This window comes from Haloferax sp. Atlit-12N, assembly GCF_003383095.1.
Classification (GTDB): domain Archaea; phylum Halobacteriota; class Halobacteria; order Halobacteriales; family Haloferacaceae; genus Haloferax.
The window spans coordinates 109056-216330 of record NZ_PSYW01000002.1 but is presented as its reverse complement, the minus strand read 5'-3'; the positions used below and the strand labels follow the sequence as shown (position 1 = coordinate 216330).

The window sequence follows — 107275 nt, the reverse complement described above, 5'->3', positions numbered from 1 at the left end:
GTCGTGACGACGAGACACGACAGCGACGGGACCGTCTGACAGCCGGCCATGGTCTGGATGATGCCGTAGACGCGCATCGCGTCGATGGTGCGGAACAGCATCGCCACGAGCACCGTCGGCAGGATGAGCGGGAAGGTGATGAGCTTGAACTGCTGCCAGCGCGACGCGCCGGCGACCTTCGCCACGTCGTACAAAGACCGGTCGATGCTCTGCATCCCCGCGAGGATGAGAAGCGCCATGAACGCCGAGGTCTTCCACACGTCGGCCACGATGATGAGGAACAGCGCGTCTGCGGTGTTCCGAAGCGGCGTCGTGCCGATGAGCCCGAGTTGGTTCAACAGCGCCGGGTTCTCGCTCGTCCCGACGAGAAAGCCGATGTTCGGCTGGAACATCAGGAACCAGATCATCCCCTGGATGACGATGGGCACGGCCCACGGGATGATGATGGCGACGCGGACCCACCGCCGACCGCGGAAGTCCTGGTCGAGGATGAGCGCCTGACCGAAGCCGATGAGCGTTTCGAACAGCACGCTGAAGACGGTGAAGATGAGCGTCACCGCGAGCGCGCTGGAGTAGATGTTCGTGACGAAGGGGAACTCCGAGGAGAACGTCGGGAGGAACTGCGACGGGAGCGCGTAGTTGCGCGCGCCGGTGAACAGGTCCACGTAGTTCTGCAGTCCGACGAACTCGCCGAGTCGCGCGGTTCCCGTCAGCCGGTCGGCGAACAGCGACATGCTGAACGTCGAGACCAGCGGGTAGACGGCGATTACCCCCAAGAGGACGAGCGCGGGGGTCAGGAGCAGGTACGCGAACTGCGTCTCGGAAAGCGACTCCATCCAGTTGACGGCCGAGGCGTACGGGCCGCTCCGCTGGGTGTCGGAAAATGTCTCCCCTGATTGTTGTTCGGTAGCCATGTCAAATGATAACGTGTATGTTTGTTACGTCTCGGTAAAGACGTTGCTCTACGCGTTCTGCTCGATCTGTTCGAGCTGTGATGCGAGGTCGGACATCGCCTGTTCGGGGGATTTCTCCTGAGCGAACGCGGCGTTGACCTCCTGTGAGATGCGACCGGACTGCTGCGGCCAGACGACGGTGACCGGGCGCGGAATCGCGTTCTCGCCGGCGACCTTCAGAGCGTCGAGGTAGCGCCCGATGATGGGCACCTCGGCGGCCTGGTCGGATTCGAGCAGCGACGGGCGCGGCGGAATCCAGCCGATGATGCGGAACATGTCGAGCTGGAACTGTTCGCTCTGCATCGTCCGAAGCACCTGCACCGCGGCCTGCTTCTGTTCGTCCGAGGAGTTCGGGTTCATCGTCATGTGCCAGCCACCGAGGGCGGCGACGGGGCCACCCGTGCCCTCGTACTTGGCCTCGTCTTCGGTGACGCCGTACGGAATCGGCATGACGCCGAGGTCCTCGCCGAAGCCGGTCTGGTCGTTCTCCTCCGACGGCTCCGCGCCGTTGATGACGATGGAGTACGGCCAGTTGCGGTGCATGACCGCGTTGCCCGTCGTGAACGGCTGTCGGGACGGGTCCTCGGTCCACTGGAGGACCGCCTCGGGCGAGATGCCACCCGTGATGCCGTCGAGGGCGTACTCGTCGTCCTCGCCGTGGATGAGCGTCCGGACCATCCGAATCGCGTTGATGACCGGCTCCTCTTCGACCGTGATGGGGCGGTCGCCGATGGGGCCGAACAGGTTCTCGCGGCCGCCGAAGTACGCGCCGCCGTACGAGGTCATGAACTCGTTGAAGTCACAGCACGACAGGCCCTCGTAGACGTTCGCCTGGAACGTGAACCCGTTCTCGATGTCGGGGTTGGCGTCGAGCGCCTCCTTCGTGACGCGCGAGAAGTCCTCCCACGACATGGACTCGGTCGCCCACGTCGAGAAGTCCTCGTCGGTGTAGCCCGCGTTTCGGAGCAGGTCCTTTCGGTACTGCACCGTCGGGAAGTCGGGGAACAGCGGCTGGCCGTAGAGGTCGCCGTTCGACCCCTTCGCCGTCGAGACGCTGGCCTCGAAGTACTCCTCTTCGATGGTGGACGTGAGCTCCTCGGGGAGCGACTGCGAGAGGTTCTGCAGTTGGTTCCGCGCGATGAACGGAATCGTCCACCCGCTGTCCATCATGAGCAGCGTCGGCTCCGAGCGGCCGCCAGAGAGCCACTGCTGATACTGCGCCTGCCGGTTGTCAGTCACCTGCGACCCGGCGAGGATGTCGATGTCGATGTTCTCCGGGAGGCCGGCGTCCCGGAGCGCCTGCACGACTTCCTCTTCCGCCTCCGCGACGCGGGTGTCGGCGGCCCACTGAAGCGTGATCTCCTCGGTCGATTCTTCGGTGTTAATCGGCGTGTCGGTGTCGGTGTCCGTCCCGCCGTTACCGCCGTTGTCGTCACCGCCGCCTGTACTAATGCACCCGGCCAGTCCGACGGCGACGCCCGATGCGCCGGCCGCCTTCACAAAACTGCGTCGAGAGACGCCAGTACGCTTGCCCTTGCGTGAGTCAGCATCAACCATTACAGTCTGTATTCTACAATTAGTGATTATTTATAGTTTTGGTGCTGGCCACTACCGGTGTTGTAGTAAATTACTTGTCAATAGTCCCGGCAGTCCGAAATTCAATCAGTCGAGAATCTGGAACTATTGTCCGCAAAGGTTAGCGCCGTTGACGCTTAGTCTTTACCCGGCGCGGGCCACCTCGGCGTCTTTGGGGCTTCGATTCGCTCCATGTCCTCTTCGCTCAGGTCCACGTCGAGCGCGCCGATGTTCTCTTCGAGGTGGTCGAGTCGGCGCGGGCCGATGATGGGCGCGTCCACGACGGGCTTGTGGAGGAGCCACGCGAGCGACACCTGCGCGGGCGTGGCGTCTTTCTCCTCGGCGAGCGAGCGAATCGCGTCGAGGACGGCCCAGTTCTCGTCGGTGAAGCGGTTCGACGTGTACTCGTCCGAGTTCGCGCGCGTGTCCGCGGGCACCTCGGCGTCGCGCTCGTACTTCCCCGTGAGGAACCCGCCCGCAAGCGGCGACCACGGAATGACGCCGACGCCCTCGCCCTCACAGACCGGGAGCAGGTTCGCCTCCTCGTGGCGGTCGACCGCGTTGTACTCCGGTTGCATGGCGGCGAAGCGTTCGAGGTTCTCCACGTCGGCGGTGTACAGCGCCTTCGTGAACTGGTACGAGGACATCGTGCTCGCGCCGACGTAGCGGACGAGTCCCTCCTCGACGAGGTAGTCGAGCGCCGAGAGCGTCTCCTCGATGGGGACGCCGTCGTCCCAGCGGTGAATCTGGTAGAGGTCGATGTAGTCGGTGCCGAGGCGGTCGAGGCTCGCGTGCGCCTGGTCGATGATGTGCTTCCGCGAGAGCCCGGATTTGTTCGGCCCGTCGCCCATCGGGAAGTAGACCTTCGTCGCGATGGCGAGTTCCTCGCGGTCGCGCTCGGCGATGGCCTCGCCGACGATTTCCTCCGACTCCCCGCGGGAGTAGGCGTTCGCCGTGTCGAGGAAGTTGATGCCGGCGTCGAGCGCGCTGTCGAGGAGGTCGAGGCTCGCCTGCCTGTCGTTCATCATCCACTCCGCGCTGGAGCCGAAGTTCATACAGCCCAGACAGAGCCGCGAGACTTCGAGACCGGTATCGCCCAGATAGGTGTATTCCATGTCGGTCACACCGGTTCATACACGAACGACAATGATAAGCATGCGCACACTACGGTAGTGAGAGAAACGACCACGGACGCGCGGAGACGTAATCGCTTTACCCACGCCTCTGGAACCCGAGGTGTATGGACGGGCGCACTCGCGAGTACCTCGAAGGTCGCTTCGGCGATTACTACCGGAGCACCGACGTTCCGCTCCCGCCCGCCCCGGGCGAACGTGAGTGGGGCGTCATCCCGTGGTCGGCCGGCGGCACGCGGATGCACCGCCACCAGTCGCTTCTCGACCTCGGCGACCTCTCGGACTACCTCGCCCGGAGCGCGCCCCGGCACGTCTACTTCTCGTCGGCCCGGTTTGCCGACCCCGGCGCGGCCTCGATGGACGACAAGGACTGGCGCGAGGCCGACCTCGTCTTCGACATCGATGCGGACCACCTCCCCGGTATCGACCCCGAGACGACGGGGTACGCCGACATGCTCGACGCCGGGAAGGAGGCCCTGTTGGACCTCCTCGACCTCCTCGAAGACGACTTCGACTTCGAGGAGATGCAGGCGGTGTTCTCCGGCGGCCGCGGCTACCACGTCCACGTGCGCGACGAGTCGGTCCGCGGCCTCGACAGCGAGGCCCGCCGCGAGATAGTGGACTACATCCGCGCCATCGACCTCGACTTCGACGCACTCATCGAGACGCGACAGCACGGGACGACGACCCAGCGCGTCCTCCGGGCCGAAGGCGGGTGGGGCCGGCGGACTCACCGGCGACTCCTCGAGTTCGTGGACGCGCTGTTGGAGATGGAAGAAGACGCCGCACTCTCGCAGCTGAAGGAACTCGACGGCATCGGCGACGGGCGCGCGAAGACGATTCTCGGCGCGTTCCGCAACAACCCCGACGCCGTCCGCGAGGGTAACGTCGAGGCCGGCGGCCCGGGCGTCCGGACGCTGGTGGAGGCGCTCGCCCACGAGACCGTCGAGGACGAGACCTCGCCGATAGACGAACCGGTGACGACCGACACGAAACGGCTGATTCGCCTCCCCAAGAGCCTCCACGGCGGGTCTGGACTCGTCGTCGAACCGCTCGACCGCGACGAAATCGACGACTTCGACCCCCTCTCCGATGCGGTCCCGGACCGCTTCCGCGGCCGCGACATCGCCGTGAAAGTGACCGACTCCGGCGAGGTCGAGTTCGACGGCGATAGCTTTACACTCGACTCCGGCGTGCAGTCAGTAGACGAGAGCCTCGGCGTGTTTCTCATGACTCGCGGTCGAGCCGAGAAGGTGACAGAATGAACGTAGACGACCTCAGGAGCGTGCTTCGGACGGAGCGACAGAAAGACAGCCTACAGCACCTCCGCGAGTCGTTCTACGAGGACGTCGCGGAGTTCATCGCCGAGCAGAAGGCGAAACGCGAACAGAAGGCCGAACAGCTCGGCACCCACTACTCGCCGGAGATTCGGCGGCTCACGGACGAAATCGAGACCGCGGAGGAGGTCGTCACCTCCATCTACGAGCGCCGCGTCGGCAAGGTCGTCAAGGCCGCGAGCTTCGCGGCCGCGGGGATGTCCTCCGAGACGGACGGGCTGACCCACGAGGAAAAGCGGCTGTTCGACGACCTCGTCGACCGCATCGAGGAGAACCGCGGCACGGTGCTCTCCGCGCTCGAAGACGTGTCGGCCGCCGACTCCCCGAAGGACGGCGTTTCGGCGACCGACGTGACGACCGCGGAACCGGACGCCGGCGTTCCCGGTGTCGAATCGACGCCCGCGACGTCGCCCCCGGACGCAGTTGACGATTCCGGGCCGGCGATTCCGCCGGACGAACCCGACTCGGAAGCCGCGCCGACCGGCACCGAAACCGACGCCAGCGGCTCCGGGACCGCCACCGGCGACGCGGCCGCGGGCGACGTGCTCGCGGACGCGATGGGCGGCGGAACCGGCGACGACACCTCGAACGCGGAGTCGGGGGCCCAGACGGGGACAGACCGACCGGCCACCGAGGCGGCCGCGGTGTCGACCGATTCCGGCCCCTCGGACTCCGGCCCCGCGGTTCCGCCGGACGAGCCAGACCCGGAGACTGCGGCTCCGTCAGCGGGCGATACCGACACGGTTGAGCCGTCCGCCGACGACCCGCTTTCCGGCCTCGCCGACGAGCGCGAGACGGTCCGCATCACCGCCGACGTGGGGACCATCCTCGGCGTCGACGAGCGCGAGTACGACCTCGCCACCGAGGACGTGGTGACGCTCCCGGCAGCCAACGCCGACCCGCTGGTCGAACGCGGCGCGGCCGAGAAACTCGACTGAGAAAGACCCTTCTGCCCGCCGCCAGAACTGGTGGCTATGCTCGAAATTGGCGACGACGCCCCCGACTTCGAACTCCCCGACCAGCGCGGCGACCTCGTCTCGCTGTCCGACTTCCGCGGCGAACACGTCGTGGTCTACTTCTACCCGCGCGCCGACACGCCGGGGTGTACCACCGAGGCCTGCGGCTTCCGCGACTCGTGGGACGAGTTCGAAGACCGCGACGCGACGGTTCTCGGCATCAGCGACGACCCCGTCTCGGACCTCGACTCGTTCGCCGAGAAGTACGACCTTCCGTTCACACTCCTGTCGGACGAAGACGGAAGCGTCTCGTCGGCGTACGACTCCTACGGCGAGAAGAACATGTTCGGCAAGACGTTCGACGGCGTCTTCCGCAACTCGTATCTCGTCGGCCCCGACGGGACCATCGAACGGGTCTACGAGGGCGTCTCCCCCGACGGCCACGCCGACGAAATCCTCGCCGACCTCGACGGCTAAGCAGGCGGACGGTCAGACGTCCTGTTCCCCTCGCGCCGAGCCAACAACTACTGACCGAGTACATTCTTTACAAACGAAGGGAGACACACCGCATTTCCGGTGAAATAAACGTAGAACTCGTTGATTATTGCGCATCCCGAGAACCGCGTACCACTACGTAGCAGATGGGAGTGATATGAACGTGACGGTCGCGCCTCTGAGTCGGGCGGATGGTGGGCGAACAGTCGCCGTCGCTCGGTGGCTGGGACGCGTTCGGAAAAATACGTCTGAAGAGGCGTTACGAGGCGCTTACTGGAAGGTTCGACCGACTTCCGTCTCGCGGTCGCGTTCGACCTCGCTCTTCTGGAAGCGCTCTTCGATTTCCTCGTAGCGGCGGCGCACGTCGTCGGTGACGCTCGCGCCGATTTCGTCGAGGGCGTTCTCGAAGTGTTCCATCGTCACGCGGACGTTCCCGACGCTCTCGCCGATGTCTTCCTTTTCGACGCTCCGAATGAACTCGCGGGAGGCATTCATCGACGCCTCGCGGGCGAGCGCTTCGAGGTCGGCACCGACGTAGCCGTCGGTCTTCGACGCGATTTTATCGAGGTTCACGTCGTCCGCGAGCGGCTTTTCGCGGGTGTGCACGTCGAGGATGGCGCGGCGGGCGTCCTCGTCGGGGACGGGCACGTGGACGTGGCGGTCGAGGCGGCCGGGGCGCAGGAGCGCCGAGTCGATGAGGTCCGGCCGGTTGGTCGTCGCGATGACGACCACGTCTTCGAGCGCTTCGAGGCCGTCGAGCTCGGTGAGCAGTTGGGAGACGACGCGCTCGGTGACGCCCGAACTCGACGAGTCGCGGCCGCGCTCGGTCGCGATAGAGTCGATTTCGTCGAAGAACACCACCGTTGGGGCGTTCTCGCGGGCCTTCTTGAACACCTCGCGGACGCCCTTTTCGGACTCGCCGACGAACTTGTTCAGGAGTTCGGGGCCCTTGATGGAGATGAAGTTCGACTCCGCCTCGTTGGCGACGGCCTTCGCCAGCAGGGTCTTCCCCGTGCCCGGCGGGCCGTACATCAAGACGCCTTTGGCGGCGTCCATGTCCATCTGCTGGAACACCTCGGGGTATTCGAGGGGCCATTGGATGGTCTCGCGGAGGCGCTCTTTCGTGGGTTCGAGTCCGCCCACGTCCTCCCACGTCACGTCGGGAACCTCGACGAACACCTCGCGGAGCGCCGAGGGCTCGATGCTCTTGAGCGCCTGTCTGAAGTCGTCTTCCGTGACTTTGAGGCCTTCGAGCACCTCGGCGTCTATCTCCTCGGCGTCGAGGTCGAGCTGCGGGCGGATGCGCCGCAGGGCGTGCATCGCCGACTCCTTCGCCAGCGATTCGAGGTCGGCCCCGACGAAGCCGTGAGTGCTGTCGGCGTAGGCGTCGAGGTCCACGTCGTCGGTCAGCGGCATGTTCCGCGTGTGGACCTGCATGATCTCCTTGCGTCCGTCGCGGTCCGGCACGCCGATTTCGATTTCGCGGTCGAAGCGGCCGCCGCGGCGGAGCGCGTTGTCGATAGCGTCCACGCGGTTGGTCGCGCCGATGACGACGACCTCGCCGCGCTCGTCGAGCCCGTCCATGAGCGACAGCAGTTGGGCGACGACGCGGCGTTCCACGTCACCACCGGCCTCGCTGCGCTTGGGCGCGATGGAGTCTATCTCGTCGATGAAGACGATGGCGGGCGAGTTCTCCGTGGCCTCCTCGAAGATTTCGCGGAGCTGTTCTTCGGACTCCCCGTAGTACTTCGACATGATCTCCGGACCGGAGATGGTGTGGAACGAGGCGTCGATTTCGTTGGCGACAGCCTTCGCGATGAGCGTCTTCCCCGTGCCCGGCGGGCCGTGGAGGAGGACGCCTTTCGGCGGCTCGATGCCGAGGCGCTTGAACAGCTCGGGGTGACGCATCGGGAGTTCGATCATCTCCCGGACCTGTTCGAGCTCCTTGTCGAGACCGCCGATGTCCTCGTAGGTAACGGAGGGGCCGCCGTCGTCGCCCGGTGCGGAGTCCTTGATCTGCTCGGCGGGCTTCTGGCTCACCTGGAACTCGGTGTTGTCGGTGACGACGACGGTGCCATCAGGGTCCGTCGAGGCGATTTTGATGGGGACCGACTGGTTCGACGCGCTCATGAAGCCGAAGCCGAGCGGAAGCTGGACGCTCTGGCCCTGCGCGACCGGCTGACCGGAGAGCTTGTCGCGGATGTACGTCCCGATGTTACCGCCGATACGGAGATTCTGCGGGAGCGCGATAGTGACGCGTTTTGCGGGCTTCACGTCGGCTTTCTCCACGTCCACGCGCTCGTCGATGCCGACGCCGGCCTGCTGGCGGAGGCGACCGTCGATGCGGATGATACCCGTTCCCTGGTCTTCGGGGTACCCGGGCCAGACGCGGGCGATGGCGGTCCCGTCGTTCGGACCGTCGATGCGGATGAAATCTCCGCCTTCGAGGTCGAGTTCCGCGGCCGCGGCTCGGTCGATGGCGGCGAGTCCGCGACCGGCGTCCTTCTGTTTGAGGGGTTTGACGATGAGTTTCATTTACTTGGTGAGGGTGATGGTGAGCACGCCGTTTCGAACCGCCACGTCGGCGTCGCCGCCGGCGGGGAGTTCGAACTCCGTCTCGGTCACGCGGTCGCCGAGGTCGGCCACGACGATGGCCGTCGACCCGACGATGTCCACGTCGACCTCGTCTTCCGAGAGGCCCACGTCGGCCGCGATGACCCAGCAGTCTTCGTATTCGTACCGGCGAATGAACCGCTCGTTCCCGCCGGCGAACTGTTGCATGCTCATGATAAGTCTAACCCAAGGTTAGCGTTTTGAATATATAAATCTTTCTTCGACGAATCGGGTGACGACACCGATATACCGCATTTCGGTTGAATTGCGGTTCACAGTCGTCACGCCTCACCGTGCTATTCGCGTCGGAGTAACGTCAAACTAGTGGCCACGGCAGTCGATCGCACGGGCTACGCGGCGAATCACGGGCGAAAACTCGGTGCCGGCGTGGGGGTTTATTGGCTCGCGGCGACCAGTTTCGAGTCATGGAGACGGCTTCGGTGGACCACCACGGACGGGAGACAGCCTATCGATACCGCGACGCGGGCGGAGAGGGACCGACGATCCTCTGTGTCCACGGGAGCGGCGGCGCGCACGGCGTCTGGCGCGGTCAGTTCCGCCTCGCGAATGACTACCCGGTCGCCGCGCTGGACCTGAGCGGCCACGGCGACAGCGACGACGTGAACGCCGACATCGGCTACGAGACGCTCTCGGCCTACGTCGACGACGTGGTCGCCGTGGCCGAGGAGACCGACGCGAGCGTCCTCGTCGGCAACTCCCTCGGCGGCGCGGTCGTCCTGACGCTCGCGCTCGAACGCGACCTCGACCTCGACGCGCTGGTCCTCACGGGCACGGGCGCGAAACTCGCCGTGCTCTCGGACCTGTTGAACTGGCTCGACGACGACTTCGACCGCGCCGTCTCCTTTCTCCACGGCGAGGACAAACTGTTCCACACTGACGACGAGCAACTCGTCAAGGGCTCCAAGGCGGCGATGTACGACGCCGGACAGGCCGTCACCCGCCGCGACTTCCGGTCGTGTCACACCTTCGACGTGCGCGACGAAACCGAGGAGATTTCGATTCCGACGCTCGCGCTCGTCGGCGAGTACGACCGCCTCACGCCGCTTTCGTACCACGAGTACCTCGCGGAGACGATGCCCGACTGCGAACTCGGAACCGTCGAGGACGCCGCGCACCTCGCGATGCTCGAACGGCCGGCGGCGTTCAACGACGCCGTGAAAACGTTCCTCGACCGCCGCGTCGCATAAGTCGTCGCAACCGGGTGCGAGCGGGGATACGGACGCGAACTTCCTCAGTACAGTTCGTCGAGGTCGTCTTCGACGTGACTGTGTTCGTCGGCCGGGAACTCGCCGGCCTCGACGGCGTCCCGGTACGCGCCGACCGCCTTCTCCATCTCGGATTTTACGTCACCGAACTGGGCCGCGAAGGGCGGCGTGCGGTCACTCATTCCGACCACGTCGTCGACGACGAGCACCTGCCCGTCGCAGTCGGGGCCCGCCCCGATGCCGATAGTCGGGATGTCGATGGCCTCTGTGACCTGTTTTGCGAGATTCGCCGGGACGTGTTCGAGGACGAGCGAGAACGCGCCCGCGTCGGCGTGGGCCTTCGCGAGGTCGAGAATCTCCTGTGCGTCGTCGCGGTCGGTGCCCTGCCTGCCGTAGCCGACCTCCTTCACGCGCTGGGGGGTCAGACCGAGATGGGCCATCACGGGGATGCCGAGGCGGACGAGGTGTTCGGTCAGATCGACAGTGTGGGGGCCGCACTCCAGTTTGACCGCGTCGGCGTCGGCCTCCTTGAGCATCCGCCCGCAGTGTTCGACGCTCGACGCCTCGTCCACGCCGAACGAGAGGAACGGCATGTCGGCGACGACGAGGGCGTCGTCGGCCGCGCGCGCCACCGCGGCGGTCCGGCTTGCTACGTCCTCGACGGTCACCGGGAGCGTCGAGTCGTAGCCGAGCGCCGTGTTGCCCATGCTGTCGCCGACGAGGATGACGTCGATGCCCGCCTCGTCGACGACGCTCGCGGTCGGCGCGTCGTACGCCGTGAGCATCGTGATGGGCTCGCTACCAGCCTTCGCCCGAATGGACCGTACCGTGACCATGCGTGCCGTTCGCGCGTCCGGGTTATCAGCCTTATTAGCCAGCCCCCGGGGCACCGCCGGAGGGGCGGTCGCCGCGCCCGAGTTCCCCGACCTGCCCCCGAAGTAACACTTTACTCCGGGGAACGCACCTGTGCGAACGACGCATGCCCGCTTTGTCGCCCTCCGGACGCCGCTCGGCCCGCGGCATCTCGCCGGTCGTCGGCGTCTCGCTCCTCGTCGTCATCGTCGTCCTCCTCGCCGCGATGGTCGGCGTGATGGTGATGGGATTCGAAGACGTGCTCTCCGAGCCCCAACCGCAGGTGTCGTTCGACGTGGACTACCACCCGTCCGGCCCGGATAACGGCGCGAACGGCGCGTACATCAACATCACCCACGAGTTCGGGAGCATCGAAGACGGCAGTCTGGTGTTCGTCGTCGACGACGCCAACAACCGAATCGCGTGGGAGGACGTGTGGACCGGCGGCGAGACGGTCGGCCCCGCGGGCGAGTACGCCCACATCGACGGTGCCGGCTCCGACAGCGCGCTGAAGCCCATCTGCGAGGCGGGCCAGCGCTACCGGGTCGTCATCGAACACGAAGGCGGGTCGTCGAGCGTCCTCGTCGACTACGAGATTCCGACCGAGCCGACCTCGAAGAGCGCCGCCTGCTGAGCGACGGCCCGCACCGGGCCGTCGGAGGCGCGTCGCGAGCGCGAACCGGCACGCATTAGCCGCCGCCGTGATACTGCTACCCGTGCAACCAGTCGAGCGCTCGAATCCGGACGGCGTCGATTACGGGTGGGTCATGCAGATGACCTTCGTCACGACGATTCTCGTCGGGTCGCCCATCGTCGCGGTCCTCTCCGTCAACGCCGGCCTCCAGACGTGGGGCGCGCGCGCCGAGTTCGCGATTCGCGTCGGCGCGGTCATCTGGTTCGTGACCGCCGTCGCCCTGTTCGTCTACGCCAAGCGGACCAACGCGGGCGACGGCGGAACGCCCCCCGAAGCGGAGTTGGACACCGACATCGACGCGGAGAACTGAGCCAAGCCGAGACGAGCCCCACCCCGCCCGAGGTCTGCGTCCGCGACCGCGGTGGCGCTCGCTCCCGGAAACTCTTTCACACGATACGGCGACGTTCTCGTATGATAGACGAGACCATCGAGGAGATTCGCGAGATGCAGACGCACAGCTCCTCGGTCGTCGCCGTCAAGGCCACGCAGGCGCTCGCGGAACTGACCGAGCGCGACTACGCGACCGTCGAGGAGTTCGAACGCGACCTCGAGCGAAACGTCGGCGCGCTCAAGCGGGCGAACCCGTCGCACGCGTCGTTGTACAACGCCCTGCAGGACGTGCTTCACAGCGTCCAAGGCGAGGTCGACGACCTCGACGAGGCGCGGGAGCTCACTCTCGCCACCATCGACCGCGTGGTCGAGACCGTCGAGACGGGCAAGCGCCGCGCGGCCCAGGAAGCGGCCGCGACCATCGAGGACGGCCAGACGTTCCTCACCCACGACTACTCCTCGACGGTCATGGAGGCCGTCGAAATCGCCGTCGCCGACGGCGCGGAACTCACCGCCTACGTGACGGAGGCCCGCCCGCGCTTCCTCGGCCGGAAGTTCGCGCGCGAACTCGCCGCCATCGACGAGGTCGAACCGCATCTGATGGTCGACGGCGCGTCCGGGATGTTCCTCCCGAAGTGCGACCGCGTCATCATCGGCATGGACTGCATCGTCGAGGAGACGCTCTACAACCGCATCGGGACGTTCCCGCTCGTCGCCGCCGCCAACGAGGTCGGCGTGCCGGTCACGGTCGTCGGCTCGAGCGCGAAGGTCGTCGACGGCGGCTTCCGCTTCGAAAACGAGATTCGTTCGCCCAGCGAGGTCATGCTCGAACCCGTCGAGGGCATCGAACTGGAGAACCCCGCCTACGACGCCACGCCGGTCGACCTCATCGACGAGGTCATCACCGACGAGGGCGTCATCGAGTTCTGAGCGGGCGGCGACCCGCCCGCGAGTCGTTCGGTTTTCGTCGCTTCGACGCCGTCAGCCGAGGCTGACCCACTCGCCGGTCTCGTCGGAGCGCTCGATGGCGTCGAGCACCTCTTGGACCTCGTAGGCGTCCTCGAACGAGGGCGAGAAGTCGCCGCCCTCGGCGACCGCCGACAGGAACTCGTAGTTCTCGTGGACGAACGTGTGTTCCCAGCCGATGACGTGGCCCGGCGGCCACCAGTGGTCGAGGTAGGGGTCGTCCTCGTCGGTGACGAGCACCGTCTCGTAGCCGCGGGCGTCGCCGGTCTTTACCTCCAGTTCGTTGAGACGTTCGAGCGAGAACTGCAGGCTCCCCTCGGAGCCGTGAATCTCGATGGTGTGGTCGTTCTTGTGGCCGTCGGCGAAGCGCGAGGCCTCGAAGTTCCCGACCGCGCCGTTTCCGAACTCGGCCTGCGCGGTGTAGGCGTCGTCGACGGTCACGGGCTTGTACTCGTCCCCGCCGGGGACGGGCCGCTCGTCGACGAACGTCTGGAGGTGGCCGGAGATGCGTTCGATGTCGCCGGCGGCGTCGCGGACGAGGAAGCGCGCGAGGTCGACCGTGTGCGCGCCGAGGTCGCCGAGCGCGCCGGAGCCGGCGAGTTCCGCATCGTTCCGCCACGACCACGGCGCGTCGGGGTCGACGAGCCAGTCCTGCAGGTAGCGCCCGCGGACATGTCGAATCTCGCCGAGTTCCCCGTCCTCGATGAGTCCCTTCGCGTACCGGATGGCGGGGACGAAGCGGTAGTTGAACGCACAGCCGGCGACGCCGTCGGCCGCGCGGGCGGCGTCGCGCATCGTTTCGGCCTCGTCGAGCGTGGGCGCGAGCGGCTTCTCGCAGAAGACGCTGGCACCGGCTTCGAGCGCGGCGATAGAGGGCTCGGCGTGGAGGTGGTTCGGGCCGAGGTTGTAGAACACGTCCACGTCGTCGACCACGTCGCGCCAGTCGGTCGCGGTCGATTCGAAGCCGAAGCGGTCGGCGGCGTCGGCGAGCGCCTCCTCGTTGCGGCCGACGATGACGGAGCGCTCCACGTCGGGCGCGTCGGGGAAGAACATCGGCAGGCGAGCGAGCGCGTTGGAGTGCGCCTTGCCCATGAAGCGGTAGCCGAGGACGCCGATTTTGAGTGGTTCAGTCATTGTGCGACCTCCGTGACCGATGCAGTACCGCGAGCGAGGCCGGAGGCCGAGTCTCGCGGCATTTTTTGGTCCAGATTTTTGCGGTGAGCGGGTCGCGGAGCGGCCCCGAACCGGAAAAAGGTGGGCCTGAATCGGTAGCCAAGGACGCCGACGGAAAGTTTGTCAGTCATGAATTACTCCGCCCAGTAGGCTTCGCCGGGTTGCGTCTCGAAGACGGCGCGCGAGAGCACGTCGACGGCCTTTTCGAGGCCCTCCTTGGACGACGTGAGCGCGTCCTCGTGTTCGATGGAGAGCGCGCCCTCGTAGCCGACCATCCGGAGCGTCGAGACCACGTCCTTCCAGTGGCCCTCGTCGTGACCGTAGCCGATAGAGCGGAACAGCCACGAGCGGTCGGCGGTGTCCGCGTAGGAGGTCGTGTCGAGGACGCCTTTGATGCGCGACTCGGACTCGTACACCTTCGTGTCCTTCGCGTGGAAGTGGTGGATGGCGTCCTCCTCGCCGAGGAATCGAATCGCGTCGGTGATGGAGATGTCCTGCCAGTAGAGGTGCGAGGGGTCGAAGTTCGCGCCGATGCGCTCGTTCGTCGCCTCGCGGAGCTTCAGCATGCCCGTCGGTTCGTAGACGAGCATGTTCGGGTGCATCTCGATGGCGATGTCGACGCCGTGGTCGTCGGCGAACGCGGCGAGGTCGGACCAGTATTCGACGGCGACCTCCCACTGGTAGTCGTGGGCGTCGGCGTGCTCGGTCGGCCACGGCGCAGTAATCCAGTTCGGTACTTCGTCGTTCGGACCGCCGGCGGGGAGCCCAGAGAAACAGGTGACGGTGTTCACGTCGAGGGCGTCTGCGAGTTCGATGGCCTCGCGGAGTTCGGTGTCGGCCTCGGCGGCCGTCTCCTCGACGGGGTGCAGCGGGTTGTTGTGCGTCGCGAGCGCGCTGATTTGCAGGTCTCGGCTCTCGACCGAATCGAGGAGGTCGGCCTGCGCGTCGTCGTCCGCGAGGACGGCGCTTCGGTCGACGTGGTCCTCGCCGGGCCAGCCGCCGACGGCGAGTTCGACGCCGTCGACGCCGATACCGGACAGATAGTCGAGCGCGTCGTCGAGGGGTTCGTCTCCGAGCGGGACGGTGAGCACTCCGATGTACATATCAACCACATATACTAGGAAGTGAATAAAAATTAAGGATACACGCAACCGGGCCGACGACGGTGCGGCGGCTCCTCGAATCGGTGTGGAATGCGACGGAGTCTGCCGATTACCGGCGGAGGAACTCCGAGAGCTTCTCTCTGAGTCCGGCTTCCTCGCCGAGTCTGAGGTAGAAGGCGGCCCCGCCGTCCTCGTAGTAGTTGTCGATGCGGCGGCGGACCTCGAAGCCCATCCGCTCGTAGAAGTCGAGCGCGTTCGTGTTCGTCGTCCGGGCGTGACAGGTCACGACCGGATGCTCCCTCGCGACCTCGGCGACGAGGCGCTTGCCGTAGCCCTCGCCGCGGGCGTCGGGCGAGACCGCGAGAAAGAGGATGTAGCCGTCGCGCCGCGTGGACGCGAACGCGACGAGCGCGTCGTTTTCGTAGAGGAGATACGTGTTCGACCGGCGGTAGGCGTCCATGAAGAAGCCCCGGCGCTGTTTCAGGAGCCCCTCCTCGACCCGAATCCGCTCTTTCAGGTCCCACGCCTCCTCGGCGTACTCGCGCTGGCCGGGGGCGTCGACCCGCATCTCCACGTTGACGCTCACGTCCCGTCGTAGCCGGAGCGAGAATATAACTCCACCGTCCGTTTGCAGATCCGACCGAAGTCGCCGTCGGTAAACCGGATAACTCACCGACACGAACGACACGCGAACGCGGGGAGTCGAGACGCGCACCCGTCGCCGACCGAAAGGACGAGGGTCGGCGGCGTCTCTCCCTCCAGTATGGGATTTACGCTCCGCGACCACACCGCCGACGTGGCCGTCGAGGCCGACGGCGAGAGCCTCGGTGCCGTCTTCGCCGCCGTCGCCGACGGGCTCACCGCCGCGATGTGCGACGACCCCGCCGAGACGGGCGACCGCTTTTCGTTCGCCGTCCGCGCGGAGGGCCGTGAGGCGCTGTTATTCGACTACCTCGACCAACTCATCTACGAGCGCGACGTGCGCGGCGTCCTCCCCGCGGCCCACGAGGCGACCGTCCGGCGGGAGGACGACGAGTGGGTCGTCGAGGCGTCCGCGCGCGGCGTCCCCTTCGCCGACGTGGACGCCCGCGACGTGAAGGCAGTCACCTACTCCGAGATGCGACTGGCGGAAACCGACGCCGGCTGGGAGGCGTACGTCGTCTTCGACGTGTGAGCCGTCGTTACCGACGGTCGCGCGGCGCGCCGCGGACGCTCGCGGCGTGACGGAATCCTATTGAGTCGCCGCGTTGATTGTCCCGGTATGGAAACGCGCGAGTTCGGCGACATCGAACTGCGACGAGTTCGCGAGCACGTCTGGGAGATTCCGCAGGAGGGCGAGATGAACGCCCCCGCGCGGGTGCTGGCCTCCGAGGCGCTGCTCGACCACATCGGCGACGACAAGACGCTCGAACAGCTGCGGAACGCGACGCACCTGCCGGGTATCACCAAACACGCCATCTGCATGCCCGACGGCCACCAGGGCTACGGCTTCCCCGTCGGCGGCGTCGGCGCGACCGACGCTACGGACGGCTGTATCTCGCCCGGCGCGGTCGGCTACGACATCAACTGCGGCGTCCGCATGATGACGACGAACCTCACCTACGAGGACCTCAAGGGCCACGAGGAGGAACTCGTCGACGCCCTGTTCGAGGCCGTCCCCTCGGGCCTCGGCGGCGGCGGCGTCGTCAAGGGCGACGCCGAGACCATCGAGGACATCCTCGCCCGCGGGATGCAGTGGGCGGTCGACGCCGGCTACGCCACGGAAGACGACCTCGCCCACTGCGAGGACGAGGGCTTCCGCGACGACGCCCGCCCGGAGTTCGTCTCCCAGAAGGCGAAAGACCGCGGCCGCAACCAAATCGGCAGCCTCGGCTCCGGAAACCACTTCCTCGAAGTCCAGCGCGTCACCGACATCTACCGCGAGGACGTGGCCGAGTCGTTCGGCCTCGAAGCCGACCAAATCGTCGTCCTCATCCACTGCGGCTCCCGCGGACTCGGCCACCAGACCTGCACCGACTACCTCCGGCGCATCGAGAAGGAACACAAGGACCTGCTCGACGACTTGCCGGACAAGGAACTCGCGGCCGCGCCCGCCGGCTCCGAACTCGCCGAGGAGTACTACGGCGCGATGTGCGCCGCCATCAACTTCGCGTGGGTGAATCGACAGCTCATCATGCACCGCACGCGCGAGGTGTTCGCCGACGTGTTCGACCGCGACTGGCGCGACATGGAGATGCGTCTGTTGTACGACGTGGCGCACAACATCGCCAAGAAGGAGGTCCACACAGTAGACGGCGAGGAGCGCGAACTCTACGTCCACCGGAAGGGCGCGACGCGGGCGTTCCCCGCGGGCCGACCCGAACTGCCGCCCGCCTACGCCGACGTGGGCCAGCCGGTCATCATCCCCGGCAGCATGGGCGCGGGTAGCTACGTCCTCCGCGGCGGCGAGCAGTCGCTCGACCTCACCTTCGGCTCGACGGCCCACGGTGCGGGCCGACTCATGAGCCGAACCAAGGCGAAACAGGAGTACTGGGGCGAGACGGTACAGGACGAACTCCGCGAACAGGAGAAGATATACGTGAAGGCCCAGTCGGGCGCGACGGTCGCCGAGGAAGCGCCGGGCGTCTACAAGGACGTTGACGAGGTCGTCCGCGTCTCCGACGAGTTGGGCATCGGTGACAAGGTCGCGCGGACGTTCCCCGTCTGCAACATCAAGGGCTGAGTCCCCGACCGCGTTTCGCGGTTCAGGCGACGGTCGTCCCGACCGCGCGGCGCTTGTAGAAGTAGTACGCGAGCGCCGCGAGACCGACGAACACCGCGGTCACGCCGTCGCCGACCGCGCCGCCGGAGAGGAGCGCCGAGACGACGCTCCCGAGGCCGAGCGCGAGGACGAGCAGGCCGCCGCCGAGAATCCACGCCCGCGAGTCGCGGCTGACCTCGTCGTACTGGCCGCGCTCGATGAGCGCCATCTCCTTTCTGTGTTCGAGATAGACCACCGCGCCGGCGAACGCGAGCACGACGACGAGGATGAAGACGAACGGCACGAAGAACAGCGCGTCGCCGAGGCCGAACGTGGACTGAATGGGAACCATGGTGGACAGTCGGCGCGTGAGCTATTGAATACGGATTGAGCCGTGCTCGCACGACGTAAGCGGTGTCGCCGTCGAACGACCGGCTGACTGAGCGTCCGGGCGACCAAGTGTGCGTGCGAGTCGCGGACGCGGGCTCAGAACCTACCGGGGCCGCCCGGCCCCGTGTCCGGTCCGCCGGGGCCGGCCGGTCCCGAGGGACCTCGCCCACCGATGACGACGTAGTCGCTTTCGGGGACCGCTTCGACCTCGCGGCCGTCCTCGTATCTGACGAACGAGAGGTAGAACTCGCGACCGCACGGCGACGACAGTCCGGGCTGTTCCACGTCGTCGGCGTCGACCACGTCGCCGGTCCACGACAGGCCGGGCGCGTCGCTCTCGCCGCAGGAAAACCGGACGCCCTCGGCGTCTTCGAAGTCGTCGGTCGGGTCGGCGTACGCCCAACCTTCGAGCGGGTACGGCGTCACCGACTTGTCGGCCAGATAGCCGTCGCGTTCGAGTTCGACGACCGCGCCGCAGTGCGGACAGTAGTACGAGACGGGGAATCCCATGGGTGAGCGTAGGACTCGGCGGGCTTAACGCCCGCGCCGGTGCGGAGGTTTATCACGCATTCCGCGGCCAGCGCCCCCCGTGCGTTGAGCATCGCCGCCGGGCGAGACGCGGGAGCGCGGCACGCTGTCCGGCGGAGCGGACGTGCCGCCTGTTCGCCACTATCCTGTCCCTGCCTCCCCTAGTCCGTCCCTGTTCGTTCGAACCGCGCTCAGACCCCGGAGGGACCGCCATCGACGTATCTGAAGGCGACGCCGGCGCGGTCGGCGGTTACCTCGTCGCGGGCGGAATCGCCGACGAACACGGCCGAGTCGGGGTCGACCGCCATGCGTTCGAGCGTCGTGAGCAACGGCTCTGGGTCGGGCTTCTGCGTCGCCACGGTGTCGCGGCCGACGACGGCGTCGACGTGCCCCGTGAGGTCGTGCACGTCGAGCGCGACCCGGCAGGCGTCCTCGGCGTTGAGCGAGCAGACGCCGGAGGGGACGCCGTCGTCGGCGAGGTGGTCCGCGAGCGGGAGGCGGTCTGAGACCCACGCGCCTTCTCGCTCGTGTGCCGCGAGCTCCCGCTCCAACTCGTCGCGGACGCCGGCCTCGTCGGCCGCGTCGAGCATCTTCCAGAGGTCCAGCGAGTCGGCGTCGACGCCGGCGTTCCGCAGGACGGCCGCGGCGTCGCGGGCGGCGTCGTCCCAGTCGACGCGGAGCCGGACGATTGTCCCATCGAGGTCGTAGACGACGGCGTCGAACGCCGAGAGGTCGGGGAGCGTCATTGCCCGCAGTAGGGTACCCTGGGGAAAAGACGCTTCGGGAGAAGGCCTATACGGAAAACCGGCGTCGCCTCCGGTATGGAATTCCCGCTCCGCGAACGCCTCGCTCCGGTCCTCCCGTCGCTCGTCGTCGCGGCCGGCGTCTTCCTCCCGTGGATACAGGTCGACCCGGCACACGAGGGACCGGTCATCTCCATCTACTACGGCGGCATGGGAAGCGGGCTGGAACTCGTCCACGGTATCGTCCTCCTCCCGACGGTCGTTCTGCTCTCCGTGGCCGCGCTCGCCGGACGGCGCTCTCGCCGCGCGGAACTCGTCGTCGGCGTCGTCGGGACCGTCGCAATCCTGCGGTTCATCCAGTTGTGGGACGAGACGTTCGTCTCGGCGGCCGGCGCGTGGGTGACGCTCGTCGGATGTCTCCTCCTCGCGGGTGTCGCCGGGGTCGACGTGGTCCGCGAGCGAGGGCTGCCGACGCTCGCCCGGAGTCCGTGAGCGACTCGACTGGCTGAAAAAGAGGCCGATTCGTCCGTTCAGTCGAGAAGCGACCGCGCGATAATCTCCTTTTGAATCTCGCTGGTCCCCTCGTAGATGGTCGTAATCTTCGAGTCGCGGTAGTAGCGCTCCACGTCGAAATCGGTGGTGTAGCCGTAGCCGCCGTGGACCTGTACGGCCTCGTTCGTCACGTCGACCGCGGCCTCGCTGGCGAAGTACTTCGCGATGGACGCCGCGGTCCGCGGGTCGTCGCCGGCGTCGGCGATGCGGGCGGCCTCGCGGACGAGCATCCGCGAGGCGTGAACCTGCGTGCCCATGTCGGCGATTTTGTGGCGAATCGCCTGAATCTTCGAGATGGGCTTGTCGAACTGCTCGCGCTCGTTCGCGTAGTCGATGGCGTCGTCGAGCGCGGCCTGCGCGAGTCCCACGGCCTGCGAGGCGATGCCGATGCGGCCGCCGGTCAGGATTCGGAAGGCGGCTGAGAGGCCCTTACCCTCCTCAGTGAGCCGGTTTTCGGCCGGGATACGCACGTCGTCGAAGAGGAGCGCCGTCGTGTCGGACGCGCGGAGGCCGAGTTTCTCCTCTTTCTTGCCGACCTCGTAGCCGGCCTCCTTCGGGACGAGGAACTGCGTGACCGACGACGGGTCGTCGGGGTCGGTCTTGGCGAAGAGGATGCAGACGCCGCCGCGCTGGCCGTTCGTTATCCACTGCTTTTTCCCGTTGATGACGTACTCGTCGCCCTCTCGCCGGGCGACCGTCGACATCTCCGCGGGGTTCGACCCGGCGTCCGGCTCGGAGAGGCCGAACATCCCGACCGGTCGACCGCGGGCCATCTCGGGCAACCACGTCTCCTTCTGCTCCTCGGTAGCGAACTCGGCGATGCACTCGGTGGCGAGACAGTGCACGGAGAGCGCGGTGGCGACGGCGAGTTGGCCGTAGGCGACCTCCTCGTTGACGACGGCGTAGGTGGCGCGGTCGGCACCGAACCCGCCGTACTCCTCGGGGACGGTCAGCCCGGTCAGGTCGAGTTCGGCGAGGCCGTCCCACACGTCCTCCGGGAACGTCTCCGTCTCGTCGGCCTCACGCGCAGTCGGGCGAATCTCCTCGACGGCGAACTCGTGGACCACGTCGCGGATGGCCCGTTGCTCGTCGGTCAGACCCGTGGCAGACCCTACGGTTTCCATGGTGATGAGTACGGACCATCATTGAAAAAGATGATTGAACTGCCGGTCGTCCGTCGGGCGTCAGCACGCCACAGTCTCGCCCGTTCTGCGGGGCGTCACTCAGTCGCGTAGGTACGCCAGTACCTCGTCGGCCGGCGCGCCGAGACCGCCGCCCTGTGCGAAGGTCGGTCCCCCGCCGCCGCCGCCACCGAACTCGTCTGTCACCTCGGCAACGACGTCGCCGGCGGCCGCGTCGCCGGCGCTGGCGACGACGACGAAGGGCGCGTCGGATTCGCCGACGGCGACGAGCACGTCCGCACCGTCGCGGGACTCCTTGGCCGCGTCGCCGACCTCGTTCGCGTCGAAGCCGGAGACTGCACCGACTTTCCACGTCAGCCCGTCGCGTTCGACCGTCTCGAAGTCCGCGAGACGGGAGCGCAGTACCTCGGACTTCAGGTCGGCGAGTTCGGACTCCAGTTCTTCGCGCGCGGCCGCGACGGTGGCGGCGGTCTCTCCGAGTCCGTCGAGGTTCGTGCCGAGCGCTCGGGCGGCCTCGTAGGTGGACCCACGGACCGCGGCGCGGCGGTCGATAGCCGAGGCACCGACCGCGAACTCGACGCGGGTGAGTCCCTCGCCGGGGTTCGACCGGCTGAGCACCTCGACCGGCCCGATTTCGACGGTGTTCGAGACGTGCGTCCCGCCGCAGGCCGCCCAGTCCCAGCCGTCGATTGAGACGACTCGCACCGACTCGGAGTCGGCGAAGACGCCCTCCTCGGTCTTGACGTTGAACGCGATTTCCTCGCGCTCGCGGGCGTCCGCGACGGGTATCTCCTCCCACGTCACCTCGCGACTGTCCCACACCGCTCGATTGACGAGACGCTCCAGTTCGACGAGCGCGTCGTCGTCGACCTCGGTCGAGGTCTCGAAATCGACGCGGACCTTCTCCGCGGAGATGTCGAAGCCACCGTAGCCGAGGTCGTCGAAGATGCGGCGACCCGCGCCGTAGAGAACGTGACTCGCGGTGTGCGCCCGCATGCAGTACGTTCGGAAGTTGTCGTCGACGACGCCGGTCACCTCGTCGCCAGCGACGAAGTCGGGGTCGGCCGCGAGGTCGTGGACGACCGTGCCGTCGGCGTCCGTGCGGACGTGTTCGACGTCGACGCCGCCGAGAACGCCCCGGTCCGCGGGCTGACCGCCGCCTTCGGGGTAGAAGTACGTCTCGTCGAGGACGACCGACCGACCGTCGACGCGCGTCACCGTCGCGTCGAACGCCCGGACCGTCGGGGACTCGGATGCGAGTGAGTCGGACATATGCGCGTCGAGACGCCCGACCGAGAAAAATCGTGCTACTCGTCGACGAGGGTCACGTCGAGGCGCTCTTCGAGGGCGCGGATGGCCGAGCCGCCGACGTTCGCCCGGGTGGCGCGGCCCTGCTCGATGGCGAGCAGTTGCTTCTCGTCGAGGTCGAGTTCGTCGGCGAGGTCGGCGAGTTGGAGGCCGGCGTCCTGCCGGGCGGACTCGACGACGCCGCCGTAGCCGGAGACGAGGTAGGGAAGCCGGTCTTTCTCGTAGTTCGTTCCCTTCTCCTCCCAGTGTTTGGAGTCCCCTTTCGCGCTGTCGTACATCTTGGCCGTCCGCTGGGCGGCGCGTTTCTTGCGGTTCCGCTCGGAACCGTCGCGCGAGGCGTCGGTCGACTCGCTCTTTCGGTCCGCGTGGCGGTTCTCGCCGTGCGGCGCGCAGTCCGGGCAGACGAGCAGGTCCGCGCCGGCCACGTTCGCACGCCGGAGCTTCGCGGTGCTGCGACCGCAGAGTTCGCAACTGTCGCCGTCGCCGCCACCACCGCCCCGGTTGGTCGAGTACTTGGCCATGCCCCGTGTTACTCGTTCGACCCTTTTAAACTCGCGGCACGGCGCTGACACCGGTGCTCGAATCCGGAGTCGGCACGGCCGCTGACCGGTAAATAACGAGGCGCTCAGAGCGGTGAATCGCGAGCGAGACGCATCTCACCGGCGAGCGGGTCAGAGAAATCCAGAGAGGAGTTCCTCTCTGGGGTGTAGTTTCGTGGAAGGATTGTGCGTGGGTGATGTCCGTGTAGGGACGTCACCTGCATCTTGCGATGCGTGGGACCGGATTTGAACCGGCGGACCTCTACAGGACAGCGCCCTCAACGCTGCGCCGTTGGCCTGGCTTGGCTACCCACGCTCGCTGTGTCTTACTGCACTCTCGTTTACCCCGTGGTAATTTAAATGACTTTCCTTTCGACTCGGCAATGTCGGGCGTTTGCAGGCGCCGTACCGCGGGCGGGCGACCGAACGATTTTGGCCTCGCAGCACCGGGATACGCCTATGGAGTTCCGAGCACGCGACCACGTCCGCGGACTGACTGCGATTCTCTCGGTGCTGTCGCTCGCGCTCGTCTTCGGCGCGGTGCTCGGCGCGATTCCTCGCGCCGCGATTCCGACTGTTCCCGAAGCCGTGCTGAACGCGATTCCGCACGTGAACGCGGTCATCAGCACCGTCGCCATCGTCACCATTCTCGCTGGCGTCCGGTTTGTCCGCCGCGGTGAAATCGAGCGCCACCGGCGCATGATGCTCACGTCGTTCCTCCTCTTTGCGACGTTCCTCGTCCTCTATCTCTACAAGGTCGTCGTCCAGGGGACCGCCGAGTTCCCCGGCCCCGACGCAGTCTACCAGTTCGTCTACCTCCCGACGCTGGCGATTCACATCCTCCTCGCAGTCGTCTGTGTCCCCGTCGTCTACTACGCGCTGCTGTTGGCACTGACACGACCGATAACCGAGGTCTTCGGGACCGAACACGCTCGATTCGGCCGGGTCGCCGCGTCGCTGTGGCTCGTGTCGTTCGTCCTCGGAAACGTCGTCTACGTCCTCCTCTACGTCGTCTACTGAGACGGGAGTCGGCGAACGCCGCCGCTCAGGCGTTCAAAGGGAGTACCCGTCCGACGCCCGCGGCGGGGCGCGGCCCGAGGGCCGTTGGTTCGGACGGGCGGTAGTACGTGGTGCGACCGGCAGGTCACAGAGACGGGGCGTGCGGGTCCTCCCGCGGCGTTCCACCACCCCGTCGATTCGCACTCCGTACTCCGCTCGCAACCCGGTCCTCGGCGAGTCGGAGTACGGTTCGAACCACGGGCGCGAGAGAAAAGAAAGGCCGCGTTGACTATGCTATCGAGGCTCTCGGTGACTGTCAGACGGAGCGATAGGTTGGGGGGACGAGACAGATGAGACTCAGTCGCTCAGCGGCGCTTCGGCACCGACGACGGGGCGACTCACGTCGCGGTCGGTCTCCTCGCCGTCGATGTCGTAGGGATACTCGCCGGTGACACAACCGAGACAGAGGTCGGCGCGGGACTTTTCGAGCACCTCGGCCACAGAGTCGATAGAGAGGTAGCCGAGACTGTCGGCGTCGATGGTGTCGCGGACCTCCTCGACGGATTTGTCCGAGGCGATGAGTTCCTCACGGGTGGCCATGTTGATACCCATGTAGCAGGGCGCGACGATGGGCGGCGCGCCGATGCGCATGTGGACCTCGGTCGCGCCGGCGTCGTACAGCAGTTGGACGAGCTGGTTCGAGGTCGTCCCGCGGACGATGCTGTCGTCGATGAGCGTCACGGACTTGCCCTCGACGGTGCTCTTGATGGGGTTGAGCTTGAGGCGGACGGCGCGCTCGCGCTCGTCTTGGGTCGGCATGATGAACGTCCGGCCGACGTAGCGGTTCTTCATCAGTCCCTCGGCGAACTCGACGGTCGCGTCGTCCTCTTGGGCGGCCTCGGCATAGCCGGAGGCGAACGCGCGGCCCGAGTCGGGGACGGGCATGACAACGTCGGTGTCGACGCCGTTTTCGTCCCAGAGTTTCCGGCCGAGTCCGCGGCGGACCTCGTAGACGAGCGTGTCGTTCATCACGGAGTCCGGGCGGGCGAAGTAGATGTGTTCGAAAAAGCAGTGGGCGGTGTTGTCGCGTTCGACCAGTTGATACGAGTCGAAGCCGCTTCCGTCGGGGTCGAGGACGACGAGTTCGCCCGGTTTCACGTCGCGGACGAGTTCGCCGTCGAGCGTGTCGATGGCGGCCGACTCGGAGGCGAGCACGTAGCCGTCGTCGAGTTTCCCGATACAGAGCGGTCGATTTCCTTCGGGGTCGCGCACGCCGAGGACCGTCTCGTCGTGCATGATGGTGAGCGCGTACGAGCCGTGGATGCGCTCCATCGTCCGCTTGACGGCGCGGACGAGGTCCTCTTCGAGGAGGTTGCGCGCGAGGTCGTGGGCGATGACCTCGGTGTCACCCGTGGAGGTGAACGCGTGACCGAAGTTCTCCAGTTCGTCGCGGAGTTCGTCGGCGTTGACGAGGTTGCCGTTGTGCGCGAGGCCGAGCGACCCCGATTTGAAGGAGACGGCGAACGGCTGGGCGCACGACTTCGACACGTCGCCCGCGGTGGGGTAGCGGACGTGGCCGATGCCGGCCTGACCCTTCAGACCGTCGAGGTCGTCGGCGTCGAACGCGTCGCCGACGAGACCCATCTGGACGTGACTGTGCTGTTGGAACCCGTCGTGGGTGACGATGCCTGCGGACTCTTGGCCCCGGTGCTGGAGGGCGTACAGCGAGTAGTACAGGGGCCGTGCGGCGTCTCGACCGCCGAGTGCGACGCCGACGACACCGCACTTCTCGGTCGGTCCGCCGATGTGGTGGTGGGAGTCGTCCCGCCCAGTTACCATGGAAGATGGTAGAGAGTCGAGGGGGTAAAAAACCCGTCCTTATGCAGTAACGGCGGGGTCCGAAACCAGGAAATATGCACATCAGTGCATAATTAGGTTCGAGGTCGGCGACTGCGAGATGGCGCGCGACCAGACGAGAACAGAACCGACTCACCCGTGGCTGGCCTCGTCGCCCGCGAGGACAGCGACAGGACAGCGACGGCTCAGCGGGTGGTAGTGGTCAGCGAGACCGGTGACAAAATCTGGACGCGAGTCGAGGGTGCGGAGGCGACGCCGTACTCGGTGCTAGCGAGTGTCACGGGTGCGGAGACAAACCGGGAGTCAGGAACGCGGATTCGTTCTCGCCGCAGACGGCGAGAGAGAAGACAGAGACGGTCTGAGACCGTCGAGAGTCGTTAGTTGTCGCCGGACTTCGACTGCCAGGCGTAGCTCCGACGCTTCTTCGACTTACCGAAGCCGCAAGACGAGCAGACCTTCTTCTTCACGTGGTAGGACTTCTCGCCGCAGCGACGGCACTTGACGTGCGTCGTCTTGTTCTTCTTTCCTTGGCTGGGGGTTCCTGCACCCGTCATGCTTTGATGGTGACGACGTTATCGCCGCGTATAATGGTTGTGTCTTGGACTTGCTCGAGTTCGATATCCCCGGGCACGGTGTCTTCGTCCAGCGCTTCTTCGAGTACGACGTTCATGTGCTGGTCGTAACCAGCGAGGACGCCGAAGTACGCGTTTCCGTCCTTGAGGAGAACCGTCACCGGCTCGTCGAGTGACGCTTCGAGGACGTCGAGGGGTCGGCCGCTCATGCATCAAATCCGTCTCGTAGTTATCTTAAATGTGCCGGACCGACAGTGCGAGATGGCCGTCGAATCCGATCGTCCGGGTCGAAATCGTCGTCGAGCGAGGGAATCTTCGTCTCACGTGAGACGTTCTCTCACGAGCCCCGGGCGTGCGGGCGCGGTGAACCCACGTAGTTTTTAGTACCCCCGTGAGTAGAACTCAGTACCAGAAACCCGCGGGTAAGTGCGGGCGCGCCCAGTTCGACCGGTTCGGGCCGTCTCGTACGCGGGGTCATTCGACCGACGAGCTGCAAGACGCCGGGGCCGGTGGCCCCCAGACACCCGTCTTTCCGTGAGCACCTTCGCCACATCGTGGCTTTCGATGCTCGGAATATCGAGACACACAAACCATGGAAATCGAAATCGCAACCATAGGCGGATACGAAGAAGTCGGCCGTCAGATGACGGCCGTCCGTGCCGGAGACGACGTCGTCGTCTTCGACATGGGTCTCAACCTGTCGCAGGTCCTCATCCACGACAACGTCGAGACCGAAAAGATGCACAGCCTCGACCTCATCGACATGGGCGCTATCCCGGACGACCGGGTCATGAGCGACCTCGAAGGAGACGTGCAGGCCATCGTCCCCACGCACGGCCACCTCGACCACATCGGTGCCATCTCCAAGCTCGCCCACCGCTACGACGCCCCCGTCGTCGCGACGCCCTTCACCATCGAACTGGTGAAACAGCAGATTGAGGGCGAGAACAAGTTCAACGTCAACAACGACCTCGTCAAGATGGAAGCCGGCGAGACGATGTCCATCGGCGACTCCGGCAACGTGGAACTCGAGTTCGTCCACGTCACTCACTCCATCATCGACGCCATCAACCCGGTCGTCCACACGCCCGAGGGCGCTGTCGTCTACGGTCTTGACAAGCGCATGGACCACTCGCCGGTCCTCGAAGACCCCATCGACATGAAGCGCTTCCGCGAAATCGGTCGCGAGGGCAACGGCGTGCTCGCGTACATCGAAGACTGTACGAACGCCGGCCGGAAGGGCCGCACGCCCTCCGAGTCCGTCGCGCGCCGCCACCTCAAAGACGTGATGACCTCCGTCGAGGACTACGACGGCGGCATCGTGGCGACGACGTTCTCGTCGCATATCTCCCGGGTCTCCTCGCTCGTCGAGTTCGCCAAGGACATCGGCCGCCAGCCGGTCCTCCTCGGCCGCTCGATGGAGAAGTACTCCGGCACCGCCGAGCGCCTCGGCTTCGTCGACCTCCCCGACGACCTCGGGATGTACGGCCACCGCAAGTCCGTCGACCGCACCTTCAAGCGAATCATGAAGGAGGGCAAGGAGAACTACCTGCCCATCGTCACGGGCCACCAGGGCGAACCGCGCGCGATGCTCACCCGCATGGGTCGCGGCGAGACGCCGTACGAGATTGACGACGGCGACAAGGTCATCTTCTCGGCGCGGGTCATCCCGGAGCCGACGAACGAGGGCCAGCGCTACCAGTCCGAGCGCCTCCTGCGCATGCAGGGCGCGCGCATCTACGACGAGATTCACGTCTCGGGCCACCTCCGCGAGGAGGGGCACTACGAGATGCTGCAGGCGCTCCAGCCCCAGCACGTCATCCCCGCTCACCAGAACCTGAAAGGCTTCGCTCCGTACGTGGACCTCGCGGAGAGTCAGGGCTACGCCCTCGGTCGCGACGTCCACGTCACGCGGAACGGCAACATGATTCAGCTGGTGGAGTGATGACTCCCGACGCGACGGAAAAGCGGGTGCTCGAGGCGATTCGCGAGCGACGCGAACTCGTCAACGACGCGCTCGACGAGGACGTACCGATGGCCGAGCCCGAGCGGCTCTACGAGGCCTCACGGTACCTCCTGAAAGCCGGCGGCAAGCGCCTTCGGCCGACCGTCTCACTCCTGACCGCGGAGTCCCTCGCGGACGTCGAACCGATGTCGGAGGACTACCGGGCGTTCCCGACGCTCGCGGGCGACGCCATCGACGTGATGGTCGCGGCCGTGAGCATCGAGGTCATCCAGTCGTTCACGCTCATCCACGACGACATCATGGACGACGACGACCTCCGTCGCGGCGTCCCGGCGGTCCACAAGGAGTACGACAACTCGACCGCCATCCTCGCCGGCGACACGCTGTACGCCAAGGCGTTCGAACTCCTGACGAAGACCGGCGCTGACCCTGCCGACGGCCTCGAAGCCGTCCGTCGACTCGCGACCACCTGCACGCAGATCTGCGAGGGGCAGGCGCTCGACATCGAATTCGAGCGCCGCACCGAGGTGCTCCCCGACGAGTACCTCCAGATGGTCGAACTGAAGACGGCGGTCCTCTACGGGACCGCAGCCGCCGTTCCGGCGGTCGTCATGGGCGCAGACGACGACGTCGTCGAGGCGCTCTACCAGTACGGCATCGAGTCCGGCAGCGCGTTCCAGATTCAAGACGACGTGCTCGACCTGACCGTGCCGTCGGAGCAGCTCGGCAAACAGCGCGGTTCCGACCTCGTGGAGAACAAAGAGACCATCATCTCCCTCCACGCGCGTCAACAGGGCATCGACGTGGACGACCTCGTCGACGCCGAGACGGCCGAGGAGCTCACCGAGGAGGCAGTCGAAGCCGCCGTCGCAGAACTGAACGAGGCGGGCAGCATCGACTACGCCCGCGAGATGGCCGAAGACCTCACCGAACAGGCCAAGTCGCGACTCGACGTCCTCCCGGACAACGAGGCTCGCGACCTGCTCTGCGACATCGCGGACTACCTCATCACCCGCGGCTACTGAGCGCGCGGCGTCGCCGCGAACCGCGGCCGCGAGGTTCACTTCTTCGGTCGTTCCGTCCCCGAGTCTCGCCGTAACTCATATTTACTCTGAAGTGCTAACATTTCACGTACCCCTGCCCGCGCGAGGACCCTTCCCCGCAATCCGGGCCTGTTTTTAGGCGCGCCGCGGAAGCCAACGGTAATGGACGACGAGCTTCGAGAGCGCATCGAGCGAGAGGCCGAGAAGCACGCGCTTCTCAACGCGGTCAAACACGACAGCGACGCCGACGTGGGCGCGATTATGGGCCCGCTGATGGGCGAGAATCCCGACTTCCGCCAGCACGGCGGCGAGATACCGGGGCTCATCGGCCCCGTCGTCGCCGAGGTCAACCAGCTGTCGGCGGGCGAAAAGCGCGACCGACTCGAAGACCTCGCACCCGAGGAACTCGCCGAGATGGAAGCCGAGGAGGAAGCGGACGAGTCGCTGCTCCCCGACCTCCCGAACGCCGAGGACTACGACGAGGTCCGCATGCGCGCCGCCCCGAACCCCAACGGCCCGTGGCACCTCGGCCACGCCCGCATGCCCGCGGTCATCGGGACGTACAAGGAGATGTACGACGGCTCCTTTATCGTCCGATTCGACGACACCGACCCGGAGACGAAGCGACCGGACCTGACGGCGTACGACGCCATCCTCGACGACATCGACTACCTCGGGTTCGAGCCCGACGACGTGATTCGCGCCTCCGACCGAGTGGAGACGTACTACGACCACGCCCGCGAACTCATCGAGATGGGCGGCGCGTACACCTGTTCGTGTTCGGGCGAGGCGTTCTCGAACCTGAAGAACGACGGGAAGCCGTGTCCGCACCGCGACAAGGACCCCGAGACGACCCGCGAGGAGTTCGAGGACATGGTCGCAGGCGAGTACAGTTCGGGCGAGATGGTCCTCCGCGTCAAGACCGACATCGAACACAAGAACCCCGCGCTGCGCGACTGGGTCGCCTTCCGCATGATAGACACGCCGCACCCCCGCGAGGAGGCGGCTGACTACCGCGCGTGGCCGATGCTCGACTTCCAGTCCGGCGTCGACGACCACCTCACGGGCGTCACCCACATCATCCGCGGCATCGACCTGCAGGACTCCGCGAAGCGCCAGCAGTTCGTCTACGACTACTTCGGCTGGGACTACCCCGAAGTCGTCCACTGGGGTCACGTGCAGGTCGACGCCTACGACGTGAAGATGTCCACGTCGAGCATCAAGGAACTCATCGACGCGGGCGAGGTCGAGGGCTGGGACGACCCGCGCGTGCCGACAATCAAGAGCCTCCGCCGCCGCGGCATCCGCGGGCAGGCCATCGTGGACGCGATGGTCGGCCTCGGAACCTCCACCTCGAACGTCGACCTCTCGATGTCGACGGTCTACGCGAACAACCGCGACCTCGTCGACGACGACACGGACCGCTACTTCCTCGTTCGGGACGTCGCCGAGGGAACCTCGGCGAACAGCCAGACTGTGTCTGGCCCGTGTGAGGAGTTCGCCGTCGAGGGCGGCCCCGACAGCGCCCACCCGCCGCTCCACCCGAGCTTCGAGGAGCGCGGCACCCGCGACATCCCGGTCGGCGACAGCGTGCTCCTCGAGTCGGGCGACGTGCCCGCCGAGGGCGAGCGCGTCTGGCTGAAGGGCTTCGGCGCGGTCCGGCGCGAGGGCGACTCGCTCGTCGCCACCGGCGACGACCTCGACGTGGTCCGCGAGGGCGACGTGGCCGTGATTCACTGGGCACCGACCGACGGCGTCTCGGTCCGCATGCGTACCATGGACGGCGACGTGACGGGCGTCGCTGAACCCGACTTCGGCGACGTACCCGAGGACGAACTCGTCCAGTTCGAGCGCGTCGGCTTCGTCCGCGTGGACGACCGCGGCGACGACGAGACGGTCGTCTACTTCGCGCACAAGTAAGTCGAGCGACCGAAACCCGCTCTCGACACAAATACTCGTTTTACCCACCGCCGCGTAGGGGGTGGTATGACCCTCCTCGACCTCACCCGTCGCGTCGAAAGCGGGATGCCGACGTACCCCGGCGACCCGCCTGTCGCCGTCGAGTCGCACGCCGACTTCGAGACCGACGGCTACCGCGTCTCGCGGCTCGAACTCGGCACGCACGCCGGAACGCACGTCGATGCGCCCGCACACACCGAACCGGATGGCGCGACCCTCGACAACTTCCCAGTCGATGACCTCCGGTTCACCGCTCGGGTCGCCGACTGCCGAGACGTGGGGCCCCGCGGTCGAATCGGGCCGGACGCGATTCCGGAACATCTCGAACCCCGCGTGGATTTCCTCGTGTTCCGAACCGGCTGGGAGGACGAGTGGGGGACGGAGCGCATGCCCGACCACCCGGCGCTCGCGCCCGAGACGGCACGGGCCTGTGCAGAACGGGGGCTCTCGGTCGGCATCGACGCGCTCAGTCCGGACCCGACCGGCGGCGACGGCGTCCCGGCGCACCACGCGATTCTCGGGGCGGGACTGCTCGTCGTCGAGAACCTCTGCGGGTTGGACGCGCTCCCGACCGACCGGACGTTCGACCTGTACGTCATGCCGCTTCGGGTGGACGCCGATGGCGCGCCCGCTCGGGTCGTCGCCGACGCGGAGACGGGGCTGATTCGGCGTCGAGACGAGCAGTAGTTCGGCCGCGGCGCGGCCGACCGCGGGTCCGGGTGGAACGGCGGGCCTTAGACCACCACGGTGAGGACGAACCCGACGAGCATCGAGAACGTCAGCAGCGCCTGCACCGCCGCGGTGGCGAGGACGCCGACGGTGGCGACGAGCGCGCGCCGACCGCTCTCTTCCGCGTCCTGGTGTTCGAGGTATTCGAGGGCGAAGACCGTGCCAGCGACGCCGACGAAGATGCCGAGCGGGCCGATGAGGAACATGAGCAGGAAGCCGGCGACCCCGGCGACAATCGACGTTCGGGTCGATGCGCCGCCGAACCGCGCGGCGACCATCCCGCCGGCGTAGTCGGTGACGAGCGCGACGAGACCGACGAGAGTGAGCCCGACGAACGCGATGGGCCCGGGGTCCGCAAAGCCGGTCGATACCCAGTAGATGACCACGCCGAGCACGGAGAGGAGCGCGCCGGGGAGCAGCGGAAGGACGCTCCCGACGACGCCGAGGACCAAGAGGGCGAGCGCGACCCAGAGGAACACGTCCATATCGGGGTGGTTCGGGCCGGGGGCTATTCACCCCACCGAGTGGGCGCTGTGTGGCCTCGTCCCCGCCGCGGCGCGGGTCGAGGAACCGATTCGCGCGTCGCGTCGCCTGATTTCCGCCCGTTCGGGGGATAGTTTATTGCCTCTACCGGAATATGTCACTAAGAGTCATGGCTATCGACCCGCAGTTCGAGACAAACAGGGAGAAGGTCGGAGAGGAAAACGGCGTGGCCGTCTGGGGACCGGTCGACCCGCCGGAGAAACACGGCATCCACGGCACGCACGTCGCGGTGGACTTCGACATCTGTCTCGCCGACGGGGCGTGTCTGGAGGACTGCCCCGTAGACGTGTTCACGTGGGTCGACACCCCGGGGCACCCGGAGTCCGACATCAAGGCCGAACCGACCCACGAAGACCAGTGTATCGACTGCATGCTCTGTGTCGACGTCTGCCCGGTCGACGCCATCGACGTCGACCCCGGGCGAGCGGGACGCATCTGAGGGAAGAAACCCCGATTTTTTGCGGGCGAGGACGCCGACAGCGACCCCGTGAGCGGCGCGGACATTCCGGCCACCTAGCACAAAAGATTATTATGAATATGAGCTAGCATTAACGGGAGAGTGTTCTCAATGCACATGGTGGTACTTACCAAAGGCGTGCCCGACTTCCGGGAGGGCCAGGTATCGTTTGACGAGGACGGGCACCTCGAACGGGGGAAGACGCCCACAGTAATGAATCCGAACGACCGCTTTGCGCTGGAGGCGGCGCTCCAGACGCGGGTTCGACACGGCGGGCGAGTGAGCGTGATGAGCATGGGGCCGCCGGGGTACAAGGAGGTGTTACAGGAGGCGATGGAGACGGTGTACGCCGACGACCTCCACCTCGTCTCGGACCGCGAGATGGCGGCCGCCGACACGTGGGCGACGGCCATCACGCTCAGCGCGGGCATCGAGACGCTCGGCGAACCGGACGTGGTGTTCGCCGGGTTCAAGACCGCAGACGGGGAGACGGGCCACACCGGCCCGCAGACGAACTGGTGTCTCGACATGCCGCTCGTCACGCACGTCATCTCCCTCGACATCGACGAGGAGGCGGGGACGCTGCGCGCCAAGCGACTGGTCGAAGGCGACATCGAGGAGATAGAGACCGTCGAGACGGAGCTTCCGGCGTTCGTCGTCGCGGACCCCGAGTTCGAGCCGTCGTATCGGACGGCGGGCGAGCGGCTGACGCTAAAGGACCTGCGCGAGGAGACCCGAGCGCGCGCCGAGAACTACGAGGAGCACCTGACGGTGCGGGACCACGCCGACATCAACGTCGACCCGGACTACATCGGCCTCGACGGCTCGCCGACCATCGTCTCGTCGGTCGACCCGATTCCGAAGGCCCCGGCGGAGCGGGAGGCGACGATGGTCGACCCGGACGACACGGGAGCCATGCAGGACGTGCTGACCGCGATGCAGTCGGCGGTGGGCGACGACGCCGGCGACGCCGCGGCCGCGGGGGGTGACTGAGCGTGACCGACTTCGACCCCGGCGACTACGAGATTTCGGAGCTCGGTCCGGCCATCAAGGACATCGACGACCTCGGCGAGTTAGAGGAGATTCTACAGGCCGAACACCGCGGGCAGAACCGCGCGCCGGCCGTCGCGCTCATCGAGAGCCGCATCGAGAAGTTCTCCGAGAACGACGACGAGCCGGCCGATGCCGACGGGATGGACCTCGCGTCGATGAGCACTGCAGAGGTCGGGAACGCCCTCCAGAGCGTCGAGGAGGTCTCGGACCTCGAATCGCTCCTCGAACGCGAGGAGACCGGCGAGGACCGCGACCCGGTGAAGCGGCTCATCAGAAACCGCATCGACTCCGTGAAGGGAAGCGACGAGGAAGACACGGAAGTCGAGGTGGACGAACGGCCGCCCGAGGAGCGTCACCCGGACCTCGACCACCCGACCCGCGACAAGCGACACGTCCGGTCGCTCCACGGGGGTACCTACCGCGACATGTGGGTCTACTGCGAGACGCAGGCGGGCGAACTCGTGGACGTGTCCAAAGAGATGCTGGGCAAGGCCCGTGAACTGATGGACACCTACAACGACGACTACACGACCGACGAGCGGGTCGTCGCAGTCCTCATCGGCTCCGACGTGTCGAAGCACGTCGAGGACGTCATCGCCTACGGCGCGGACGTGGTCGTCGTCCGCGAGGACGCCCGGCTCGAACGCTTCCAGCACAAGCCGTACACCGAGATATTCTGCGACATGGCCCGCGCGGGGGCGACCCACGAGAACTTCGAGGTCACGGACGGCCGCGACGAGCCGTGGCGCGACTACGACAAGCCGCGGTACGTGCTGTTCCCGGCGACGAACAACGGCCGGGACCTCTCGGCGCTCGTGCAGGCCGAACTCGACTCCGGCCTCGCCAGCGACTGCTCTGGGCTCTACATCACGGAAGAGGTCATCTCGAACCCGGTCAAGACCGGCGTCGCGGGCGAGAAAAAGGAGTTCCAGCGCGTCCTGCACATGAAGCGCCCGGACTTCTCCGGCTTCGAATACTCGACCATCCTCTGTATCGACAACCCGACGCGGGAGTTCCACCCGCAGGGCGCGTCGGTCATCCCGGGGAGCTTCGACCTGCCCGAACCCGACGCCGACCGTGAGGGACTCGTCGTCGAACACGACGCCCCGCTCGACGACGACTGGTTCCGCGTCACCGTCACGGACTTCGACCAGTTGGACGAGGGTATCGACCTGACCGGCCACGACGTCATCGTCGCGGTCGGCCGCGGCATCGGCGACGACCCGACGAAGGGTATCGAACTCGCCTTGGACCTCGCCGGCCAGTTCGAGGACGCCGAGGTGGGCGTCACCCGCGGCATCGTCACGGGGTCGTTCAACTTCGACGGCCACGTCGAGCAGTACACCCACGAGGACAGACAGATAGGCGAGACGGGGCAGGTCGTCGCGCCGAAACTCTACATCGCGGCGGGCATCTCCGGCGCGGTCCAGCACAAGGTCGGCATGGACGAGTCGGACACCATCGTCGCGGTCAACACCGACCCCGACGCCCGTATCCGCGACTTCTCGGACTACTTCATCGAGGGCGACCTGTTCGAGGTGCTGCCGAGGCTGACGACGGCGCTCAAGGAGGGCCGGTTCGAGGCGGCGGTCGCCAGCGACGGGGGAACCGAACCGACCGGAACGCCCGACGATGGCGCGGCCGCGGACGACCGGGGTGAGTCGCAATGAGCGACTACGAACACTACGAGGCGCTGGTCGTCGGGGCGGGTCCCGGTGGGGCGGCGGCGGCCGCGACGTTCGCCAACTACGGCATCGAGACGCTCGTCCTCGAACGCGGCGTCGAGGCCGGGTCGAAGAACGTCTCGGGCGGGCTCATCTACGCCGAGGAGTCCGCGCCGTACACCATCGACGACCTCTTTCCGGGGTTCCGCGAGGCGGCCGCCGAGCGGCCCATCACGAAGTACCGCATCCACAACATCGCCGGCGACAAGGTCGAGTCGTTCGACCTCACGGACCTCCACGAACACGACACCGAGTGGTCCGACTCCGTTCTCCGGCGGAAGATGGACTCGTGGCTCGAAGACCGCGTCCACGAGCGGACCCGCGAGACCGGCGGCGGCCTCCTGACGGGCGTCCACGTCAACGGCCTGCTCCGCGAGGAGGGCCGCATCGTCGGCGTCACGCTGGACGAACTCGACCCGATAACCGCCGATATCATCGTCGCGGCCGACGGGGTGAACTCCGAACTCGCTCGCGACGCGGGCCTGATGGACTGGGACGAGCCCGACGAGTGGTTCCAGGGCGTCAAGGCCGTCGTCGACATGCCGGAAGACGCCATCGCCGACCGGTTCGACGTGGCGGAAGACGAGGGGGCGGCGCACCTGTTCTCGGGCGACCTGTTCGAGGGCGTCCGCGGCGGCGGCTTCCTCTACACGAACCGCGACACGCTGTCGCTCGGGACGGTGTTCCATCTCGACAGCCTCGTCGCGGAGCAGGCGGAGCCCCACGAGCTACTGGACGGGCTCTTGACCCATCCGCTGCTCGCGCAGTGGCTCGGCGACGACTACACCGAACTGGAGTACAGCGCGAAACTCGTGCCCGACTCCAAGAAGGTCGCCCTGCGCGAACCGCACTTCGGCCGCCTGCTCCTCGTCGGCGACGCGGCCGGCCAGATGCAGGCACAGGGGCCCATCATCAAGGGCATGAACCACGCCGTCACCGCCGGCGCGCTCGCCGCGGAGTCGTACGCGCAGGCCAAGTCGCGCAACGAACCGGAGAAGGCTGGGACCCGCTACGCCCGCAAACTCCGGAGCGAGGGCGTGATGAAGAAGCTCCGCCCCCGCGGCTACGAACTGCTCCGCGGCGTCGCCGAGGATGACGGCGTGACCGACGTGGTCGATATCGTACTCACCTCGGCGGTCGGGCGCGCCGGCGTCCGCGCGCTTTCCGGACGGCTCGAACGCCTCTACAACGTCCCGACGCTGTCGGCGCTGATGCCGGACACGCGGACGCCCTACGTCACGCTCCCGACGGTCATCGCCGAGGAGTTGGGAACGCGAGTGCGCGACGAGAGTTCGGTGACGCCGCCGGACCTCGAAGCCCGCATCGGCGGGCTGACCTACGACACCGACATCGGCAGCCCGCACATCACGCTCCGCGACGAGTCCTACGAGGCGAGCGGGGCCGCGGTGGCGGCCTGCCCCGTCTCCGCGGTCGACTTCGGCGGCGGCTGTTACCGCGAGGAGGTCGTCCGGACCAACGGCTCGGAGGAGCGCGTCGTCAGCCTCGACACCCAGCCCTGCGTCGAGTGCGGCACCTGCGCCGTCGTCGCCGACACCGAATGGACCCACCCGCGCGGCGACAAGGGCGTCGAGTTCAAGTGGGGGTGACCGAGGTGAGCCAATGAGTCGCGACGTGACCCAATCGGAGTCCCGCCCCGTCGCCGACGGTCGCGGTGCCGAGGAGCGCCACCCCGAAGACGTTCGATTCGGGGAGCGTGCCAGAGCCCTCGCCGCCGAGGCCCGAGAGGCCCGGGAGTCGTTCGACCCGCCGCCGCCGTCGGCCGCGGACCAGCGCGCGCTCGAATGCGCCCGCGACGGCGTCGGCCCGGCGGTGTCGCTCTACGTCAGCGCGCGGACGGGCGACCGGCAGGTCTCGTTTACCGGCGAGGAGTTCGAACTGCTCCACCGGGCGATGAACGACTGGCTCACCATGTACGCCCAGTGTTACGGCGTCGACCTCGACGCGGACTTCACGGTCCGCGAGGCCGCCGAAGTCCTGCTGCGGACCCACGACGTGCTCGACACCGCCCAACTGCTGACCTGCGTCCCCGAGAGGCGCTGAGGGCGGCGCACGAGCCCCGATTCACCCGTCGGCTCCACCGACTGTCGTCGGGTCCGGCACGAACAACAATTATAAATCATGAGTGTGATTGTGTACCATGGAAGTAACTGACAGTCTCAACTTCGGACACAAAGACCGCAAGGACATCTACGAGTACATCGAGCGCCACGGGACCGTCCGCGAGGACGAGGTACGGCGAGCGCTCAACTTCGAGCCGGCGGCGCTGGGGGCGCACCTGACCGTCCTGCGGCGGGACGGCTACATCCGAAAGGTCGGCAACCACGTGGAGGTGGCCTACGCGCCCGGCGAGGAGGAGACGGTGGAACTCGGCGACCTCGACGTGACGATTCGGATGGCCCAGAACGTCGACTTGGAGAGCCTCGTCGACGCCATCCACGAGGTCGCGGACGAGGGCCGGTACATCGAGGCCGAGACGGTCGCCGACCTACTCGACCACGAGGAGGTCGTCCTCCGACACAACGAGGTCAGTTCCCGGATGGTGTTCGTCGCCACCGTCGGCGACGAACTCGCCGGCTGGGTCCACCTCGACCTGCCCGAGGCGGAGAAACTGAGCCACACCGCCGTCCTGACAGTCGGCACGCGACCGGAATTCCGCGGCCACGGCATCGGGAGCAAACTCCTCGACCGCGGCGTCGACTGGGCTCGGGAGCGCGGCTTCGAGAAACTCTACAACAGCGTTCCGGCGACCAACGAGGAGGCAATCGCGTTCCTCGAAGGCCACGGCTGGGAGACCGAAGCCGTCCGCGACGCTCACTACAAGATAGACGGTGACTACGTCGACGAAGTGATGATGGCCGTCACGCTCCGGTGAGCGCCGCCTCGACCAGCCGCCGACCCTGATTTTCTGCGCGTCGTCGCTCCCCGACAGCGACGCATCGACCTGTGACTGCTCAGCCCGCGGCCGGCCGCACTACGACCAGCCGCACTGCGACCGGCTGACTTACGCCCAGTCGTCTTCGGCCCCATCGAGGGGTTCGGCGACGACGCCGTCCTGCTGGACGAGCGCCCTCGCGTGGGCCGTACAGACGTCCCTGTCGGCGTCCCACGGAACGTAGAGCCTGACCGCCGCGACGTTCTCGCAGTCGGGTTCGCTACACTCGGCCATACGGAGAGCGTCGGCTCCGACGACTATCGGTGTGTCGGCGGGCAAGCGACTGAGATGCGGCCGCTCCTTGGGCGGGTGTCACCGGAATCGCTCGCGTTCCTCGTGGGCCGCGTCGGTGCCGTACTCGTCCACGAGCGGTTCGTAGGCGTCGCCGAGCGCGCGCATGGCCCCCGCGGTCGAGTGGAAGTCGAGTTCGTCGGCGACGACGCTCCACGGCCGCGTCTGGAGGACCTTGCGGACCAGCAGTCGCTCCTCTCGGGGCGTGAGCGAGGCCCGCTCGGGGTTCGTGAGGTGCGCGAGGCCGAGTCGCCGGAACGCGCCGGGCGCGGTCGTGTAGAGCCCCGGCCCGTAGGACGCGCCCACGATGACGCGCCACTCGTATTCGGAGAGGTCGGGTTCGGCGGCGGTGTCGACGGCGGCGAGGGCGGCCCGCGCCACGTCGGCGTCGAGGTCCGAGAGGGCGTCGCCGAGCACGTCGCTAACGCGGCCGCGGAACCACGCCGCGTGGCGGTCGCGGAGGTCGCGGCCGGCGGGCGACAGGGGGTGCATCATGAGCGCCGAGTACTCGCCGCTGGTGTCGTTTCTGGTGGTCGAAAGGTGGACCGTGCCGTAGCCGTTGTCACGCCAGAACGAGAGGAGTTCGGGTGTCGCGCCGAAGCCGACGCCGAGGTAGTCCGCGTCGTCCGCGAACTCGTCGCGTATCTCCGAGAGGAGCCGTGAGCCGAGACCAGACGACCGGACCGCGTGGTGGGTGGCGATGCGCATCACGCGGTAGCCCACGGGGACGCCCGCGTCCTCGTCGCGGAGTTGGCTCGTGAACACGTCGGGGAGCATGTTCCCGCGGATGCGGCCGCCGTCGTACATGTGCTGGCGGGTGTCGGCGTCGAGGCCACCCTCGCGCGCGAGGAGCGCGACCGAGACGACGCGTCCCTCGTGGGTGAGCGCCCGAAGCGTCAGGTTCGGGGCGTCGAGGAGGCGAGCGAGGTCGTCCGGTTCGGTCCGGTAGTGCGCGAGGACGAGCAGGCCGAACGCCTCGCGGAGCAGGTGCTCGTCCGCCAGGAGGTCATCGGGCGAAAGCGCCCGGTAGGACGTTGACTCCGGCGTCGCGTCCGTGACGAGCTGGTCGACCGGCGGCCGAGCGTCGAGGAGGAGCGCGCGGAACGTCCACGACTCGACGGGGTCGCCGGCGGCGTAGCGAATCGGGTCGTCGAGGCGCGCGTCGGTCACCTCGCGGTCCGCGTCGTCGAGGCGGTCGCGGAAGCGGACGGCGAAGCCGCGACCCGCGCCCTCGTAGCCGCGGACGGTCGTACAGAAAGCGACCGCGGGCGCGGCGAGGAACGATTCGAGGAGCCTGACGGGAAGGGCGGCCGCCTCGTCCACGACGAGCGCGTCGGCGTCGGCCGCTGCATCGCCGGCTTCTGTCGGCGGGACGTACCGGACCCGACCGCCGCGTTCGGACAAGATATCGAAGTCGTCCGCGCCGCCCTCACGGAGCGCGCCAAGTTCGGAGAGGAGTCGCTCGGCGCGGGCGAACACCTCGGCGGCGTTTCGCTTCCCGGGCGCGGTCACGACCACGTCCTTGCCCTCGGCCGCGAGACTTCCGGCGGCGAGGCCCGCGGCGCTCGACTTCCCGCGGCCGCGGTCGGCCTCCACGACGACGGCGGTTCCCGGTTCGGACAGCGCTTCGAGGGCAGCGAGCGCGTCGGACTGGTCGGCGGTGAGACAGTCCTCGTAGGCGCGACGCGGGAACCGGCGGTCTTTCTCTCTCGGCACCCGCGGCGGGGCGGCGTCGAAGCTGATTCCCTGTCGGTACGCGCCGTCGCGTTCGACGGTTCCCGAATCGAGATCCACGAGGGCGACGCCGGGGTGGTCCCGGAGCGTCGAGACGAGTCGGCCGCGGAAGCGACCGGTTACGTCGCCGATGGAAAACGGCGGGACGGCCAGTCGCTCGTCGAAGGAGTCGCGGCGGACCGCCCACTCGTCGAGAGAGGGGGTGAGCAAAACGAGCAGGCCGCCGCCGTCGACCGCGCCGGCGACGCGGCCGAGCGCGTTCGCCGAGAACTCCTCGTGGGCGTCGAGGACGACGAGCGTCCGGGTCGTCCCGAGGAGCGACGAGGCGCGCTTCGGTTCGACGCGGTGGAAGCGAAAGCCCTCCCGGGCGGTGACGAACGTCACCTCGTCGTCGGGCACGTCGGCTCCGCGGACCGCGTCGAAGGCGGCGTCGATGCCGGCGTCCCGGTCGCCGGCGAGGACGAGGAGGCGTCGCTGGTTCGTCGCCATCGCCTCCTCGCGGCGGGCGGCGGCGAGCGCCTCGACGTCGGGGTCGTCGCCGAGTCTGGTCATGGGATGGATACGCCGGCGCGGCTATTCACTTCCTTCGGTCGGGTGCGAGCGACCAGCAATTCGGTCGGCACAGCGGTGGTTTTGGTGGGGCGTCACACTCCGCCGAATGTGAGTTATGTGAGCAATCGACACGGTGGTTCGGGGCGTTGTGATCGGCGAGAAATCGGGCGATTCGCGGGTCGTGCGGACGCGTCGCACGCCGGTACGATTTTGAAAGCGCTTTTATGGGGGCCGGAGCAAAGAGTGGTTACAGCCTGTCCGGGGTTGATGAACCTCCTCGCCGTAGGGAAATCGTTGACCGGTCGCGACCGACCGACCGGTGTGATACCGGCGAGGGAGTCGAGCCCGCGAGCAGGATATAGGTGAACAACAATGGCTGTTTACGTAGACTTCGACGTACCGGCCGACCTCGCTGACAGCGCCGTCGAGGCGCTCGAGGTCGCCCGAGATACTGGTATCGTGAAGAAAGGAACCAACGAAACGACCAAGTCCATCGAGCGGGGCAACGCCCAGCTCGTCCTCATCGCGGAAGACGTCTCCCCCGAGGAGATCGTCATGCACCTGCCCGAACTCGCCGACGAGAAGGGCATTCCGTTCATCTTCGTCGAGACGCAGGACGACATCGGTCACGCCGCCGGCCTCGAAGTCGGTAGTGCCGCGGCCGCCATCGTCGACGCCGGCGACGCGTCCGACGATGTCGAGGACATCGCGACTAAGGTCGAGGACCTTCGATAACCGACCATGAGCGCGGACGAACAAGCCAGCGACTCGACGCCTGCCGAAGTCATCGAAGTCGTTGGAAAGACTGGGATGCACGGCGAGGCCATGCAGGTCAAGTGCCGCATCCGCGAAGGCTCCAACCAGGGCCGTATCATCACGCGAAACGTGCTGGGTCCCGTCCGCGAGGGCGACATCCTCCAGCTCCGCGAGACTCAGCGTGACGCCGACTCCATCGGAGGGCAGTAACAATGGTCGAGAAGCGCACGTGCGACTACAGCGGTGAAGAGATCGAGCCCGGCACGGGCACGATGTACGTCAAGACCGACGGCACCATCCTCCACTTCAAGGACTCGAAGGCCGAGAAGAACTACTTCCTCGGCCGCGAGGCCCGCGACCTCGAGTGGACGGAGGCCGGCCGCCGCGCGAGCGGCAAGTCGGAGGACAACTGATGTCCGACGCAGAGCGCACCTTCGTGATGGTCAAGCCCGACGGCGTCCAGCGCGGCCTCATCGGAGACATCGTCTCCCGCTTCGAGGACCGCGGTCTCAAGATGGTCGGCGGCAAGTTCATGCAGATCGACGAGGAGCTCGCCCACGACCACTACGGTGAGCACGAGGGCAAGCCCTTCTTCGAGGGTCTCGTCGACTTCATCACGTCCGGTCCCGTCTTCGCGATGGTCTGGGAAGGACAGGACGCGACGCGACAGGTCCGCGGCATGATGGGCGAGACGGACCCCGCAGAGTCCGCTCCCGGCACCATCCGCGGCGACTACGGTCTCGACCTCGGCCGGAACGTCATCCACGGCTCCGACCACGAGGACGAGGGCGCGAACGAGCGCGAAATCGCGCTCTTCTTCGACGAGGACGAACTCGTCGACTACGAGCGCATCGACGAGACCTGGCTCTACGAATAAGTCTCGTCTCGCGGTTCTCACGCTTTCTTCCGAGAGGAGCGGCGGCCACGTCCTCCCCTCTCGTCCGCGCTCCAGCCGCCGAGAGGGCGTTCTCGTCGGTTCGGTGTGCGGGATTCTACCATCGGTCATCCGCGGTCGGCGGCGACCGTCTCCGCGCCCTGACCGTCCACTACGCGGCGAACAACGGTTTTCTCGTCGCCCGGCGAAACGTGTCACATGGTCGAAGTGGAACTCGTACTCCTCGCGCTCGCGGCGCTGTTCGTCGTCGGCGCGGTGGCGATGCTCGGCGCGACCGCGGTAGCGGCGTGGACGGCCACGCGGCTGGTGGTGACGCTCTCGACGCTCGTGCGGCCGGTCGTCCTCGGGCCGACCGACATCCGCGACGTGGAACTCCGCGTGGCCGGCCTGCGCGCGCTCGACCACGTCGATTCGGGCGTCGTCACGAATGTCGTCCCCGAGCGGCGGCGTGGCGCGAGCGGACTCACCCGGTTCTCTCGCCGAGACGGCGTGCGGCTCGACCTCGCGCTCGCGACGCCCGACGACCGGACCGCGACCGTCTGGGTACCCGTTCCCGAGGCGCTGACCGGTGGGTCGCGGTTCGAGCGCATCGCCGCCGCGTGCGACGTGCCCCCAGAAGAGATTTCGGACGCCGTCGGCGCGGAGCTTCCGCTAGTGCGCGGTTCCGACGGCGGATGGCGCGTCGGAAACAGGGGCCACCGTGGACCCGACGACGATACCGCACTCGCGTCTTCGTTCGAGACCGAGCGCGTTTAATTCGCGCAACCGGTACTGGCGGGTCGTCAGGCGCGCCGTCGCCGACCACCGCCGAGGCGCGACCGAATACGGTGGGCCGCCACCTTGGCGATGACCCGCGGACCCGGTGGGAGCAAGCCGAGTTGGCGCGCGATTCCCATCAGATTCACGAGGTTCCACTGCTCGACGATGCGGCCGTCTTCGAGGCGGAAGACGAAGAACGCCGGTTGCTCGAACGACTTCCCGGTCGGGACGAGGTTCCCCCACGGCTCCTGCGGCGTCCCCCGCGCCGTGAGTCGCATCATCACCCGGTCGCCCTCGCCGACCGCGTCTTCGACCGCGAGGTGCCAGTCGGGGACTGCCCCGCGGAAGCCGAGTATCTGGTCGACCAGCGCGTCTCTCCCCACTTGTTCGACGCCGACGCCCAACTGGTGAGTGACGACATCCTCGCGAACTAACTCCTCGGCCGCCGCCGCGTCCCCCTCGTTGACGAACTCCCCGACGTATCGGCGGCACAGTTCGACGTTCGTCCGTTCCGGTGCGACTGATTCGGTGCCCATACCGAACGATACGTTGTGTGGTATGTTAACATTTATTTCACGTGGAGGGAGCCGTGACACTCACGGCGACGAGAACGCGGGACAGTTCCGCGGCGCTACGTGTTCGATGCGGCGTAAAAAGAACGAACGGGGAACGACGGGTCGGGTCGCTCAGTCGGCCTGCGGGACGGGCGCGTCGAGGTCGATTTCGCCGGCGTCGAGTTCGGCTTCGACCTCGCGGGCGGCCTGAACCATGTTCTCCATCTTCTGGTAGGCGACCTCGCGAGGGAGGAGCTTCACGCCGCAGTCGGGCGAGACGGTGAGCTTCTCCGGCGGGACGACCTTCAGGCCCTGCTTGATGTTCTCCTTAATCTCCTCGACGGTCTCGACTTCGGTGGTGTGCACGTCGAGGACGCCGAGCGCGAGGTCCGGCTCGAACTCGGGGTCAGTGAACACGTCGATCTGCTCGTAGCCGCCGTTGCAGAGTTCCACGTCGAACTCGTCGATGGGGTAGTCGTTGAGTTCAGGGTAGATGCGGGAGTAGTCACCGTAACAGACGTGGAGGCCGATGCGGACCTCGTCGGAGATGCCCGCGACGATGCGTTCGAGACACTCGCCGACGATGGCGTGGTCGTCCGGCGTCGTCGCCAGCGCGGGCTCGTCGATCTGGATGTAGGTCGCGCCCGCCTCGACGAGCTTCTCGATTTCCTCGTTGACGAGGTCGGCCAGCGCGTACGCGAGGTCCGCCTCGGAGTCGTAGTGCTCGTTGAAGGACCAGCTCGCGAGCGTGTAGGGGCCCGTGATGGGCACCTTGACGGGCTTGGAGGCCACGTCGCTCGTGAACTCGAACTCGTCGACCAGCCACGGCTCGTCGTACTCGACCTCGCCGACGACAGAGGGCTTGTCGAAGTAGTTGTGACCCCACACCTTCACCGGGCCGTTGAACTCGTAGCCGGGGATGCGGTGGGCGAAGTACTCGACCATCTCCTCGCGGCGCATCTCGCCGTCGACGACGGTGTCGAGGCCGGAGCGCTCGTGTTCGTGCGTGATGACTCGACAGGCGTCGTCGTGAGCCTCGTGGAGGTGCTCCTGCGTGAACTTGGAGTCGGGGTCCTCCGCGAGGTCGTTGGCGCGGTTGAGCCACTTGGGCTTCGGGTAGGAGCCGACGACGGTGGTGAGCAGGAAGTGCTCGTTGTCGTGGTTCTCGGGGCGGAACTGCTCGCGGTTCTCGGCGTCGCGGCTCATGCTTCCACCTCCAGTTCGTCCTCGGTAGCGGCCGCGAGGGCGGCGAGCTTCTCCGTCGCGCGGTTCTCAGGCAGGTAGAACAGTTCGGTGTTGGAGGTCACGTAGGCGGTGTCGAACGTCTGGCTCTGGATGTTGTCGAGGGTCCACTCGACGCGCTCGCGGACCGTCGCGGGGTCTTCGACCAGCGTGTTCTGGCCGTCGACGAGGCCCAGAGCGATGTCGTCTTTCGTGCCGTACTCGTTGACGTTGTAGAGCGTCTGGTCGCGGTCGCCGGCGACGAAGTCGAAGCCGATGGCGTCCACGTCGGCGTCCATGAGGTGCGCGTAGACCTTCTCGTCGAGCGCGCCCCAGTAGGTGTGGACGACCACGTCGGCGTCGGTCGCGTCGGAGACGGCGGAGATTGCCTCGGGGACGCGCTCGTCGACGTCCTCGCCCGGCGGCGAGAACACGAGCGAGGGCTCGAGGAGGAACAGCGTCTCGTGGTCGGGGAAGGCGTCGACCTCGCCCGCGAGGAACTCGCTCACGGCGTCGAGGAAGTCGGCCTCGTCACCGTAGTGCTCGTCGGTGGCGAGGTCCGAAAGCGAGTACGGGCCGGGGAGGACCGCCTGCAGCGACTCGCCGCCGAGGAGGTCGGCGGTGGCGTCGAGTTCGTCCGCGACGTCGCCGGAGAAGGTGAGTTCGCCGCGGACCTGCGGGTCGCGGTAGAAGTTGTTGTTGTCGTAGTAGCGGACGATGCCGCCGGTCTCGACGTTCTCGTGGACCGTCAGCGGGTGCGCGAGCATGTCGTCCCAGCGGAGTTGCCCCTCGACGACGCGGTCGAGGCCGGCGTCAGTCTGCTCGGAGACGACTTCCTCGCGAGCGCGGTCGTACGCGCTCACGATGTCTGCGCCCTCGGTACCGGAGATGAGGTCGTGTTTCTGGTGGCCCTTGAGGTCGGAAAGCTCCTGTTTCGCCCAATCCGGGAGGGGATACAGTCCCGGTGTCGTCGAGACGAGTTCAGTCATCACTCCTGGCTAAGAAATGACGGTGTATAATATTTCCTGTATCAACATATGCGCATTGGTTATTCCAACGCGAGCACCGTGAGCGTCTCGTAGGGGTACGACTCCTGAACGACGACCTCGTGGCCGAAGCCGTTGGCCTCGGCGCGGGCGAGCACCTCGTCGTAGCCGGTGAAGCTACTCACGAGGAGGAAGACGGTGCCGCCCGGTTTGAGGACGCGCCCGACCGTGTCGAGGAAAGGGTCGATGATTTCGCGGCCGTCCTCGCCGCCGGTGAGCGCGACTTCCATCCAGTCGTCGCGCGCGGCTTCGAGGTCTTCGGGGAGGTACGGCGGGTTGAACGCCACCGCGTCGAAGGCGTCGTCGCGGAACGGTTCGACGAGGCTCCCGCGGACGACCTCGAAGCCGCGGTGGCCGTCGGCTCGGAGCGCGGCGGCGCGCTCGGCCGCCTGCCGGCAGGCGTGGGGGTTGAGGTCGCTCGCGACCACGTCGGCGTCGGTCTTCGTCGCGAGCCGCTCTGCGACCCAGCCCGAGCCGGTGCCGACTTCGAGGACGCGCCCCGAGACGCGCCCGACCGCGGCCTGCGCGAGCAGTCCGGAGTCCTCCGCGGGCTGGTAGACTGAGGTGTTCATTCCGCGGCGCTCGGCGAGGTCGGTCATTCTTCGGCCCCCTTGGAGCCGGTCGAGGCCTCGTCGTCGCCGCCTTCACCGTCCTCGACGCCGCCGTCGGCTTCGGGGCTCGTCTCGGGTTGCTGGTCGGTGAGCGGAACCGGTCGCGAGGGGTTCCGTTCGGACAGTTCGCGCTGCGGGAACGGGATGGTGATGTCCTCCTCGGCGAACGCCTCACTGACGGCCGAGATGGTCGCGGTCCGCGCGCGCCACCACCGTCGGGCGCTCGGACGGTCTATCCACGGGCGTACCCCGAGGACGACCGCCGAGTCGCCGAACTGCTTGGCGACGACCTGCGGCTTCGGCACCGACAGCACCTCGTCGAGGTCTTCGACGGCGGCCTGCGCCACGTCGGCGGCGCGGTCGAGGTCGGTCTCGTAGTCGACGCCGACCTCGACGTCGAGGCGGAGTCGACCCTTTCGACTGCGGTTGACGAGGCTCTCCGAACTCACCACGTCGTTCGGAATCATCACGAACTCGCCGTCGAACGTCTGGATACGCGTGTTCACGACCGTGATTTCGGTGACGATGCCCTCGTGGTCGCCGACCTCGACCCAGTCGCCGATTTCGAACGGTCGGGAGAACATGATGACGAAGCCAGCGATGAGCGCGCCGAGGGTCTGTCTCGCGGCCATACCGACCACGATACCGAGGAAACCAGCGCCGACGAGGAAGCCGCCGAGGTCGGCCCGCCAGATGCCGAGGATGACCGCGAGCGTGGTGAGGTAGGTCGTCACCTGCGCGATGCGGTAGATGATTTCGCGCTGGTGGTCCGAAATCTCCGGGCGCGTGCTCGCAATCTCGCCGATGAACCGGCCGAGGACGCTCGTGAGGACGTACGCGCCGACGACGAACGCCGCCGACAGCGCGATGCGGACGAACGTCTGTCTGTTGAGGTCGTACTGCGCGGAAATCGTGCCGATGTCGCCCGACAGCGACCAGACCGCGAAGACGAACGCCCCGCCGCCGGCGACGACGACGAGTCGGAGGACCGTCACCGAGAGGTGCCACAGCGGCATCGAAACGAACTCTACCTCCTTGTCGTGGAGTCGCGCGCCGAGTCGCCAGACCGCGACGACGACGACGGTCAGGAGGACGCTCGCGGCGACGCGGAGTTCGAACGTCGGGAACAGCGACGCGATATCGAGAACGGTACCGCTCTGGAGGGGGGTTGCCGTCGAGGCGAGGCGGAGGAGCACCGCGGCGAGTGCGGGGACAGTCATGGGTTATAAGCCGACCGACGCGGCGAGTTGCGCGAGTTCGGCGAACTCAGCGGGAGCCATGTTGCCGGCGCGCTTTCGGAGCACGTCCTCGTCCGCGGCCTCGACGACTGCTTCGGGGTCCGACAGCCCGGAGATGTGCGCCGTGTTGCGGATGCCGTTTCTGATGGTCTTTCGTCGCTGGGTGAAAAGCGCCTTCACGAAGTCGAGGAAGAACGCCTCGTCGTCGACCTCGTAGTCCGGCTTCCGCGGCGTGATGCGGACGATGACGCTCTGGACCGCGGGCTTGGGGTCGAACGCCTCGCGGGGGACGTGCTCGCAGAGTTCGACCTCGCCGTAGTGCTGGGTGCTCACCGAGAGACGACCGTACTCCGAGGTGCCCGCCTCGGCGGCCATCCGCTCGCCGAACTCCTTTTGGAACATCAACACGAGCGGCTTCCCGCGGGGGAGCAGGCGGAACGAAATCTCCGAGGAGATGCCGTACGGGAGGTTCGAGACGCAGGCGGTGAACTCGGGCAGGTCGACGTCGAGCGCGTCGCCCTCGACGACGGTGAGCCGCCCCGATTCGACCTCCTCGGCGAACTCGCGGCGCAGGTGTGCTGCGAACGTTCGGTCCTGTTCGACGACGGTCACGCGGTCGGCGACGCCGAGCAGTCGGTCCGTGAGGACGCCCGGCCCGCCGCCGATTTCGAGGACGTGCGAGCGGTCCGCCTCCTCGGGGAGATACGTCGGGATTCGGTCGACGACGCGGTCGTCGACGAGGAAGTGCTGGTCGTGGTCCGGGTTCCCGCGAGCGCCCGCCCGCCGGATGAGGGCGTCCGGGTCGCGCGCGGCGGCCTCGCGGACCTGTTCGCTGCCGTCGCTCGTCATTGGGAGAGGTATCGTGCGGGAGCGGGTAAAAGTCCCGTTCCGCTACCGTCCGTCGTGTCCGACGAACGTCTTGTACTTCACGTCGTTGTCGCGGAGTTCGTCGAGGATGCGCTCGACGATGACCTCCTTCGGGCGGTGGAGCCCCGAGACGCGCTCTTCGAGGTCCTCGAACGACTCGAACGGCCCCTGTCGCTTGCGCGATTCGAGAATCTTGTCGCGGAGCTTCTTCCCGATGCCGGGAAGCAAGTTGAGTTGGTGGAGCCGCAACGTGATGGGCTGTGCGTCGTTGTAGAAGTCGACGAACCGCCGTTCGTCGGCCTCGACGATGTCCTCGACGACGTAGTCGACTTCGGCCGTCGCCGTGTTCGAGAGGTCGCCGTACGAGAGTTCTTCGACGGACTGAATCAGTTCGCGGTCGGCGGCCGGCGAGACGACGAGCCGGTCGCCGATGCTCACGTCGGCGTCTTCGACGAGGGTCAACTCGAGGAGACGGAAGTCGGACTCTCCGAGCGCGTACGCGATGGGTGCCGCGTCGAAGCGCCGTCGGTCGTCTCCTTGACGCCCGTGGCGGAGTACGTCGAGTACGACGACGTACTCGGTCGTGGCGTCGGCGTCACCGCTCTCCGTACGTGTCATGTCAGTAGTTACGGCGAGCCGATATTTAAATAGTTGGCCGCGCTGTCACGCGGTCAGACGTACTTCGCGACGACGTTGAGGATTTCGTCGAGTTCGTCGCCCGAGAGCGCGTAGCGCTGCTGGGCGAACACCGCGCGGAGTTCGTCGCGCGACTGCGGGAGGAGGTCCGCGATTTTGATGGCGGTCGGACCGTCGACCTTCTCGAGCTCGGCGAGCTCCTCGACGAGTTCGCGAGATTCCTCGGGGTCGAGGTGGGCGAACCGGTTGACGTGTTCTATCGCACGGGCCAGTTCGTAGCGCATCTCGCGCTCTTCGTCGGCGGCGCGTTCCGCCTCAACCTCGGCGAGCAGCTCCTTGACCTCGGAGGTCGTCAGATACTCCTCGTCGAGCTTTTCTTTGAAGATGGTCATCGCTTACTGCTGGGCGCGCAGGTGAGCAGGACGGACGATAACCGTCTTCTCTTTGCCGCCGTCGTTGATCTGGACCTTGAACGCGCGGCCCTGCTTCCCGGTGACTTCACCGGTGAGACCGTTGAAGCGCGGGTGGAAGCGACCCTCGCGGACGCTCGGGTCGATGTTGAGGTGGACCTTCTGGCCCTCCTCGAATTCCGCGATAGCGCGCTGCGGCGGCGAAGTGCCGCGCTCGCGCGGCTTGTTCGAGAGCTTTCCTCGCGTCCCCTTCATCGGACCGTTGGAGCTCGGCATAGTCGTGAGAACGAATACTTGCGTCGCCATTATAAATTGCACGTTACGAACCGCGCGTGTGTGTCTCCCGCGTGGTCGCGCGGGAGGGACGGACTTAACCCGAGTCGGCGCGGCGCTTCTCGTATGTCCGAAGACGAGCGACGCATCGAGACGCGCGCCATCCACGCGGGACAGGAGCCCGACGAGGAGACGGGGGCGCTCATGACGCCCATCTACGCGAACTCGACGTACGCCCAAGACGGGCCGGGCGACCACCGCGGCTACGAGTACTCCCGCACCGGGAACCCGACGCGAACCGACCTCGAATCGAACCTCGCGGCGCTCGAAAACGGCTCGTACGGCCGCGCATTCTCATCGGGGATGGGCTCGATAAACACCGTGCTCAACCTCCTCGAAGCGGGTGACCACGTCGTCGCCGGCAACGACGTGTACGGCGGCACCCACCGCATCTTCACGCAGGTGTACGAGAAGTACGACCTCGAATTCGACTTCGTCGACACCACCGACCACGACGCCGTCCGCGACGCCGTCCGCGAGGAGACCGAACTCGTGTGGGTCGAGACGCCGACGAACCCGCTCATGCGCGTCAACGACATCGGCGCGCTCGCCGACATCGCCCACGAGGTCGACGCGATGTGCGCCGTCGACAACACCTTCGCCACGCCGTACCTCCAGCGCCCCCTCGACCACGGCGCGGACATCGTCTCGCACTCGCTGACGAAGTACCTCGGCGGCCACTCCGACGTCGTCGGCGGCGCGCTCGTCACCGACGACGCGGACCTCGACGAGGAGATCGCGTTCTACCAGAACTCCGTCGGCGCGACGCCTTCGCCGTTCGACTGCTTCCTCGTCCTCCGCGGGACGAAGACGCTCCCGGTCCGGATGGACCGCCACTGTGACAACGCCCGCGAACTCGCCACGTGGCTCGACGGCCACGAGGCGGTCTCCGAGGTGTTCTACCCCGGCCTCGACTCCCACCCGCAACACGACCTCGCGGCCGAGCAGATGGACGACTTCGGCGGGATGCTCTCGTTCGAACTCGACGGCTCGCTCGAACAGGCCTCGACCGTCGTCGAGGAGACCGAGGTGTTCACGCTCGCCGAGAGCCTCGGCGGCGTCGAGAGTCTCATCGAACAGCCTGCGGCGATGACCCACGCGGCCATCCCCCGCGAAGAGCGACTCGAAGCGGGTCTCACCGACGGCCTCATCCGCGTCTCCGTCGGCGTCGAACACATCGACGACATGAAGGCCGACCTGCAGCGGGCGTTCGACGCGGCGTTCTGAGGCGTCGAAGTCCGCATCGACTCGTCCTCGCGCGCTTTCGCGCGCCCTCACGAACCGGTCGTTGCCGCGAGTTGAGAACGCGAGTAAGGGTTATTGAATAGCACGATGAATAATGAGGTATGTCCCAGGAGTCAGTCACCCTGAGCGCGGAGTCCGTACAGCGACAGAGCTACACCGAACCCACAGACCGCGTGATGGTCGATTCCGACGACCACGAGGGGTCGAGCCACAGCGCCGAGCAGTTCGGTATCGGGCTGGCCATCGGCTTCCTCCTCGGCGGCGTCGCGGGCGTCATCGGCGACTCCCTGGCCATCGGCGTGATGCTCGGGCTCACGTTCGGCGTCGTCCTCGGCGTCTACTTCATGGAGCACCGCTGACGGCGGGCGAGCGCGGTCGCTCCGGGGACGAACCTGCGAAAAAGGTCGGTCGTCAGTTCAGATACGGCCGACGTTCTCGACGGAGACGCTTTCGACGCCTTCGACTTCGATGAACGCTTCCTCGACGGCCTCGGTGCCACCGGCGTCGTCGGGGACGATGACGGTCGGCAGGAGGGCGACGAGACCGAACGCGACGTCGTCGCGTTCGAAGCCCTTGATTTTCGCACCCTCGGGCAGGGAGTCTTCGAGCGCGTCCTCGAGGTTGTCGAGGTCGAGCTCGGGGCTGTTCGGCATGACCTTGATTTTAGCAGCTACTTTTCCCATGATTATGGACCCATGAACCCGCAGTCGGGGCACTCGTAGAGGTTGCTCTGCTTGCGGCACTTGGAACAACGCGAAATCTCCTGGCCACAGTCGGGGCACTTGAACGTCGCCGCGCTCATGCCGGCGATGTTGATGCCACAGGACACACACTGGTGCGCGTGTCGCTGTTCGGACTCGCTCATACGCTCACAAACCGGCGCGCGACTTTTAACCGTTGTCTTTCCGGGTTCTGCTGGGGGAAATCCATGCCCCGCGTGGACACGGCTCACCCGAGCGCCAGCGGCCCCATGAGAACGCACATCAGATGGACGCGCCGACAACCGAATCGGACGGGGAGGTGGCCAACGACCCCGGCGACGACGAGGACGGCGACGCCACCGCCCCCCGCGAACGCCCACGAGAGAACGACGAGGAGGGCGCAAACGGCGGTGACGAGTCGGCGCTGGTCGAGCCTCCCGACGACCGCGAGCGCCCGGTCGCCGACGACCGGCACCAACACCGCCCCGCAGAGCCCCGAGAGGACCGTCACCGGCACGGCGAGGCCAAGTCCCGTCGGGAGTTCCGCCTCGGTGAGCGCGACGAGCGCCCCCGTTCTGGGCGTCCCCAACCCGGCGAGCGCGAACAGCGCGAACACCGTCGTAGCCGTCGTGGCCGCGCTGGTCGCGGTGACGTAGGCCCGGGTCGACTCGTCGGGGTCGCGGCCGGGGAGGACGGCCAGCGCGAGCGTCCCGGCGACGCCGGCGGAGACGCCCGGGAGATAGCCGACGAACGCGCCGCCGCCGGTCCCCGCGGCGACGCTCCGCACGACCGCCCCCGGCGACGTTGCGAGCGTGGCGTCGCCCTGCGGCGGCACGCCGGACCCCCGCCGCGCTGCCAAGAGGACCGGGACGCCGAACAGCCCGGCCAAGAGCGGAGCCAACACGCCGCCGACGGGGAGCGGCCCCCCGAACGCTCGGTCGAGGACGGCGAGGCCGAGTCCCGTCGAGGCGGCGATGGTCACGCAGGCCGCCAGTTTTGCTCGCCGGCTCGGTTCGGTCCAGACGAGCGCGGCGGCGACGCCGACGAGAACCAGCCACAGGTGGTCGCGAACGACGGGGTAGCCCTCGACCAATACCTCCGTGAGGGGCACCGCGACCGGCACCGCCAGACAGAGCGCCGCGCCGCTTCCGAGCGCTGATAGCCTGAGCGCTTCGCGTCCCCGCCCGCCGAGAACGAGTTTGTGCGCCGGCAACGCCCCCGGCGCGAGCGCGGCGTCGGGTACGCCGAGCGTCAGCGCCGGCACCACGTCGAGGAACGTGTGTACGGTCGACGCCGAGAGGACGGCGGCCGCGACGGCGACCGGCGGGCCGGGGAACTCCGAGGCGACCCCGGCGAGAAGCAGGGCGAACGCGTTGGCGTGGAGGCCGGGGACGAGCCCCGAGCACGTCCCGAGGCAGACGCCGACGACCACACCGAGGAGGGCGGCGACCGTCGGGTCGGCCGCGGCGGGCGACGCGAGCGTCGCCACTCGGTCGAGGAGCGTGATAGCCGCCCCGCCGATGAGGAACATCGCGCCGAAGTGGCCGCGGCTTCCGGTATGAAGCTACGCGCTCGGCACCGACATCGCCGCCGACACCGACTGCGCTATGGCCTGTACTGAGTCGTCGGACGCGCGACCAACGCCGCCGCTGGCGGGTTGCGTCGAAAGAAATCGGAGTTTCGAAGCGAGCGTCGCCGCGGATGCGGCGGGGTCTCGCGGAAGTTTAACCGAAGAGCGCGCCGAGGCCCTCGCCGTCGGCTTCTTCGTCGTCGTCGCCGTCGTCGCCGCCTTCGTCAGCGGCCTCTTCTTCGGCGTCTTCCTCGTCGTCGTCGTCAGCGGCCTCGACCTCGCCACCGGCGGAACCGCCCGCGGCGGGCGCGGGGGCAGCGGCGGCCGTCTCGATGGCCTCTTCGATGTCGACGTCCTCGAGCGCGGCGACGAGCGCCTTGACACGGGACTCCTCGACATCGACACCGGCGGCCTCGAGGACCGCGGTGATGTTCTCTTCGTTGACCTCTTCGTCCGACTCGTTCAGGATGAGCGCAGCGTAGACGTATTCCATTGTTGTGTACCTTGTGTGTTGTTAGAACAGGGAGCCGAGGGCGTCGCCAGCGTCTTCGTCGTCGCCGTCGTCTTCGGCGGCGTCTTCGTCGGCGTCGGCGTCTGCCTCGTCGGCGTCCGCTGCTTCTTCGTCAGTCGATTCTTCTTCCTCGGCGGCACCCGTGTCAGCCGCGGACACGCCGCGGAGTTCCTCGGGAAGCGCCTCTTCGTCGTCGATGTTCGCCGCGAGCGCCCGAAGCTGGGCGTCCGCCTTCGAGATGAGCTCGGGCATGAAGTCCGGGCTCTCGATGTTGGCGAACAGACCGACGGCCTTGGCCTCGCTCGTCGCCTTGGCGATGAGCGTCGGCGCGGTCTGGGCGGTCGGGTAGACCGCGTTGACCGACAGGTTCGTCGCGGCGGAGACGGCCGACTGGATGTCGGCGCGGTACTCGTCCACGTCGATGGCGAGTTCGTCGGGCTCGAACAGGACGCCTTCGGAGAAGACGCCGCGGAGGTCGAGACCGACCTCCTTGGGCTCGATGCCGAGTTCCGCCAGGACGTTCGCGAGTTCCTCGGAGACTTCCTCGCCCGCGGAAAGGACGTTGGAGTCTTCCGTCACCTTGATCGAGCCGTCCATGATGCGGGCGGACGCCCCGACCTGCTGGAGTTCGCCGACGAACGGACCCGGGTCGACACCGGTGTCACCCTCGGGGATGACGATGTCGTTCGGGGCGACTTCACCGGCGTTGATGGGCGCGGGCGTCTTCGACGCCTCGAGCTCCTTGAACAGGGCGAACGGGTTGTCGTTCGTGCCGATGAGGGCGACCTGCCCGGCGATGTACTCCTTGAGTTCCTCGAAGCCGTCGTTGACTTCGTCGAGCGCGCGGTTCGCGAGCGTGTTACGGCTCATGCGCACCGCGGCCGAACCGTGAAGCTCGCGGCGCATGGCCTGGAGCTGGCGGCTCGGGATGCCCGCGACGCCGACGACGCCGACGGATTCGTAGGATTCGATGAAGTCGACGAGTTCGTCGACCTCTTCACGCTTCCACTGTGGGATGACCTCGGTCTGCCGAACCTCGGATTCGCTCATGCGGGCACCTCCACGGACGGCCCCATCGTCGTCTTCACGTAGACGGAATCGATGTTGAGCGGGCCCTTTTCGAGCGTCGCTTCGAGACGACGGACGATAACGTCGATGTTCTCCGCGATCTCGTCGGGCGTCATGTCGTCTGCGCCGACGCGCGTGTGGAACGTACGACGGTCACGCGAGCGGAGCTGCACCGTGTTCTTCATCCGGTTCACCGTCTCGACGACGTCGTCGTCGGGCTGAAGCGGGGTCGGCATCTTACCACGGGGACCGAGCACGGTACCGAGGTAGCGACCGATGTCCTGCATCAGTCCAGCCTCGGCAACGAAGAAGTCGGTCTCGTCGGCAAGGTCTTTCGCCGCATCGGTGTCGTCGCCGAAGTCTTCGAGCTCATCGGGCCCGAGAACTTCGTCGGCGACATCCTCTGCGCGGAGCGCGGTTTCACCGGTCGCGAACACCACAATCTGGGTGTCCTGGCCGGTGCCAGACGGGAGCACGATGCTCTCGTCGACACGCTTCGACGGGTCGTTAAGATCTAAGTCTCGCAAGTTCACGGCGAGGTCAACCGTTTCGCGGAAGTTCCGCCCGGGTGCCTCGTCGAGTGCGCGAGAGACTGCGTCAACTATTGTGTCTGCCATTATTCACCTCCGTAGTACGCAGGATTGCTCCTACGGGTCAGTGAAACAGGCTACTGCCTGCCTCGTCCGGCAGGACGAGTAGGCTCAACTTAAGTCCGTCGAACTACGGGAGCCGAAACCCCCGAATTCGGGGGTTTCGCGTGCCACAGCCACACATGCGGGCTGGCGAGCACGCGAGCGATGCGAGGTCGTCGACGGTCGGGCCGCTCCGGGTCGAATCGGGTCGGTGGAGAGAAGAAAGCGGGCCGAGTCGACTCGGCCCGACGGAAAGGGCGGTTCGAACCGCCGAAACGGTTCCGAGACGATTACTCGTCGTCGAAGTGGTCGTCGAAGTCGCCGCCGTCGATGCGCTGTTTGAACGTGCGGGCGTCTTCGCCCTCGATGGTGACGCCGAGGGACGCGCACGTCCCGGCGACTTCCTTCGAGGCGTTCTTGAGGTCGTACGAGAGCAGGTCAGAGGACTTCTGCTCTGCGACCTTCTTCAGCTGTTCGATGGACATGTCGGCGACGAAGTTCTCCTGGGGTTCGCCGCTGCCGGTGTCGAATCCGACTTCGTCCTTGATGAGCGCCGCCGTCGGCGGGACGCCGACTTCGATGCTGAACGAGCCGTCGTCGTCGTACTCGACGGTGACGGGGACTTCCATGCCGTCGAAGGCAGCCGTCTGGTCGTTGATGTCGTTGACGACGTCCTGCACGTCGACGGGGGTCGGGCCGAGTTCCGGGCCGAGCGGCGGACCGGGGTTCGCCTTCCCGCCGGGAACGAGTACTTCGATAGTTCCAGCCATACGTGGAAACACCGTGTGGCGACTTTTAACGGTTTTCTTTCGCCCGGAGTCGTGTGCGACAACTACGCACAGCGCGCCGGGCCGCCGTCCGCCCGCTTACAGTTCGACGCCGAACGACTCCACGTCGCCCGCGAGCGCGGCCATCGACCCGAGAAGTTCGGCCACGTCGTCGAGGTCGCTCGTGGAGACGACCTCCACGGGCGTGTGCATGTAGCGGTTCGGGATGCCGATGTTGAGCGACGGGATGCCGGAGCGACTCGTGTAGAAGGCGTCGGCGTCGGTGCCCGTGCGGATGCCGGCGGCCTGCAGTTGGACGCCGATGTCAGCGTCTTTGGCCGCGTCGCGGGCGAGTGAGACGACGTTCGGGTGGTTCGCGCTCCCACGGGAGACGACCGGTCCCTCGCCGAGTTCGACCGGGCCCTTGCGCTTGCCGGGCACGTCGGGATTGTCCGTGGCGTGGGTCACGTCGACGGCGACCATCGCGTCGGGGTCGAGGTCGTAGCCGACCATCTTCGCGCCCTGCACGCCGACTTCCTCCTGGACGGTACTGACGGCGTACACCGTCGCGTCCACGCCGGCCTCGACGGCGGCTCGGAGGCCCTCCGCGGCCGACCACGTGCCGACGCGGTTGTCCATCCCGTTGGCCGCGACGCGGTCGCCCGCGAGGTCGCGGACCCGCGCTTCGACCGTCACGGGGTCGCCGACTTCGACGTGGTCCTTCGCGTCGCCCTTGCTCGTCGCGCCGATGTCGACGAACTGCTCTTCGAGGTCGTCGTACTCCTCGCTCCCCACGTCGCGGAGGTGGATGGCGGTCTGGCCGATGACGCCCGCCACGTCGCCGTCGTCGCCGTGGACCGTCACGTGCTGGCCCTTCGAGACGGTGCGGTCCGCGCCGCCGATGGGGCCGATGCGGACGAAGCCGTCGTCGTCGATGTCGCGGACGATGTAGCCGATTTGGTCGGCGTGGCCGGTGAAGGCGATTTCGGGGCCCTCGCCGGTGCCCTCGTGGACCGCGACGGCGTTGCCGTAGTCGTCGACCGTCACGTCGTCGGCGAACTGCGAGACGTAGTCCACCCACACGCGCTGGCCGGCGACCTCGTAGCCGGACGGGCTGGGTGTGGTGAGCAGGTCTTCGAGGAAGGCGCGTCGGTCGTCGTCCATACGGGACGTTCGCGGGCGGCGGGACAAGAACACAGCGAATCCAGCGCACTCAACCGAGGGTCGCCGCAGAGCGAGGTCGTCGCGCCCCGCGATGGTCCGTATCGCCCAATCGCCACAAGGCATATCCATCTTGTGAGCGTACTGATGGGTATGGCCGACTTCACCCTCTTCGAGGTCCACCTGCACGACGGCTTCGAGTTCAGCCCGACCAACAGCGCGCCGCTCCTCTCCAAGGGCGGCAGCGAGATGGAACTCGAAGCTGACGACGAATCGTACGACGACTACGACGACTACGATGTCGAATTCGACGACGACGAGGCCGACGAGGCCGAGTCGGGCGGCCGCCCCGGAGTGGGGCTACTCGTCGGGCTGGTCCTCCTCGTCGGCATCGCGGCGGCGGTCCGCTACATCCGCGGCGGCGGCGACGACCTCGACGAACTGGCCGACCTCGACGACGAGGAGCGCGACGAAGTCGAAATCGACGCCTGAGCCGGCGTCCCCGAGCACCGTTTTTCTGCGACCGTTCCCGCCGACGACCACCGCCGGATTCGGCCGCGGTCGGATACCCTTAAGCGAATCCCGTAGCAACTCCGGGGTATGACCGTTTCGAGCGCTCCCGGCAAGGTGTACCTGTTCGGGGAGCACGCAGTCGTCTACGGCGAGCCGGCGGTCCCCTGCGCGGTCGAGCGCCGGGCGACCGTCACCGTCTCCGCCCGCGACGACGACCACGTCCGCGTCCGCGCCGAGGATCTGAGTCTCAACGGCTTCACCGTCGAGTACCGCGGCTCGACCGGCGACCGGCCCGACGTGGACGTACCGGCACCGCTCGTGGAGGCCGCGATGGGCTACATCGACGCCGCGGTCGACCAGGCCCGCGACGCCGCCGACGCGCCCGACGCCGGCTTCGACATCACCGTCGAGAGCGACATCCCGCTCGGGGCCGGCCTCGGCTCCTCCGCGGCCGTCGTCGTCGCCGGCATCGACGCCGCGACCCGCGAACTCGGCGTCGAACTCACGCCTCGCGAAATCGCAGAACGCGCCTACCAAGCCGAACACGAGGTCCAAGACGGGCAGGCGTCCCGCGCCGACACCTTCTGCTCCGCGATGGGCGGGGCCGTCCGCGTCGAGGGCGACGACTGTCGGACCATCGACGCGCCGCCCCTCCCGTTCGTCATCGGCTTCGACGGCGGCGCGGGCGACACCGGCGCGCTCGTCTCCGGCGTCCGCGCGCTCCGCGAGGAGTACGACTTCGCCGCCGACACCGTCTCGACCGTCGGTGACATCGTCCGCCGGGGTGAGGAACTCCTCGCCGAGGCGGACCCCGATGCCGACGAACCGCCGGAGGAACTCCTCTCCGAACTCGGCCGGTTCATGAACTTCAACCACGGCCTCTTGGAGGCCCTCGGCGTCTCCTCGCGCTCGCTCGACTCGATGGTGTGGGCCGCCCGCGAGGCCGGCGCGTACGGCGCGAAACTGACCGGCGCTGGCGGCGGCGGCTGTATCGTCTCCTTGGACCCGACGCCCGAGACCCAGACTGCGCTCCGGTTCACCCCCGGTTGCGAGGACGCTTTCCGCGCCGAACTCGCCACCGAGGGCGTCAGAGTCGAGGTCCCACCCGGGGCCGAGGTTGACGACGAGGGCCCCGAATCCGACCGGGGTGACTCAGCGTGAGCCTCGTCGTCCTCAAACTCGGCGGGAGCGTCGTCACCGACAAGGACGAACCGGAGACGGTGGACGAGGAGGGACTGGCGGCCGCGGCGGACGCGGTCGCGACCCTCGCCGAGTCGGGCCGCGTCGTCGTCGTCCACGGCGGGGGAAGCTTCGGCCACCACCACGCCGCCGAACACGGCGTCTCCTCGGAGTCCGGAAGCCACGACGCCCGCGGCGTGCGCGCCATCCACGACGCGATGAAGCGACTCAACGACGCCGTCCTCGACGCCCTCGCGGACCGCGGCGTCGCGGCCCTGCCGGTCCACCCGCTCTCGGCCGGCGCGCGCGAGGCCGACGGCTCGCTGTCGCTTCCCCTCGCGGCGACCGAGACGATGCTCGACGAGGGCTTCGTCCCGGTCCTCCACGGAGATGTCATCGCGCACGCGGGGAAGGGCGCGACCATCGTCAGCGGCGACGACCTCGTGGTGTCGCTCGCGTCCGGTCTCGGCGCGGACCGCGTCGGCCTCTGTTCGACCGTCCCCGGCGTGCTCGACGCCGACGGCGACGTGATTCCGGAGATTACGGCGTTCGCGGACGCGGCCGACGCGCTCGGCGGGTCGGACTCCACCGACGTGACCGGCGGCATGGCCGCGAAAGTCAGAAAACTGCTCGCGCTCGGCGCGCCGGCGCACGTCTTCGGCCCCGAGGGGCTGTCGGCGTTCGTCGCCGGCGAGTCGCCCGGAACCTTCATCCGCGGAGAATAGTCGGAGCCGAACTCAGAGTTCGACGACCAAGCCGTCTTTTGCGACCCGGACCTCGCCGTCGAAGTGTTCGCTCACGCTCGCCCGCAGGTCGTCGGTGACGCGGTCGGCGTGCGGGTAGAGGTGTGTCAGGAAGACCGAATCGATGTCCCATCCGGCGAGTGCCTCGCCCACCTGCGACGGCGTCGGATGGTTCGACACGTCCACGTCGTCCGGGAACGAGCAGTCGTGCGCGAGGACGCTCGCGCCGTCGGCGAAGTCGCCGAGGGCGGAGAACGCCTCTGTGTCCCCCGAGAAGACGAAGTCGGCCTCGCCCCGCTCGTTGCTGAAGCGGTAGGCGAGCGTCGGCATCGAGTGGCGGACCTCGAACCCCATCACGTCGAAGCCGGCGACGCCGAACTCGGTCGGGCCGACCTCCCGAATCTGGATGTCGAGGCGGCCCCGGAGGTAGTCGTGGACGTCGAGCAGTCCCTCGACGAGTTCCTCGGTCCCCTCTGGACCGACGATTTCGAGGCGGTCCTGTCCGGCGAGCCACCGGGCTTTCACGAGCGCCATGAGGTCCGACACGTGGTCGAGGTGGTGGTGCGTGAGGAGGACCGACGAGACACCCTCGTAGTCGACCTCCGTCTCGGCGAGGCGGGCGAGGACGCCCGACCCGCAGTCCACGAGGAGGGCGTTGCCGTCCGATTCGAGGAGGAGTCCGGTCTGGGCGCGGCCGGTGACGGGCATCGCACTACCGGTGCCGAGGAACGTGACGCGCATGCGCAGAGCTACCACGGCGGCGGCGTTAGTCCTTGTGCTCGCGCGAACGAGTCAACGGGAATGAAAATATTGATGGTAGACATGATTCTTGTCGTGGGTGAGATTGTGTCCCGCATTCGCACCTTCCTCTCGCACGGTATTTTCGCCGTCGTCGCGGTCTACGCGGTGGTGACGCTCGCATTCGTCGTCATCGCGCTCACCCCGGACCCCGGCGAGGCCGCGCTCGCGCACAGCCTCGTCCGGCAGGGCCGCGGCGACCAACTCGAAGCGAAACTCCGCGCCTACCGCGCCGCCCGTAACCTCGACGTGCCCGTCACGACACGGTACGCGCGCTGGCTGGTCGATATCACCGTCCTCGACTGGGGGCGTTCGTTCGCGACCGGGCGCTCGGTGCTGTCGATGGTCCGCGAAGGGCTGGCGTACACGCTCTCGTACGTCGTCCCCGGCGTCGTCGTCGGCACGGCCGGCGGCATCTGGGCCGGCCTGTCGACCGCTCGCGACTCGGCGTCGAACGCCGGCCGCGGCCTATCGGTCCTCTCGTACGCCGCCTTCGGCGTCCCGAGTTTCTGGCTGGCGGCCGTCTTCTTCGTCACTGTCGCTCCGAAGCTCTCGTGGTTCCCCGACCGCCTGCCGACGACCGGTCCCTTCTCTCCCGAGGTACTGTTGTTCCTCGCCCCCGCGGCCGTCATCGTCGCGGTGAACGTCTTCGCCGGCCAACTCCGGTACGCCCGGACGAAGGGAAGCGAGTACTTCCAGTCCGACTTCGTGCGACAGCACCGCGCCGTCGGCGTGAGTCGCCGGAAAGTCATGTGGTACGTCCTCCGGGTAGCCGCGGTCCCGCTGCTCGCGGTGTCGCTCGCGGACCTCATCGCCATTCTCGTCGTCAACGTGTTCGTCGTCGAGTACGTGTTCAACGTCCCCGGCGTCGGTTTCCTCACGTATCAGGCCGTCCTCGACCGCGACATGCCCGTGGTCCTCGGGATGACGATGGTCGTCGCGCTCGCGGGCATCGGTGCCAACTTCCTCCAAGAGGTCGCGAACACGCTCCTCGACCCGCGAATCGGCGACGACGGAGGCGCGCCATGAGCGATACCGCCACCGGGAGCGCGACCCGCGGCCGTACCGAGAGCCGCGACTTGAAGCCGGTCGTCGTCGCCGTCGGCCTGCTCGCGTTCGCGGCGCTGGCGTGGTACTCGTCGGCGGTTGACCCCCTGCCGTTCGTCGGCGACCTCCGCCGCATCGACCTGCTTTTCGTCCCCGCGCTGTTCCTCCTGTGCGCTTACGGCGTCGCCCCGCTCGTCGCCGAGCCCGAGCGGGCGAAGCCCATGGTGAACCACGCGCGAGAGCGGCCGCTGGTCGCGTTCAGCCTGCTGTGGGTCGGCCTGTTCGTCGTCGTCGGACTGGTCGCGCCCGCGTTCATCGACCTGTCGTACGACCTCGACGCGACCAACCAACCGCCCGTGTACGCGACGGTCGCGAGCACGTTCACCGACGACTGCCTCGGCACCCTCGCGGCCGGCCGGTGTTCCGGGACGTGGGCCCACCCACTCGGAACGACCGGCATCGGCCGCGACGTGCTGACGCTCGTCCTGTTCGGGATGCGCGAGGCGCTGACGTTCGCGACCATCGTCGCGGCGCTCATCGTCCCCGTCGCCACGACCGTCGGCGTCGTCGCGGGCTACCGAGGCGGGCTGACCGACAGCCTCCTGATGCGCGTCGTGGACGTACAGCAGACGCTCCCCGCGTTCGTCATCTACGTCATCGCCAGCTTCCTCGCCGGCGAGAGCCAGTTCCTCCTCGTCGCCGTCTTCGGCCTGACGAGTTGGGGGAGCGTCGCGCGCATCGTCCGCAACGAGACGGTCCACCTGAAGGCGAGCGACAGCGTCACCGCGGCCACCGTCGTCGGCGCGGGCACGCTCCACGTCCTCCGGCGACACATCCTGCCGAAGCTCTCCGGACCCATCGCCACCGCCGTCACGCGACAGATTCCGATGCTCCTGCTCGTAGAGGCGGCGCTGTCGTACATGGAACTGACCGTCGTCACCTCCGGGTCGTGGGGGCGGACGATTAAGACCGGGATGGCCGAGTTCCCGCGGGCGTGGTGGATATCCGCCGCTCCGGTCGTCGCGCTCTGCGTGACGGTCGTCGCGTTCAGCGTCCTCGGCGACGCCCTCCGAACCGTCGTGGACCCGCGACTTGACGACTGACGGGGGACGGCCCCTTCGGGCGCGGCGTCGGCTCCGACCACCGCGGCCACAGGCACAACCCTCATACCCGCGCAGGCTAACCCCGAGGTAATGACCCGGCGCGGCCGCTCGCTTCTCGCGTCGAGAGGCGGCGACTACGAGTTCGACCCCGAGTCGGTGTCGGTCGCCGACGAGGACGTGCTCGACCTGTTAGAGCCCGCCGTCCAGGAGTGGTGGGTCGACCGGTTCGGGGAGTTCGTCCCCGGCAACGGCGGCTTTTTCACCCCGCCACAGCGCGGGGCCATCCCGCGCATCCACGACGGCGATAACGCCCTCATCTGCGCGCCGACGGGGTCGGGAAAGACGCTCGCCTCTTTTACCGCCATCATCAACGAGCTGTTCCGCCGGGAGCGCGAGTCGCCCGACGGCCTCGACAACTCGGTGTACTGCCTCTACGTCTCGCCGCTGAAGTCACTCGCAAACGACATCCACCGGAACCTGACCGAGCCGCTTTCTGGCATCGCCGACATCGCCGAGGGCCGCGGCGAGACGGTGGACATCAGACACGCCATCCGCCACGGCGACACCTCCTCCGCGGACCGCCAGAAGATGCTGTCGGAGACGCCGCACATCCTCAACACGACGCCCGAGACGCTGGCGATTCTGCTCAACTCACCGAAGTTCAAAGAGAAGCTCCGAACCGTCGAGTACGTCGTCGTCGACGAGATTCACAGCCTCGCGGAGAACAAACGCGGCACCCACCTGTCGGTGTCGCTGGAGCGATTAGAAGACCTCGCCGAGTCGTCGCCGACGCGCATCGGCTGTTCGGCCACCGTCGAGCCGCTCGACACGGTCGCGGAGTTCCTCGTCGGCTGCGAGGACGGCGAGCCCCGCGACTACGAACTCGTCGACACGCGGTTCGTCCGCGACTTCGACGTCCGACTGGAGTGTCCGACCGACGACCTGATTCGGACCCCCCGAAGCGAGGTCCAAAACCGGTTTTACGACCGCCTGCACGAACTCGTGGCCTCGCACACGAACACGCTCGTGTTCACCAACACGCGGTCGGGCGCGGAGCGCGTCCTCCACAACCTCCGCGAGGAGTTCGACGACATCGACGAGTCGAACTCCGGCTGTCACCACGGGAGCCTCTCGAAAGAGCGCAGACAGGAGATAGAGTCGAAGCTGAAGGCGGGCGAGTTGCGCGTCGTCACCACCTCCACGAGCCTCGAACTCGGCATCGACATGCCCCACATCGACCTCGTCGTGCAGGTCGGCTCGCCCAAGTCGGTCGCCGCGCTCCTCCAGCGGGTCGGCCGGGCCGGCCACCAACTCGGTCAGACGGTCGAGGGCCGCGTCATCGCCCTCGACAGGGACGAACTCGTCGAGTGCGCGGTGATGCTCTCGAAGGCCGAATCCGGCTTCGTCGACCGGGTGTTCATCCCCGAGAACGCCTTCGACGTGGCCGCCCAGCAGGTGTACGGGATGGCCATCAACGCGATTCGCCCCGAGTCGGAACTCCGCGAGACGCTCCGGCGGGCCTACCCCTATCGGAACTTCTCCGACAACGACTTCGAGCGGCTGTTCCGCTATCTCACCGCCGACTACGACGGCCTCGAAGACAAGAACGTCTACGCGAAAATCTGGCGCGACACCAACGACCCGCCGGACGGCGAACACCACTACGAGGAGTACCCCGTCGGCGAGCCCCTCATCGGCAAACGCGGTCGGATGGCCCGCGTCATCTACATGACTAACATCGGCACGATTCCCGATTCCTTTACCTGCGACGTGCTGGTTCGCGGGGCCGACCAGTGGGTCGGCACGCTCGATGAGGGCTACCTCGACACGCTGGAGAAAGGCGACGTGTTCGTCCTCGGCGGCGACCACTTCGCCTACCGCTACCGCCGCGGGTCGAAGGTGTACGTGGACCGCACCTCACAGCGCCCGACGGTCCCGTCGTGGTTCTCCGAGCGCCTGCCGCTTTCGTACGACCTCGGCCGCGAACTCGCGGCGTTCCAAGCCGACCTCGTGGACCGACTCGACGCCGGCGGCGCGCCCGCCGTCAGGTCGTGGCTCCGGGAGTTCCCCCTCGACGAGAACAGCGTCCGCGCCGTCACGCGGATGTTCGACGAGCAGGTCAGGTACGCCGGCCCCGAGAGCGTGGCGACCCCCGACAGACTCGTCGTGGAGACCGAACTCGACCGCGACAGCTACCGCCGACATTTCTACGTCCACTGCACCTACGGCCGGCGGTTCAACGACGGCCTCTCGCGGCTCCTCGCGTACCACGCGGCCCGCCGGACGAACGCGAACGTGCAGGTCGCCGTCGCCGACAACGGCTTTTCGCTCTCGATGCCGCTCAACCGCAAGGTCGACCTCGCGGGCGTCCTCCGCGACCTCACGCCCGAAGAGGTTGAGGACGACCTGCGGGCCGCCCTCGGCGGGACCGACCTCCTGAAGCGCTACTTCCGCATCAACGCGACACGGTCGCTCATGATTCTCAAGCGCTACAAGGGCTACGAGAAGTCCGCCGCCCAACAGCAGGTCTCCTCGGAGATGTTGCTGTCGTTCGCGCAGGACCTCGACGAGTTCGCCGTGATGGAAGAGACCTACCGCGAGATTCTCGAAGACAAACTCAACCTCGCCGCCATCGAGGACGCGGTTTCGGCGATTCGAGCGGGCGACGTGGACGTGGTCGGCCATCAGGTCTCGTCGCCGACGCCGCGGGCGTTCGGCCTCGCCACGCTGACCGCGAGCGACGTGGTTCTCGCCGAGGACGAGAGCGCGGCGCTCCGGGAGTTCCACGAGCGCGTCAAGGCCGAAATCGGTGACGACGAGGCGGACCTCGGTATCGACGTGAACTGACACCCGACGGGATAGCGGTTCGACGGTCGGTGCGCCGCGGAGCAGAGACGCCTTACCGCCGCGCCCACGCGAGCATCCGGCCGTAGAACGGGTCGGATTCGAGCGCGTCGGCGTCGCCGACGAGACACAGCGCCTTCTTCGCCCGCGTGAGTGCGACGTTGATTCGACGGTGGTCCTCGAACAGCGGGCCGTCCAACTCGCCGGTGGCGACGAAGGAGACGACGATGACCTCCTTCGAGGAGCCCTGGAACCGGTCGACCGTGTCGACGGTGGCGTCGGTTCGGCGGGAGATTTCGGCGACTTGCGCCCGGAACGGCGCGATGACGCCGATGTCGTCGATGTCGACACCGGCGGCCTCGTACGCGGCGACGACCTCCGCCACGCGGTCGGCTTCGACGGGGTTCGTGTTGCCGGCGCGCCGGCCGTCTGGGTCGACGAAGGCGACTTGGTCCGCGAGTTCGGCGGGGAGGTCCGCGGTGTCGACGCCGAGGTCGCGGAGGTGTTGGGCGGCGACGGCACCCGTGGCCGGGCGGAGCGCGCCGTCGTAGAACTCCTTCGAGGCGAACGCCTGAATCCGCTGGGACATGCGGTACTGGCGGTCGAGCATGACCGAGGCGTCGAGGTACGTCTCGATGAGTCGCTGGAACAGCGATTTCTGGAGGTCGTTTTCGGCGCGGACGACCGGGGGAAGCTGTTTGTGGTCGCCGACGAGGACGAACCGGTCGGCGAGGTTCACGGCGGCGAGCGTCCCGGGTTCGGTTATCTGTGACGCCTCGTCGACGAGCACCACGTCGAACGACTGCTCGCGCATCACGCGCGACCCGCAGGAGGCGGTGGTCGCGGCGACGACCGGTGCGTCGTGGAGGGCGCCCGCGAGCGCGTTCGGGTCACCGCTCCGCGAGAGGCGCACGTCCTGCATGTCCTCGCGGACACCCGATTCGGTGCCGACGCGGACGATATTCTCGAATCCCTGGTCCCGCAGGGCTTCGAGCGCGTTGTCGACCGCGCGGTTCGTGAAGGCCGAAAGCAGGACGCGGTTGCCGTCCTCGACGAGCGCGCGGATGGTCCGGGCGATGGTGTAGGTCTTGCCCGTCCCCGGCGGGCCGTGGATGAGCGCGAGGTCGTCGGCGTCGACCGCGAGGCGCACCGCGTCGTCCTGGGCGTCGTTGTTGTCGATGAACGTGCGGCCCGCAGAGCGGTCCGAGAAGTCGGGGTCGCGGCGGCCGAACAGCACGTCCTTCCGGTCGGGCGAGCCCTTGAGCACCGCGTCGTGGAGGGCGGTGAGCAGGCGGTCGACGGTGAGTTCGGAGGGGTACACGTCGAGGCGGCGGAGCGGCACGGGTTCGTCGGTCGTGACGACGGTTTCGTCGCCGAGTTCGACGATGCGCGCGAGTTCGGCGTGCCCCTCGACGGGGTGGCCGTCGCTGGCGAGCGCCACGTCGCCGGCGCGAAGTTTCGACACCGCGTCGTCGGTCTGTTTGGCCCGGAGCTCCCACGTGCCGTCGGGGCGTTCGGTCTGACCGAGGGGTTCGAGGCCGATGAGCGCCCGGTCGTCGTCGGCGCGCTCCTCGGCGCTCTGGTCCCAGAGTTTGCGGTACTCGTTGTGGACCGCCCGGCGCTCTTCTTCGACGGCGCGGTAGAAGCGGTCGAAGTAGTCGCGTTCGTCCTCGGGGACCGGCTTCCCGATTGCGCCAGCTTTCGACTCCTGGTCGAGTCTGCCGGAGACGACCATGCAGGTATCTTTCTCGAAGCAGTACTCGCACTTCGAGTTCACCTCGTAGCCGGTCGGGACCGACGCGTCGTGTTCCATCGCCGCGATTTCGTTGCGGGTGCGGACGACGAACTCCAGCAGGCCGCGACCGATGGAGAAGTCCTTCGCTGGCGAGAGGTCGCCGGACTCCTCGGTGCGGTCGAGCGTCGTGTTCTTCGTGTAGAGGAGCGTCCCCGTATCGACGGGTACGCCCCGCTCTTCGAGGATGAGCGCGTAGGAGGCGGCCTGAATCTTGTCCTGGAACCGCGGGTCGCGGTTGAGGTTCTTGCCGGTCTTGAGTTCGACGGGCGACCCCCGGCGGAGGGCGTCGGCGCGGCCCTTGATGCCGAACGTCGGCGAGATGAGGGTGTACTCCGAGCGCCACTCGTCCTCGTCGGTGAGGACGCCCTGCGAGAGCCACCCCTCGATGGCGGCGGCGTTACGGCGCACCTCGTCCGCGACTTCGTCGACCTCGCGGCCGAGCAGGCCGAGTTCGAGGCCGCGCTCGTCGATGCGCTCGTCGATGGACGACTCGAGGTCGCGGCCGCGGAGGAGGTCGCCGAACACGTCGTGGACGATGGTCCCTTTCACCACCGGGTAGTTCAGCGGGATGCCAGAGAGCTTGTTCAGGTAGTACATCCGCGAGCACTGCACCCACGAGCGGATGTCGGTCACGTCCACGAGGAAGTCGGGCTCGACGACGACGAACGACTCAGAGCCGGTCGAGTACGTCGTCTCGCCGCGGTACTCGGACTCCTCGGCGTCGGTGACGAGCAGGTCCATCCCCGGTTCGGCGTGTTCGGCGGCGTGGGTCCACTTTCCCCAGAGGGTGACGGTGACTGGCTCTCCGGTCCCGCGCTCGGGGCGGAGCGTCACCTCCGCCAGCGAGCGCTCGCCGTACTTCGTTTCGACGTCACGCGGCTCGCCGACCTCGACGAGCGGACCGCGAAGGTTCACGTCCGAACCGTCGGTGAGGCGCGGCCAAATAGCCGTCGGTGGGGTGTGAGTCCCGCGGCGGTTCGCGTGCGCGAATTCCCCGACCGTCACGCTCTTTCTCCCCCGCGTGGTACGCCCAACCATGCGCGTCAGAGATTGGCAAGACATCCTCTCGGAGGTCGTCGAAGACGGCCGCGACCGCGACCCCGACGCGTGGCGGGCCGTCGCGGGCACCCGGCGACGGAGCCTCGGCGAGGACCTCTTTCTCGCCCACCCAGACGCCGGTGTCTACCAACTGAAGACGTACGCGAAGAACCCCTACGAAGTCCGCGGCGTCGGCGCTCGCGTCGCCCGCCGCATCGACGACGACCTCGACCCGCTGTTCCCGCGTCGGCGCGGTGACGAGCACGGCGAGGCCGACGCCAGCCGGTTCGCAGTCCAGCAACCGCCCGAAGACGAGTCGCAGGCCGAGTCGATGGCGCGGCGACTCGAAGAGACCGTGAAGGTCCACGCCGACGCACCGACCACCGCCGACGACTTCTTCACCGACGTGATGGAAGCCCTCGAAAGCCCGGCGTTCGGCCCGATGGACTACGAGTTCGATACCCGGCCCGACCGCCTCGACGACCTCGCCGACGAGTTCGCCGACGCTGACGAACTGCTGTCCACGGACCTCGACGACCTCATCGAGTCCGACGGCGTCGACCGCGGGTTCCAGTGAGACATCGGTTTCAAACCCTCCCAACCCAATGGACTGCTATGGACGATAGACTCCGCGGGCGGTCGCGAAAACCGCCCCACGGCGTTATTTCGGAGGAACGATGGTCGGTTCCAGCATGAGCGACGAGGAGACGCGACTCGCCAACAACCGAATCAAAATCGGATTCGTCCTGTTGGTCGGCGCGTCGGCCGGGCTCGTCGCCGTCCAAGCCGGGGCGACGCTCGTTCAGGGCGCAGTCGCGCTCCTCGCCGGCTTGGTCATCGGTGGCCTCCTCACGTGGTATCTGGGCCGCTGGGCCCAGGAGTTCACCGCGGTAAACCGGCGTTAGACGTATCGTCCGTTGTGAATTTCACCCACAAACATATATCTCACATGAACCGTGTGACACAGAATCGCAGAGTATATAGCTGTCCTCTGAGGACAGTTTCTCGCCGGTAGCCAGGGCAGGGGCAATGACCTGGTTATTCACCGGATAGCGCTGTGGGGCACCGGAATTGGGCCTCTGATGCAACACGGCGACCTACCCAAGGTACGTACGCGACCCGAGACGGCTCGGGCATCGGGTACGCATGCTTAAGATGGAGTTGCAGTCTCCTCAGGGCGACACCCGCGCGATCCATCGCTCGGGTGCGTCCAATTCGGCGTCAGTCGGTAAGTTCTCCGGATGATCCCACACTCGCGAAGCGGCCGCGACGCCGCGTTCGTCGGCGACGTGCTCGAAGAACCGAGCGCCGCGTTCGTACTGCCGCCGTTTGAGGCCGAGTCCGAGGAGCCGCCGCGCGAGCTTCGCGACGGGACCGCCACCCTGTCGTCGCTCGTCGAGCTTTCGGCGGAGGTCCTCGTAGTCGTCGTCGAACGCCCGGTCCATCAGCAGTTCCGCGTAGCCCTCGACGGCGGTCATCGCCGTGTCGAGTTCGCGGAACGCGTCGCGGTCGAGGTCGCCTTCGACGAGCGCGTCGACGCCGCGTTGCATCCGCGATTCGAGGTGCGTCGAGAGCCACGGGGCCGCGCCGAACTCCGCGGCGTGGGACACCTCGTGGAAGGCAATCCAGCGGCGGAACCGCGGGTAGTCCACGTCGAGGCTGTCGGCGACCCGGCGGATGTTCGGGTGGACGAAGTACAGGCCGTGGTCGTCGTCGCCCTCGGCGAGGAGCAGCGGGTCGTACTGCCCGAGGACGTTGTTCCCGAGGAACGAGAGGACGAAGGCGAACGAGCCGGTGTTGACGGCGCGGGTGAACCCGGGGAGGACCGCGGGTCCGTGTTCCTCGAACGGGACCATCACCCGGCGGAACGTCGCCACGTTCGCGTCTATCCAGTGGTGTCGGTTCTGGACTTCGACGACTTCGGGCACGTCGAACTCCACCTCGGCGACGGTCGAAAGGCGGTCGCGCGCGTCGCGAACGTCCGCGGCGTACCCCGCTCGCTCCGCCTCCGAGAGGTCGAGCGAACCGGGGTCGGTCGCGGCTTTTGCGGCCTCGGCGACGGCGTCCCAGTCGATGGTGCCGGAGCCGGTCGCCGAAGCGTCCGCGACCGCTTTGACGCTCCGAAAGAGGTTCATACGGTATCGTGGCGGGCCGGACGCAAAACGCTTCGGTCGGGGAAACGAACCCTCAGACTCCCAGACACGACGCCCCTAAACACTATACTGAGTCTGACGTGGGGGGCGTATGGACCGAACCATCGACCACGTCGCGTTCGGTGGTACCGAACTGTACGAACTCCGGGCGGCCGCGAACGAGGTCGGTCTCACGCCGACGTACGGCGGCGAACACGGGACTGGAACGACGCACATGGCCGTCGTCCCGTTCCCCGACGGGTCGTACCTCGAACTCATCGCGCCGACGCTCGGAACCGACGCGGCGGACGCCGGATTCTGGCCAGACCACCTCGCGGCCGACGCCGGCCCCGCATCGTGGTGTCTGGAGACCGACGACGCTGCCGCCACCGCCAAAAGCGCCATCGATGCCGGTCTCCCCGTCGACGGCCCCCACGAGGCCTCCCGCGCCCGGCCGGACGGTCGCCTCGTCGAGTGGGACATGTGCTTCGAGGGCGCGGACCAGCGACTTCCCTTCTTCATCCGCGACCGCACCCCGCGGAGCTACCGCGTCCCGAAAGCCGTGCGAAACGCCGCCATCCGCGGACTCCACACCGTCGTCGTCGCCACCCGGGACCGCGAGACGACCGCGGCGCTGTTCGCCCGGCGACATCGCTACCCCTCGCCGGTCGATATCAACGGGCCGTTCTCCGAGTTTGCCGTCCTTCCCGGCACACCACTCGCTCTATGTGAACCCGGCGACGGCGCGCTCGGGGAGCGCATCGACGAGGTTGGCGAGGGACCGTGCGCGTTCCTCGTCGGCGTCACCGACCTCGACCGGGCGCGCAACTCGCTGTCGCTCGGTCCCCGGATTCGCTACAGTGACCGCCACATGGCGTGGTTCGACCACGACCTGTTCGAAGGTCGGTTGGGCGTGGTGGAACTCCCCTGAATCATTCTCTATCGCTCTGACCCGCCCTCTATTGCCTGAAAATCACCGACCGAATCAGAGGAGTCGCTCAGGCGGCGCAGTTGTTCGGTCCGAGTTCGAGTTCGGTCGCCTCCTCCTCGTCGCCGACCGAGGCTCGCCCGGTGTTGATGGCGATGACGCGCTCGTAGTTCGCGGGCTTTTCGGGCGTGTCTCCGGCCACGCGGTCGACGAACGCCGACTCGTCCATCGACAGGAGGTCGAGGTCCGCGCGCAGGTCGCCGAGCGTCGCGCTCACGAGTTCGCCCGGTGCGGCGACGCCGTAGCGCCCGTCCGCCCCGACTGAGACGTGGCCGGGGAGGACGCGCGTCTCGTCGGGGAGCGACAACAGCGTGTCGTGGAGCGTCTCGTAGAGGAGTTCCGCGCCCGTCGCCGCGTCGGCGTCGCCGAACTGGAGTTCCGTCCGGCCGACCGACTCGACGAACAGCGTGTCGCCGGTGAGGAGGAACCGACCGTCGACGAGGTAGTTCGTCATGTCCGAGGTGTGGCCCGGCGCGTGAATCGCTTCGATATCGTAGTCACCGACGGCCAGCGTCTCGCCGTCGTCCAGCGCGGTGAACTCGTATTCGACGTCGCGGTCCGTCGCGTTCGACCCGAGGTAGTACGGCACGCCGAGTCGGTCGGCGAGGGCCCGGCCGCCCGAGACGTGGTCGGCGTGGACGTGCGTGTCGAGCACACCGGCGACCGTCATGCCGGCGTCGGCGGCGACGAGTTCGAACTCGTGGACCTGCCGGGTCGCGTCCACGACGACCGCCTCGCGGGCCGACCGCGAGCCGACGACGTAGCCCAGACAGCCCTTCGCGCGGCGCTGGACCTGCGCGACGAACAGGTCGTCGTCGCCGGTGTCGAGTTCGACCACCTCGTACAGTTTGCTCCAGTCCTCCATGCCGCCTTTGACGACCTCCACGTCGTCGTAGCCGCGCGCCGCGAGTTCGAAGCCGAACGACGTCGAAGACAGCCCTTTCCCGCAGATGGCGACGACCGGCCCCTCCGCGGCGAGGTCGTCGACGCGGTCCCAATCCCAGTCGCCGCCGAGTCCGTCGACGGGGTGGAAGGGGACGTTGACCGCGCCCTCGATGTGCCACGACTCGAAGCTCTCCGGTGGTCGCGTGTCGACCACGGTGAACGAATCGCCCGCGTCGAGTCGGTCCGCGAGTTCGGTCACGGTGAGTTGGTGGAGGAGTTTACTCATGTGTTTAGCTATGGGAACGACGCACAAAACCGTTTGTGGCGGACGCGGGTCTGTGGTCTCGCGTGGCGTCGACCCGACGCGCGGTCGGCGGCGTCGTGACTGTATCGAATGGAGCGACAGCGCCGCCGCTCACCAGGCGGGCCTCAGAAAAGTCGAATCGAAAGGTCGTCCCGGACTACAGTTCGGCCTCGAAGTCTTCGAGGGCGTAGACGGTGTCGGAGCCGCGGCGGTCGAGCGTCTCGTTGGCGAGGAGCCAGTAGACGACCGACAGCGCGCGTCGACCCTTGTTGTTCGTCGGGACGACGAGGTCGACGTTCGACGTCTGGTTGTTGGAGTCGCACATCGCGATGACCGGGATGCCGACCGTGATGGCCTCTTTGACGGCCTGCGCGTCACCAATCGGGTCGGTGACGACGACCACGTCGGGTTCGATGTAGCCGGCGTAGTCCGGGTTCGTCAGGGTTCCCGGGATGAAGCGGCCCGTGCGGGCGCGAGCGCCGACGGCGTCGGCGAACTTCTCGGCCGGGAAGCGACCGTACTGGCGCGAGGACGTGACCAGAATCTGCTCCGGACTGTAGTTCGCGAGGAAGTCCGCGGCGGTGCGGATTCGCGAGTCAGTCTGGCTGACGTCGAGCACGTAGAGCCCGTCGTCGCGGACACGGTGGATGAACCGGACCATGTCCTTGGTCTTCTGCTGGGTACCGATGTGGACACCGGCGGCCAGGTAGTCCTCGACCGGGATGAGCAGGTCGGCGTCTTCGTCGGGCATAACGTCCTCGTCGAAGGCCGGTTCCGGCTCTGCTTCTTCGGCTTCGGCGGCTTCGTCGGCCGCCTCAGCGGTCTCTACTGTCTCGTCTTCGGTGGCGGCCTCGGCGGGTTCCGTCTCGGCGACCGCTTCGGTCTCCGTCTCGGGTTCCTCGTCGGCGACCTCCACCGCGTCGTTTTCGTTGTCGCTCATACTGCGTCGTCCGCGATGCGGATGAGTTCGTTCAGTTTGGCGGTTCGCTCGCCCTGCACCGTGCCAGTCTTGATGAACGGCGCGTCGGTTGCGACGGCGAGGTGTGCGATGGTCGCGTCTTCCGTCTCACCGGAGCGGTGAGAGATGACGGCGTCCATCCCGTTTCGGGAGGCCAGTTCGACGGCGTCGAACGCGTCGGTCAGCGTCCCGATCTGGTTCGGCTTGATGAGGATGGAGTTCGCGGCGCCCACGTCGATGCCGTCCTGCAGACGGTCGACGTTGGTGACGAACAGGTCGTCACCGCAGATGAGCGTGCGGTCGCCCACGCGCTCTGTGAGTTCCGCGAAGCCCTCGTAGTCGTTCTCGTCGAGGGGGTCTTCGACGTAGACGAGGTCGTACTCGTCGACCATCTCGGCGACGTAGTCGATCTGCTCGTCGGTCGTCTTCGTCTCGTCACCGTAGTGGTAGACGCCGTCTTCGAACATCTCCGAGGCCGCGATGTCGAGGCCGAAGCGAATCTCGAAGCCGAGTTCGTCCTCGACGTCGGAGACCGCTTCGGACATGATCTCGAACGCGTCGGCGTCGGATACCGGCGGTGCCCACGCACCCTCGTCGCCCTTCGCGGCGGGCACGCCGCGCTCGTCGAGAATCTCGGACGCGCGGGCGTGGACCTTCGCGTTGGCGAAGACGGCTTCGGAGACGCTCGGCGCGCCGACGGGCGCGGCGAGGAACTCCTGGATGTTCGTCGCTTCCTTGGCGTGTTCACCGCCACCGATGACGTTCCCGAGCGGCGTCGGGAAGTTGTCGCCGCGGAACGCGCCACCGAGGTGCTGGTACAGGGGTGCACCGAGCACGTCGGCACCGGCCTTGGCGGCCGCCATCGAGATGGCGACCGCGCTGTTCGCGCCGATTTCCGAGAAGTTCTCGGAGCCGTCTGCGGCGCGGAGCGTCGCGTCGACCTCGCGCTGGTTGCCCGCGTGGACCTCGTCCACGAGTCGGGGGACAGCGTGTCGCCGCGCGGCGGCGATGGCTTCGGTCGGCGGCAGTTCGATTGCCTCGTACTCGCCGGTGGATGCCCCACTCGGGGCCGCAGCGCGACCGAACCCACCGGATTCGGTGAGCACGTCGGCTTCGACCGTCGGGTTTCCACGGGAGTCGAGTACGCGGCGCAGAGCTACGGATGTGATTCGAGTCATGTTGTCACTTACCCTCTCGTTTGACGGTGAACGGAAGTACACCTGCGTCGTACTCCTCAGCGGCGATTAATATCGGTTCGGTCTGTTCCGAATCGACGAGTACGGGCGCGCCGTAGGATACCTGCAGCGCTCGTGCGCCGAGGATGCGTGCCTTCTCGTACCGGTTGTACCGTTGAATCATTGGTAGGGAGATACGACGTCCACGAGGTCCTTGTGCGACACCATCATCCGCCGGCAGCAGGCACGCGTGACTCCGAGGTCGTCGAGGACGTCAGCGGGGTCCTCGTCTCCCTCGCGAGCACGGGCTTTGAACTCGTCCCAGTGTTCGCCTATCACTGTGCCGCAGGTGAAACACCGGACGGGAATCATCATGGTTAGATCACCTCAGCGGTAGGACTTCTGGTAACGAGCGCGTGCGCCCGGTCCGCCCCACTTCTTGGGTTCGGACTGGCGAACGTCGTTGACCAGAAGCGAGCGGTCGAACTCCATGTACGCGTCGCGAAGCTCCGCGTCGTTCAGGTACTGCACCAGGCCACGAGCGAGCGCGGTACGGACTGCGTCGGCCTGACCGGCCACGCCGCCGCCGTTGACGCGCACGTCGATGTCGACCTGCGAGCGGAGGTCCTCGCCTGCGATGCGGAACGGTTCCAGCATCTTGAGGCGGGCCATCTCCGGCTCGACCAGCTCGACCGGCTGGGAGTTGATTCGGACTCGACCTTCGCCCTCGCGCACGGTGGCGCGGGCGATTGCGGTCTTCTTCTTACCGGACGTGTTCGTTACCATGTGACGTTAGCACCCAGCTTCTCGGAGACCTCTCCGAGCGAGATGAACTTGATGTTCGAAAGGCGGTCCAGCGAGGTGTCTTCGAGCATCTCGCCGTCTTCGTCGTACGGATTGCCGACGTAGACGCGGACGTTCGAGAGCGCCTCGCGGCCGCGGGGCTTCTTGTACGGAAGCATGCCGCGGATGGCACGCTTGAAGATGCGGTCGGGACGCTTCGGGTAGTACGGACCCTGGTCCGAACCGACTTCGACGCGCTTTCTGTACTTGGCCATCACGTCCTCTTCCGAGCCCGTGATGACGGCGTCTTCCGCGTTGACGACGGCGACCGTCTCGCCTGCGAGGGCGCGCTGTGCGACCTCCGAGGCGACGCGGCCGACGATGCAGTTTCGAGCGTCGACGACGACGTCTGCGTCGAATTCTGCGAGGCTCATCGGATCACCCGTACGTTGGACCCGTCGGGGTTCTGTTCAGCGAGTTGTTCTAGCGTCACGGTGTCGCCGACCTGCTCGATCTTCTTTCGAGCGGTGGACGAGAAGTCCACGGCCGCGACTGTGACGTTCTTCTGCAGCACACCGCTACCCAGCACCTTGCCGGGCACGACGACGGTCTCGTCTTCCTGAGCGTATCGTTCGATACGACCAAGGTTGACTTCCGCGTGGGTGCGCCGTGGCTTTTCGAGACGGTCCGCGACATCCTGCCAGACGTTGGCACCGGACTCACGCGAGACCGCCTTCAGCTCGGCGATGAGACTGTTGAGTCTCGGGTTCGTCTTACTCATTGTCTACCTCCAGAGAGAAAGCGGAGTGCAGGGAGCAGGATTTGAACCTGCGGACTCCTATGAGACAGCGCCCTGAACGCTGCGCCGTTGGCCAGACTTGGCTATCCCTGCAAGCATTCCGCTGTACTTCATGCCCCGTAAAAACACCTTCGGTCCGACCCGCCGCCGTGAGGGTGTCACACGCCACGCTATCGGTGGCTGTGACCCCTCGCAGGGCGGGCGAACGTCGGTGTTGAGACGGGGCAGTGTTCATTCTTACAGTGCGACCTTCTCTTCGAGCTCGGCCGCGCGGTCACCCAAGGAGGCGACTGCGCGGGTCACGAGCTCGTCGACGTCGAACGAACCGTCCGTCTCCACACTGAAGACGAACGCTCCGGGCACGTCGTGTACTTCGACCTCTTTACCGGGGTACCGCTCCGTCAGGTCGTTGCCGAACGTTTCCGTCGCGACGAGGTCGCCGTCTTCGGCGTCCCCCTCGGCGTGCTCCGCCGCGGCCTCTTCGATGACGCCACGGAGGATGTTCGGCTCCTGTTCATCGAACTCGCCGGCGTCGCCGACGACCTCCACGCGCTGGACGTGTCGGTAGCCGACGGCGACCCCGCCTTGGTTCTTGGCGTGGTCCTTTCCGTAGCCGAGGACGGCGTCGGCCTCGAACTCGAGGCGCTGGCCCTCCTTCAGCTCGATGATGGGGATGTTCTCGTCCGCCGGGACGACCATGTCGTCCGCGGATTCGATGTCCCCGGAGTAGGCGGTTGCCGGCCCGTCGACTTCGAGCGCGACGGTGACGGTGTCACCGGGCTCGAAGTCGTCGAGAGGCGTGGTCAACGGAACCAGACCGAGACGAAGCCCGATCATCTCGTCGAACATGACCGAGGTGTTCTCCACGAACCGAACGGTTTCGATGGAGAACGTCGGCACGTCGGCGACCATCGCCCGGCGAATGCCGTTGGCTAGCGCCGGGGTCAGACCGCGCGCAACGAAACGGGCGCGTCGGTCTTCGCGTTCGATGAACTCGACCTGGAAGTCGTTTACCATGGTGTGTTAGAGTCGGCTGTTTTTCGGCGCGCGAGTTCCGTCGTGCGGAATCGGCGTCACGTCCTCGATGCGACCGATCTCGAGACCGGCGCGAGCGAGGGCGCGAATCGTTGCCTGTGCGCCGGGTCCGGGGCTCTTGTTACCGTTGCCACCGGGACCGCGAACGCGGACGTGCAGACCAGCGATACCGGCCGCCTTGATCTGGTCGGCGACGCTCTCTGCCATCTGCATGGCCGCGTACGGAGATGCCTCGTCACGGTTCTGCTTGACGACGGAACCACCGGACGACTTGACGATCGTCTCGGCGCCCGTGATGTCAGTCACCGTGATGAGCGTGTTGTTGAACGATGCGTGAACGTGGGCGATGCCCCACTTGTCACCGGTTTCGGATTCGCTCATTCTTGGGCCTCCGCGCGCTCAGGGTGCAGTTCATCCGCGAGCTTCGACGTCTCGTCGAACGCCACGGTGTCTTCTTCGTCGACCTCGACCTTGCGGGAGGGGACGGTCGTCCGAGCACCGCCGACGGTCACGTGACCGTGGACGATGAACTGACGGGCCTGCTGGGGCGTCTGTGCGAGCCCCTTGCGGTAGGCGACCGTCTGGAACCGACGTTCGAGGATGTCGGTCACGTCGAGACGCAGCGTCTGGGAGATGTCGTCCTCCGCAGAGAGGATGCCGTAGCGGCGCATGCGCGCCATGAACTCGGCACCGAGCGACTCGGCTTCTTCGACGTCACCCTGGGCCTCGCCGAGGAGGCGTCGCGCCTCGCGGCGGAGGTTGCGCAGTTCGGACTGCGCGCGCCAGAGTTCTTCCTTGTTCTTGAGACCGTACCGAGAGAGGAGGTCCGATTCCTGCGCGATGCGCTCGCCCTGGAACGGGTGGTTCGGGGTCTCGTAGAACTTGGTGTTGTTACCCGTCGTCATTCTTCAGCCTGCGCCTCCTTGATCTCCTCGACGTTGACACCGATGGTGCCTTCGGTACGTCCAGTGGACTTCGTCCGCTGGCCGCGAACCTTCTGGCCGCGCTGGTGTCGAACGCCCTTGTAGGAGCTGATCATCTTCATGCGGTTGATATCATGCCGCCGCTTTTCTTCGAGGTCCGAACCCGTGATGTGGTCGGTCTCACCGGAGAAGAAGTCCTTCCGTCGGTTTGCCATCCACTCGGGGGCGTGGTCCTCAAAGTTCTCGACGACATCGACAACGGCGTCGATCTCGTCTTCGGGGAGTTTACCGAACAGCGCCGTTCGGTCCACTTCCGCGGCGTCGGCGATGATGCGCGCTGTGCGCTTGCCGATACCCTTCATATCCGACAGACTGCGCTCTACCGTCTTCGTTCCGTCAAGGTCGGTCTGACCAATTCGGATGAAGTAACGGAGGTCCTCTTCCTCCTCCGGAGAGCCGTCCTGTGGTTCTTCTGCACTCATGACTTTGGAAGTCGTGTTGTGAGCGTTGCGGCGGGGATTCGAACCCCGGGGGCTTGACGCCACTGAGTTAGCAACCCAGCGCCTTGGGCCAGGCTTGGCTACCGCAACACTTCGGTCGTGTTAGTTTCGCCCTTCCGGACTCGGGGACGACATTCCCCTACATCGATTGCATCCGTTACGAGACGGGGGCATTACTTAAACATCACGAAAGCCCCCTCGCGTGACAGCCCGAGTCACCGCCGCTCGCTGCCGAATTGTGGTGTGATACACAATCCCACCAAAATCATAATAACTACGGTTACGTATTCCCGTCAATGAGTTCGACAGAGCCCGCTACCGAGGCGACGAAGCCGGTCCGAATCGAGACCGCCGAGGAGCTCGACGCCCTCGTTGACGAGCACGACCGCGTCCTCCTCGACATCTACACCAAGGGCTGCACGCTGTGCCAGAGCATCGAGCCGGTACTGGGCAACGTCGCGAAGGCGACCGACGTGGTCGTCGCGATGATAAATCCGCAGACGGACATGTCGGTCGCGGAGCGGTTCACGATTCGGAGCGTCCCGACGCTCCTCCTGTTCGAAGATGGCGAACTCGTCGACCGCCTCGCCGACGGATTTCAGGGCGCGCAGGCGGTCGTCGACTTCGTCGAGAACGAAGAGCGATAAGGAGTCCGTTCGGCGCGGCGGCGACGCGGGTTACGCGTCGTAGTCCGCGTCATCACCGTCGGCGTCTCGCGCGGCGGCCTCGCCCGGGTGGCTCCCTTTCGGCATCACGTTGTCGAGGAGGAAGTACACCGAGTCGCGCATCGCGTACGCCGATTCGAGCCGCGTCCCGGTGACGCGCACGTCCAGACTCCGAAAGAGGAAGGCCATCAGATTCTCGGCCATCATCTCGGCGTTCATCTCGCGGTAGTGGCCCGACTCCATCTCCCGAGCGATGAGCGTCGCGACTGTCTCGACCATGTGCGTCTCCATGCGCCGGAACTTCTTTCGGTACTGCTCGTCGTGGACGGTCTGCGTGCGGAGTTCGAAGATGGCCCGCTGGAACGGGTCAACGCTGCCATTGTCCGCGACTACCTCCGGAACGCCGGGGGGGATCGTCTCGCAGGTCGAAAGGTCACCCTCCTGCGGGAGGACGTACTCGACGAACTCCCGAAGCTCTGCATCGGGGTCGTCGGCCTCCGGGTCGATGGTCTCGACGAACAGGTCGATGATGTAGTCGAGGAACGCGAGCAGGAGTTCGTCTTTGTTCTCGTAGTGGTAGTACAGAAGCGACGTGCTCTTTTCGAACTCCGTGCCGATGTTCTTTATCGAGAGGTCGGCGTAGCCGTGTTTCGCGAGTGCCCGGAGCGTGGCGTCCATAATCGCCTGCTCGGTCTCGCTTCGTCCGGTGTCGATTCGGTCGTCGTCCATGATGTGTCTCGTTGGGATTCTCAGTCGTCAGTTGGTTCGTCGAGGCGGGTGGTACACCAGTGACAGAAGTCGAGGTCTGCGTCGACCTCGCGGCCGCATTCGGGGCACGTGACAGCGTCCGAATCGGAGTCGGAAACGGCCGCCACCGAGTCGTCGGCGGCGTCAGCGGCGGAGCGCGCTGCCCGCTCGGCGGCCTGCTGTAGGCCGAGGAAGAAGGCGTCGAGGACGCTCACGAGGCTCACCGCGAGGATGGGAAGCAGTTCCGTGAGAATCGATACGAACTCCGACGGCGGCATCGTCCCGGCGTTGGACAGCGATTCGAGCGCCTCCGGGGGGACGAACAGCGCGGACACCGCGAGGGTGAGAAGCACCCACATCGCGGCCCGCCGCCAGCGTCGCAGGTACAGGTGGCCGAGCCCGGTGATCGCCAGCCCGAGTATCGCGGCGAGCCAGGGGCGGACCTTCGTGAGTGCGGACATACGTGGACTCGATTGATTCTCGCTCATGAGGGTTCCGTTCGTGGTGTGTCGTGGAAGTGGTTGCCGGGTCGTGTGCGATTCGTCGTGGGCTGTTTGGCGTGCGGTTCCTCGCGGGCTGTTTGGCGTGCGGTTCGTCCGTGTGGGCTGTTTGGCGTGCGGTTCGTCCGTGTGGGCTGGTTTGCGAGCGATGCGGGCGTGGGGGCCGGGGCAGGGGCAAACTGAATTTGGGAAGGCGATGCGTCAGGGGGACGTTGGTACCGCGGTGGCGGTGTCCTGCTGGGTCAACCGCTCCCAGAGGACGATGGCCGAGGGCGTGACGAGGAGCGCGGTGAGATACGAGTAGAAGATACTCAGCGCGGTCACGACCCCGAACTGTCCGAGGACGGGGGTGATGGCGATGGCGAGGACGCCGAGGCCCGTGGTCGTGGTGAGCATACTCCCGGTGAGTGCGCCCCCGGTCCCGCCGACGGTCAGCCGAAGCGCCTCGTCGAGGTCGTGACCTTCGGTGTTGTACTCGTCGGCGAACCGGTGGACCACGTGGGCGGAGTAGTCGATACCCAGCCCGATGGCGATAGAGAGAATCGTCGCCGTCAACGCGTTCAGCGGGATGCCGAGATAGCGCATCGTCCCGGCGAGGAGCGCGATGGAGACGACGATGGGCACGAGGTTCACCACGCCGAGCGTCCACTGCCCTTCGAGCAGTTGGTAGATGAACACCAGGAACAGCGCAGTCGCGGCGAGCGCGACGGTGAGGCTCTCGATGGCCGACAGTAGAATCGTGTCGGAGACACCCTTGAAGACGACGGTGCTCCCCGTCGCTGTGGCGTCCATACGGAGGCGCTCGGCGACGGCGTTCCCGTCGGCGACGATTTCGTCCTGCGTGGCGTCGCCCTCGACGGTGTAGACGATGCGCGTCTGCCGGTAGTCTTCCGTGATGTACGACGACGCCTGGTCCGATACCGGCGAACTGAGGAGTTCGTCGTATATCGTCTCGAGATTGTCGTCGGGGATGCCGTTACCATCGGCGTCGTTCCGGGCGACGAGCGCGGCGAACTCGGGGTTCTGTTCCGCGTAGCTCTGGATGACCGTGACGATGCTCGTCGCCTCCGCGCGGCGGTCGTCCGTCACGAACGACTCTGGCGGGTCCTCGCCGTTGCGGTGAATCATCTCGAGGGACGAGTCCTGTCGTAACTGTCCCTCGATGTATATTGTCACGCTGTCACCCTGCGTGCTCTCGAAGTTGTCTTCGAGGTAGTTCAGGTCTTTCGTGACGGTGTAGACGCCGGGTTTGAACGGCTCGGGAAGCTGTTGGAGGTAGGCGGGTTGGTCCTCCGGCGGGAGGAAGTCCTCCTGGGAGAACGTCGTGTCGACGCCAGTTCCGTACGCGCCTACGACGACCGTCGTGAGCAGGATGACCACGAGGAACGCGCGGGGGGCTTTCCGGCCGATGATGACGCCGCCGGACAGGACTCGCGCGAGCGTGCCGCCCTCGCCTCCGAGGGGGGCGGAGGCGAACTCGGGCACGTTGTACTGCTCGCGGAGTTCGTCGGCGTAGAGCTTCGCCGCGGGGAGGAACACCCCGAAGACGAGGAACGTGAAGATGATACCGACCGCCGCGACGACACCGAAGTCGCGGATGGGCGCGAGGTCGCTTGTGGCGTTCGCGAGGAACCCGAGGACGGTCGTGCCGGTGACGATGAAGAACGCGACCGAGAGCTGTTTGATGGTGGTCCGCATCGAGGGGACCGGCGCGAAGTCTTTGACGCGCTCCTCGCGGTAGCGGTTCACCGCGTGGAGCCCGAAGTCGATACCGACCGCGAGCAACAGCGGCGGCACCGCGATGAGCATCTGGCTGAACGCGATGCCCGCGAGGCCCATGAACCCGAACGTCCAGATGACGGCGATGACGAGCGAGATGACGCCGAGTAGCAGGTCGATGGGGTCGCGGTAGGCGACGACGAGGAATCCGAAGATGAGGAGCACCGCCGCCGGAACCACGAGCAGGAGCGAGTCGGCGATGACGTTGCCTAACTCGCCGGAGATGATGCCGCTCCCGAACACACGAATGTCGCTGTCCGAGACGGAGGTCATCGTCTGTATCTCCTCTTGGATGCCCGTCATCGGGCTGGTTCCGGAGGTGCCGGCGCTCGACGAGAGGCCGGGTACCACGTGACTCACGACGCCGATGGTCGAGGAGGCCTCGACGGACTGGCGGTTGAAGTCGTCGCTCAGGAGCGACGAGACCTGCGGGTTCGCGGTCGCCTGCTTGGCCGCCGCGCGGACCTCACTCGGCGAGGCCGATTCGAGCGCGTCTATCTGTTCGTCAAGGGTCGTCGCCGACGGGTCCAGCGTCTGGGCGACCGTGGACGCGACGCTCGACGCGGATGTCGCCCGGAGGTCGGGCCGGCTCAAGATGCGCTCTTGGAGCCGCAACATGTCGAGCATCGCCGGTTTCGAGAGGACGTTATCGTCCCGTTGGATGAGTTGGGTGCTCCCCGAACTCGTCTCGAACGCGGGTGAGAACTCCCGGTTGACGTCGTCGAGGGCTTCCTGTGCGGGCGAGTCTTCGGTGAACTGCGAGGTGCCGGAGTCGGTCGAGATGTTGCCGAGTCCGGCCCCGAAGACGAGCGTCAGCACGAAGAACAGCGCCACGACTCTCCCGGGGTTCTCGACGATGAACCCGCCGAGGCGGTCGACGTACACTTCGTAGTCTATCATTGTGGGGGGAAAGTGGGGCGGTTAGCGGCGGTACCAGAGGAAGCCGACGACGCCGAGTCCGACGACGACGAGACCGCCGACGAGGGGCATCGAGAGGCCGCCGCCGCCACTCGCTTCGGTGACGTCGATAGCGACCGGATACTGGTCGGAGAGTTTGCGCTCGCCGTCCTCGTTTTCGTACTGGAAGTCGATGTCGAAGGAGTAGGCCTTCGGGTTGGCCGAGGAACCGACGCTCAGTTCGAGGGGAATCTCGGTCGACTCGCCGGGGCCGAGCTCTTGGATGAACGCGGTGTCGTCGTTAAGCGTCAGCGGGCTGTCGGCGAAGGCCTTGGCGTCGATGTTGCGGTAGGTCTCATCGCCGTTGTTGGTCACGACGAGCGTGACGGTCTGCGAGTCGCCCGCCTCGATGCTCCCGTTCTTTACGGTCACGCCGAAGAGGTTCTGCTTGGGTTTCACCTCGGCGTTCATCAGGAGTTCCTTCGACTGCTGGGTGTCGCCCTCGGAGTTGCGGTACTCGACCGTGTAGCTCAGTTGCCGCTGGCCGGCGTCCGCGGAGTCGGTCACTTCGACCGAGAACGAGAAGTCCGAAGACTCGCCGACTCCGAGGGTGCCGAGCGCGTACTCGGTCTCCTTGATGTTCGTGTTCGGCGACTTCGAGGAGATAGTGAGCACGGCGTCGCGAGCCGTCTGCGGGCCGTCGTTCGTGAGCGTCCCGCTGACGGTGGTCTCGCGGCCGACGCGGAGCGTCGACTGCTCGGCGTCGATGGAGAACTCCTGTTCGGCCACCGGCCTCACGCCGGTGGCGATATTCTTCGACTGCTTGGCGACGCCGTCTTCGTCCTCGTAGCTCACGCCGAGCGAGAGGGCGTACTGCTGGACGGCGGCGGAGGACGCGACGCTCGTCTCGTATTCGAGTTGGCGCGTCTCGTTGACGCCCCACGAGCCGGCGTACCGGGTCGCGGAGGCGGACTGACCGAACGTTATCGAGGGGTTCTGCGAGGTCGCGGTGACGGACGAGTCGAACGCGGGGAGCGACCCGACGTTGCGCATCGTGACGGTGGTCGTCCCGCTGCCGCCGACCTGGGCGGTCGTGTTCACGGAGACGACCTCGAAGCGCGGGGCCTGCTCGACGACGACAGTGACGGGAATCTCTTCGGTCTTCTCCTCTTCGTTCTGCACGTCACCGTCGTCGCGGACGGACGAGTCGTGTTCGTACTTCGCGACGAGCGTCATCTCGTAGGTCCCCGGCGTGGCGTTCTCCTTGACTGAGACGGAGAACGAGGCGTCCCGCTGGGTCGCGTGCGGGATGTCGCCGACCGGGAGTGTCGCGGTGTTCACCTCGACCGGCGCGTCACCGGATTCGAGTGTGAGCCTGACGTTCCGCGTCGATTTGACCTGGGCTTCGAGCGCCGAGCGCTGCTGGTCGCTCAGCGTTCCCGAACTCTCCGACGAGGAGAACTTCCGGTATTCGCTGTCACCGCCGTAGTTAGTCACGACGACGTTCAGGGAGGTCTCCTGCCCGGGAACGAGTTTGTTGCTCGGCGCGTACGCCTGAAGGTTCGGTTCACCGACGATGCCGGCCATCGCTGGGCTCGGTACGGCGACCAAGACGACCAGCAAGACCACGAGTGCACGTGAGAGTTTCATGGAGTGTAGAGGGGTGGTGGGGTTCGGATGTTGAATCGCGTCCGCCGGTGGGGATGGGGGAGAGACGAACGCAGTCGTACGTCCACGCCGAACGCCGGCTGACTGAACGTACAATCAACACGCTACCCTGAGTAGTGGGGACGTATAAATTGAATGGAACTTCTAAAAACTAGTTCAGCGTTTTACACTGTCACTCACGCTCGGGACGACGAGGACCGGAACTCCCGCGTGGCGGACGACTCGACTGGCGACGACCCCACCGGCGCGGTGTTCCGTGCGCCGGGGTCGCCGGCTCTCGCCGCCGGGCCTCCCACCGCCGACGACGACCACGTCGGCCCCCACCCGTTCGACGTGCGCCAGCAGTTCGGCCGCGTACTCGCCGGTTCGGACGGTTCCGCCGGACTCGACAGCGTCTCTCGCGGCCGCGGCGACGACGCCGTTCAGTCGGTCTCGGGCCTCAGCTTCGAGCGCTCGGAGGCGCTCCGTCGACGCGATTGCGGCATCGCGGCCGTCTACGATGGCGAGCGGTTGGAGCGTCGCGCGGGTCGCCGCGGCGATGCGGCGGGCGAGCGGCGCAGCCGACCCCGACGACGACTCACCGTCCGCGAGAAGCGCAACCGTCCGGTAGTCTGGGTCGGTCGCCGCCGCCGGAACCGCGAGCGTCGGGACCGGCGGCGCGCCGAGAAGCCGCTCTGCGACCGCCCCGACGAGGAACCGACCGGAACCGGTCTGTCCGCGCCGCCCGATGACGAGCAGATCCCCCTCGCCGACGGCGCGCTCCACGACGACCGCGGCCGGACCCTCGGCGACTTCCGAGGTCGCGCGGACGTCCGCGAGGAGCGCACGACGGACGACCGCGCCGACGGCCTCCTCCGCTTCGAAGGCGGCGCTTGCGGACGGTGCGGCGGTCTCGGCGGCCGCCGGCGACGTGCCGGTCGCGGAGACGACGTGAAGCGGCGCGTCGAGGACGCGAGCGAGAAACAGCGCGTGGGTCGCGGCAGTTCCCGCGGGTTCGCTTCCGTCCGTCGCGAGGACCACTCGCTCGACGGTGACAGTCATGCGCCCCGAGAGGTTCCCGGAGGACAAAAGCTCGTGCGTCGGGACGGCCGCCGTTCAGGCCCCGATGTACTCTTCGTTGATGGTCCAGCCGTCGTCGTCGCGGACGAGGTACTCGCCGTAGTACGGCACGCGGTTGGCGACGACAGCCTCGAACGTCTCGCGGATTTCTTCTCGCGTCATCTCACCCATCGGACGGAGGTCGTCGTTGCGGTTGAGACAGCCCTTGAGGTAACCTTGGTGTGTTACGCGCACGCGATGGCAGTTGGCGCAGAACTCGGGGTTCTCCACGGGGTCGACGATTTCGACCATCCCCTCGCCGACGTAGTAGCGGCGGCGGTGGTGCATGTCGCGAACTTCCACCTCGTCGGCGAGGTCGGCCAGCCACCGGTGGACCCGTTCGATGTCGATGTTCCACTCCGGGCGGCCCGTCAGTTCGGGCATGTACTGGATGAGTTGGAGCTGTAGCCCCTCGTTTTCGGCGACGTACTCGACCATCTCCTCGACGTGGCCCGCGGTCTTCGTGAACACGACCATGTTGAGCTTCACGGGCGTGAGGCCGGCGTCGACCGCGGCCTTGACGCCTTCCATCACCTTGTCGTACGCGCCGGACTTGGTGATTTGAGCGAACGCCTCGGGGTCGAGGGCGTCCTGCGAGACGTTCACGCGGTCGAGTCCGGCCGCGACGAGGTCCTCGGCGCGGTCGCCGAGGAACGTCCCGTTCGTGGTGAGCGAGGTCTCCATCGAGTCGGGCGTCCGGCGGATAATCTCTTCGAGGTCCGAGCGAAGCATCGGTTCGCCGCCGGTGAACTTCACCTTCTCGACGCCGTACTCCTCGACGACTTCGAGAAACCGGACCACGTCATCGGTACTCATCTCCTCGTCGGCAGGGTCCATCGGCCCGCGCGTGTCGCCTAGCCCCTCGTTGTGGCAGTAGACGCAGTCGAAGTTACACCGGTCGGTCAGAGAGATTCGAACGCCGGTTACCTCGCGGCCAAAGTCGTCCACCAGCACCATATACCGAATTCTGGGAGCGTACGTTGATAAATTCGCTGTCGATGACCGGGACAGGGTAACTAATATTAGTTACAACTCACCAAAACTCGAAGACGTTCGTGTCGACGGCGTGGAGGAAGTGCGGTGTCGTGTAGAACGCGACACCGTCTGCGACTGCAGGCGAACCTTCTGTGCCGCTCGCTCCCCATCGTCGTTTCGGTGCGGCATCGAGGAGTTCACCTGTCTCACTGTCGAGTGCGACGAGCGTTCCGTATTCACCGTCGCCCGCGTAGACCACATCATCGATAACGACGGGGACGCCCCAGCCGGAAATCGGTGCGTGGTCGTCGTCGAACCATCCAATCTCGGACCAGTCGCTCGCATCGCCGAAGGCACGCCACCGCACCTCACCGGTCTCGGCATCGAGCGACAGCAGGTAGCGGTCACTCGAGAGATAGAGCGCAGACCCGTCGTGTGAGATTCCCCGTGACGACCACGCACCACCGACGGGTCGGTCCCATACTGTCTCGCCGGTTTCGGCGTCTAACGCGTACAGTCTGTACTCATACGTGTCGTCACGCTCGTGGAAGACTTGCGTTGCGACGTACGCCGTTCCGTTTCGCACGGTTGCGGGCGTGTCCGCAGGAACCGCTCTCGTCCACTGCACCTCGCCGTCGGCGGTGTCGAGTGCGACGATAGCGCGTCCGAGAAAGCAGAGATAGACCGTTCCACCGGCGACAGTCGGACTGAACGTCAGGTCGGTCGCGTACTCGTCCGGTCTGTACTCCCACAGGAGACTCCCGTCTGAGGCGTCGAGAGCGAACAGACCTTCTGAGCCGCTGTACTCGTCGTCTTCATCCCGAACTCGTGTCGACCCGTAGGTTCCGGTGTAAACGACGCCGTCGGTGATGGCCGGGTGGCAGGTATCTGCGAGAAATCGAGGACCGGTATTCTCGAATTTCCATCGTTCGGTGCCGTCGAAGTCAAGGGCACGTAAGCCCCGGAACGTCTGGATGAAGAGGCCGTCGTCACTCGCGGTGAGGGAGTCGGCGTACGAACTGTTGTATTTCGGGGTGTGTTGCTCTATGGACCGCGTCCACCGACCCTCGCCAGTACTGGCGTCGAAGGCGTTGAGGTAGGTTTCGGTCTCCCTTCCAGACATTCCTCCGGTCATCGACCCGAGGTAGACGGTGTCACCGGCGACGACCGGTGAAGATTGATTCCAGTCACCGACGAAGTCGGCCTTCCATCGCCGCTTAAGTGGGGGTTCCGGTCCAGATACGTCTTCAGGCGCGCCGGTACGAGCGGGGTCGTACCCGCGCGTCTGCCACGACCCGGAGACAGTCGTGCGACGATTCGTCGCCGAACACCCCGCGAGTGAAACCGTCGCGCCGGTTCCGAGCGCTGCGAGGAGTCGGCGTCTAGAGAAGGCTCGTCTGTCAGAACAAGGACCGTGAGGAGAGGGCACTAATGTTTGTTCCCAAACAGAATTTAAACGTCTTCGGGTGCGGTCGTCGCCACCGTCTCGGTAGCCATCCCCGACCGGTCCTTACAAAACTCTTATCGGCCGCACCGCCGGAGTGACGGACATGGACGAAGCCGACGTACGCGACCGCTTGCGTGCGGTCGAGGACCCCGAACTCGGAGACGACATCGTCTCGCTCGGACTGGTGAACGCCGTCGAGGTCGACGGCGACACCGCCCGCATCTCGCTCGCGCTCGGTGCCCCGTACTCCCCGGCGGAGACGGACATCGGCCGTCGAATCCGCGAGGTCCTCGCCGAGGACGGACTGGAGGCCGACCTCACCGCCAAGATTCCGAACGACCGCGACCCCGACGAGGAAGTCCTCCCCGGCGTGAAGAACATCATCGCCGTCGCCTCCGGGAAGGGCGGGGTCGGGAAGTCGACGGTCGCCGTGAACCTCGCGGCGGGCCTCTCGAAACTCGGCGCGCGCGTCGGCCTGTTCGACGCCGACATCTACGGGCCGAACGTCCCGCGGATGGTCGCCGCCGAGGAAGCGCCGCAGGCGACCCAAGACCAGACCATCGTCCCGCCGGAGAAGTACGGGATGAAGCTCATGTCGATGGCCTTCCTCGTCGGCGACGACGACCCAGTCATCTGGCGCGGTCCGATGGTCCACCAGCTTCTCACCCAACTGGTCGAGGACGTGGAGTGGGGCAGTCTCGACTACCTCGTCCTTGACCTGCCGCCGGGCACGGGCGACACCCAACTGTCCATCCTCCAGACGCTCCCCCTCACGGGCGCGGTCATCGTCACGACGCCGCAGAACGTCGCCCTCGACGACGCAAACAAGGGACTTCGGATGTTCGGCAAGCACGACACGAACGTCCTCGGAATCGTCGAGAACATGAGCACGTTCCGGTGTCCCGACTGCGGGAACCGCCACGACATCTTCGGTGCGGGCGGCGGCCGCGAGTTCGCCGCGTCGAACGACCTGCCGTTCCTCGGGGCGCTCCCGCTCGACCCGGCCGTCCGCGAGGGCGGCGACGGCGGCAAGCCCATCGTCCTCGAAGACGACGACGAGACGGCCGACGCGTTCCGCGTGATGACCGAGAACATCGCCGACATGGTCGGCGTCGTCCAGCGGCGGACCGTCAGCGAGCGATGAGCGACGACGGACGACTCGACGGGGACGCCAATGCGGATGCGAACCCGAACCCAGACGCCGACGCGGACTCCGACGAGGTCGACTGGGAGATGGCCCCGGACTCGGACGCCGACTTCCCCGCGGACCCCGAGCGCGTCGCGTTTCTCCGCGACATCGCCGACGACATCTACGGCGAGTCCTCCGAGAGCCGGCAGGTGTCGGCCATCCTCTACCGCGTCAGCGACCTCTACGACCCCGACGGCGACACCTCGCCCGAGGAGATTTACCTGAACGTCCGCCACATCATGGATATCAAGGCGCAGGGCGGCATCGACCGCTGACCTGACTTCCCGGCCGCCGAATCACCGCCGACCGTCCGACTCGCGTTCGCCACCGCTCAGTTCACTTCCGCTTTTCACGATTCCGCGATTCGCACGACTGCGCCGTCTTCACCTGCGTCTCCTCCGATTCGCCCTGTGTTCACTTTCACCACGCACTCGCCGGCTCGGATGACCCCGTCAGCGAGGGTGCGACTCGATTATCTGCGCGGACCGGGCGGGTTTTGGTCCCGGAGCCGAATTCGAGGGTGTGGACGCACACCAACGCCAGTTCCGGAACCCCTTCTCGATGGACACCGACTGCACGAACTGCTCGGCGCTCTGCGAGACGCGCGAGCAGGTCGTCCACGGCTACGGCGACGTGGGCGCGGAGTTCCTGTTCGTCGGCGAGGCTCCGACCGCGGCCGCGGAGCGGACGGGCGTCCCCTTCACCGGCGACGAGGCCGGCCGGCGCGTCCAGCGCATCCTCGGCGATCTCGGGTTTGCTCGGTCCGACCCGGACGCCGACGAACCGGACGTGCAGAACGTCTTTTTCACGTACCTCACGCGCTGTCGCCACCCCGAACGCGGGCCGACCGATAACGAGGTTGCGACCTGCGAGCCCTACCTGAACGCGGAGATTCGGATGATAAACCCGCACATCATCGTCCCCGTCGGACAGGCCGCACTGGAGGCGCTCGCGTTCGACTACACCACGCGCGCGGCCGACAGCTTCGACGTCGACGCGGAGCACGCGACGACCATCCGCGGCCGCGGCTTCGAACTCGTCCCGATAAAGGAGCCGGAGCGCCTGACCGACGCAGACGCCGAAGCGTTTGTCGAACACGTCCGCGAGTCGGTGTTCGGCCGGGACTACCGGCAGACGAAGGGTCGGCAGAGTCGCTGAGACGGGACGACACGCGGAGCGTCCCGTCTCCGCCGGCCCTCGATTCGACGGGCCACAAGCGGCGGGTTCAAGGGTTCCCCGGCGCGAGGGGAGGGTATGACGGTCATCGCCGTACTCGCCGAACCGCCGCGGCCGGGACTGGTGCTTTCGGAACTCGCGGAGACGAGTCCACTCACCGAAGCCGAAGCCGCGGAGCTCTACGCCGCGATGCTCAAAGACGTCTGTATCGCCGTCGAGCGGTCGGGCGGCGACCTCCTCGTCAACTACCGAACCGAGGACGACATCCCCGACGAGTTCGCCGGGGACCACGACTCGGAGGCCGAGATTCGGAGCGTCGTTGCCGACGCCCTCGGCGGCACCGACGACGCGCGGTTCGAACCGCAGGTCGGGTCGTCGTTCTCCGCCCGCGCGGGCAACACCGTCTCGCACCTCCTCAACGAGGAGGAGGTCCACTCGGTCGCCGTCGTCCGCCCGGTCGCGCCGCTTCTCGGGCGTACCCACATCGACAGCGCGGCGATGAAACTACGGAGCACGCCGGTCGTTCTCGGCCCCTCGACGGAAGGGCGCGTCTACTTCTCGGGCTTCCTCGACCCCATCGACTTCACCGACGCCTACGCGGAGCCGGAAGTCGAGACGCTCGCCGAGCGCGCCGACGACGCGGGCCACGGCCTCGACTACGTCCCGATGCTCCCTGTCCTCGAAACCGGCGCGGACCTCGCCACGGTCGTGCCGATGCTCCGCTCGCGGGTCGAATCCGAGCGCCTCGTCCCCGAGCACACGACGACGTTCGTCTTCGAGAAGGGGCTTCGAGTCGAATCGACCGACGGCGTGTTGGAACTCGTCCGCGACTGAGCGAAGCGACAACACTTAGGTATCCGACTCGAAACTGTCGTGCGAAGGTGGGATGGCGGAGTGGCCTAACGCGCCTGCCTTGAAAGCAGGTTTCCTCACGGAATCCTGGGTTCAAATCCCAGTCCCACCGCATTCTCAGAGAACCGAGACGCGCAGGTTTAGCTGCGCGTCTCCGGTGAACGTGTGACGCTGAGACGGGCTGGGATTTGAAGCAGGGAGCGGAGCGAACGACGTGAGCGGAGCGAGTGGGGTTCAAATCCCAGTCCCACCGCATTCTGACGCGAACAACTCGGCGAGCACCGCGCAGCGTGTGCTCGCCGGCGTGAGCGTCGATTCCCAGTCCCATCGCATCCGCTCCAAGCGACACCAACGACCCAGCAAAAAGCGACCGACAGCCCGCGTCCCGGTCAGAACCGGTACGCCATCATCACTTCGTCGACGTGCTCGTCGCCGATGGTGTAGTGGTCCCTGCGGATGGCTTCGGTCTCCCAGTCGTGGTCGCCGAGGAACTCCAGCGCGCGGTCGTTCGTCATCGGAACGCTGTTGTACACTTTCCGGAAGCCGTTGGCTTCGGCCCAGTCGAGGCCGCGTTGCAGGAGGAGACTGCCGATGCCCGACCCGCGGTAGTCCTCCTTGACACCGACGGTCTGTTGGGCCGTCTCGCGGATGCGCGACATCTGCGGGAGGTCGAGGTGCGTCCAGCCGACGACCTCCTCACCGATGGTGGCGACGAAGAACACGCGGGACTGCACCTGATTGTGGCGGGTAATCGTCTCCTCGTAGAGCAGTTGCTCGGCGATGGTCTCGGCGACGACGTACGTCTCTTCGGCCGTCACGTCTCGAATCGCGTCGAGGAGGCCCTCGAAGTCGCGCGGGCGAGCGGGCCGGATGGTGATGATGCCGGCGTCGGTCTCGTGTTCCTCGATAGTGCCCACGTCGAGCGCCAACTGGAGCGTGCCGCCGTCTTCCTCCAGATAGCCGCGGGACTTCAGACGGTCGAGTTCGATTCGGAACTCGTCGGACGACACCGGCGCGACGTCGAGAAGGACGTTTCGCTTGGCGGTGCCGTGCCGCTCGACGTACTCGTAGATGACCTTGCTCGCCTCGGATTCGAACGTCGGGCGCTCGGTCGCTTGCATGACTCCCAGTATGATGGCGTGCCACGCGTATATTTCTTGTTCATCGGTAGCATGCGACACAAAACTCGCAGCCGACCCGACAGCGACGGACCGCGTGACAAATCCCCACAGATGCGTAACGGCTTTGAATCGGCCTGCCAACACTCGGGTATGGATTGGCCACACGACCCGGACGGCGAAGAGGGGAGCGAAGGCGGACGCAAGTACGGCCAGGCAGTCATCGCGAAGAAGGTCGACGAAGACGAGGACTTCCCGCTGAACAAAGCGGAGTTCGTCGAAGAGTTCGGCGACCACCCCATCCGACTCGACTACGAACGCGTCGTCTCGCTCGCGGACATCTTCGAGCACGTCGAAGGCGAGGAGTTCGGCGACTTCATCGAACTGCACAAGGCAGTCGGCAAGGCGATGCGCGAAAACGACTTCTGGTTCTACGAGGGCGCAGCGCAGTTCGTCACCGGCAAGAAGGCGTAAGCTTCGAGGCCCCGATTTTCGACCCGCGACGCCGCGTTAGTTGTCGGGCCCGCGGGACGAGGTCCGCTCTTGGACTTTCCGTTCGATAGCGTCGCGCTCCCAGGTGCGCGTTTCGTCGCCTTCGACTTCCGCTTGGACTTTCTCTTCGAGCAGCGTGACGGCGACGCTGTTGGCCCCCTCGGGAATGATGAGGTCCGCGTGCTTCTTCGTCGGCTCGATGAACTGCTCGTGCATCGGCTTGACCGTCGAGAGGTACTGGTCGATGACGCCCTGAAGGTCGCGTCCGCGGTCGATGGCGTCGCGCTGGATGCGCCGGAGGATGCGAACGTCGGCGTCGGTCTCCACGTAGAGCCGGAGGTCGAGCATCTCGTTTACGTCCTCGTCGTAGAGCGCGAGAATTCCTTCGAGGATGATGACGTCGGTCGGTTCGACGGTGTTCCGCTCGGGCTTCCGGTTGTGTATCTCGAAGTCGTACTGCGGCATCTCGACGGCTCTCCCCTCCAATAGCTCCGAGAGCTGTTCGTACAGGAGGTCCCACTCGAACGCCGAGGGGTGGTCGTAGTTCACCTGCTCGCGTTCGTCCATCTCCAAGTGACTCTGGTCTTTGTAGTAGTTGTCAATCGGAATCCGCGTCACGGACTCGCCGACGTTCTCCGTGATGAGTCGGGCCACGGTGGTTTTCCCGGCACCGCTCCCCCCCGCGATACCGATAACGAACGACGGGATAGTCATTGTCCCAAAGACGCCCGCGAACGGGTTTGAACGCAGCGATTCACCGGCTCCGACGCGAGTGTATATAAAGAACGTTGTCTGACGTTCCCACACAGCCGATTCTCGCACCGCCGTCGGTCGCAATTATCATGGCTTTTCAAACTCAGGGAGTAAATTTTATAAGCGGGAGTTGCCATTGCCTTTCACATGGTACGTGATATCGTACGCCGCGACTTCCTCAAGGGAGTGGGAGCCGCGGGCGCGGCAGGCTTGACTGGCTTATCCGGATGCATCGGTGGCGGCGGCGGTGGCGGCGGTCCCGAGGGGATCGTCGTCATCGGCTACCCCGAAAGCGGCATTCAACTGTTCCGTGACTACTACAGCGCGTCCGACGGGAGCGAGGAGATACTCGTGCCCGACGGGATGCGCTCCGGCTCGATGCCCGGGCAGGTCGGCAACGACATGGCGAACGTGACCGGGACGGCACCCGCGGCGGGCGGTCCGAACCAAGACACGTTCAATCAGCTGTTCCAAGACGAGTACGGCGCGGCACCCGGTGTCTTCACGTCACAGACGTACGACTCGGTCGCGATTCAGCTTCTCGCGAACGCCGCCGCCGGGGAGAACTCCGGCCCGGCCATCAAAGACCAGATGCGCCGGATGGCGAACCCCGGCGGGATGACCGTCGGACCAGACAACCTCGTCGAGGGCGTCGAGGCGGCCGCGAACGGAGAAGACATCGACTACCAAGGCGCGTCCTCGTCCGTCAACTTCGACGAGAACGGCGACCCGGCGGAAGCCGCGTACGCCATCTGGGAGTTCGACGCCGAGAACAACGCCACGTCGAGCGTCGAGACGCAGTCCTTCGCCGGCGAGAACCCCGACGGGAACGGCCCGTCCGCGGACAGCGGTCCGGGCGGTTCCGACCGCGAGATGTCGGTCGGCATCCTGCTGCCCGAGACCGGCGACCTCGCGGCCGTCGGTGCGCCGATGATTCAGGCCGCACAGATTCCGGTCATGCAGGTCAACGATGCCAACCCGGCCGGACTCTCCGTTAACGCGCAAATCGAAGACACCCAAACGTCACCGGACGCCGGTGTCTCCGCCGCGCAGTCGCTCGTCTCCGCGGGCGTTCCGTCCGTCTGTGGCTCCGCGTCGTCCGGCGTGAACGTCCCCGTCTCACAGCAGGCGTTCATCCCGAACGAGATCGTCGGTTGCTCGCCGTCCTCGACGGCGCTGTCCGTCTCGAACCTCGAAGACAACGACTTCATCTTCCGGACTGCACCGTCCGACTTCCTGCAGGGCCGCGTCATGGCGCAGGTCATGGCCGAGCGCCTCGAAGTCAGTTCGGTCTCGACGCTGTACGTCAACAACGACTACGGCCAGCAGCTCTCGGAGCGCTTCTCGAACGTGTTCAGCGACTCGTTCGACGGCGAAGTGTACAACCAGGTCGCGTTCAACATCGGCGAGTCGTCGTACTCCTCCGTCATCGAGACGGCGCTCTCCGGCCCGGACAGCTAAGACCGACCCGACAGACCCGATTTTTTTCTTCGTCGCCGCCGACGCGAGCGGCCGCACTCCGGGAGTCGCACACAACTTGACCGACACAAGTCACTCATACGACCGCTGACAGCTATGCGTCGATGAAGCGCTGCGGCCTCCTCTCGAAGGCCTCCTACGCGGCGTGTGACTGCTGGAACGCGAACGCGACGGCGACGCTCGGCGGCGGTTCAGACGGTGACGATGATGGCGACGACGATGGCAGCGACGACGGCGTCGGCGACAGTAGAGACGGCAGTCTCTCGGTCGAGTCGTTCGAGTCCGTCTGCGAGTGAGCGCCGAAAAAATAGCGTGGACCGTCGGGACGGACTATCCGCCGAGGAAGTCCTGCCGAACCTGTTCGTCTTCGAGAAGCGCGGTGCCGGTGTCCATGTAGCGGTTCTGTCCGTTGGCGAGGACGTAGCCGCGGTCACAGCGCCGGAGCGCCTCCTTCGCGTTCTGTTCGACCATCAGGATGGCCGTGCCGGCCTCGTTGATTTCGTCGATTTTGTCGAACATCTCCTCGACGAGGTCGGGCGCGAGCCCCGCCGACGGCTCGTCTAAGAGCAGGAGGTCGGGATCGAGCATGAGCGCACGACCCATCGCGAGCATCTGCTGTTGCCCGCCGGACATGGTGCCCGCCTTCTGGTCTTTCCGCTCTCTGAGGATGGGGAACCGCTCGTAGACCGCCTCCATGGCGTCCTGCGGCACCTCGTCGAGAATGTACGCGCCCATCTCGAGGTTCTCTTCGACCGTCAGCGTCGGGAAGATGTTGTCGTTCTGCGGGACGTAGCCGATGCCGACGTGGATGATGTCCTCGGGTCGGCGCCCGGTGATGTCCTCGTCTTTGAACTGGACCGTCCCGCCCATGTGGGCGGTCAGCCCGAAGACCGATTTCATCGTCGTCGACTTGCCGGCCCCGTTCGGCCCGACGATGGTGACGTACTCGCCGTCGAACACGTCCATGTCGACGTCGGTGAGAATCTGGAGGTCGCCGTAGCCGGCGTCGAGGTTGCGGACGCGCAGAAGTACGTCGTCGCGCCCCTCGACGCCCGCGCCGCTCGTCGCGTCGGTGTTAGCGTCGACGCTCATACGTTGCCCCCGAGGTAGGCCTCGATGACCTCTTCGTTGCTCCGAATCTCGTCCGGCGTCCCCTCCGTGAGCACCGAGCCCTGGTGGAGGACGATGACGTGTTCACAGTTGTTCATGATGAGGTCCATGTCGTGTTCGACGAGCAGGAACGTGTAGCCCTGCTCGCGGAGTTCGTGTACGTGTTCGAGCAGTTTCTTCTCGAGTGTGGGGTTGACCCCGGCGAACGGCTCGTCCAAGAGCAGCATGTCGGGGTCGGTCAGAAGCGCCCGCGCCATCTCGAGCAGTTTGCGCTGCCCGCCGGAGAGGTTGCCCGCGTACTCCTCTGCGATGTGGGCGATGTCGAAGAAGTCGAGCACCTCCCAGACGCGTTCGAGCAGTTCCTCTTCCTGTTCGCGGACGTCGTCGCGGACGCCCGGCATGACGGAGCGCCACAGCGTCTCGCCGCGCTGGTGTTTCGGCGCCAGCATCATGTTCTCGAGGACGGTCATCTCGCTCAGTTCGCGGGCGATTTGGAACGTCCGAACCATCCCGCGGTTCGCGATTTCGTACGGCTCCTCGCCGGTGATGTCCTCGCCGTTGAACGTGACCGTGCCGGCGTCGGGCTTGAGCATGCCCGTGATGAGGTTGAACGTCGTCGACTTGCCGGCCCCGTTGGGGCCAATGAGACCCGTGAGTGACCCGGCTTCGACCTCGAAGCTGGCCCCGTCGACGGCGGTGATGCCACCGAAGGACTTCTCCAGACCTTCGACCTGGAGCGGGTAGTCGACCGACGTCTCGACGCCGGAGGCGAACGCGCCGAGCGCCCCCTCGTCGACCTTGTTCGCTACGTCTTCGACCGGCTGGTCCGCGGCGTCACTCATCGGTCTCACCTCCCTGAGCCGGGGCATCGACGCCGCCGTCGGTGCGGACCGAGTCGTCGCTGCCGCCGTCGTTGGCCATCGACTTCGGCCGCGACAGCGGGATGACGGACGCGGTCTCCTTGCGGTAGCCGAGCATCCCCTCCGGCCGGTTGTGCATCAGCCAGATGAGCACGAGGCCCATCACGACCAACTGGAGTTGCCGGATGCTGTCGACCGTGTACAGGAGGAACGGCACGGGGTCGAACTGCGAGATGAGCGGTGAAATCGCCTGTCCGAAGCCGGATGGCGAGTCGAGGTTGGGGAACACCGCCGACACGAGGTTCTGGAAGTAGCGCGGCCCCTGGTAGAGCACCGCTGCGAAGACGGCACCCCCGAGGACGCTCCCCGTGTTCGAACCGGCCCCGCCGATGATGAGCGCAATCCAAATGAAGAACGTCACGCGCGGCCGGAAGAAGTTGGGCGTCACCGCGCCCTGCGGGACGAGCCAGAGGATGCCGGCGAGTCCCATGAGCGCACAGCCGAGCATGAACGACTTGATTTTGAACCGGTCGGTGTTCTTGCCGAGGGCGTTCGCGACGTCCTCGTCCTCGCGGATGGCCTTCAGCACGCGACCGAACGGCGATTCGCCGGTACGCTTGAGTAGCCAGTAGAAGCCCGCGACGAACCCGAGGAGCAACAGCCCGTAGACGAGGCCGTCGACGACCGGCTTGGGGTTCCTCGGCACGAGGACTTGGAAGGCGTCGACGAAGCCGAGATACCCATTCCAGAGACCGACGCCGCGAAGCAGCGCCTCCAGCGGCGGAGCGAAGTCGAGGATGAGACCCGACCCGCCGCCGAAGCCGACGCGGTTACCGAACAGCTGGAACTGCTGTATTTCGCCGGAGAGGAAGCTGAAACGGACGATTTCCGACATAGCGATGGTGACAATAGCCAAGTAGTCTGCCCGCAACCGAAGCGCCGGGAGCGCGACCACGAGTCCCAACAGCGCGGCCGCGGTCATGCCGGCGAGGATGCCCACCCAAAGCGGCAGGCCGAGGCCGCCGACCTGCGCCGCGCCGCCGGCGACGTACGTCGGCTTCGTCACGATTGCCGTGACGTAGACGCCGACGGCCATGAAGCCGACGATACCGATGTTGAACAGCCCGGTGTACCCCCAATGGAGATTGAGCGCGAGCGACAGCATGGCGAAGACGCCGATGTAGAACGTCAGCGTCGCGATGGAGTTGAGTTGACCGCGGAGCGTGTATCCCAGAACGAACCCCGCGAGGACGTACGCGAGGTACGTCCCGAGGAGGACCAGTACGATGAGGCCCGCGTCGCCGCCCGGGATGCGGGCGGTGAAGTCGTCGCGGACGCTCATGCGGTCGCCCTCCCGCTGAACAGCCCGGACGGTTTCACGAGGAGAATGACGATCATGACGACGAAGGCCGCGGCCCGCGAGAACGCCGAGGGAATCCACAGGACCGACATCGACGCCGTCAGTCCGATGACGAGGCCACCAGCGATGGCCCCGTAGATGGAACCGATGCCGCCGAGGATGACCGCGGCGAAGATGAGAAGCAAGAGGAGCCACCCGTCGTTGAACCCGAGCGTCCCTTTCCAGAGGATGAACATGTACCCCGCGACGCCGGTCAGCCCGCCGCCGATAATCCACGTCGCGCGGACGACGCGCTCGGTCGAGATACCGGTAATGAGCGCGAGGTCCTTGTTGTCGGCCATCGCGCGCATCGCCTTGCCGAGTTTCGTCCGCTGTAAGAGCACGTGAACCCCGAGCATCAGCGCCGAGGCGACCACGAGAAGCGTGATGTCGTGGGCGTTGATGAAGACCGTACCGTCGATGAAGTACAGCGACACCGACGGCGGCTGAGCGGTCGTCCCGCGCACGTCAGAGCCGAAGACGAACTGCATCAGGTAACGCAGCGCGAACGCGACGCCGATACTCGTGATGAGGAGGGTGATGCCGTCCTCGTTCCGAATCGGTTTGAAGATGGTGCGGTCGACCGCGAGCGACAGCGCGATAGCGAACGCGCCGGAGACGACGATGCCGGCGACGACCGCGAGCGGCGTCGAGAGCATCCCGATGCCGAGCGTCCCGCCGTAGACCGACCCCCCGGCCCCGACGAGCAGGAGCGCGCCGATGTCGGCGCGTCCGAGTCCGGCGATGAGGTACGTCGTCGCCCACCCCGAGAAGGCCCCCGCTGTGATGTAGTCGCCGTGCGAGAAATTAGCGAAGTTTAGAATGCTGTACGTCATCGACAACCCGATGCCCGCGAGGCCGATTACGAGCCCCCGCATCAGACCATCCCAGACCAGCGTGCCAATGTCGGCAAACTGCGTCTGCCCTGTTGCTAACCCGCGAAGCAAGTCACCGAGAAGTACGACTACGATGACCGCCAAGACGAGCGCGAACGGACGCTCGATGGCGAACTGCCTGCCACGGGAGTAGGTTTCGGCAATACCCATTGATAACTATCCTCATGATATGTGCGGACGATAAACATAGATAAATCTTTCTTCATCGGTCGTCTTTACTGACCCCGCTTGGCACCCCGCAGGACCTCGATTACTCGAATTCGGCCCAAATCGGCGACACTTAAAAGCAGATAGAGCCCCGACAGGACCCATGCGCGTCAGTTCGGCGGCGTTTTCCGACCTCGACGACCTCGCCGACCTGTGGGTCGAACTTGCCGCGGACCAGCGGGCGTTCGGGTCGCACCTCCGCGCCGACGCCAACCGGACGCCGATACGGGAGGCGCTGGCGCGACACGTCGCCGCCGACGGCGTGCTCGTCGCCCGAGAGGGACAGGAGAACGGCGCGACCGGAGAGACCAGCGGAGACGGCGGCGGAGGCGACGGAGGCGGCGCGGAGGACGTGGAGGACGCGGAGGCGGGCGACATCGTCGGATTCGTCATGTTCGACATCGAGGCGGGGGCGTACGAGCAGGACGCGACCCGCGGGATGATTCGGAACCTGTTCGTCCGCCCGGTGTACCGAGACGCCGGGGTCGGCGCGCAACTGCTGGCGGCGGCGGAGACCGCGCTCGGAGACGCCGGCGCTGATACCGTCGCGCTGGACGTGCTGGCGGACAACGACGCCGCCCGTCGGTTTTATCGGCGGCACGGCTACCGGCCGCACCGCGTCGAACTGGAGAAATCGATGCGAAACGATACACACTCAAAGGAGGACCGGTAATCGACGGACGCGCCAGGAGAGCATGGGCGGTTCATGCACTCGACTTGTAATCGAGACTTCGTGGGTTCAAATCCCACTCCTGGCTTCCTTCGCCGGTTCGACCGTTTTCTGCGGCCCACGCGGGCCTCGCGTTCAGTCGTCGCGAGCCGGAGCCACGCCCGCGGTTCGTCGAGACGGGTTCAGTTCCGCCTCGCGGGCGGCCGGACCCGAATGAGGAGAAGCGACCCCGGCACGCCGAGGACGAGCGCCCGAAACGGATTATGCTTGATGATAACGTCGGGGTCGAGTGGCTCCGACTGGAGGTCGGTGATGCGGATGCACGAGTAGTAGACCGTGACGTGAGTGAGCACGTACGCGAACGCCGCGGGGACGACGATCGGATACCGGATGCCGCTCATCGCGAGGCCCTCGAACGCGAGGGCGGTGAGCGCCGAGATGAACAGGAGGTTTCCCAGTTGGAGCGTGACACCGGTCAGCGCGGTTATCGCGGTGTCGAACAGGGACGCGCCGTAGGGCGTGTACGTGAGCGCAGTGACGACTGCCACCGCTCCGAGAAAGAGCCCGGCGAACAACCCAGACAACGCGTACACGAACTCCATTGGAGGACCGTTACGGGACCGACGGAGGCAATGAATTTAGTTCTACCCCCCTCGTTATCGCGGTCGAAAATTAGAAATCCGTCGAGGGCGGCGGGGACGCGGCGTCGAGACGGAATTTTATCTTTATCCGGAACGTCGTGTTCGGTATGAACGCGACCGACCAATTCATGCTCGCCGTGACGCTTCTCATCTTCGCGCTCCTCGTCGTCGGCCTCCTTCTCGCACTCGTCTAGGGAGAAAACTTATGTGATAATCATGGAGGATACTAGATACCATGCCGGAATGTCAGAACTGTGGTTCGTTCGTGACGCCCGCATACGCCCGAGTCTTCACTCCCGATGGCATGGAGAATCCGCGCGTCTGCCCGAACTGCGAGGATATGGTCCGCGACGGCGCACAGGTACGGGCAGCGCGGTCGCCGAGAAATCACTGAGCGACGTGGTAGCGTTCGGCGTCCTGTCGGACGAAGCCGCGCTTCGACAGCGTACTGAGGATGCTGTAGAGGGCGATTTTCTTCATCTCCAGCCCGTTCTGTAGGTCGGTGATGGACGCGCCGTCGTGCGTGGTGAGATAGAGGTACACGAGTTTGGCCGAGGGCGATTCGAGTTCGCCGGGGACTTCGATGGTCGGAACCGTCTGTTGCATGGTCGTTGTCATCCTGTTTGCTTCGACGATAATAAAACTCTCTTACAACAATCGTCGAAGAACCGCGGTCGGGGGTGAGGCGCCGAACGTCCCGAATTCGAGAGAATCGTTGTATTCGTCACGAACGTACATCGGATAATCGTCGGTGTTCGACGCCCCCGACTTCGACTGTCGTCGAAGAGGGCGAGTCGCCGACAATCGGATGGCGAGGCCGGGCGACCCGCAGTTCCGAGACGGAAGGGGCGGGAGTCGAACCACGCGAAGCCATTGAAAACCACCGGACCGACCGCGAGGGCCTGCGCCGGTGTGCTCTACCACTGAGCCACCCTTCCGGGCTGACGTAGGGGTCGAGCGGGCAAATAGCCGTTGGTGGCCCCCGGCCGCGGTCACGCGATTCGGCGCGCTGAGCGCGTCGGTGCACCGCTCGGGAGTCGGCGTCGAAAGAAAGGGCGTCTACGACTCAGACGAGTCGCGGTCGGCTCAGTAGCTCCGGACCTTCGGCTCGTACGTCTTGTCCTCGCCTTCGAGGATGACCGGCTTGTACCAGAGTTCCGGGCGGCCGTCGTTCCACGAAAGCATCGTGTGCTTGAGCCACTCCTCGTCGCGGCGCTCTTGGTACTCCTTGCGCCAGTGGGCACCGCGGAACTCATTGCGCGCGAGCGCGCCGAGCGTGATGGCCTCGGCGATGTCGAGGATGTTGCGCGTCTCCAACGTCTGGAGCAGGTCCGTGTTGAACGTCCGCGACTTGTCGGCCACGAACACGTCCTGATAGAGTTCGCGCGCCTCGCGGATGTCGCGGAGCGCGTCTTTGAGGGCCGATTCCTCGCGGAAGACGTTCACGTTGCGCGTCATCGACTTCTGGACGCGCTCGCGAATCTCGGCCTGCTGGATACCGTCTTCTCGCTCCAGGAGGGTGTCGATGGTCTCGCGCTCGTCTTCGACGGCGCGCTGGACGAGGTCCACTCCGGAGACGGACGCGCCGGCGTCCGCCGCCGTCCCGCCGTCGGCGACGGCGTCCTCGCCGATGCCCGCTTCGCCGAGTTCGACCGGCGAGTCGACCTCACCGAGTTCGTAGTCGCCGACCTTGCCGGTCGTGATTTCGGCTTCTTCCATGTCCTTGCCCGCGGCGTGATGGCCGGCGCGCTTCCCGAAGACGATGAGTTCAGGGAGCGCGTTGCCGCCGAGGCGGTTACCGCCGTGGACGGACGCGCAGGCGCACTCGCCGGCCGCGTAGAGGCCGGAGATGCAGGTCTCGCCGTTCTCGTCGGTCTCGATGCCGCCCATCGCGTAGTGCTGGCCGGGCTTGACCGGCATCGGCGCTTCGAGGGGGTTGACGCCCTCGAAGTCCTCCGAGAGGTGGACGATGTTCTCGAGGCGGTCGATGATGCGCTCTTCGCCGAGGTGGCGCATGTCGAGGTGGACGTACTCGTCTTCGATGCCGCGGCCCTCGTTGACCTCCGTGAGTTCGGCCCGGGAGACAACGTCGCGCGAGGCGAGTTCGCCGAGGTTGTTCGCGTAGCCATACTCGAACATGAAGCGCTCGCCGTTTTCGTTGTAGAGGATGCCGCCCTCGCCGCGGACGCCCTCGGTGATGAGGACACCCGTCGAGGGGAGCGTCGTCGGGTGGAACTGGATGAACTCCATGTCCTCCATCGGCGCGCCGGCGCGGTAGGCCATCGCGACGCCATCGCCGGTGTTGGCGACCGCGTTCGTCGTGTGGTCGTAGACCTGTCCGAGACCGCCGGTGGCGAGGATGACGCCGTTGCGGGCGCGGAAGCCCTCTACCTGTCCGGTCTGAACGTCGTAGGCGACGATGCCGTGGCAGTTCCGGTCTTCCGGCTTCTCCTCGTCGGAGACGGCCAGTCGGGTCACGTGCCACTCGTCGTAGACCTTGATGCCGCGCTTGACGAGCTGCTCGTACATCGTGTGGAGCAGCTGGTGGCCCGTCTCCGCGCCCGCGTAGGTGGTCCGCGGGAACGAGAGCCCACCGAACGGCCGCTGGCTGACGCGGCCGTCGTCGTCACGGGAGAACGCCATCCCCCAGTGTTCGAGCTTGATGGTCTCTTTCGGGCTGTCCTTACAGAGGGTCTCGGCCGCCGGCGCGTCGGCCAGATAGTCCGAGCCCTTCATCGTGTCGTAGGCGTGGTCCTCCCACGAGTCGCCTTCGCGGAGCGCGGCGTTGATGCCGCCCTCCGCCGCGCCCGTGTGACTTCGGACCGGGTGGAGCTTCGACACGATGGCCACGTCGGCCCCTTCCTCGTGTGCCGCAATCGCCGCGCGCAGGCCCGCCCCGCCCGCGCCGACTACGATAACGTCGTGTTCGTACATGGTGTGTTTGGATGTGTCGTAGGGTTGGTCGAACTTCAGGGTTTCACCGGGAAGTTCACCAGAACTTCAGGTTGTTCTTAATCGCCTCGCGCTTGAGTTCCTGGATGTGCTCCGTGAGGGGGATGTCCTTCGGGCACACCTCGGTACAGGAGAACTGGGTCTGGCAGCGCCAGACGCCGTGTTCCTGTTCGAGGATTTCGAGGCGGCGCTGTTTCATGTCCTCGCCCTCGCGTTCGTCCATGGCGAAGCGGTAGGCCTTGTTGATGGCCGCGGGACCGAGATACTCGTTGTCGCCGGCGGCGATGTTACAGGAGGACATACACGCGCTACACCAGATGCAGCGGGTGGACATCTTGACCTTCTCGCGGTTCTCGCGCGTCTGGCGCTGCTCGTCGAGTTCGCCGTCCGGAAGCGAGTTCGTCTGGAAGTACGGCTCGACCGACTCCATCTGGTCGTAGAAGTGCTCCATGTCGACGACGAGGTCCTTGACCACGTCGGCGTGCGGGAGCGGCTCGACCCGAATCGGCTCCGAGAGGTCCGACAGCTGGGTCTTACAGCCGAGTCGCTGCGACCCGTTGACGAACAGCGCGTCGGACCCGCAGATGGCCTGCCGGCAGGAGTGCCGGAAGGTAAGCGAGGAGTCGTAGTGGTCCCGCGCCCACATGAGCGCGTCGAGGACCGTCATCCCCTGCTTGTACGGGACGTGGAAGTCGTCGAAGCGGGGCTCCTGTTTCTCCGGCACCTCGGGGTCGTAGCGGAAGACCTTGAGGTGGAACGTGTCGTCCGCGGAGCGCGCCTTCTCGGCCGCCTCGGCCTCGCGCTGCTCTTGGACTCGCTCGGCGCGCTCGCGCTTTTTCGCGTCGCGCTTCTGCTTGCCGGCGGACGCCGTCTCCGTGGTCGATTCCTCTTCGACAGATTCGGGAACTTGCGTGCTCATTAGATGGGAACACCTCCGGCCCACGCGAGGGCCGTGCGGACGCCCTGCACGATGAGGAGGACGCTCGCGAGACCGAGAATCGCCTTGACCGCCGTCTTCCGGGTACCCGTGAGGCCCTGGTTGACGAGGGCGTTGTAGACGCCGTTGACCCCGTGGAACGTCGCGGTGACGAGGAACAGGATCATCAGCGAGAAGTACGTCAGCTGCTCCATGCGCGCCTGTGAGAGGGCGAACGTCACTTCGTCGGCGTGGTTGACGAAGTGGAGCAGGAAGAAGTGGAACGCCAGCACCACGACGAGGAAGGCGGCTGTCAGCCGCTGCCAGAGCCACCGCCGGCCGCCGGGTTCGAAGGACGTGTATCGCTCTGCCATTAGATGCTCACCCCCGAGAGGAACGTGGGAACGCTCGCGACGACGATGACACCCGTGAGGATGAGCGACGCGTAGAAGCTCTTGTCCTGTGCTTCCAGCCCGACGCCCAGGT

At 66.5% G+C, this 107275-nt stretch carries 118 protein-coding genes, 6 tRNA genes and 1 pseudogene (2 of these 125 only partly in view); 48 read left to right on the top strand and 77 right to left on the bottom strand.

The window, feature by feature from the left end; all coding sequences use genetic code 11:
* From C5B90_RS09350 to C5B90_RS09340, 3 genes are all read right to left on the bottom strand, one after another.
* Positions 1–836 carry the 5' portion of a carbohydrate ABC transporter permease gene (locus tag C5B90_RS09350; RefSeq protein WP_115882464.1) on the bottom strand. Its footprint begins 112 nt before the window's first position, so only the first 836 of its 948 coding nucleotides appear in the window; it begins with the start codon at positions 834–836; its stop codon lies off the left edge, out of view.
* Between the two features lie 126 nt (positions 837–962).
* A complete protein-coding gene (locus C5B90_RS09345; protein WP_115880963.1) occupies positions 963–2510 on the bottom strand; it encodes a substrate-binding domain-containing protein in 1548 nt (515 codons plus the stop codon).
* A 155-nt stretch (positions 2511–2665) separates the two neighbouring features.
* Entirely contained in the window at positions 2666–3643 is a 978-nt protein-coding gene (locus tag C5B90_RS09340; protein WP_115882462.1) for an aldo/keto reductase, read from the bottom strand.
* Positions 3644–3768: 125 nt separating this feature from the next.
* Here C5B90_RS09340 and priS point away from each other — a divergent pair, with 125 nt between their 5' ends.
* From priS to bcp, 3 genes are read left to right on the top strand one after another with little or no spacing between them, the layout of a single operon-like run.
* Positions 3769–4926, top strand: a complete 1158-nt coding sequence (gene priS, locus C5B90_RS09335; protein WP_115880961.1) for a DNA primase small subunit PriS — start codon at positions 3769–3771, stop codon at positions 4924–4926.
* Complete coding sequence (locus C5B90_RS09330) at positions 4923–5936, top strand: DNA replication complex GINS family protein (RefSeq protein ID WP_115880959.1); 1014 nt, start codon at positions 4923–4925, stop codon at positions 5934–5936. The genes priS and C5B90_RS09330 overlap by 4 nt, the downstream gene beginning before the upstream one ends.
* A 36-nt stretch (positions 5937–5972) precedes the next feature.
* Entirely contained in the window at positions 5973–6431 is a 459-nt protein-coding gene (gene bcp, locus C5B90_RS09325; protein ID WP_115880957.1) for a thioredoxin-dependent thiol peroxidase, read from the top strand.
* Between the two features lie 288 nt (positions 6432–6719).
* Here the strand turns inward: bcp and C5B90_RS09320 are convergent, their stop codons facing one another.
* Complete coding sequence (locus C5B90_RS09320) at positions 6720–8984, bottom strand: CDC48 family AAA ATPase (RefSeq protein ID WP_115880955.1); 2265 nt, start codon at positions 8982–8984, stop codon at positions 6720–6722.
* The gene (locus tag C5B90_RS09315) at positions 8985–9236 is read right to left on the bottom strand and encodes an Hsp20/alpha crystallin family protein (RefSeq protein ID WP_008095074.1); all 252 of its coding nucleotides are present in this window, start codon (positions 9234–9236) and stop codon (positions 8985–8987) included.
* 251 nt (positions 9237–9487) lie between these two features.
* On the opposite strand from C5B90_RS09315, the gene C5B90_RS09310 reads away from it, so the two are divergent.
* Positions 9488–10270: an alpha/beta fold hydrolase gene (locus tag C5B90_RS09310; RefSeq protein ID WP_115880953.1), complete on the top strand. Its 783-nt coding sequence runs from the start codon at positions 9488–9490 to the stop codon at positions 10268–10270.
* 44 nt (positions 10271–10314) lie between these two features.
* On the opposite strand, the gene panB is transcribed toward C5B90_RS09310, so the two are convergent.
* Positions 10315–11124 (bottom strand): 3-methyl-2-oxobutanoate hydroxymethyltransferase, encoded by an 810-nt coding sequence (gene panB / locus C5B90_RS09305; protein WP_115880951.1) that lies wholly within the window; start codon positions 11122–11124, stop codon positions 10315–10317.
* A 143-nt stretch (positions 11125–11267) separates the two neighbouring features.
* Here panB and C5B90_RS09300 point away from each other — a divergent pair, with 143 nt between their 5' ends.
* The 3 genes from C5B90_RS09300 to C5B90_RS09290 all read left to right on the top strand — a co-directional run bounded on the left by C5B90_RS09300 (position 11268) and on the right by C5B90_RS09290 (position 13094).
* Complete coding sequence (locus tag C5B90_RS09300; RefSeq protein WP_115880950.1) at positions 11268–11774, top strand: type IV pilin; 507 nt, start codon at positions 11268–11270, stop codon at positions 11772–11774.
* A gap of 133 nt (positions 11775–11907) precedes the next feature.
* Positions 11908–12144, top strand: coding sequence for a DUF5822 domain-containing protein (locus C5B90_RS09295; RefSeq protein ID WP_004974655.1), 237 nt, complete (start codon positions 11908–11910; stop codon positions 12142–12144).
* Positions 12145–12245: 101 nt separating this feature from the next.
* Entirely contained in the window at positions 12246–13094 is an 849-nt protein-coding gene (locus tag C5B90_RS09290; protein ID WP_115880948.1) for a translation initiation factor eIF-2B, read from the top strand.
* Positions 13095–13145: 51 nt separating this feature from the next.
* Here C5B90_RS09290 and C5B90_RS09285 read toward each other — a convergent pair whose 3' ends face one another.
* The 3 genes from C5B90_RS09285 to C5B90_RS09275 form a co-directional block, all read right to left on the bottom strand.
* The gene (locus C5B90_RS09285; RefSeq protein WP_115880946.1) at positions 13146–14264 is read right to left on the bottom strand and encodes a Gfo/Idh/MocA family protein; all 1119 of its coding nucleotides are present in this window, start codon (positions 14262–14264) and stop codon (positions 13146–13148) included.
* Positions 14265–14437: 173 nt separating this feature from the next.
* Positions 14438–15406 (bottom strand): sugar phosphate isomerase/epimerase, encoded by a 969-nt coding sequence (locus C5B90_RS09280; protein ID WP_115880945.1) that lies wholly within the window; start codon positions 15404–15406, stop codon positions 14438–14440.
* A 109-nt stretch (positions 15407–15515) separates the two neighbouring features.
* Entirely contained in the window at positions 15516–15992 is a 477-nt protein-coding gene (locus C5B90_RS09275; protein ID WP_004969418.1) for an N-acetyltransferase, read from the bottom strand.
* 177 nt (positions 15993–16169) lie between these two features.
* Between C5B90_RS09275 and C5B90_RS09270 the strand changes: the two genes are divergently transcribed.
* Together C5B90_RS09270 and C5B90_RS09265 are read left to right on the top strand one after the other, a co-directional pair.
* Entirely contained in the window at positions 16170–16580 is a 411-nt protein-coding gene (locus tag C5B90_RS09270) for an archease (protein WP_115880943.1), read from the top strand.
* 87 nt (positions 16581–16667) lie between these two features.
* Positions 16668–18128, top strand: coding sequence for an RtcB family protein (locus C5B90_RS09265; RefSeq protein ID WP_115880941.1), 1461 nt, complete (start codon positions 16668–16670; stop codon positions 18126–18128).
* Positions 18129–18150: 22 nt separating this feature from the next.
* On the opposite strand, the gene C5B90_RS09260 is transcribed toward C5B90_RS09265, so the two are convergent.
* From C5B90_RS09260 to C5B90_RS09250, 3 genes are all read right to left on the bottom strand, one after another.
* Positions 18151–18498, bottom strand: a complete 348-nt coding sequence (locus C5B90_RS09260; RefSeq protein WP_115880938.1) for a DUF6249 domain-containing protein — start codon at positions 18496–18498, stop codon at positions 18151–18153.
* Positions 18499–18632: 134 nt separating this feature from the next.
* Positions 18633–19046 carry a hypothetical protein gene (locus tag C5B90_RS09255; protein ID WP_115880936.1) on the bottom strand — a complete coding sequence of 138 codons (414 nt, stop codon included), beginning with the start codon at positions 19044–19046 and terminating at the stop codon, positions 18633–18635.
* Between the two features lie 209 nt (positions 19047–19255).
* Positions 19256–19810, bottom strand: coding sequence for an HAD family hydrolase (locus C5B90_RS09250; protein ID WP_115880934.1), 555 nt, complete (start codon positions 19808–19810; stop codon positions 19256–19258).
* Between the two features lie 75 nt (positions 19811–19885).
* Here C5B90_RS09250 and C5B90_RS09245 point away from each other — a divergent pair, with 75 nt between their 5' ends.
* A complete protein-coding gene (locus C5B90_RS09245; RefSeq protein WP_115880932.1) occupies positions 19886–20299 on the top strand; it encodes a hypothetical protein in 414 nt (137 codons plus the stop codon).
* Between the two features lie 38 nt (positions 20300–20337).
* Here C5B90_RS09245 and C5B90_RS09240 read toward each other — a convergent pair whose 3' ends face one another.
* From C5B90_RS09240 to C5B90_RS09225, 4 genes are all read right to left on the bottom strand, one after another.
* Entirely contained in the window at positions 20338–21483 is a 1146-nt protein-coding gene (locus C5B90_RS09240; protein WP_115880930.1) for an acyl-CoA dehydrogenase family protein, read from the bottom strand.
* Positions 21484–21582: 99 nt separating this feature from the next.
* On the bottom strand, positions 21583–22773 hold the full coding sequence (locus C5B90_RS09235) for an alanine--tRNA ligase-related protein (protein ID WP_115880928.1): 1191 nt from the start codon (positions 22771–22773) through the stop codon (positions 21583–21585).
* A gap of 35 nt (positions 22774–22808) precedes the next feature.
* Entirely contained in the window at positions 22809–23330 is a 522-nt protein-coding gene (locus C5B90_RS09230; protein WP_058569040.1) for a multiprotein-bridging factor 1 family protein, read from the bottom strand.
* A 249-nt stretch (positions 23331–23579) separates the two neighbouring features.
* Positions 23580–23664, bottom strand: a tRNA-Leu gene (locus C5B90_RS09225).
* Positions 23665–23807: 143 nt separating this feature from the next.
* On the opposite strand from C5B90_RS09225, the gene C5B90_RS09220 reads away from it, so the two are divergent.
* Positions 23808–24368, top strand: a complete 561-nt coding sequence (locus C5B90_RS09220; RefSeq protein WP_115880926.1) for a DUF420 domain-containing protein — start codon at positions 23808–23810, stop codon at positions 24366–24368.
* A gap of 336 nt (positions 24369–24704) precedes the next feature.
* Here the strand turns inward: C5B90_RS09220 and purF are convergent, their stop codons facing one another.
* From purF to C5B90_RS09205, 3 genes are all read right to left on the bottom strand, one after another.
* A complete protein-coding gene (purF, locus tag C5B90_RS09215; protein WP_115880924.1) occupies positions 24705–26186 on the bottom strand; it encodes an amidophosphoribosyltransferase in 1482 nt (493 codons plus the stop codon).
* A gap of 395 nt (positions 26187–26581) precedes the next feature.
* Positions 26582–26758: a 50S ribosomal protein L37e gene (locus tag C5B90_RS09210; RefSeq protein ID WP_004042936.1), complete on the bottom strand. Its 177-nt coding sequence runs from the start codon at positions 26756–26758 to the stop codon at positions 26582–26584.
* Positions 26755–26985, bottom strand: a complete 231-nt coding sequence (locus C5B90_RS09205) for an LSM domain-containing protein (RefSeq protein ID WP_004042938.1) — start codon at positions 26983–26985, stop codon at positions 26755–26757. Before C5B90_RS09205 ends, C5B90_RS09210 begins: the two co-directional genes overlap by 4 nt.
* Before the next feature lie 383 nt (positions 26986–27368).
* Between C5B90_RS09205 and C5B90_RS09200 the strand changes: the two genes are divergently transcribed.
* From C5B90_RS09200 to C5B90_RS09185, 4 genes are all read left to right on the top strand, one after another.
* Positions 27369–28721 carry a ribonuclease J gene (locus C5B90_RS09200; RefSeq protein WP_004974618.1) on the top strand — a complete coding sequence of 451 codons (1353 nt, stop codon included), beginning with the start codon at positions 27369–27371 and terminating at the stop codon, positions 28719–28721.
* The gene (idsA3, locus tag C5B90_RS09195; RefSeq protein WP_115880922.1) at positions 28721–29767 is read left to right on the top strand and encodes a geranylfarnesyl diphosphate synthase; all 1047 of its coding nucleotides are present in this window, start codon (positions 28721–28723) and stop codon (positions 29765–29767) included. Before C5B90_RS09200 ends, idsA3 begins: the two co-directional genes overlap by 1 nt.
* A 180-nt stretch (positions 29768–29947) precedes the next feature.
* On the top strand, positions 29948–31705 hold the full coding sequence (locus tag C5B90_RS09190) for a glutamate--tRNA ligase (RefSeq protein ID WP_115880920.1): 1758 nt from the start codon (positions 29948–29950) through the stop codon (positions 31703–31705).
* A 66-nt stretch (positions 31706–31771) separates the two neighbouring features.
* Positions 31772–32431, top strand: a complete 660-nt coding sequence (locus C5B90_RS09185) for a cyclase family protein (protein WP_115880918.1) — start codon at positions 31772–31774, stop codon at positions 32429–32431.
* Between the two features lie 47 nt (positions 32432–32478).
* Here C5B90_RS09185 and C5B90_RS09180 read toward each other — a convergent pair whose 3' ends face one another.
* Positions 32479–32958: a DUF456 domain-containing protein gene (locus C5B90_RS09180; protein ID WP_115880916.1), complete on the bottom strand. Its 480-nt coding sequence runs from the start codon at positions 32956–32958 to the stop codon at positions 32479–32481.
* Between the two features lie 167 nt (positions 32959–33125).
* Between C5B90_RS09180 and C5B90_RS09175 the strand changes: the two genes are divergently transcribed.
* The 6 genes from C5B90_RS09175 (at position 33126) to C5B90_RS09150 (ending at position 39143) form a co-directional block, all read left to right on the top strand.
* Positions 33126–33455: a ferredoxin family protein gene (locus C5B90_RS09175; RefSeq protein WP_004974610.1), complete on the top strand. Its 330-nt coding sequence runs from the start codon at positions 33126–33128 to the stop codon at positions 33453–33455.
* Positions 33456–33584: 129 nt separating this feature from the next.
* Positions 33585–34466, top strand: a complete 882-nt coding sequence (locus C5B90_RS09170) for an electron transfer flavoprotein subunit beta/FixA family protein (RefSeq protein ID WP_115880914.1) — start codon at positions 33585–33587, stop codon at positions 34464–34466.
* 2 nt (positions 34467–34468) lie between these two features.
* Positions 34469–36196 (top strand): electron transfer flavoprotein subunit alpha/FixB family protein, encoded by a 1728-nt coding sequence (locus C5B90_RS09165; protein WP_115880912.1) that lies wholly within the window; start codon positions 34469–34471, stop codon positions 36194–36196.
* Positions 36193–37857, top strand: coding sequence for an FAD-dependent monooxygenase (locus C5B90_RS09160; protein ID WP_115880910.1), 1665 nt, complete (start codon positions 36193–36195; stop codon positions 37855–37857). The genes C5B90_RS09165 and C5B90_RS09160 overlap by 4 nt, the downstream gene beginning before the upstream one ends.
* A 13-nt stretch (positions 37858–37870) precedes the next feature.
* Positions 37871–38311 carry a hypothetical protein gene (locus C5B90_RS09155; protein WP_115880908.1) on the top strand — a complete coding sequence of 147 codons (441 nt, stop codon included), beginning with the start codon at positions 37871–37873 and terminating at the stop codon, positions 38309–38311.
* 97 nt (positions 38312–38408) lie between these two features.
* Entirely contained in the window at positions 38409–39143 is a 735-nt protein-coding gene (locus C5B90_RS09150; RefSeq protein ID WP_115880906.1) for a GNAT family N-acetyltransferase, read from the top strand.
* Between the two features lie 129 nt (positions 39144–39272).
* Here the strand turns inward: C5B90_RS09150 and C5B90_RS20800 are convergent, their stop codons facing one another.
* Positions 39273–39437: a hypothetical protein gene (locus C5B90_RS20800; protein ID WP_199517469.1), complete on the bottom strand. Its 165-nt coding sequence runs from the start codon at positions 39435–39437 to the stop codon at positions 39273–39275.
* 78 nt (positions 39438–39515) lie between these two features.
* Positions 39516–41780 carry a tRNA(Met) cytidine acetyltransferase TmcA gene (gene tmcA, locus C5B90_RS09145; protein ID WP_115880904.1) on the bottom strand — a complete coding sequence of 755 codons (2265 nt, stop codon included), beginning with the start codon at positions 41778–41780 and terminating at the stop codon, positions 39516–39518.
* Between the two features lie 372 nt (positions 41781–42152).
* On the opposite strand from tmcA, the gene rpl7ae reads away from it, so the two are divergent.
* The 5 genes from rpl7ae to C5B90_RS09120 all read left to right on the top strand — a co-directional run bounded on the left by rpl7ae (position 42153) and on the right by C5B90_RS09120 (position 44187).
* On the top strand, positions 42153–42515 hold the full coding sequence (gene rpl7ae / locus C5B90_RS09140) for a 50S ribosomal protein L7Ae (protein WP_004042964.1): 363 nt from the start codon (positions 42153–42155) through the stop codon (positions 42513–42515).
* A gap of 6 nt (positions 42516–42521) precedes the next feature.
* Positions 42522–42746 carry a 30S ribosomal protein S28e gene (locus tag C5B90_RS09135; RefSeq protein WP_004042966.1) on the top strand — a complete coding sequence of 75 codons (225 nt, stop codon included), beginning with the start codon at positions 42522–42524 and terminating at the stop codon, positions 42744–42746.
* A gap of 2 nt (positions 42747–42748) precedes the next feature.
* Positions 42749–42949, top strand: coding sequence for a 50S ribosomal protein L24e (locus tag C5B90_RS09130; RefSeq protein WP_004974594.1), 201 nt, complete (start codon positions 42749–42751; stop codon positions 42947–42949).
* Positions 42949–43413 carry a nucleoside-diphosphate kinase gene (gene ndk / locus C5B90_RS09125; RefSeq protein WP_004974592.1) on the top strand — a complete coding sequence of 155 codons (465 nt, stop codon included), beginning with the start codon at positions 42949–42951 and terminating at the stop codon, positions 43411–43413. Before C5B90_RS09130 ends, ndk begins: the two co-directional genes overlap by 1 nt.
* A gap of 216 nt (positions 43414–43629) precedes the next feature.
* Positions 43630–44187 carry a hypothetical protein gene (locus C5B90_RS09120; RefSeq protein WP_115880902.1) on the top strand — a complete coding sequence of 186 codons (558 nt, stop codon included), beginning with the start codon at positions 43630–43632 and terminating at the stop codon, positions 44185–44187.
* A 26-nt stretch (positions 44188–44213) separates the two neighbouring features.
* Here C5B90_RS09120 and C5B90_RS09115 read toward each other — a convergent pair whose 3' ends face one another.
* The 9 genes from C5B90_RS09115 to C5B90_RS09075 all read right to left on the bottom strand — a co-directional run bounded on the left by C5B90_RS09115 (position 44214) and on the right by C5B90_RS09075 (position 51049).
* Positions 44214–44726, bottom strand: coding sequence for an ester cyclase (locus C5B90_RS09115; protein WP_115880900.1), 513 nt, complete (start codon positions 44724–44726; stop codon positions 44214–44216).
* Positions 44727–44876: 150 nt separating this feature from the next.
* A complete protein-coding gene (locus C5B90_RS09110; protein WP_058828314.1) occupies positions 44877–45950 on the bottom strand; it encodes a methionine synthase in 1074 nt (357 codons plus the stop codon).
* Positions 45947–46954: a 5-methyltetrahydropteroyltriglutamate--homocysteine methyltransferase gene (locus tag C5B90_RS09105; RefSeq protein WP_115880898.1), complete on the bottom strand. Its 1008-nt coding sequence runs from the start codon at positions 46952–46954 to the stop codon at positions 45947–45949. The genes C5B90_RS09110 and C5B90_RS09105 overlap by 4 nt, the downstream gene beginning before the upstream one ends.
* Before the next feature lie 59 nt (positions 46955–47013).
* On the bottom strand, positions 47014–47610 hold the full coding sequence (locus C5B90_RS09100) for a HemK2/MTQ2 family protein methyltransferase (RefSeq protein WP_004969386.1): 597 nt from the start codon (positions 47608–47610) through the stop codon (positions 47014–47016).
* Positions 47607–48842, bottom strand: coding sequence for a mechanosensitive ion channel family protein (locus tag C5B90_RS09095; protein WP_115880896.1), 1236 nt, complete (start codon positions 48840–48842; stop codon positions 47607–47609). Before C5B90_RS09095 ends, C5B90_RS09100 begins: the two co-directional genes overlap by 4 nt.
* A gap of 3 nt (positions 48843–48845) precedes the next feature.
* Entirely contained in the window at positions 48846–49709 is an 864-nt protein-coding gene (locus C5B90_RS09090) for a 16S ribosomal RNA methyltransferase A (RefSeq protein ID WP_115880894.1), read from the bottom strand.
* Between the two features lie 42 nt (positions 49710–49751).
* Complete coding sequence (locus C5B90_RS09085) at positions 49752–50345, bottom strand: DUF655 domain-containing protein (RefSeq protein WP_058569022.1); 594 nt, start codon at positions 50343–50345, stop codon at positions 49752–49754.
* Between the two features lie 53 nt (positions 50346–50398).
* Positions 50399–50755, bottom strand: a complete 357-nt coding sequence (locus C5B90_RS09080; RefSeq protein WP_004042989.1) for an RNA polymerase Rpb4 family protein — start codon at positions 50753–50755, stop codon at positions 50399–50401.
* Positions 50756–50758: 3 nt separating this feature from the next.
* Positions 50759–51049: a 50S ribosomal protein L21e gene (locus C5B90_RS09075; RefSeq protein WP_004061361.1), complete on the bottom strand. Its 291-nt coding sequence runs from the start codon at positions 51047–51049 to the stop codon at positions 50759–50761.
* Between the two features lie 123 nt (positions 51050–51172).
* Here C5B90_RS09075 and C5B90_RS09070 point away from each other — a divergent pair, with 123 nt between their 5' ends.
* Together C5B90_RS09070 and C5B90_RS09065 are read left to right on the top strand one after the other, a co-directional pair.
* Positions 51173–52333, top strand: coding sequence for a cystathionine gamma-synthase (locus C5B90_RS09070; protein WP_115880892.1), 1161 nt, complete (start codon positions 51173–51175; stop codon positions 52331–52333).
* Positions 52334–52452: 119 nt separating this feature from the next.
* Positions 52453–52710, top strand: coding sequence for a hypothetical protein (locus C5B90_RS09065; RefSeq protein ID WP_058828308.1), 258 nt, complete (start codon positions 52453–52455; stop codon positions 52708–52710).
* A 57-nt stretch (positions 52711–52767) separates the two neighbouring features.
* Here C5B90_RS09065 and C5B90_RS09060 read toward each other — a convergent pair whose 3' ends face one another.
* The 8 genes from C5B90_RS09060 to C5B90_RS09025 all read right to left on the bottom strand — a co-directional run bounded on the left by C5B90_RS09060 (position 52768) and on the right by C5B90_RS09025 (position 58764).
* Positions 52768–53034 (bottom strand): elongation factor 1-beta, encoded by a 267-nt coding sequence (locus tag C5B90_RS09060; RefSeq protein ID WP_004969379.1) that lies wholly within the window; start codon positions 53032–53034, stop codon positions 52768–52770.
* Between the two features lie 2 nt (positions 53035–53036).
* A complete protein-coding gene (locus C5B90_RS09055; protein WP_004042997.1) occupies positions 53037–53216 on the bottom strand; it encodes an HVO_2753 family zinc finger protein in 180 nt (59 codons plus the stop codon).
* An 83-nt stretch (positions 53217–53299) separates the two neighbouring features.
* Positions 53300–54583, bottom strand: coding sequence for a tripartite tricarboxylate transporter permease (locus C5B90_RS09050; RefSeq protein ID WP_199517468.1), 1284 nt, complete (start codon positions 54581–54583; stop codon positions 53300–53302).
* Positions 54584–54776: 193 nt separating this feature from the next.
* A complete protein-coding gene (gene rpl12p / locus C5B90_RS09045) occupies positions 54777–55115 on the bottom strand; it encodes a 50S ribosomal protein P1 (protein ID WP_115880890.1) in 339 nt (112 codons plus the stop codon).
* A gap of 21 nt (positions 55116–55136) precedes the next feature.
* Positions 55137–56183 carry a 50S ribosomal protein L10 gene (locus C5B90_RS09040; RefSeq protein ID WP_115880888.1) on the bottom strand — a complete coding sequence of 349 codons (1047 nt, stop codon included), beginning with the start codon at positions 56181–56183 and terminating at the stop codon, positions 55137–55139.
* On the bottom strand, positions 56180–56818 hold the full coding sequence (locus tag C5B90_RS09035; RefSeq protein WP_004969375.1) for a 50S ribosomal protein L1: 639 nt from the start codon (positions 56816–56818) through the stop codon (positions 56180–56182). Before C5B90_RS09035 ends, C5B90_RS09040 begins: the two co-directional genes overlap by 4 nt.
* A 305-nt stretch (positions 56819–57123) precedes the next feature.
* Entirely contained in the window at positions 57124–57603 is a 480-nt protein-coding gene (locus tag C5B90_RS09030) for a 50S ribosomal protein L11 (RefSeq protein ID WP_008094977.1), read from the bottom strand.
* Positions 57604–57699: 96 nt separating this feature from the next.
* Positions 57700–58764, bottom strand: coding sequence for a M42 family peptidase (locus C5B90_RS09025; RefSeq protein WP_115880886.1), 1065 nt, complete (start codon positions 58762–58764; stop codon positions 57700–57702).
* 150 nt (positions 58765–58914) lie between these two features.
* On the opposite strand from C5B90_RS09025, the gene C5B90_RS09020 reads away from it, so the two are divergent.
* The 3 genes from C5B90_RS09020 to C5B90_RS09010 all read left to right on the top strand — a co-directional run bounded on the left by C5B90_RS09020 (position 58915) and on the right by C5B90_RS09010 (position 61178).
* Complete coding sequence (locus tag C5B90_RS09020; protein ID WP_115880884.1) at positions 58915–59253, top strand: hypothetical protein; 339 nt, start codon at positions 58915–58917, stop codon at positions 59251–59253.
* 108 nt (positions 59254–59361) lie between these two features.
* Complete coding sequence (mvk, locus tag C5B90_RS09015; protein WP_115880882.1) at positions 59362–60435, top strand: mevalonate kinase; 1074 nt, start codon at positions 59362–59364, stop codon at positions 60433–60435.
* Positions 60432–61178 carry an isopentenyl phosphate kinase gene (locus C5B90_RS09010; protein WP_115880880.1) on the top strand — a complete coding sequence of 249 codons (747 nt, stop codon included), beginning with the start codon at positions 60432–60434 and terminating at the stop codon, positions 61176–61178. Before mvk ends, C5B90_RS09010 begins: the two co-directional genes overlap by 4 nt.
* Before the next feature lie 12 nt (positions 61179–61190).
* On the opposite strand, the gene C5B90_RS09005 is transcribed toward C5B90_RS09010, so the two are convergent.
* Positions 61191–61937: an MBL fold metallo-hydrolase gene (locus C5B90_RS09005; protein WP_115880878.1), complete on the bottom strand. Its 747-nt coding sequence runs from the start codon at positions 61935–61937 to the stop codon at positions 61191–61193.
* 72 nt (positions 61938–62009) lie between these two features.
* On the opposite strand from C5B90_RS09005, the gene C5B90_RS09000 reads away from it, so the two are divergent.
* The 3 genes from C5B90_RS09000 to C5B90_RS08990 all read left to right on the top strand — a co-directional run bounded on the left by C5B90_RS09000 (position 62010) and on the right by C5B90_RS08990 (position 66991).
* Positions 62010–63023 (top strand): ABC transporter permease, encoded by a 1014-nt coding sequence (locus tag C5B90_RS09000; RefSeq protein ID WP_115880876.1) that lies wholly within the window; start codon positions 62010–62012, stop codon positions 63021–63023.
* Positions 63020–64144 carry an ABC transporter permease gene (locus C5B90_RS08995; RefSeq protein ID WP_004061343.1) on the top strand — a complete coding sequence of 375 codons (1125 nt, stop codon included), beginning with the start codon at positions 63020–63022 and terminating at the stop codon, positions 64142–64144. The genes C5B90_RS09000 and C5B90_RS08995 overlap by 4 nt, the downstream gene beginning before the upstream one ends.
* 90 nt (positions 64145–64234) lie before the next feature.
* Positions 64235–66991, top strand: coding sequence for an ATP-dependent helicase (locus C5B90_RS08990; protein WP_115880874.1), 2757 nt, complete (start codon positions 64235–64237; stop codon positions 66989–66991).
* Positions 66992–67043: 52 nt separating this feature from the next.
* On the opposite strand, the gene C5B90_RS08985 is transcribed toward C5B90_RS08990, so the two are convergent.
* Entirely contained in the window at positions 67044–69698 is a 2655-nt protein-coding gene (locus C5B90_RS08985; RefSeq protein WP_115880873.1) for an AAA domain-containing protein, read from the bottom strand.
* 121 nt (positions 69699–69819) lie between these two features.
* Here C5B90_RS08985 and C5B90_RS08980 point away from each other — a divergent pair, with 121 nt between their 5' ends.
* Together C5B90_RS08980 and C5B90_RS08975 are read left to right on the top strand one after the other, a co-directional pair.
* Positions 69820–70398: a hypothetical protein gene (locus C5B90_RS08980; protein ID WP_115880871.1), complete on the top strand. Its 579-nt coding sequence runs from the start codon at positions 69820–69822 to the stop codon at positions 70396–70398.
* Positions 70399–70498: 100 nt separating this feature from the next.
* Positions 70499–70726, top strand: coding sequence for a hypothetical protein (locus C5B90_RS08975; RefSeq protein ID WP_115880869.1), 228 nt, complete (start codon positions 70499–70501; stop codon positions 70724–70726).
* 267 nt (positions 70727–70993) lie between these two features.
* On the opposite strand, the gene C5B90_RS08970 is transcribed toward C5B90_RS08975, so the two are convergent.
* A complete protein-coding gene (locus C5B90_RS08970) occupies positions 70994–71956 on the bottom strand; it encodes a zinc-dependent metalloprotease (protein WP_115880866.1) in 963 nt (320 codons plus the stop codon).
* A gap of 109 nt (positions 71957–72065) precedes the next feature.
* On the opposite strand from C5B90_RS08970, the gene C5B90_RS08965 reads away from it, so the two are divergent.
* Entirely contained in the window at positions 72066–72884 is an 819-nt protein-coding gene (locus C5B90_RS08965) for a VOC family protein (RefSeq protein ID WP_115880864.1), read from the top strand.
* 67 nt (positions 72885–72951) lie between these two features.
* Here C5B90_RS08965 and C5B90_RS08960 read toward each other — a convergent pair whose 3' ends face one another.
* The 14 genes from C5B90_RS08960 to C5B90_RS08895 all read right to left on the bottom strand — a co-directional run bounded on the left by C5B90_RS08960 (position 72952) and on the right by C5B90_RS08895 (position 80393).
* Positions 72952–74112 (bottom strand): rhodanese-like domain-containing protein, encoded by a 1161-nt coding sequence (locus C5B90_RS08960; protein WP_115880862.1) that lies wholly within the window; start codon positions 74110–74112, stop codon positions 72952–72954.
* 175 nt (positions 74113–74287) lie between these two features.
* Complete coding sequence (rpsB, locus tag C5B90_RS08955; protein WP_115880860.1) at positions 74288–75070, bottom strand: 30S ribosomal protein S2; 783 nt, start codon at positions 75068–75070, stop codon at positions 74288–74290.
* Positions 75067–76266: a phosphopyruvate hydratase gene (eno, locus tag C5B90_RS08950; protein ID WP_004974537.1), complete on the bottom strand. Its 1200-nt coding sequence runs from the start codon at positions 76264–76266 to the stop codon at positions 75067–75069. Before eno ends, rpsB begins: the two co-directional genes overlap by 4 nt.
* 4 nt (positions 76267–76270) lie before the next feature.
* Positions 76271–76447 carry a DNA-directed RNA polymerase subunit K gene (locus tag C5B90_RS08945; RefSeq protein ID WP_008094957.1) on the bottom strand — a complete coding sequence of 59 codons (177 nt, stop codon included), beginning with the start codon at positions 76445–76447 and terminating at the stop codon, positions 76271–76273.
* Positions 76444–76638: a DNA-directed RNA polymerase subunit N gene (locus tag C5B90_RS08940; RefSeq protein ID WP_004061330.1), complete on the bottom strand. Its 195-nt coding sequence runs from the start codon at positions 76636–76638 to the stop codon at positions 76444–76446. The genes C5B90_RS08945 and C5B90_RS08940 overlap by 4 nt, the downstream gene beginning before the upstream one ends.
* A gap of 12 nt (positions 76639–76650) precedes the next feature.
* The gene (locus tag C5B90_RS08935) at positions 76651–77049 is read right to left on the bottom strand and encodes a 30S ribosomal protein S9 (RefSeq protein ID WP_004043023.1); all 399 of its coding nucleotides are present in this window, start codon (positions 77047–77049) and stop codon (positions 76651–76653) included.
* Complete coding sequence (locus C5B90_RS08930) at positions 77043–77480, bottom strand: 50S ribosomal protein L13 (RefSeq protein ID WP_004061328.1); 438 nt, start codon at positions 77478–77480, stop codon at positions 77043–77045. Before C5B90_RS08930 ends, C5B90_RS08935 begins: the two co-directional genes overlap by 7 nt.
* A complete protein-coding gene (locus tag C5B90_RS08925; protein ID WP_004043025.1) occupies positions 77477–77827 on the bottom strand; it encodes a 50S ribosomal protein L18e in 351 nt (116 codons plus the stop codon). The genes C5B90_RS08930 and C5B90_RS08925 overlap by 4 nt, the downstream gene beginning before the upstream one ends.
* Positions 77828–77853: 26 nt before the next feature.
* Positions 77854–77938: transfer RNA gene (locus tag C5B90_RS08920), tRNA-Leu, on the bottom strand.
* A gap of 144 nt (positions 77939–78082) precedes the next feature.
* Positions 78083–78862, bottom strand: a complete 780-nt coding sequence (locus C5B90_RS08915) for a DNA-directed RNA polymerase subunit D (RefSeq protein WP_115880858.1) — start codon at positions 78860–78862, stop codon at positions 78083–78085.
* 6 nt (positions 78863–78868) lie between these two features.
* A complete protein-coding gene (locus C5B90_RS08910; RefSeq protein WP_004043027.1) occupies positions 78869–79261 on the bottom strand; it encodes a 30S ribosomal protein S11 in 393 nt (130 codons plus the stop codon).
* Positions 79258–79785, bottom strand: a complete 528-nt coding sequence (locus C5B90_RS08905) for a 30S ribosomal protein S4 (protein WP_008094949.1) — start codon at positions 79783–79785, stop codon at positions 79258–79260. Before C5B90_RS08905 ends, C5B90_RS08910 begins: the two co-directional genes overlap by 4 nt.
* On the bottom strand, positions 79782–80285 hold the full coding sequence (locus C5B90_RS08900; RefSeq protein WP_008094948.1) for a 30S ribosomal protein S13: 504 nt from the start codon (positions 80283–80285) through the stop codon (positions 79782–79784). The genes C5B90_RS08905 and C5B90_RS08900 overlap by 4 nt, the downstream gene beginning before the upstream one ends.
* Before the next feature lie 23 nt (positions 80286–80308).
* A tRNA-Ser gene (locus C5B90_RS08895) sits at positions 80309–80393 on the bottom strand.
* A 206-nt stretch (positions 80394–80599) separates the two neighbouring features.
* On the opposite strand from C5B90_RS08895, the gene C5B90_RS08890 reads away from it, so the two are divergent.
* Complete coding sequence (locus C5B90_RS08890; RefSeq protein ID WP_115880856.1) at positions 80600–80950, top strand: co-chaperone YbbN; 351 nt, start codon at positions 80600–80602, stop codon at positions 80948–80950.
* 30 nt (positions 80951–80980) lie between these two features.
* On the opposite strand, the gene C5B90_RS08885 is transcribed toward C5B90_RS08890, so the two are convergent.
* The 8 genes and pseudogenes from C5B90_RS08885 to C5B90_RS21030 form a co-directional block, all read right to left on the bottom strand.
* On the bottom strand, positions 80981–81697 hold the full coding sequence (locus tag C5B90_RS08885) for a TetR/AcrR family transcriptional regulator (RefSeq protein ID WP_115880854.1): 717 nt from the start codon (positions 81695–81697) through the stop codon (positions 80981–80983).
* A 20-nt stretch (positions 81698–81717) separates the two neighbouring features.
* Positions 81718–82176 (bottom strand): zinc ribbon domain-containing protein, encoded by a 459-nt coding sequence (locus C5B90_RS08880; RefSeq protein WP_115880852.1) that lies wholly within the window; start codon positions 82174–82176, stop codon positions 81718–81720.
* Between the two features lie 240 nt (positions 82177–82416).
* Positions 82417–84894: an RND family transporter gene (locus C5B90_RS08875; protein WP_115880850.1), complete on the bottom strand. Its 2478-nt coding sequence runs from the start codon at positions 84892–84894 to the stop codon at positions 82417–82419.
* A gap of 21 nt (positions 84895–84915) precedes the next feature.
* Positions 84916–86541 carry a COG1361 S-layer family protein gene (locus C5B90_RS08870; RefSeq protein WP_115880848.1) on the bottom strand — a complete coding sequence of 542 codons (1626 nt, stop codon included), beginning with the start codon at positions 86539–86541 and terminating at the stop codon, positions 84916–84918.
* Between the two features lie 174 nt (positions 86542–86715).
* Positions 86716–87600 (bottom strand): universal stress protein, encoded by an 885-nt coding sequence (locus tag C5B90_RS08865; protein WP_115880846.1) that lies wholly within the window; start codon positions 87598–87600, stop codon positions 86716–86718.
* A gap of 54 nt (positions 87601–87654) precedes the next feature.
* Positions 87655–88614: a GTP 3',8-cyclase MoaA gene (gene moaA / locus C5B90_RS08860; protein ID WP_115880844.1), complete on the bottom strand. Its 960-nt coding sequence runs from the start codon at positions 88612–88614 to the stop codon at positions 87655–87657.
* Positions 88615–88690: 76 nt separating this feature from the next.
* Positions 88691–89755: a PQQ-binding-like beta-propeller repeat protein gene (locus C5B90_RS08855; RefSeq protein ID WP_233512021.1), complete on the bottom strand. Its 1065-nt coding sequence runs from the start codon at positions 89753–89755 to the stop codon at positions 88691–88693.
* A gap of 9 nt (positions 89756–89764) precedes the next feature.
* Positions 89765–90061: pseudogene (locus C5B90_RS21030) on the bottom strand (hypothetical protein); the annotation flags it as partial.
* A 121-nt stretch (positions 90062–90182) separates the two neighbouring features.
* Between C5B90_RS21030 and C5B90_RS08850 the strand changes: the two are divergent.
* The 5 genes from C5B90_RS08850 (at position 90183) to C5B90_RS08830 (ending at position 93408) form a co-directional block, all read left to right on the top strand.
* Positions 90183–91223: an Mrp/NBP35 family ATP-binding protein gene (locus tag C5B90_RS08850; protein ID WP_115880841.1), complete on the top strand. Its 1041-nt coding sequence runs from the start codon at positions 90183–90185 to the stop codon at positions 91221–91223.
* A complete protein-coding gene (locus C5B90_RS08845; protein WP_115880840.1) occupies positions 91220–91543 on the top strand; it encodes a hypothetical protein in 324 nt (107 codons plus the stop codon). Before C5B90_RS08850 ends, C5B90_RS08845 begins: the two co-directional genes overlap by 4 nt.
* 247 nt (positions 91544–91790) lie before the next feature.
* Positions 91791–92426: a uracil-DNA glycosylase family protein gene (locus C5B90_RS08840; protein ID WP_115880838.1), complete on the top strand. Its 636-nt coding sequence runs from the start codon at positions 91791–91793 to the stop codon at positions 92424–92426.
* 96 nt (positions 92427–92522) lie between these two features.
* The gene (locus C5B90_RS08835) at positions 92523–93278 is read left to right on the top strand and encodes a hypothetical protein (RefSeq protein ID WP_042661764.1); all 756 of its coding nucleotides are present in this window, start codon (positions 92523–92525) and stop codon (positions 93276–93278) included.
* Positions 93279–93324: 46 nt separating this feature from the next.
* Positions 93325–93408: transfer RNA gene (locus tag C5B90_RS08830), tRNA-Ser, on the top strand.
* A gap of 277 nt (positions 93409–93685) precedes the next feature.
* Here the strand turns inward: C5B90_RS08830 and C5B90_RS08825 are convergent.
* Positions 93686–94417 (bottom strand): GNAT family N-acetyltransferase, encoded by a 732-nt coding sequence (locus C5B90_RS08825; protein ID WP_115880836.1) that lies wholly within the window; start codon positions 94415–94417, stop codon positions 93686–93688.
* A gap of 150 nt (positions 94418–94567) precedes the next feature.
* Here C5B90_RS08825 and C5B90_RS08820 point away from each other — a divergent pair, with 150 nt between their 5' ends.
* The gene (locus C5B90_RS08820) at positions 94568–94888 is read left to right on the top strand and encodes a DUF5785 family protein (RefSeq protein ID WP_115880834.1); all 321 of its coding nucleotides are present in this window, start codon (positions 94568–94570) and stop codon (positions 94886–94888) included.
* 36 nt (positions 94889–94924) lie between these two features.
* Here the strand turns inward: C5B90_RS08820 and udk are convergent, their stop codons facing one another.
* Positions 94925–95620 carry a uridine kinase gene (gene udk / locus C5B90_RS08815; protein ID WP_115880832.1) on the bottom strand — a complete coding sequence of 232 codons (696 nt, stop codon included), beginning with the start codon at positions 95618–95620 and terminating at the stop codon, positions 94925–94927.
* Positions 95621–95806: 186 nt separating this feature from the next.
* Here udk and C5B90_RS08810 point away from each other — a divergent pair, with 186 nt between their 5' ends.
* Positions 95807–97120 (top strand): ABC transporter substrate-binding protein, encoded by a 1314-nt coding sequence (locus tag C5B90_RS08810; protein WP_115880830.1) that lies wholly within the window; start codon positions 95807–95809, stop codon positions 97118–97120.
* A gap of 122 nt (positions 97121–97242) precedes the next feature.
* Complete coding sequence (locus C5B90_RS08805) at positions 97243–97434, top strand: hypothetical protein (RefSeq protein WP_115880828.1); 192 nt, start codon at positions 97243–97245, stop codon at positions 97432–97434.
* A gap of 34 nt (positions 97435–97468) precedes the next feature.
* Here the strand turns inward: C5B90_RS08805 and C5B90_RS08800 are convergent, their stop codons facing one another.
* Genes C5B90_RS08800 through C5B90_RS08785 form a run of 4 tightly spaced genes read right to left on the bottom strand, consistent with a single transcriptional unit; the run spans position 97469 to position 101385 of the window.
* The gene (locus C5B90_RS08800) at positions 97469–98230 is read right to left on the bottom strand and encodes an ABC transporter ATP-binding protein (protein WP_115880826.1); all 762 of its coding nucleotides are present in this window, start codon (positions 98228–98230) and stop codon (positions 97469–97471) included.
* Positions 98227–99090, bottom strand: a complete 864-nt coding sequence (locus C5B90_RS08795; protein ID WP_115880824.1) for an ABC transporter ATP-binding protein — start codon at positions 99088–99090, stop codon at positions 98227–98229. Before C5B90_RS08795 ends, C5B90_RS08800 begins: the two co-directional genes overlap by 4 nt.
* Positions 99083–100450 carry a branched-chain amino acid ABC transporter permease gene (locus C5B90_RS08790; RefSeq protein ID WP_115880822.1) on the bottom strand — a complete coding sequence of 456 codons (1368 nt, stop codon included), beginning with the start codon at positions 100448–100450 and terminating at the stop codon, positions 99083–99085. The genes C5B90_RS08795 and C5B90_RS08790 overlap by 8 nt, the downstream gene beginning before the upstream one ends.
* A complete protein-coding gene (locus C5B90_RS08785) occupies positions 100447–101385 on the bottom strand; it encodes a branched-chain amino acid ABC transporter permease (RefSeq protein ID WP_172795825.1) in 939 nt (312 codons plus the stop codon). Before C5B90_RS08785 ends, C5B90_RS08790 begins: the two co-directional genes overlap by 4 nt.
* 328 nt (positions 101386–101713) lie before the next feature.
* Here C5B90_RS08785 and C5B90_RS08780 point away from each other — a divergent pair, with 328 nt between their 5' ends.
* Both C5B90_RS08780 and C5B90_RS08775 read left to right on the top strand, forming a co-directional pair.
* Positions 101714–102283 (top strand): GNAT family N-acetyltransferase, encoded by a 570-nt coding sequence (locus tag C5B90_RS08780; protein ID WP_115880820.1) that lies wholly within the window; start codon positions 101714–101716, stop codon positions 102281–102283.
* 11 nt (positions 102284–102294) lie between these two features.
* A tRNA-Thr gene (locus C5B90_RS08775) sits at positions 102295–102368 on the top strand.
* 94 nt (positions 102369–102462) lie between these two features.
* Here C5B90_RS08775 and C5B90_RS08770 read toward each other — a convergent pair.
* The 7 genes from C5B90_RS08770 to sdhC form a co-directional block, all read right to left on the bottom strand.
* Positions 102463–102882 carry a hypothetical protein gene (locus C5B90_RS08770; protein WP_115880818.1) on the bottom strand — a complete coding sequence of 140 codons (420 nt, stop codon included), beginning with the start codon at positions 102880–102882 and terminating at the stop codon, positions 102463–102465.
* Between the two features lie 426 nt (positions 102883–103308).
* The gene (locus tag C5B90_RS08765) at positions 103309–103527 is read right to left on the bottom strand and encodes a helix-turn-helix domain-containing protein (protein ID WP_008094913.1); all 219 of its coding nucleotides are present in this window, start codon (positions 103525–103527) and stop codon (positions 103309–103311) included.
* A gap of 234 nt (positions 103528–103761) precedes the next feature.
* Positions 103762–103859: transfer RNA gene (locus tag C5B90_RS20295), tRNA-OTHER, on the bottom strand.
* 148 nt (positions 103860–104007) lie between these two features.
* On the bottom strand, positions 104008–105855 hold the full coding sequence (locus tag C5B90_RS08760) for an FAD-binding protein (RefSeq protein WP_115880816.1): 1848 nt from the start codon (positions 105853–105855) through the stop codon (positions 104008–104010).
* Between the two features lie 55 nt (positions 105856–105910).
* Positions 105911–106792, bottom strand: a complete 882-nt coding sequence (locus C5B90_RS08755; protein WP_058568980.1) for a succinate dehydrogenase/fumarate reductase iron-sulfur subunit — start codon at positions 106790–106792, stop codon at positions 105911–105913.
* A complete protein-coding gene (locus C5B90_RS08750) occupies positions 106792–107163 on the bottom strand; it encodes a succinate dehydrogenase hydrophobic membrane anchor subunit (RefSeq protein WP_004974454.1) in 372 nt (123 codons plus the stop codon). The genes C5B90_RS08755 and C5B90_RS08750 overlap by 1 nt, the downstream gene beginning before the upstream one ends.
* Positions 107163–107275: the final stretch of a succinate dehydrogenase, cytochrome b556 subunit gene (sdhC, locus tag C5B90_RS08745; RefSeq protein ID WP_004974453.1), read on the bottom strand. The gene runs 283 nt beyond the window's last position; 113 of the gene's 396 nt are visible here — the last part of the coding sequence; the start codon falls outside the window, past its right edge; its stop codon occupies positions 107163–107165. The genes C5B90_RS08750 and sdhC overlap by 1 nt, the downstream gene beginning before the upstream one ends.

Excerpts from the sequence above, each read along its gene's own strand:
- C5B90_RS09345 (WP_115880963.1), bottom strand. The coding sequence starts at position 2,510 with ATGGTTGATGCTGACTCACGCAAGGGCAAGCGTACTGGCGTCTCTCGA.
- C5B90_RS09340 (WP_115882462.1), bottom strand. The coding sequence starts at position 3,643 with ATGGAATACACCTATCTGGGCGATACCGGTCTCGAAGTCTCGCGGCTC.
- priS (WP_115880961.1), top strand. The coding sequence starts at position 3,769 with ATGGACGGGCGCACTCGCGAGTACCTCGAAGGTCGCTTCGGCGATTAC.
- C5B90_RS09330 (WP_115880959.1), top strand. The coding sequence starts at position 4,923 with ATGAACGTAGACGACCTCAGGAGCGTGCTTCGGACGGAGCGACAGAAA.
- bcp (WP_115880957.1), top strand. The coding sequence starts at position 5,973 with ATGCTCGAAATTGGCGACGACGCCCCCGACTTCGAACTCCCCGACCAG.
- C5B90_RS09320 (WP_115880955.1), bottom strand. The coding sequence starts at position 8,984 with ATGAAACTCATCGTCAAACCCCTCAAACAGAAGGACGCCGGTCGCGGA.
- C5B90_RS09315 (WP_008095074.1), bottom strand. The coding sequence starts at position 9,236 with ATGAGCATGCAACAGTTCGCCGGCGGGAACGAGCGGTTCATTCGCCGG.
- C5B90_RS09310 (WP_115880953.1), top strand. The coding sequence starts at position 9,488 with ATGGAGACGGCTTCGGTGGACCACCACGGACGGGAGACAGCCTATCGA.
- panB (WP_115880951.1), bottom strand. The coding sequence starts at position 11,124 with ATGGTCACGGTACGGTCCATTCGGGCGAAGGCTGGTAGCGAGCCCATC.
- C5B90_RS09300 (WP_115880950.1), top strand. The coding sequence starts at position 11,268 with ATGCCCGCTTTGTCGCCCTCCGGACGCCGCTCGGCCCGCGGCATCTCG.
- C5B90_RS09295 (WP_004974655.1), top strand. The coding sequence starts at position 11,908 with ATGCAGATGACCTTCGTCACGACGATTCTCGTCGGGTCGCCCATCGTC.
- C5B90_RS09290 (WP_115880948.1), top strand. The coding sequence starts at position 12,246 with ATGATAGACGAGACCATCGAGGAGATTCGCGAGATGCAGACGCACAGC.
- C5B90_RS09285 (WP_115880946.1), bottom strand. The coding sequence starts at position 14,264 with ATGACTGAACCACTCAAAATCGGCGTCCTCGGCTACCGCTTCATGGGC.
- C5B90_RS09280 (WP_115880945.1), bottom strand. The coding sequence starts at position 15,406 with ATGTACATCGGAGTGCTCACCGTCCCGCTCGGAGACGAACCCCTCGAC.
- C5B90_RS09270 (WP_115880943.1), top strand. The coding sequence starts at position 16,170 with ATGGGATTTACGCTCCGCGACCACACCGCCGACGTGGCCGTCGAGGCC.
- C5B90_RS09265 (WP_115880941.1), top strand. The coding sequence starts at position 16,668 with ATGGAAACGCGCGAGTTCGGCGACATCGAACTGCGACGAGTTCGCGAG.
- C5B90_RS09260 (WP_115880938.1), bottom strand. The coding sequence starts at position 18,498 with ATGGTTCCCATTCAGTCCACGTTCGGCCTCGGCGACGCGCTGTTCTTC.
- C5B90_RS09255 (WP_115880936.1), bottom strand. The coding sequence starts at position 19,046 with ATGGGATTCCCCGTCTCGTACTACTGTCCGCACTGCGGCGCGGTCGTC.
- C5B90_RS09250 (WP_115880934.1), bottom strand. The coding sequence starts at position 19,810 with ATGACGCTCCCCGACCTCTCGGCGTTCGACGCCGTCGTCTACGACCTC.
- C5B90_RS09245 (WP_115880932.1), top strand. The coding sequence starts at position 19,886 with ATGGAATTCCCGCTCCGCGAACGCCTCGCTCCGGTCCTCCCGTCGCTC.
- C5B90_RS09240 (WP_115880930.1), bottom strand. The coding sequence starts at position 21,483 with ATGGAAACCGTAGGGTCTGCCACGGGTCTGACCGACGAGCAACGGGCC.
- C5B90_RS09235 (WP_115880928.1), bottom strand. The coding sequence starts at position 22,773 with ATGTCCGACTCACTCGCATCCGAGTCCCCGACGGTCCGGGCGTTCGAC.
- C5B90_RS09230 (WP_058569040.1), bottom strand. The coding sequence starts at position 23,330 with ATGGCCAAGTACTCGACCAACCGGGGCGGTGGTGGCGGCGACGGCGAC.
- C5B90_RS09220 (WP_115880926.1), top strand. The coding sequence starts at position 23,808 with ATGGAGTTCCGAGCACGCGACCACGTCCGCGGACTGACTGCGATTCTC.
- purF (WP_115880924.1), bottom strand. The coding sequence starts at position 26,186 with ATGGTAACTGGGCGGGACGACTCCCACCACCACATCGGCGGACCGACC.
- C5B90_RS09210 (WP_004042936.1), bottom strand. The coding sequence starts at position 26,758 with ATGACGGGTGCAGGAACCCCCAGCCAAGGAAAGAAGAACAAGACGACG.
- C5B90_RS09205 (WP_004042938.1), bottom strand. The coding sequence starts at position 26,985 with ATGAGCGGCCGACCCCTCGACGTCCTCGAAGCGTCACTCGACGAGCCG.
- C5B90_RS09200 (WP_004974618.1), top strand. The coding sequence starts at position 27,369 with ATGGAAATCGAAATCGCAACCATAGGCGGATACGAAGAAGTCGGCCGT.
- idsA3 (WP_115880922.1), top strand. The coding sequence starts at position 28,721 with ATGACTCCCGACGCGACGGAAAAGCGGGTGCTCGAGGCGATTCGCGAG.
- C5B90_RS09190 (WP_115880920.1), top strand. The coding sequence starts at position 29,948 with ATGGACGACGAGCTTCGAGAGCGCATCGAGCGAGAGGCCGAGAAGCAC.
- C5B90_RS09185 (WP_115880918.1), top strand. The coding sequence starts at position 31,772 with ATGACCCTCCTCGACCTCACCCGTCGCGTCGAAAGCGGGATGCCGACG.
- C5B90_RS09180 (WP_115880916.1), bottom strand. The coding sequence starts at position 32,958 with ATGGACGTGTTCCTCTGGGTCGCGCTCGCCCTCTTGGTCCTCGGCGTC.
- C5B90_RS09175 (WP_004974610.1), top strand. The coding sequence starts at position 33,126 with ATGGCTATCGACCCGCAGTTCGAGACAAACAGGGAGAAGGTCGGAGAG.
- C5B90_RS09170 (WP_115880914.1), top strand. The coding sequence starts at position 33,585 with ATGCACATGGTGGTACTTACCAAAGGCGTGCCCGACTTCCGGGAGGGC.
- C5B90_RS09160 (WP_115880910.1), top strand. The coding sequence starts at position 36,193 with ATGAGCGACTACGAACACTACGAGGCGCTGGTCGTCGGGGCGGGTCCC.
- C5B90_RS09155 (WP_115880908.1), top strand. The coding sequence starts at position 37,871 with ATGAGTCGCGACGTGACCCAATCGGAGTCCCGCCCCGTCGCCGACGGT.
- C5B90_RS09150 (WP_115880906.1), top strand. The coding sequence starts at position 38,409 with ATGGAAGTAACTGACAGTCTCAACTTCGGACACAAAGACCGCAAGGAC.
- C5B90_RS20800 (WP_199517469.1), bottom strand. The coding sequence starts at position 39,437 with ATGGCCGAGTGTAGCGAACCCGACTGCGAGAACGTCGCGGCGGTCAGG.
- tmcA (WP_115880904.1), bottom strand. The coding sequence starts at position 41,780 with ATGACCAGACTCGGCGACGACCCCGACGTCGAGGCGCTCGCCGCCGCC.
- rpl7ae (WP_004042964.1), top strand. The coding sequence starts at position 42,153 with ATGGCTGTTTACGTAGACTTCGACGTACCGGCCGACCTCGCTGACAGC.
- C5B90_RS09135 (WP_004042966.1), top strand. The coding sequence starts at position 42,522 with ATGAGCGCGGACGAACAAGCCAGCGACTCGACGCCTGCCGAAGTCATC.
- C5B90_RS09130 (WP_004974594.1), top strand. The coding sequence starts at position 42,749 with ATGGTCGAGAAGCGCACGTGCGACTACAGCGGTGAAGAGATCGAGCCC.
- ndk (WP_004974592.1), top strand. The coding sequence starts at position 42,949 with ATGTCCGACGCAGAGCGCACCTTCGTGATGGTCAAGCCCGACGGCGTC.
- C5B90_RS09120 (WP_115880902.1), top strand. The coding sequence starts at position 43,630 with ATGGTCGAAGTGGAACTCGTACTCCTCGCGCTCGCGGCGCTGTTCGTC.
- C5B90_RS09115 (WP_115880900.1), bottom strand. The coding sequence starts at position 44,726 with ATGGGCACCGAATCAGTCGCACCGGAACGGACGAACGTCGAACTGTGC.
- C5B90_RS09110 (WP_058828314.1), bottom strand. The coding sequence starts at position 45,950 with ATGAGCCGCGACGCCGAGAACCGCGAGCAGTTCCGCCCCGAGAACCAC.
- C5B90_RS09105 (WP_115880898.1), bottom strand. The coding sequence starts at position 46,954 with ATGACTGAACTCGTCTCGACGACACCGGGACTGTATCCCCTCCCGGAT.
- C5B90_RS09100 (WP_004969386.1), bottom strand. The coding sequence starts at position 47,610 with ATGACCGACCTCGCCGAGCGCCGCGGAATGAACACCTCAGTCTACCAG.
- C5B90_RS09095 (WP_115880896.1), bottom strand. The coding sequence starts at position 48,842 with ATGACTGTCCCCGCACTCGCCGCGGTGCTCCTCCGCCTCGCCTCGACG.
- C5B90_RS09090 (WP_115880894.1), bottom strand. The coding sequence starts at position 49,709 with ATGACGAGCGACGGCAGCGAACAGGTCCGCGAGGCCGCCGCGCGCGAC.
- C5B90_RS09085 (WP_058569022.1), bottom strand. The coding sequence starts at position 50,345 with ATGACACGTACGGAGAGCGGTGACGCCGACGCCACGACCGAGTACGTC.
- C5B90_RS09080 (WP_004042989.1), bottom strand. The coding sequence starts at position 50,755 with ATGACCATCTTCAAAGAAAAGCTCGACGAGGAGTATCTGACGACCTCC.
- C5B90_RS09075 (WP_004061361.1), bottom strand. The coding sequence starts at position 51,049 with ATGCCGAGCTCCAACGGTCCGATGAAGGGGACGCGAGGAAAGCTCTCG.
- C5B90_RS09070 (WP_115880892.1), top strand. The coding sequence starts at position 51,173 with ATGTCCGAAGACGAGCGACGCATCGAGACGCGCGCCATCCACGCGGGA.
- C5B90_RS09065 (WP_058828308.1), top strand. The coding sequence starts at position 52,453 with ATGTCCCAGGAGTCAGTCACCCTGAGCGCGGAGTCCGTACAGCGACAG.
- C5B90_RS09060 (WP_004969379.1), bottom strand. The coding sequence starts at position 53,034 with ATGGGAAAAGTAGCTGCTAAAATCAAGGTCATGCCGAACAGCCCCGAG.
- C5B90_RS09055 (WP_004042997.1), bottom strand. The coding sequence starts at position 53,216 with ATGAGCGAGTCCGAACAGCGACACGCGCACCAGTGTGTGTCCTGTGGC.
- C5B90_RS09050 (WP_199517468.1), bottom strand. The coding sequence starts at position 54,583 with ATGTTCCTCATCGGCGGGGCGGCTATCACGCTCCTCGACCGAGTGGCG.
- rpl12p (WP_115880890.1), bottom strand. The coding sequence starts at position 55,115 with ATGGAATACGTCTACGCTGCGCTCATCCTGAACGAGTCGGACGAAGAG.
- C5B90_RS09040 (WP_115880888.1), bottom strand. The coding sequence starts at position 56,183 with ATGAGCGAATCCGAGGTTCGGCAGACCGAGGTCATCCCACAGTGGAAG.
- C5B90_RS09035 (WP_004969375.1), bottom strand. The coding sequence starts at position 56,818 with ATGGCAGACACAATAGTTGACGCAGTCTCTCGCGCACTCGACGAGGCA.
- C5B90_RS09030 (WP_008094977.1), bottom strand. The coding sequence starts at position 57,603 with ATGGCTGGAACTATCGAAGTACTCGTTCCCGGCGGGAAGGCGAACCCC.
- C5B90_RS09025 (WP_115880886.1), bottom strand. The coding sequence starts at position 58,764 with ATGGACGACGACCGACGCGCCTTCCTCGAAGACCTGCTCACCACACCC.
- C5B90_RS09020 (WP_115880884.1), top strand. The coding sequence starts at position 58,915 with ATGGCCGACTTCACCCTCTTCGAGGTCCACCTGCACGACGGCTTCGAG.
- mvk (WP_115880882.1), top strand. The coding sequence starts at position 59,362 with ATGACCGTTTCGAGCGCTCCCGGCAAGGTGTACCTGTTCGGGGAGCAC.
- C5B90_RS09005 (WP_115880878.1), bottom strand. The coding sequence starts at position 61,937 with ATGCGCGTCACGTTCCTCGGCACCGGTAGTGCGATGCCCGTCACCGGC.
- C5B90_RS09000 (WP_115880876.1), top strand. The coding sequence starts at position 62,010 with ATGGTAGACATGATTCTTGTCGTGGGTGAGATTGTGTCCCGCATTCGC.
- C5B90_RS08995 (WP_004061343.1), top strand. The coding sequence starts at position 63,020 with ATGAGCGATACCGCCACCGGGAGCGCGACCCGCGGCCGTACCGAGAGC.
- C5B90_RS08990 (WP_115880874.1), top strand. The coding sequence starts at position 64,235 with ATGACCCGGCGCGGCCGCTCGCTTCTCGCGTCGAGAGGCGGCGACTAC.
- C5B90_RS08980 (WP_115880871.1), top strand. The coding sequence starts at position 69,820 with ATGCGCGTCAGAGATTGGCAAGACATCCTCTCGGAGGTCGTCGAAGAC.
- C5B90_RS08975 (WP_115880869.1), top strand. The coding sequence starts at position 70,499 with ATGGTCGGTTCCAGCATGAGCGACGAGGAGACGCGACTCGCCAACAAC.
- C5B90_RS08970 (WP_115880866.1), bottom strand. The coding sequence starts at position 71,956 with ATGAACCTCTTTCGGAGCGTCAAAGCGGTCGCGGACGCTTCGGCGACC.
- C5B90_RS08965 (WP_115880864.1), top strand. The coding sequence starts at position 72,066 with ATGGACCGAACCATCGACCACGTCGCGTTCGGTGGTACCGAACTGTAC.
- C5B90_RS08960 (WP_115880862.1), bottom strand. The coding sequence starts at position 74,112 with ATGAGTAAACTCCTCCACCAACTCACCGTGACCGAACTCGCGGACCGA.
- rpsB (WP_115880860.1), bottom strand. The coding sequence starts at position 75,070 with ATGAGCGACAACGAAAACGACGCGGTGGAGGTCGCCGACGAGGAACCC.
- eno (WP_004974537.1), bottom strand. The coding sequence starts at position 76,266 with ATGACTCGAATCACATCCGTAGCTCTGCGCCGCGTACTCGACTCCCGT.
- C5B90_RS08945 (WP_008094957.1), bottom strand. The coding sequence starts at position 76,447 with ATGATTCAACGGTACAACCGGTACGAGAAGGCACGCATCCTCGGCGCA.
- C5B90_RS08940 (WP_004061330.1), bottom strand. The coding sequence starts at position 76,638 with ATGATGATTCCCGTCCGGTGTTTCACCTGCGGCACAGTGATAGGCGAA.
- C5B90_RS08935 (WP_004043023.1), bottom strand. The coding sequence starts at position 77,049 with ATGGTAACGAACACGTCCGGTAAGAAGAAGACCGCAATCGCCCGCGCC.
- C5B90_RS08930 (WP_004061328.1), bottom strand. The coding sequence starts at position 77,480 with ATGAGCCTCGCAGAATTCGACGCAGACGTCGTCGTCGACGCTCGAAAC.
- C5B90_RS08925 (WP_004043025.1), bottom strand. The coding sequence starts at position 77,827 with ATGAGTAAGACGAACCCGAGACTCAACAGTCTCATCGCCGAGCTGAAG.
- C5B90_RS08915 (WP_115880858.1), bottom strand. The coding sequence starts at position 78,862 with ATGGTAAACGACTTCCAGGTCGAGTTCATCGAACGCGAAGACCGACGC.
- C5B90_RS08910 (WP_004043027.1), bottom strand. The coding sequence starts at position 79,261 with ATGAGCGAATCCGAAACCGGTGACAAGTGGGGCATCGCCCACGTTCAC.
- C5B90_RS08905 (WP_008094949.1), bottom strand. The coding sequence starts at position 79,785 with ATGACGACGGGTAACAACACCAAGTTCTACGAGACCCCGAACCACCCG.
- C5B90_RS08900 (WP_008094948.1), bottom strand. The coding sequence starts at position 80,285 with ATGAGTGCAGAAGAACCACAGGACGGCTCTCCGGAGGAGGAAGAGGAC.
- C5B90_RS08890 (WP_115880856.1), top strand. The coding sequence starts at position 80,600 with ATGAGTTCGACAGAGCCCGCTACCGAGGCGACGAAGCCGGTCCGAATC.
- C5B90_RS08885 (WP_115880854.1), bottom strand. The coding sequence starts at position 81,697 with ATGGACGACGACCGAATCGACACCGGACGAAGCGAGACCGAGCAGGCG.
- C5B90_RS08880 (WP_115880852.1), bottom strand. The coding sequence starts at position 82,176 with ATGTCCGCACTCACGAAGGTCCGCCCCTGGCTCGCCGCGATACTCGGG.
- C5B90_RS08875 (WP_115880850.1), bottom strand. The coding sequence starts at position 84,894 with ATGATAGACTACGAAGTGTACGTCGACCGCCTCGGCGGGTTCATCGTC.
- C5B90_RS08870 (WP_115880848.1), bottom strand. The coding sequence starts at position 86,541 with ATGAAACTCTCACGTGCACTCGTGGTCTTGCTGGTCGTCTTGGTCGCC.
- C5B90_RS08865 (WP_115880846.1), bottom strand. The coding sequence starts at position 87,600 with ATGACTGTCACCGTCGAGCGAGTGGTCCTCGCGACGGACGGAAGCGAA.
- moaA (WP_115880844.1), bottom strand. The coding sequence starts at position 88,614 with ATGGTGCTGGTGGACGACTTTGGCCGCGAGGTAACCGGCGTTCGAATC.
- C5B90_RS08855 (WP_233512021.1), bottom strand. The coding sequence starts at position 89,755 with ATGTCTGGAAGGGAGACCGAAACCTACCTCAACGCCTTCGACGCCAGT.
- C5B90_RS08850 (WP_115880841.1), top strand. The coding sequence starts at position 90,183 with ATGGACGAAGCCGACGTACGCGACCGCTTGCGTGCGGTCGAGGACCCC.
- C5B90_RS08845 (WP_115880840.1), top strand. The coding sequence starts at position 91,220 with ATGAGCGACGACGGACGACTCGACGGGGACGCCAATGCGGATGCGAAC.
- C5B90_RS08835 (WP_042661764.1), top strand. The coding sequence starts at position 92,523 with ATGACGGTCATCGCCGTACTCGCCGAACCGCCGCGGCCGGGACTGGTG.
- C5B90_RS08825 (WP_115880836.1), bottom strand. The coding sequence starts at position 94,417 with ATGCAAGCGACCGAGCGCCCGACGTTCGAATCCGAGGCGAGCAAGGTC.
- C5B90_RS08820 (WP_115880834.1), top strand. The coding sequence starts at position 94,568 with ATGGATTGGCCACACGACCCGGACGGCGAAGAGGGGAGCGAAGGCGGA.
- udk (WP_115880832.1), bottom strand. The coding sequence starts at position 95,620 with ATGACTATCCCGTCGTTCGTTATCGGTATCGCGGGGGGGAGCGGTGCC.
- C5B90_RS08810 (WP_115880830.1), top strand. The coding sequence starts at position 95,807 with ATGGTACGTGATATCGTACGCCGCGACTTCCTCAAGGGAGTGGGAGCC.
- C5B90_RS08805 (WP_115880828.1), top strand. The coding sequence starts at position 97,243 with ATGAAGCGCTGCGGCCTCCTCTCGAAGGCCTCCTACGCGGCGTGTGAC.
- C5B90_RS08800 (WP_115880826.1), bottom strand. The coding sequence starts at position 98,230 with ATGAGCGTCGACGCTAACACCGACGCGACGAGCGGCGCGGGCGTCGAG.
- C5B90_RS08795 (WP_115880824.1), bottom strand. The coding sequence starts at position 99,090 with ATGAGTGACGCCGCGGACCAGCCGGTCGAAGACGTAGCGAACAAGGTC.
- C5B90_RS08790 (WP_115880822.1), bottom strand. The coding sequence starts at position 100,450 with ATGAGCGTCCGCGACGACTTCACCGCCCGCATCCCGGGCGGCGACGCG.
- C5B90_RS08785 (WP_172795825.1), bottom strand. The coding sequence starts at position 101,385 with ATGCGGGGGCTCGTAATCGGCCTCGCGGGCATCGGGTTGTCGATGACG.
- C5B90_RS08780 (WP_115880820.1), top strand. The coding sequence starts at position 101,714 with ATGCGCGTCAGTTCGGCGGCGTTTTCCGACCTCGACGACCTCGCCGAC.
- C5B90_RS08770 (WP_115880818.1), bottom strand. The coding sequence starts at position 102,882 with ATGGAGTTCGTGTACGCGTTGTCTGGGTTGTTCGCCGGGCTCTTTCTC.
- C5B90_RS08765 (WP_008094913.1), bottom strand. The coding sequence starts at position 103,527 with ATGCAACAGACGGTTCCGACCATCGAAGTCCCCGGCGAACTCGAATCG.
- C5B90_RS08760 (WP_115880816.1), bottom strand. The coding sequence starts at position 105,855 with ATGTACGAACACGACGTTATCGTAGTCGGCGCGGGCGGGGCGGGCCTG.
- C5B90_RS08755 (WP_058568980.1), bottom strand. The coding sequence starts at position 106,792 with ATGAGCACGCAAGTTCCCGAATCTGTCGAAGAGGAATCGACCACGGAG.
- C5B90_RS08750 (WP_004974454.1), bottom strand. The coding sequence starts at position 107,163 with ATGGCAGAGCGATACACGTCCTTCGAACCCGGCGGCCGGCGGTGGCTC.